Raw genomic sequence first — 115343 nt, 5'->3', positions numbered from 1 at the left:
AACGTTTGAATTTGATTTACTTTTTTTAATTGGTCTGCTGAATAAAATCGATATCCACTCTGCTCATCGACTTTTACTGGTTGTAGTAATTCCACTTTATCGTAGTGTCTCAACATTCGTATACTAATGGAAGATAGTTTTGAAAAATCCCCTATTTTAAACATGATTTCCTCCTATAAGTTACATCTACTTTGAAGCTCAACTTTATTTTAAACAATGACATTGTGTGAGGGTCAACTGTTTATAACGTTTGAATTATATTTCTTTATTTACTTTTATATCCTCTTCCTTCTTTAGGTTATAAAAATTCACTTATTGATTCGATCGCGACTAGCAATCAATTGATTTACCTTCATATGAACCTCTATTCTTATTTCTCATTAAAAACATATTTGCAATATAATAATTACATAATGAATATTACCTATTATGTAATTACCCTCTAACTTCATGAATCTTACCCTTGTATATTTCAAACCATTGTTGCCATTCATCTTTAGAAAATTCTTTCTCTTCTCCTTCTAAAACGCAAGAAAAAAGATTTAAACAAATATGCCAACCAGCTATATCTCTCGGTGTATGATCTGTTAATTCATTAATGTACTCTTTAAGGAATAAAAGAGTACTATTTTCCTCTTTATGTATTTCAAATCGGACACGGTCTTTATCCCAAGTAAATTCAAGTACTGAGTTTAGTTGACACTCTAAAATATCAATATTTATGAATGAACCGTCCATCATGTCGAACTTTATTATTCCACCAGTTTTAAGGCTTTCAATCTGTAAATTGGACATCCATTTTTTCAGCTTACTGTTTTCTGTTAATACAGACCAAACTTCCTCTACCGTATATGGAAATTCGCGTTCAAATTTTACAATATATCCATCAGTTAGTTTCCCAATTTCAGCTATCATTTTGATTGCCCCCTTATACAGAATATATGTTCCCATTTCATTTTACACGAATATAAATATAAAATAAATATTTATGTCAACGAAGTGTTAATTTAAAGTGAATGACGCTGAGAAAAACTTAAATATTTTCTAAATCGAGTTATATAGTATTGAAAATTAAATATAGATTTACGTACAAATAAAAAAGCCGCATTTGCGACTTATGAAATCATAGGATTAACTCCTTTTTTTGTTGAATGATTAGCGCTTAATCGCATCGACAATTAGCGATGGAAAACCAAGTTTATCGCCTTTATTTCTAGAATCATACCTTTTCGAACGGAAAATAACACCGTCGTTTGCATCCCATTCATTGTAATAAAACCGACCACTTTCATCACAATATTCAAGTAAAACTACCTCGAATCCAGCAGTTTCAAACATTTTCGTTAATGTTTTATAATTATGAACGATTTTATGACTTGCTGCTGGATGATCTTTTGGACCGGGTCTCCCTATTTGAACTATATTTTGATATACCTCATCCTGAAAGAATGCATCAGGGACTCCGCACCGAATATGACCAGATGGTTTTAAAAATTCATAACAGATTTCAGCTGCTCTTACACCTTCTTCAAAAGTAAGGTGTTCCCATACATGCTCAGCTAAAATAGCTGAAATAGAGTTGTATTCAAATCTTTCTTCCCACGTAGCTTTATCTAGTAAGTTAAGTTCATCTTCTTGCGTTTGAATCCAGCCTGGATTATTATTAAACACTCCAGCTCCGACAACTACTTTAATTTCGTCTTGTTTTATTGCCACCATGTTCACCTCTTAAACATTTTAATTCATTAATATATTCTATGTTTACTATTATCCTTCCTCCTTCAACAAATGTAGTACCATGAGTCCAGTACAATACCGAACTCATGCCCTAAAACTCTCTAACGCAACGATCTGTCTAACTCTATAAAATTAGTTCATAATATACGATTTTTCTTACAGAAATATAGCACACCAAACATTAGCATAATACCAATTACGTAAAAAATTGTTGTTCCGCTCCCACCAGTATTAGGAATTACCCAATTATTCTTCGCATTTTTCACTGTTATTTTTTGTGTCTTTACTGCTTCTGTAATTTCTATTTCTATTGGATCCCTAAGTAACATGTATCCGTTCGGTGCTTTTATTTCTTTAATCGTATACTTTCCAATTGCTAATTGGTTGGAAATTACCTTTCCTTTTTCATCCGTTATTAATCTACTAACTTCTTTCCCTTCTTTATCTAACACTTGAAATACAGCGCCTTTTAGCTTTAATTCACTATCCTTATCATCAACTTTTTCAATTTCAAATTGCCCAGTCGGATCTGGCAATTTCTTATTTTCTATTTTAATTTCTACTACTGTATCTTTTTCTATTTTTACAGCTATTTTTTCTTTTAATAATTCATAACCTTTAGGTGCCTCTATTTCCACTAGGGTATAGTTTCCTATTGGTAAGTCCTTTGATATCATTTCTCCTTTTTCATCTGTTATTAACTCTCCAACTACTTTTCCTTTTGAATCTTCTATATGAAACTTTGCTCCTGCTAGTTTTTTATTTTTATCACTTATGTCTACTTTCACAAGCTTCATTTTCCCCATTGGATCTGGCAATTTCTTATTTCCTATTTTAATTTCTACTACTGCATCTTTTTCTATTTTTACAGTTATTTTTTCTTTTAATAATTCGTAACCTTTAGGTGCTTCTACTTCCACTAAGGTATAGTTTCCTATTGGTAAGTCTTTTGATATTACTTCTCCTTCTTCATTTGTTACTAGTTCTCCAACTATTTTCCCTTTTGAATCTTCTATATGAAACTTTGCCCCTGCTAGCTTTTTATTTTTATCACTTATGTCTACTTTCACTAACTTCATTTTTCCTATTGGATCTGGCAATTTCTTATTTCCTATTTTAATTTCTACTACTGCATCTTTTTCTATTTTTACAGTTATTTTTTCTTTTAATAATTCATAGTCTTTTGGCGCTTCTATTTCTACAAGGATATAGTTTCCTATTGGTAAGTCTTTTGATATCGCTTCTCCTTCTTCATTTGTTAATAGTTCTCCAACTATTTTTCCTTTTGAATCTTCTATATGAAACTTTGCTCCCACCAATTTTTTATTACCATTATTACTATCAACCTTTTTTATTTTCACTTTTCCTATACTAGGCTTGTTCCAATGTTGCCAGTTAAATTTGAAATTGTGAAATTCAAATCCACCAGTTTGTTGTACCGCACCGACAAATGCTTGTCCATTAATCGAACCGCCTTTTGTTTCTAATACAGCATTGGGAGCAAACACACTCCCAACGACACCATATCCCTCTGTTGTAATTTTTTTCGCATTTGGAAAAACCCAAATCATTTTCCCATATAGCTCAGTAAACGGGGAATTAGGCGAATATGGTTGTGATGTAGGAACTATATCTGTAGCCTTTCCAATATTATTCGTGTCATATAGAATAGACCCATTTTTAAATGTAACTTCTATTGCATCTGAATACATTACAATTAAATCTTTGTCCTTAGCATTGGGCAAAAATACATCTCTTATATCTACACTGATTTTCCCTGTCAATTCTGATGAAACATAAATATTAGGATTGTTTATATCTTTTCCGATTCCATGACTCATATTTGGAATTGGGGTATTCGTTTTATATTGACCTGCATTTTTACTAACTTGGTTCACTATATTGCGAAATTCATTAAATTTCGCGTCAATTTCTAGTTTTTCTTTATAAACGATACGATCATAAGAAGATTGTATGATGCGATCTGGATCACTCTCTTTTGTCATTACGACTATTCCGTTTTGAATGATAAAAGATTCTTCTCTTGATTTTTTTAGTTTTCCAGACAATAACAAGGACGGATATCTCTCATCAACCCATTTTTCACCTACTATATTAGATGTTCCTGCTGCTGCACCTACAATCGTATACCCCGATGCATCCATATCACCTTGAACTGCAATTGCTCCTTCAATGTCGCCACCTATTGCTTTATGGTTACCAAAGACAACAGCATTATAACGCGATATATCTCCTAGACCTTCTAAGGTAGTCGTGGATCCATATGCTTCTTTTGGTACATATACGACAAAACTTACACTTAACATTAACAAAACAATAAAATGAATACTTACCAGCTTTAATCGTAGCCTCAATTCCTTTGTTCCCACCTTTACCGTTTTTTTCTATAGTCGAATAAAATGAATTTTTATTAATGATGATTTACTTCATCCCCTATATACCGTCTTTACTTATCTTTGAATTTCCGGTCCCACTTCCCATTAATGCAGGATAAATACATTCTATCGAGTTAACTTTTTCTTATAAATTACGACTAGAAGCACACATAACAATAGGATTGTAACTATTACAGTCCACTTATTAAATATAAATATCTCTGTACTCACTTTTTGTTTTTCTTTCTCGTTTAACTCCACACGCTCACCTCGAACTAGCAATCTATTGGTGTTTACTCCATAAGGCGTACACGTAATTAAAGTTGTATAATCTTTATTTTCTACAATTTGTAGATCGTCCGTTTCATGTGGTGACACTACTTTAATTTGATTTACTTTATAAGCAAGAACTTTGTCTAAAGAATGAATAAAAAAAAGATCTCCTTCACTCAACTTATCTAAATCTGTAAATAATTTTGCTGATGGTAAACCACGATGCCCTGTTAAAATAGTGTGGGTATTTTCTCCACCTACCGGGAGCGAAGAAAAATCTAAATGACCTATCCCGCGGCTCAATACTTCCTCAGAGGTCCCTTGATAGATTGGCAGTTTTATATTAATTTTCGATATTTCAATATACCCCATTACATCTCCTAAATTTAACGCATCAGCATACGCTTGATGATTACTTTTTTTTTCAGAAAATGGATCTGTAAATGTTTTCATGGAAGTTTGAACTTGTTTATTATATTCGGCTGCTTCTTTTTCCCTACGTTCGACTTCTTTCTTTTGTAGCGCTTTAATCTTCTTATCGTAAGAGCTAATCTCAGAATAATGTGCACGGGTCGCCAACCAATTACTAATAGTAGGATATAAAAAAATACCTAATCCAAATAAAAAAATACCCCCCAAAACAAGATTTCGTTTCATATTTCCACCTCTGTATATGCTTAAATATCGAAAAGAGGAAAGCATTTTGCTTCTCCCCTTTTCATATAGTTACATGTTCCTAAAATCTTAATTTCTAGCAAATTTTTTTCTAAAGAAAACAAGTGCCGCTGTAAGCATTAAAGTAAGGCCTATTACAGTAAAAAGAGTCGTTCCTATACCACCCGTTACCGGAAGAATCCATCCACTTTTATTATTTTCTATCGTTAATTTAACCGTTTGATTATTTTCGCTAATCTTTACATCAATAGGGTCTTTTAATAATTGATAAGAAGCTTTTGTACCATCTTCTTTTGTATATGTCGGTGCTTTCGTTTCAAAAATTTGATAATCTCCATATGGAATGTTAGACCATTTAATAACACCATGCTCATCAGATACACCTGTTACTTCTTTTCCTGCTACGACAACTATTTTTCCATTATGATCTTTAAGTACAAACTCTGCACCTTTTAATTTATTCTTATTAGCACCATCAATTTTTGTTAACTCAATTATTCCAGTTGTTGGAACAACAACTACAGGTTTAGACTCCTTTTCTCCCATTACATCATTTTTATTTGTAAAATCAATTTTTGCTGTATTTAAAATTTCCGAACCAGATGGTACCCCTTCTTTTACTTGGGATTTAATTTGCAAATGAAATTCTTTTTTACCATCTAATTTTGTGAAATCTTTTACTGTAGCTGTTACTTTTTGACCTTCTATAGCTAGCTCAACAAAGTTTGCATTTACTTCTGCTCCATCAATTTTCACGATTGGCTTTCCTTGAATCACTAAACGATTGTCCAAAGTATCTGTTACCACATATTTTTTGTATTCCTTAATGTCTTCAGGAATTAATGTTTTAATATCATAATTATAATTAGTTAGCGGATTTATTGGTAACGCTTCCAATTTTGCGTTAATCTTTTTATCAATAGTTGCTTCTTCATAGTTTTTCACTTCTAATTTAACTACTGTACCAGAAGTAATAGTTCCATCTTCATTAATTGTTCCGGAATTCTTAACAAAAAACTCACGTTTAGTTGGATCTATTACGTAGCCCTTCGGAGCTTTTGTTTCTTGGAAATAGTATTCACCATACTCCAATCCTTGCACGCGAATATGACCATTAGCATCTGTTACTAACTCTTTTTTCACTTCTGTACCATCTTTTTTAAATAAAGAGAATACTGCACCTGCTAATACTTTTTCATTTACACCAGTTTTTACTAAATCCACTGCACCACGTTTAATCTCATTTTTGGGATACATGTGAACATCATAGTTTAGCACCTTACCCTCTTTATTCGTTAATGGGATATCCACTGTATACGTATTGGGGTTTAGATTAACATGTGGAGGTCCTGCCACTTCTTTCACCTCATAACGTCTTAGCGGAAGATCTTTTAATACAGCTTGTCCGTTATCATCTGTTACTACTTGATTTGGAGTGGCTCCCATTACAGGTTTCACGTCTTCTTTTACGATTTTCCCATCGTTTGAAATTTTTTCAAAAGAAGCAACCCTTTTCACTTCAAACGTTACACCTTTTAATGGTTTCACATCTTTTGGCACCTCTTGATTTGCAGAACCATTACCTTCTAGTCCCTGCGCTCCATCTTTTTCTTGTTCATACTTATGAATCGTTAAAGTACCTTTAGATGGTGAATCTGCCTTTACTAATACACTAGACCATGTAGAAAATGTTAAGAAAAACACTAAAAGCACACTAAATATTTTTTTCATTTCTCTTTTCCCCTTTACTACTTGTATCATTTTAAAAATCTCTTTATTACTATTACCTTCTTACAAGCAATAGTGTGCCAAGTATCAGATTTAAACCAATAACATAAAACATAGTCGTCCAACAATCCATTGTTTACAATCACTTATTCACTTTTCTTATCTTCTATTATTACGTTGTCTCTCTGCATGATATATGTAATTTTCTCCCCTGAATTACCCTCATATCTCTACTTCAAGACTTATTACATTGTTACATAATAGCTTTCACTGCTAATTTCGACTAATCACTTACTGTCAATCCATTCATTTCTCCCTTCCTATCCCTATTTAAAATCCAATCTTAATCCTTTTTTGATACATATAAGTAATAACCAACAAATAAGTGTGACGATTCATATTTTACGCTACTGTCCAAAACTATTACCTGTATATTCAAATAATATGTGCTATTCATGTTAAATTATGGTATTATTCTTAGAAGTTTATAACTTTTATTTATATTTTTTATTGATAAAGATTTTCCGTTTCTACTTATGAAAAAAGGAATATATAATTATTCAACTATCACGCATAACTGTAAGGAGGAAGAATATGACTAAAAAGCTCAGTCTAGTTGAGATAGAGTACATTTGCAATATGTTTTTCCAATCTTTCGAAATTCCAGTTTGTTTTTTAGATTGTAACAACAATATTCTTTTAAAATTTAAATCAAAAAATGATTCACATTCGTTGTATACATCAAAAATAGAACAGTTACATATGCTTTTTCAAAGAAATGATACATATAATTCTCCCATCTTCAGAACTCACGAACATCTAGGGCACTTCATTTTAATTCACATAAAGAGTGATTATATGGTGAACGGTACTATTATTATTGGGCCCATGGCACATGTAAATTTTTCTACAAGTAAAGTGGATAGTAACCTTAATTTTATTCCGAATTATAAAAGAACAAGAGACCGTTATTTTTCATTGTCAGTGAAAGATCAAAATTTCTTTGTAAATATAGCAATATTGTTTTATAACATTCTCTATAAAAAAAATTCAGATGTAAGCACCTTTTCAAATAACAGTGACTCAGTTCATATAAGTCATAGCAGAATCTTAAACGAAGATGTATATATTTCAATGCAAAAAGACGAATCCATTTATCATAATTTATATATAGAGCAGCAACTACTTAGATCTATAGAAAACGGGGATAAAGAAACCGTACTCAAATATTATTACGAATTCCAACAAGAGACTCTTTCATCTTTATCTTCATTCCATCAATTAAGACGTCATAAAAACATTTGTATTTCATCCATCACGCTCGCTACTAGATATGCGATAAAAGGGGGACTTCCATCTGGGATTGCTTACAAAATTTATGATTTACATATTCAAAGAACAGAAGATTTAAAAGACAAAGAATCTGTTTGGGATTTATTAAAAAATGCTTTTTGCACCTTTGCAGACCGTGTAAAGGCACAAAAAACACAGCAACATTCACAGACTATTGCTATTTGCAAAAACTATATTTTTAAAAATATTTACAATCCAATATCTGTTAAACAACTTGCTAAATTTGCAAATGTGAATTCAGATTATTTATCTATATTATTTAAAAAAGAGGTCGGTATTTCATTAATTGAGTACATTCAACGTGAACGAGTCGAAGAAGCAAAGAAATTATTAACTTTCACCACCTATCCCTTATCAGACATATGCGCTTCGCTTAATTTTAGCGATCAAAGTTATTTCACTAAAATTTTCAAAAAATTCACCAATGAAACACCTGGTAAATATCGAAAATCTCATGTTGTCATTTAGAGTGAAACTTCCATTAAAACAAAATGTTTTCAGTAACTCATCAATGGCAGATTAGAAGCACTCCCAGATTCATGAACTATAGGATTTATGCTTTTTCCAAACCAAAAAACACGTTACTATTCTTTTATTTTAATGAGAATAGTAACGTGTTTTTTATGTAATGTAGTTTTGTAGACAGAACATGATCCAACTACAAATTTTTATAGAAGCCAAATGCACCGCTTAACTACTAAAATCTTATTAAGTAAAAAATCCATATTTTGTTTTACTTACTTTCTACTTTATTTCTTCTGAATAATGAACTCTTTTCTTCAAACGAATAATCCCTACTATTATTTTTGTATCTTTCTAAATTTGCGAACAAAAGTGAGTACTGTGCCTGTAATAATCATCAATATGCCGATTGCTGCACTGTTATTTGTACTTACACCCGTCTTTGGAAGCTCCTTATATGTATACTCTTTTTTATCGCTATTACTGTTGTTTGAGATATTACTCTTATTTGCCTTATTAGCAAGGCCATTAGCTTTGCTAGTTTCTTTATCTTTCACTAATACTTTTTGTTTTGTATTTACGTCATTACCCATGGAATCTTTGACACTATATATTATTTCATAAGTACCAGCTTTAGTTGTATCTATAGTTCCTTCATACGCTACTTTAGAAGTAAGGTCACCGTCCTCTTTATCAGTAGCTGATACCCCTACCAACGGATCAAATTGATCACCCTCAGTAATTGAAGTTGTAGCAGGTACTTTTAGTATTGGTTTTTCATTTGTAACTTCTTCTCTAACTTTAACCGTTACAGTTTGTTTCGCCGTTACTTCATGACCTTTAGAATCTGTAACCGTGTACGTTAATACGTAAGTACCGACTTTAGATGTATCTACTCCACCATCAACTTTTACTTTAGAAGTAAGATCGCCGTCTTCTTTATCAATAGCTTTTACTTTTATCATTGGATCGAATGAATCTCCTACATGCATTGTCGCTCCAACAGGCACTGTTAATTTAGGTTCTAAATCTAATATTTCTCCATTTCCCTCTACAATTACAGTCTGTCTAGCCGTTGTAGTTCTCCCTTGGGAATCAACAACCAAGTATTCCACAATGTATGTACCTGGTTTTGAAGTATCTACATCGCCTTTATGCTTTACTTTATTTGTTAAATCACCATCTTCTTTATCAACAGCTTTTACATTTCTCATTGGATCAAACGTATCACCTACACGTAGTGTAATGGTAAACGGCACAGTTAACTCTGGAGCTTGATTTTCTGCTGTTTTTTCGTTTTCTTTCACTGTTCCTGGAATTTTTGCCGCATCAAAAGCATTTTGGACTGCTTGAACTTCAATTGAGTTCGTTCCATATTTATTAATTGCAACTTTAAGGCATGCCAATTTCAATTCAGAGAAATTAGAAGTCATGTTCAATTCATCAGTATTTGCATAATAGAAAATATCAAACATTTTATCTTCACCAATACCATTTATATTTACACCGTTATGAGTACCGCCTTGTGCAATTAAATACGCAACTTTATTAATAATACTTGAGTTAAAATGAACGCCTCCATAATCCTCTCCATTTAAATCATTATATTTACTATAATCATCGGGATACGGTAGTCCTTCTGAAAAATTAATTGCAGTTGGATTTTTCATATTACGAAAAGTCGATCCAGTTTGTTCTCCTATTGTCCAGTTAAATTCCCCATTATTTATGTATTTCTCTATAGCCGTTCCCATAATATCCGATAATGCCTCGTTAATTGCCCCAGATTCTCCTGAAAATTCAAGGTTAGATTCACTTGATGTAACTGCATGTGTAAATTCATGACCGGCTATATCGAACGCTTTTACCATAGGATCTCCATATAAAAGCATACTAATGTTATTAATATTAGTACTAAATGCATTCTCCCAATTTTCAGGATCATTTGTTCCTCCAGAATCCCATGCATGTACCACTGAAACTACTTTTTTTCCTTTATTATCAAAACTATTACGCTTATATTTTTCTTTATAAAAATCATATACCTTTGTTGCTAAGAAATGAGCGCTTACCGCCTTTGGATCATTAAATGTTGTTGAAGCGCTAGTTGCTAGTATGCCAGGATAATAACTTTCTTCATTTGTAATATCTCTATAATTTACATCATATGTCTCAATTCCTTGCCCTCTTGTGTAATCAGCAAGCGCATAATTCCCACTGGTCTGTTTAGAAATACCAAATGTACGAGTTACGCCTAAATCATCTTTTCCTGTTCCAGTTAATGATGTGAAATTGCTAGTTTTATTTTCCTTAACGGATTCAACATACTCTTCACTTATTTTCAAACTTGATTCTTGTACCATATCTTTTAACATATCGCCATTATGAGCATTCACTAAATAAGTTCCAGATACATAATTTGGTGTTGTAGCAGCAAATGTAACTTGATATGCATTGCTAGCCTGCCCATGATTTTCATCAACAAAAATAACCGCCTTAACTTCTGGTTCAGAAATAAATTTAATGTCGTTTCCGTACTTTTTATAAATATATTGTTTCGCTTCTTCTTTTGATAAATTAATAGGTTTCTTTAAATCTTCTTGTGTTAAATTTTGTGCGCTAGCTCCTGAAATGCTTTTAATAATACCTTTTTTATCTACGTGAGCAGTCAACTGGTGGCCATACACTTCTTTTCCTTCATATATTTGTTGCATGCGCACAAGTGTAGTTCCATCATAAGAACCACGTTTTTGAAGAACCTTGTAATCTACTCCTGTTTCTGCACTAACTTGTTTTGGAGACAAAGCATGCTCTGTATTTTCCTTAAGTGCATCTTTCACTACATTCTCTGGCGCCTTTTTTGATGGTTGTGTAAGATCACCTGTACGGAACGAATCCTCTTGAATTTCAACTTGCATTTGACCAGGTTCCTCTGCATGACCTACTCCATATGGTGTTACACTTGTTAAAACGAATCCTGTTGTTAATGCAACTATAGCTATTTCTTTTTTATTTCCCATGATATTTACCTCGTATAAATTTCTATTATTTATATGAAACTGCTAAAATGTATACAATCTATTCCTAACATAAAAAGATGACTTTTGTAATCTACAAAAGCCACCTCTTCAATATGTAATATCCCTAAAATGTTTTTAATACATAATTTCTATACAAAAAAGAAAAAAGCATTCATTAACGAGCATTTTGCAATACTTTTATTAGGTCATTTATATTTTCAACTTTCTGCTGAAACTGATCAAGTCTGCTATGTAGCAATGAAGGATTTTTATCTTCAGTTGAAATAACTTGTTTTAATTCATTTTCTAATTTATCATACATATCAAAGAAATTATCAAATTCTACACTTACAAGTTCTTCATTTTCACGATAGAATCTTTTTGCTTCTATATAAGTCATATATGATTTATTTAAAAATCCTAATGAAATTAAATATTTAGAAGTGTTTTCTTGATAAATAGCAATATCACATGCTATTTTAATATCAGAATAAGTCTTTTGAACGAGACAATGCAATTCAAAAATCTTAAACTTTAATCCATTATTCATTTCATCCCCTCCCATCGTATCTATTCTACATAAAATTAGAATATTATACAAAGAAAATTATTAGCATAAAATTGACAATTAAAAAAATAACTTAAGGATAAACAAAATCCCTCTCATTACAAATTATAATTGCGGAGCATTTACCAACATAACGGCTAAATAAAAAACGAAAAGAATAAATCTTTCCGCTCTTAGAGTAATAAATACATTTCATATTGCGCTAAAGAATTCTTTTCAAATCCACATTTCTTTAAAAAACCCTCCAATAAATTATTGTTAGGAAACCCAATTGATAAACTTGATAAATTTAATTCTTCTCTTGCTACTTGTAATAATTTCATCCCAACACCAATATTTCTATAACCTTTGTCTACGAAAATAAAACTAATTTTACCTTGTTCATTTACGCATAGAGAGCCTTTTAAGTCATTATCGACATATACTAAATCAATATTTACATCACTACACCTTTTATATTGAATCATATAAAATTGCCCTCCAATTGCTTGTATTAAACTAAACATGTACCCATATAATATATTCCATCTATTATAAATTTCAGCTCTTTATTTGAAATGAACGGACATTTCCCTACATATAACTCACTCTTAATTTGTTTTATAACAAACTATCTATTATTTACTACATTAATCTCATAAACACGTAAAAAAGCAATTAAATGCTCACATGCTCTTTCACATGCTAGCATTTTAAAGATTTTTTGTTCTTCTTTCGTTTTATCATTTGCTTGATCTGAAGCAGCTTTTAAACAGAGAAATGGTTTTTTATTTATTTGGCATACATAGGCGAAAGCTGCTAATTCTTGATCAACTGCTAATGCTCCATATACGGTATGGAGTAAATATCTCATTTCCGAACTACGAATACGTTGATCTCCTGATAAAAATGTACCGAAATGGATCGGATCATACGATCGTATTTTTTTTATTCTTCTTACAAGTGATTTTGTTGTTTCAATAGGTGCTGTTCTACCGTTATATAAATTAAAAACATCTTCCCCTGAACCAGCAGCAGTAACATCATGTTGTATTGCGTTTAGTGCGACTACAATATGACCGTTTTTCACCTTGTTTGATAAACTTCCGCATATTCCTGTCATAAACAACTCATCTGGCTGAAACTCACTAATTAACAATTGTACACAACTAGCGCAGCTTACTTTACCAACACCAGTAACAACTGATATAATTTCCAGCTCATTAATAGTATGAAAATGAAATTCCCAAGCAGCTCTTTTTTCAACACGTTCACTTGGATAATGTTGATGCAAATACGTCAGTTCTGGTTCCCATGCAGATACAATTGCAATACGTTTCATTACACACTTCACTTCCCCTATTGTCATTTAAATAAGTTATCTATACTTTCTCGTTCATAATCTGGAATCCATTCTTTGTATTTCTTATATAAATCTCGTATTATTTCTTTATTCTTCGCAATTACTTCACATCCTCTATCATCATACATAAACATGACAATATCTTTCGTTGCATTTATGAGAAATACATCTGGATAAGAAATTTCTTTTTTTCGTCCAAATCGAGGATATAGATCAAAGAAATCCTCATGATTAACAACTTGTATAAGCGATTCATATTTAATATGTTCCGCAAGGCATTGTAAAGAAAAATGATATGTACAATATAAATCTGCTTCTTCATCTTCAAATAAAAACGGTAACGTTTCTTATCTTATATGAAATCTTAAATCTCTTTTCTTAATATATTTATTGTATACATTTATTTTCTGTGGAGTTTTTATATTTTCCTTTTTAAATCTATAAACATTTGTCACTACAAACACTACATCTTCTTTTGAAAATATGTCTTCAAATAAGAATTTATTATATGTATATAGTTGAGAAAAGTATTCCGTATTTAAATTGTCGGTTCCTTCTACAATTTGATATTTATCTTTTCCAAAATCAAAATGTAAATGATTTTCCCATTAAGAATATAAGTAGGGTACTAATGTAACTCCTGGAAATGTTTGATTCATATATTCTTTTAATTGCATTTCCTTGTCCTTTCTACTGTACAATTCCTTTTAAATCCCAATATGCTTCTTCTAGCCATGGATGTATAACTTTCAATATATCTTTCCTTTCCCACAAATATGAAATATATACAAAAGCTGCTTTTTCCAAAGATTTTCCCAATCCTTTTTTTATTTCTATTAAATATGGTGGTGTCCCTTTTTGATCCCATTCTATTTTATCTGCAACAAATAATACTAAATCCATCTTCGTTGCATGTTTACGCAACGTTGTGTGGCAACAAATTGCATTTAAAATCGCTTCATCTTCTACTTTAAATATTTCTTTTGCGATTACTCTCGATAGTTTTTGATGAATGATCATAGGAAACTTTCTTTCTGCTTCCACTATTTCTATCCCAAATTCTTCAGCAACTGCAATCCGCTCCTCGTTCGGAAAAATGCCACTAATATCATGTAAATATCCTGCAATTGCTGCTTTTTCTTTATCTACGTGAAACTTTTCTGCAATCTTTTTTGCCACATTTGCCACACAAATTGAATGTTTATATGTAAACTCTTTATTATATTTTAGTAAAAAAACTTGAATATCATTTTCTATTTTTCCCGTTGCAGTAAATGAATATATATCGTCATACAGCATAACAAATCCCCCTCACAACTAACTTTCAGTATAATATAGAATATAAATATCCTCGTTATTTTATATTCGTTATTAATCTTTTTACTCCTTTTTAATACGTTACATGAAATTTTATACAGAATCGTCACTACAAGTACATAAATGTTTGATATTATAGTAATGTTGATGATTTGTAAGGAAAGGAACTACACAATGAATAAAAACATATTAATTATTGATGATGATAAAGAAATTGTTGAATTACTTGCTGTTTATTTGCGAAATGAAGGCTATAACATTTATAAAGCTTATGATGGCGATGAAGCATTGCAAAAGGTTTCTACATATGAAGTTGACCTTATGATTTTGGATATTATGATGCCAAAGCGAAACGGATTAGAAGTTTGTCAGGAAGTGCGTGAAAATAATACTGTACCAATTCTAATGCTTAGTGCAAAAGCAGAAGATATGGATAAAATATTAGGTCTTATGACAGGTGCCGATGATTATATGATCAAGCCATTCAATCCATTAGAATTAGTAGCAAGAGTGAAAGCTTTATTACGAAGATCCTCTTTCCAAAACGCTACTTCGCAAAAGAATGAAGATGGTATTATTCGTATTCGCTCTGTTGAAATACACAAACATAATCATACTGTTAAAGTAAATGGAGAGTATATTAAATTAACCTCTATTGAGTTCGATATTTTATATTTACTTGCAAGTAATACAGGAAGAGTATTTAGTTCAGAAGAAATTTTTGAACGCGTTTGGAATGAAGATGGTTACGGTTCAAATAAGACTGTAATGGTTCATATTAGCAACTTACGAGATAAACTTGAAACAGTAATAAATGGAGAAAAATTTATTCACACTGTTTGGGGAGTTGGCTATAAAATTGAGAAATGAAGCATTTGATATATTAAAAGATATCCCTAAATGGAAACTTATTTTTTGGCTCTTATTAGCTATCACACTCACGCCTATTACTGAGTTAATTATTTATCGCCTCGTTACGAGTGTAATTGAGAGTTCACTTACTCTAACTGAACTTGGTAAAGAATTCATTCGAATTTTTGGTTATGAAAAGTATAAAGGGATTAAAGAATCGTTATGGATGATGATTGTATCTTATTTGTTTTTATTTTCTATTTTTTCATCCTATCTTTACATTTTTTATCTTCACGAGAAAAAACTTTATTATGAAACTTGTATTAAAAAAATGATAGAAGAAATTCGTTATATTGCAAATGGAAACTTCAATCATAAAGTTTCTATTGTAAATCATAATTATCTAGAAGAATTAGCAATCGGGGTCAATGAAATTGTTGAACAATTAAAAGTCTCCATTGATGAAGAAAGACAAGCGGAACAAGCAAAAAGTGAACTTATTACAAATGTATCACATGACTTACGCACTCCCCTTACTTCTATAGTTGGATACGTAAATTTAATCCATCATGATAATTATAGAGATGAAGTAGAATTGCGATACTATATTCAAGTCATTTACGATAAAGTAACTCGTCTTAATGCATTAATGAATGACTTGTTCGAATATACACGTGTTCAAAATAAAGAGTTAAGCTTGTATTCTGTCCCTATTGACATAGTAGAGTTACTTGGGCAATTAACTGTTCAATTCCGTATACAATTTCAAGAAGCAAATATAGAATGTCGACCTTCTTTCCCATCTCAAAAGCTCATGGTATTAGCTGATGGTGAAAAATTAGTGCGTGTGTTTGAAAATCTTATTATAAACGCTATCGCTTATGGAAGCGAAGGTCGCTATATTGACCTTACTGCTTATGAAAGCAATAATATGATTACAATTGATATAACAAATTACGGACAACCTATTCCTAGTACGGATTTACCTCATATTTTTGAACGTTTTTATCGCGTTGAGAAATCTCGCTCTACAAACACTGGTGGATCTGGACTTGGATTAGCTATTGCAAAAAGTATAGTCGAATTGCATAAAGGAACAATTGAAGTATATAGTGATGATGAAAAAACAACATTCACTGTAAAACTACTCCCATACAAATGTTAATATTATAAATAAAAAGTTCAATTTCTTATCATACAAGAAATTGAACTTTTTCCATTAACACCCAAAATTTAATAATCCTTTATAATTCTTTAGAAATTCTTTACCTTTTCTTTCTTCCTAATTAAGCATTCCTTTTTACAATACTAGTATTGATGTCATAATAGGAGGATCGCTTATGCAATTCTTAAAGAAATTCGCTATTTTATTATTATCTTTTTTTATTACTGCACTTATCGTTTTATATTTTTATCTTTATGTAAATGGTCCCATTATTCAAGCTAAATCAGCTATTTTAATAAATGCTAATTCAGGTGAAATTGTTTATAAAAAAAATGAAGAAACTCCAGTACAATCAGCTGCTTTATCTAAATTAATGACAGAATATATCGTATTGGAGCAACTAAATGATAGAAAAATACAGTTAGATGACTTCGTACAAATAAGTAACGAAGTTTTCCGAGTAGAAACAAGCCCTATACAAGTAACATCGAATGATAAAACAACGGTTCGTGATTTACTTCATGCATTGCTACTGGCAGGGAATAATCGTTCTGCACTCGCTCTAGCAGAACACATTGCTGGAAATGAAGATAACTTTACAATATTAATGAATAAAAAAGCAAAAGAACTAAAGTTATTACAACCATCTCCATTTCTAAACTCTACTGGAATTAATAATGATACAAATAAACAATCAACTACAACAGCAATAGATGCAGCTAAACTAGCAGCACGATTAGTAAAAGATTTTCCAGATGTATTGAATATTACGAAACTAACCTCTTACCAATTTACCTTCAAAGATTCCCAGGTTTTCAATACGAATAAAATGATATATTCCCTTAATGAAAACATTAAACTTCAAGGTGTTGATGGCTTACAAACTAGTTTTTCAACTAACGGTAATTATAGTTTTGTCAGTACAGCAAAACTAGGAGACACTAGACTAATTTCAGTAATATTAGATGCAGATGAAGAAAACATTTCATTTATTGAAACAAAAAAGTTACTACAGTATGGTTTTGATCCTTCCTCGTGCTCTGCACTCCAAGCGTTTAAAGATGCTGTTACATCTTGGGCAGTTTTGCTTCAGTTTAAAAATTTGATCATACAAACATTATTGGTTTTCTTTATAATTACAATTTTAATGTTTTTACATATACGTCAAAAAAAATCCGAAGATTTCAATTAAGAAATCTTCTTATATATAAAAACCGACTTGCGTTTGAGATGCAAGTCGGTTTTTAATTCTATCATCCTCGTCCAATCAAATTTGCTGAAACAAATTGCTAGTTTAACTCCCTCGCCCATATAGATAGCTGACCAATATGATGAATTTCATATCCCATTACATGTCTTAAAACCTATGTTTTTTGAGGCATACATCCATCTCTGTTTCCTTTCGTTGTATTCGTTTGTTTAGTTTAAATGGGTTAATCTATTAATTCTATTAAATCCAACAATTGAACTATTACATTTTAAAGTTCCATTCATATACTATAGTAGATTACTAGAAAGGAGGCTTAACTATGGATAGTTGCGTTGTATTTGTAAACGGACAACCTTTTTTAGTTCTTTCAGTAGCTGGTATTGAAATTGCTAGATTAGAGATTTCCCTTCAAGTAGCATTAGCTCTAAGAGTGCTTGGGATACCAATCTGTGATTAATTACCAAATTAAAAGAAAAAGAGGGCATTAGCCCTCTTTTTTTATTTTCTTCTCACCTTTTCTTAACAACAAACAAAATTCAAATTTAATTAATTATAAAAAATTAAAGTATATGAACGTTACATGAAACACTTGCTAAGATAGCTGTCCTTCACACTATTTATTTCGCGACATTATATAATCAAAGCACACAATGATTAACTCTTTATACGGCTTATTTTAAGTGTGCTAGCCAATACTTTTACTTGTATGTTCTATACACTCATTCTCTACGGTATACTGATACCAACTTATATTTTTTGATGAGGGCTCATTTCCCTATATCCCTCTTTATTCCCATGCACTTTTTTCTCAAATCCAAGCTAAATAATCTATATTGTTATCTTTTAAACTCGCCTCACTATCCGATTATATTAATAACCTATCACCTGGTAACCATTATCTAATTTATCTTCAATTGGATGGTCCATCATTTATACTTACGGATTGGCTTTCCCGTATCTATTGTGCATGGACATTAGGTTTTCTAGCATCTAGCTCATTTCTTTAAAAGTGTAGGGTTTTTCGTCTATTATTAAATGAATAATGTTTGGAAGGGTGATGTAATATGACAGAAATTAAAGTAGGGCTTACACAATTTTTAGACTTCACACTGAAAGGTAGTACAGCTAAAACAACCTTTATAAAAAATCTAAAATCCCAACCTGAATATCAACCAGCTTTTGATTACTGGAAACAATTACGAGAAACTGTTATTAAATTTCATCAAAACAAACTACCTTTTGAATGTTTTGAAACATTAGTACAAACGGTTGATCAGAAAAAAAAACAAAACTACATTGATGTCATAAAGCAATACAAAAAATTCATTAAAAATAAAGAAATCTCTTGGTTTGATCCAGGTAAATCATATTGGAAATCAGATGATTTAATCGTCCGTTCATCGCCTGAACTTGGCTTATTCATTAATAATGAGCCACATCTTATCAAACTGTTTTTTAAAGGAAAAAAAGAGCGAATTGATAAATACAACATTAACTCGACACTTACACTATTAAATGAATCAACATTTTCAAATGAACGAAACGATGTGAATTATACGGTACTTAACATCCAAAAGAACAGAATGTATACGAATAACTCTATTAATAATAATTATTTAGTAGCGCTTAAATCAGAAGCTAACCAGTTTTGTTATATATGGAATAATCTATAAAGTTTACTATTCATCCCTTTCAATACCTTGTTGATGCATACTTTAGTTACAATTTTTACAGATTCATTCAGTTTCGTTTAATTAGGGCTCGTCCTCTTATTCCTCAGAAACAATGCAGGTGGGCCTTTTTCAAAAATGGTTTCTTTCTCAGTTTTAATATACTAGCTCTCCCCTGAAACAGCTGCAACTGAAATAATTTTTGTTTTATTATCCACTATATCCACCAATCCCCTTTTGTTAACATAATATAATTATAAATCACTATTGTTACTACTTCTTCCATTCATATTCTAACATACTCATTTCCCATAAATTCCAATACGTTTCCCCTACTTTTTTCGACTCTCTTAATAATCCTTCTTTTACAAATCCTATTTTTTCGTAACATGAAATAGCCGACGTATTAAAATCATAAACACCAAGAGTTACTCTATGTAGTTTTAATTTGTCAAAAGCAATATGAAGTACTTCTTTCATCATATGTTTTCCTATAGAACGTCCTCTCATCTTCGTATTACCAACTAATACTTTTCCAATTCTAGCGGACTTGTTAATATTATCTATTTGCCCAAGCGAAATATGACCAATAACGTCTGAAGTCTCTTCATCTACCACTTTGAAAGCGAATGTATTTGCACTTTCTATATACTTCTCTAATTGCTGTTCGTCTAAAGGAAATGTGAAGGCATTACCTGACCATTGTATTAGAAATTCTTCGGAATTAATCCAATTTATTAATTGTTTAAAATCAGATTTTTTAAAGGTTTCTAGTTTAATCACTTCCTTGCTCCTTTCGTACATCATGCTTTATAACCTCAAACTTATTTCTATATAAAGAATATATTCTCCTTTTATATGAAATTAAAATAAAGCCATTCATGTGAATGGCTTTACAAAAAAGCAACATAATTATGCTTTGTTTGCTACATCAATACCATTAAAATCAAAGTCAGCAGTAACCGTTGTAACAGGTGGGAAAATTGCTTCAATTTTGCAAATGGAAATAATTACTGCAACCGATCCAGGAATAGCCGCAAGCCTAACTACATCACAACTTACAGACGAGACAGTACCTACATAAGTACGTCCCTCTGTATTAATTTGAACTGTTCGATTAATTAATTTCTTAAGTTCATCTCTAATTCCTTGTACACAAGAATTATCACATTTCTCATGCTGTTCTTTTTTACACTCTTCGAATACTTCCCAACAATCATCTTGTTTACATGTACATTTCTTTTTACAATTATTAAATCGAGAACCCAATACCTCACCTCCTAATCCTTTCTATTAGTAAAGTATGTCCATTAGCTTAAAAGGGTACGAGGCAAACACATAAAAAGAAAAAAACAAACAATTGTACCAAACTTTCTTTTCATTATTCATTATAAAAACAGACCTGCCCTAATTAAAAGCTTGTTTAATTAGGGCAGGTGAGTTTAGTCCTACTTCATTTAATGTTTAGACACCACTTTTTAAAATAAATCTTTTTTCTTTTAAATAAGACGCCTCTTAAAAACACACTAGATTTTCCCATTAACTCATATATACATAGACTTTATTCATGGATTTTTCCTTTGTTATCGTAAAATATACATTTTAAAAAACGTACTCGAAAATAAGATATTATTTGTAATCAGAACATTTTCTTCAACAAATGTTTATTAAAAAATACCATAACTAGTAGTAGTTCCCTCCACTATCTCTTAAAAATTAGCATAGTTTGTATGAACTCTATACCGAGTAGAAAACACTCTATCATATAAAAATAAAATAGTAGGTTAATAAACAAGCCATTTTTTTATTAAAACATAGAATAATATGAACACTATTGAAAGGAGGTAGAAATGAATGTCCTGGAAAAATGATTGCTGGAGTTCTCAGAAAAAGCATTGTTGTGATGATTGGTGGAAATCTAAAGAAAAGCGTCATTGTGATGATGATTGGAGTTCTCAGAAAAAGCATTGTAATGATGATTGGTGGAAATCTAAAGAAAAGTGTCATTGTGATGACGATTGGAGTTCTCAGGAAAAACATTGTAATGATGATTGGTGGAAATCTAAAGAAAAGTGTCATCGTGATGATGATTGGAGTTCTAAACGAAATAAGTGTCGTTGTAAATGTTTCTTTATTTGTTGCCATTGTAAAAGAAAAAATTGGTAATATTTTTAATGTCAACTTAAAGGAAAGAATATGTCTTTTGGAACCAATCAGACTTTTCCGGAAAGTTGATCCCTCACCTACTTCCTTGCTTTCGCTGAATTTTTAGGTGGGGGCATTACTGCCTGACAAATAGCGAGATAAATACTAGAATGTAATATATAAAAAGCTGACTGAGTATAGTCAGCTTTTTATATATGAACACGTAAAGGTTTAAACAGACATATAAGCAGTCACGCTTTGTCATCACCTTGTTGTTGTAAAATAGTATTTCTCCATTGAATAGACATTCCATAATATCGTATTTTGATTAAAACTAAAAAACATACTTAACACTAATAGTAAAATTTTTCTTCTTCATCAAATTCACTTTTTTCTTTTTATAAACATAAAAAAGGAGCTCTATTTATATAGAGCTCCTTTCTAATTTTATAATTTACTAGACTGTAACCCCTGAATAAACGGAACTACTTCAGGATTTACAAGTGAAGACAAATCACCTAATTCTTTTCCTAAGTAAGCTGCTTTAATAACACGGCGCATTACTTTAGAGTTACGTGTTTTCGGTAAATCTTCTACAACGTGGATGTCTTTAGGACACAACGCTTTTCCAATATGAGAGTTTACTAAACTCATTAATTCTTTCTTTAACTCTTCTGTGAATGTTACATGATCTCTTAATACTACAAAACAATGACAAACTTCACCTTTTACTTCGTCAGGTACACCAATTGCAGCAGCTTCAATTACATCGTTATGTTTCACAAGAATAGATTCATATTCAGCAGGTCCAATACGTTTACCTGCAATATTTAACGTATCGTCTGAACGCCCTGTGATAATATATTGTTCACCATCGTAAATGACCCAGTCACCGTGGACCCATTTATTTTCAAAACGCGACCAATATGTGTTTACGTAACGTTCATCATCTTCCCAGAAGCTTTTCGTCATACCTACCCAAGGTTTCTCTAAGCATAATTCTCCGACTTCATCTCGAATTGGTTTACCTTGATCATCCAGTACGACAGCTGCCATTCCTGGTAAAGATGCGTTAAAACTAATCGGTGCTATTGGCTTAATAAGAACATTACCGAAAATCCCACCAGAGATTTCAGTTCCACCTGAGTAGTTACAGATTGGGACATTTCCTTTTCCAACTGTTTCAAACAGCCACATCCATGGATTAGGATTCCAAGGTTCTCCTGTTGATGCGAATACTTCCAAACTCTTTAAAGAATGTTTATTGACATACTCATCACCTTTTGCCATTAATGCTCGGATTAACGTTGGCGAAATACCTAAATGAGTAATCTCATATTTATCAACTGTCTCCCATAACCGGTCTGCTTCTGGGAAGTCTGGAACACCTTCGTACATAACCATCGCTGCTCCATTAATGAGTGAACCGAATAATAGAAACGGCCCCATCATCCAGCCCATATCAGTTACCCATAATACACGATCACCTTGTTTAATATTCATTCCAAATCCTGCATCAAAAGCTGCTTTCAAAGGAAATCCTGCATGCGTGTGTACTGTTCCTTTCGGCTTACCAGTCGTTCCTGATGTATAAATGAGCATTAATGGATCATCACTTTGCATTTCCTCTGCATGTATGAATGGTTTTTCTTTTTCTAGCGTACTCCACGAAAAGTCATAGTTATGTGGTGTAAAATCATTTCCTGCATGACGAACGATAACAACTTTTTCAACAGTTGGGCAATGTTCACAAGCTTTATCTACTTCATCTTTTAAAGAAACAATTTTACCTCGGCGTGAAAATCCATCTGCGGTAATAATCATTTTTGAACCTGCCGCTTGCACACGTGTCATAACTGCATCAGACGCAAAGCCTGAGAATATTGGTGAAATAATTGCTCCGATTTTCATTACAGCTAGCATCGCAACAACTGTTTCTGGAATCATTGGCATATAAATTGTTACACGGTCACCTTTCTCAATACCCGCGTGTTTCAAACCATTTGCAACACGGCTTACCCAGTTGTCAAGCTCTTCATATGTAAATGATTTTGAAGTTCCATTTTCCCCTTCGTACTGAAGTGCTGGCTGTATTCTCGTCTCTTCATCCGCAAGCCAGCGGGATAAAGCTGATTCTACAACGTTACATGTTCCGCCATTATACCACTGTGCAAACGGTGTACCATTTTCTAAATCTAACACTTCTGTATAAGGTTTCATCCATTGATAGCCCACTGCTTTTTCTGCCTCTCCCCAAAACCAAGCTGTTTCCTCAATAGATTTATTATAAAAAGTTTCATAGTCTTCATATCCCAATGATTTCATCCAACCATATAAACGTGTTTTTCCCTTGTACTCTTCTGTTGGAAACCAAACTGCTTGTTTCAATGTTTTCCCCTCCTTAACTTTTTGAGCAAGAAAGCCCTAAATAAGGCTTTTAAACTGGATATACAGGATGTTTACGATCCGTGAATACTTGATATTTACTCATATACATTTCGAAACGTCCTTTTAACTCTTCACGTAAATTGTTTGGATGAACAATACCATCAATCACCATCTCTGATGCTAAGTGGTATATATCAATATCTTTCTTATACTCTTCACGTTTTTCAGCAATGAAGCTAGCACGCTCTTCTTCTGGTAAAGCTGCAATTTTATTTGCAAATACAGCATTAACCGCAGCTTCTGGACCCATTACTGCAATAGAGGCTGTCGGTAATGCCAAGCAGCAATCTGGTTCAAATGCTGGACCTGCCATCGCATATAAACCAGCGCCATATGCTTTACGAACAACGATAGAAATCTTAGGTACAGTTGCTTCACTCATTGCAGAAATCATTTTTGCACCGTGGCGAATAATACCGGCACGCTCTACTTTTGTACCAATCATAAATCCAGGTACATCTGCAAGGAATAATAATGGAATATGATATGCATCGCATAAATTAATAAACTTAGCAGCTTTATCAGCTGAATCGTGGAATAATACGCCGCCTTTCATACGAGGTTGATTTGCAATAATACCAACTGGCTTACCATCAATACGTGCTAAGCCTGTAATTAGTTCTTGAGCAAATAATTTTTTCACTTCATAGAAAGAACCTTCATCAATAACTCTATTAATGAGATCTTTCATATTGAAAGGCGCATTTTGATTTTCTGGAATGATTTGTTCTAATGTTTTTTCGAATTGTTTCGGTTCTTGAGGTGTAACCAATGGAGTCTTCTCTAAGTAGTTGTTTGGAAAATATGAAATATATTGTCTTGCTTGTGTAATCGCATCTTCTTCGGTCTTACATAAAACATCTCCGCATCCTGATACAGAGCAATGCATACGAGCTCCGCCCATCTCTTCTAACGTTACCTTCTCACCGATAACCATTTCAGCCATACGAGGAGATCCTAAATACATAGATGCATTTCCTTCTACCATCATTACAACGTCACAAAAGGCTGGAATATACGCACCACCAGCTGCAGAAGGTCCAAATAATAAGCATACTTGAGGAACTTTACCTGATAACTTCACTTGATTATAGAAGATTCTTCCTGCACCGCGGCGCCCTGGGAACATTTCTACTTGATCTGTAATACGCGCTCCAGCAGAGTCGACTAAATAAAATAACGGAACACGTAGTTTTTCAGCTGTTTCTTGAATACGTAAAATCTTTTCAACTGTGCGTGATCCCCATGATCCAGCTTTTACAGTAGAATCATTGGCCATTACACACGCAGTACGACCATGTATTTTACCCGTTGCCGTTACAACGCCGTCCGCAGGTAAGCCTGTTTGTTCACAGTTAGCAAATAATGCATCTTCTACATATTCGCCATTATCAAATAGAAGCGCTAAACGATCTCGAACGAATAATTTCCCTTTTGCTTTATTTTGCTCATGATATTTCGGTGCCCCGCCTTGTTTAATTGTTTCAACTCGTTCTTCAAATGAATTAGATTGTTGTTTTTGGTCTAACATATTTACTCCCCCTTATACATCGGTTTGCGTTTTTCTTTGAATGCCTGTAATCCTTCTATTCGATCTTTCGTATGGATTACACCTTCATACGCTTGTTTTTCCATTTGTAATCCGGTATGTAAATCAACTTGAATACCGTTTGAAATTGCCTCTTTTGCTAATCGAACAGCAATAGGTCCATTACTAGCAATTTTCTCTGCTATTTCAATCGCTTTCTCTTCAAGTAAATTAGCTGGTACAACGAATTCTACTAAACCATATTCTTTCGCTTCTTGCGCTGAAATACGTCTACCTGTATAAATTAATTCTTTCGCTCTACCAACACCAATTAATCTCGGTAAGCGCTGTGTACCACCTGCTCCTGGTATAATTGCAAGTGTCGTTTCAGTAAGACCAAGACTTGCAGTGTCTGAAGCAATTCTAAAATCACAAGCTAAACTTAATTCCGTACCACCACCAAGTGCAATTCCATTTATAGCAGCAATAACTGGCTGTGGTAATTGTTCAACCATTTCCATAGTAGTGCGAATCATACTAACAGCATGGCGAACTTGTTCTTCATTCATGCCAGCACGTTCTTTTAAATCAGCTCCGGCACAAAATGCTTTTTCACCAGCCCCTGTTAAAATAACTACACGAGTATTTGACTCTTCACTTATTTGAGTTAGTATGTTTTGCAACTCTTCTAATAACGCTATAGATAATGAGTTTGCTTGTCTTTCACGATTTAATGAAATCTTTACAACGTGTGGTGTTACGTAATCAACTGAAATGTTTTGTAATTGTAGCATCTTCTCACCTACTTATCGTTTTATGTTGAAGCGCTCTATACACATGACTCGGTAATTGGATATTTAATTTACTTTGAATAAATTGACTCGCTCTCAATAACTTCTCTTCATCAATATTCGTTTGTACCCCTAACTTATGGAGCATATGAACTAAGTCATCAGTTGCAACATTACCTGATGCTCCTGGTGCATATGGACATCCACCAAGACCACCACAAGAACTATCAAATGTTGTAATACCATATTCTAATGACTTAACTACATTCGCCAGAGCCATTCCATACGTATTATGGAAGTGCATTGCAAACTGTGAAGCATCATATTTCTTTAATAAATGTTCTAATACTTGCTCTACTTGTAACGGATTTGCTACACCAATCGTATCACCAAGAGATACTTCATAAATGCCGTATGAAAATAGCTGATTACATAATTCGTCAACTGCTGCGAGACTTATATCCCCTTCATAAGGACATCCAAATACAGTAGAAATATAACCTCTTACCTTTTTCCCTTCGAATAATGCCTGTTTTGCTATATCTTCAATTACAACTAATGCTTCTTTAATCGATTTATTAATATTACTTTTATTATGAGATTCACTTGCTGATAAAAAAACATTCACCTCATCTACATTTTGCAAAAAAGCTCGTTCCAAACCATTTTGGTTCGGAACAAGCGCAGCATATGTAACATTGGGATCCCTTTTCAGCTCAGAAAACACATCATTTGCATCCGCTAATGCTGGGACCCATTTTGGGTGAACGAATGAGGAAACTTCAACATACGACAATCCTGCTTCTGTAAGTAGTTGAATCCATTTTACTTTATCTTTTGTGCCAACAATCTTTTTTTCATTTTGTAAACCATCACGTGGTCCTACTTCTTTAATGACAGCAAAATTAGGTAGTTTCAATTCGCTTCCCCCTATATCTCCCTATTCAATTTCTAATAATACATCTCCTTCATTTACAAAATCGCCTTCTTGCACATTAATTTTCATAACTGTACCGGCTTCCTCTGAAATGATTGGAATTTCCATTTTCATAGATTCCAAAATGACGACATCCTGCTCTTCCTCTACTGTGTCCCCTACTCCTACAACAATCTTCCAAACGTTTCCTGCCATCGATGCGTATACTTTCGTCATCATTTTTCCCCCTTAATATTGTTAAATCTTATTTTTTAACGAGCTGTTTCGTTACAAAACCCGTTGTATAAATACCCTCTTTGAACACTTCGTCTTCCAAAACTTGCAGTAACATTGGAGTGTTCGTTTTAATACCTTCTACTTTTAATTCTTCTAGAGCATCATGTAATTTCGAAATTGCTTCTTCACGAGTCTCGCCATGTGCAATGACTTTCGCAATCATTGGATCATAGAAAGGTGTAATCGTTACATGATTTTCTAAGAAGTGATCAATCCGTACATTTGACGGTAATGTTAAATCTGTAATTTTCCCAGGTGATGGGAAGAATGTTTTCGGATCCTCTGCATAAATACGAGCTTCAATGGCATGACCACTACGTTTTACATCATCCTGAGTAAATGATAGTTTCTCTCCACTTGCGATAAGGAGTTGCTGTTCTACAAGGTCTAATCCCGTAATTTCTTCTGTCACTGGATGCTCTACTTGTAATCTCGTATTCATTTCTAAGAAATAGAAATTTTTCTGATCATCTACAAGAAACTCAACTGTACCTGCATTTGTATAGCCAAGTGCTTTGGCAGCTTGTACAGCAACTTCTCCCATCGCTCTTCGTGTACCTTCATCTAAAAATGGTGAGGGTGCTTCTTCGATTACTTTTTGATTTCGGCGCTGTACCGAACATTCACGCTCCCATAAATACACTGTGTTACCATGTGTATCTGCTAAAAGCTGAATTTCAATATGATGCGCATCTGCTATATATCGCTCTAAATACATTTCTCCGTTACCGAAGAAGTTTTGCGCTCTTGTTTTATTACTTTCAAACGCTTTGGTGAGCGTTTGCTCAGTTTCCATCAACTGCATACCAATGCCTCCGCCGCCTGCGGATGCCTTAAGCATTAATGGATAACCAATTTGTTTTGCAATTTCAATTGCTTCTTCAGCAGTTTCAATATTTGTAGTAATCCCTGGGACTACTGGGACATCTGCTGCTTGCATTGCGATACGTGATTCAATTTTACTTCCCATCTTCGTAATAATTTCTTCTGAAGGACCGATAAATACGATTCCTTCTTCTTTGCAGCGAACCGGAAAAGACGGATTCTCTGATAATAAACCATAACCCGGATGAATTGCTTCTGCATTTGTCTTCTTAGCTATTTCAATAATTTTTTCAAGGTTTAAATAGCTTTCTTGAACACGCGGTCCACCTACTAAGTAAGCTTCATTTGCCATTTTCACATGAAGGGCATTTTCATCTGCTTCAGAATAAATAGCAACAGTACGGATGCCTAGTTTTTGACAAGTTTTCATAATACGAACAGCGATTTCTCCACGATTCGCAATTAATATTTTTTGAAACATAGTGATTCCTCCCTTTTATCTACATCCTAAATGTCTAGCAATTACGAGACGTTGAATTTCAGAAGTTCCTTCACCAATTTCTAATAGTTTCGCATCACGAATATGTCGTTCAACTTCATATTCACGCATATACCCATATCCACCATGAATCTGTACTGCTTGATTCGCAATACGGCTTGCCGCTTCCGATGCAAATAGTTTTGCCATTGCCGCTTCTTTGCCGAAAGGTTTATCGTTATCTTTTAACCAAGCTGCTTTATGTACTAAATTACGAGCTAACTCTACTTCAGTCGCCATATCAGCCAATTTAAATTGAATCGCTTGGAAATTAGAAATTGACTTTCCAAATTGTTGACGTTCTTTCGCATATTGCAATGCACGTTCAAAGGCTGATTGCGCAATACCAACTGCCAATGCTGCGATTGAAATACGTCCTCCATCAAGTGTATATAAAAATTGTTTAAAACCTTTATTTACATCACCAAGAATATTTTCTTTCGGTACACGAACACCATCAAGTACGATTTCACAAGTATTAGAAGCGCGAACGCCCATTTTATCGTAAGGACTAGAAATCGTTAATCCTTCACTAGTAGTAGGTACGATAAATGCTGAAATGCGTTTTCTACCATTCTCTTCAATACCATTGACAGCGGTTACAATAATGGTATTTGCATACTCTGCGTTTGTAATCCAACACTTCTCACCACTGATTACATACTCATCACCATCTAATACCGCTTTCGTTTGAGTACCACCTGCATCTGATCCAGCATTCGGCTCCGTTAATCCGAAGGCACCTAATGTTTTTCCTGACGCCATTGGAACTAAATACTTTTGTTTTTGTTCTTCTGTACCGAAATAATAAATTGGAGAAGCACCTAATGAAATTGTTGCAGCATAGCTTAAACCGGTGCCACCACAAGCGCGACCAATTTCTTCAACTGCTAACGCATACGATACCGTATCGCCACCTGAACCTCCATACTCTTCTGGGAATGGGATGCCTAGTAATCCTAGTTCGCCCATTTTTTGAAATGTTTCATATGGAAACTCTGCAGTTTTGTCATAATATACAGCTTTCGGTGCGATTTCCTTTTCAGCAAAGTCACGTACCATTTCTTTAATCATTTGTTTTTCGCGAGTTAGAGTAAATTCCATTCCGCTACACACCCCTTATCGAATATTGAGTTTCGACAGCGTGCGAGTTTCTACTACAAACATAACAACTTAAAAGACAAAAGTATTAGTTAGACAATTGCTATAATTCTGTCATAACTTAATTTTAAAACAGATTCTGTACTAATGCACAAAAAAATTCCTACATTGTTCTACAACAACATAGGAGGTTTTGTGTCGAATTATGTAATTTATTGTTTAATAATCTCTACCTTTTCCGGAATCAGAAATTTCTACTAATGCTTCAGGATATGGTTCGAAATACGTCTGTCTTAATAAATACTTCTCATCAAATCGAATGGCCCATGATTTTAAAATTGTAAGTAAACTACTAAGTGGTATTTTCTTTTCTGCATACTTTTGTAACAGTTCTATAAAATGATCTTTTTCTTGTTTTTTTAGCTTTGTTTTAAAATATCCAAAAATGTGCTCGCATACATTTACATTCGATGTATAACGGGGTGTGCGCATAAATAATTCATATAAAGTCTTCTCATAGTTTTCAAATACCACTTCAATCTTTTCATTTTTGTGATTTGCAATTATACGCCCTAATTCCTTTTGTTTCACCTGATTATATGCCATAAATAAATATTTATTGTCCGACTGAAACGATACAAGGTCTTTCATATTTTTATTATGTTTAATCATTTTGTAATATGCGATTGTAAATAGCCTTGTAAAGAAATGCTCTCTAATAATAAAATTCGACAATCTGCCTTCCTCTTCAATAGGAAGATGCGAAAATTTTTTTATTACTGCTCCGCCAAATAAGCCTGATCCTTTTCCCTTTGCTGGTGCTTTTTCAAAACCAGAATAAATTTTCACATCGCGCGTACCACAACTTGGCGAACGATTCTTTAAAATAAAACCATCCACATCCGGTATCGTTTGTAAAAAGTCATTTGAAAACTGTTCCATTTTTTCAGTTACATCTTCTCGTGTCGACGGTTGCACAAGTCTATTCTCACCATTTTCTTCTACAATTCGTATCGTTTCTCGAGGAGTCCCCAATCCAATCTCGACTTCTGGACAAACAGGTATAAATGTAACAAATGGCTGCAAATTTCGTATTGTTACATCTGGAATCATCTCTCCATTATAACGACAAGCATCAAATTCTAAACATTTACTTACGACGATTGTAGGTTTTGCAAATTGTCGCATCTCATTACCTCCTTATTGCTAGTCCGTATAATATAAATTGTACTAAGATTAACATTTTAAGCAAAGTTTGATGCATTTATTTTTATGAGAAATATATATCCAATGAAATATTAACAATCATTCAACTCTATTTTCTATAAATGTGCGCTCTATTTAATGAGGGTTTAGATATTGTGAAATGAATAATACACACATGCTTCGGAGAACTTAATTATTAAGAAAGGAGGGATTGTTATGAAAAAGAAATTATCATCAATCTTAAGTGTTTTAGCACTATCTATTATGTTTTTAGGTACATCTGTGCAAGCTGAATACGATGGAAATAATATGAACAGAGTTAATAACACTGATATTTCAACTCGAGTAAATGACAATAATTTAGACAGAGTTAATAATGATGTGAGAACTCGAAATGTAAATACAACAAATGATTTAAATGATAATCGTGATAGAAATAATAATTGGGCTTGGCTTGGTTTATTAGGACTAGCAGGATTATTAGGTCTTAGAAGAAGAGACAAAGAAACACGCTGATTTAGAATGTTTTTATTAAACAAGTACTTATTTATCAAAAATATATAATGAAAATAAATCGCCTTTTTAAAGGCGATTTATTTTCACTTAAAAGTAATGTATGTAATTCACACTTCAACGATTAAATTCGTGGAGTTAATCCATACAATATAAATTGAATCGTATTTTCAATTTCCGCTTCATCATCCCATTTTTCTTCAGGCAATAATAAAAATCGTGTTAATAATAAACCTAATACAGCTGATAAAGTAAGACGTAATACGGAAGATGGTGGTATCTCAATTATTTCCCCTTCTTCTTGCAATTTCACAATCAACTTTTTGAAATGTGAAAACAGTTCTGTTTCTACTAATTGCTGTATTTCATTTTTCAGTTCTGGTTGAAATGGTACTTCTTGAATTAATATTTTTATCATAGGAAAGTGTTTTTGAGCAAATTTAAATCTATTATGAATTACAACCCTTAAAAGTCCTTCATACGATTCATACTCCGATTTAAATATTTCTTTTGCAAAGGTTTGTACGAAAAATGGTGCAGCGAACTTAGTTAAAGTTGGCATTACGACCGCTAGTAATAAATCTTTTTTCGTCTTATAGTAGCGGAAGATGGTTCCCTCCGCTACACCAGCACGCTTTGCAATTTCACTTGTTGAAGTTGAAGCGTATCCTTTTTCTCCAAACATATCAACAGCCGCCTCTAATATTCGCATTTGACGTTCATTTCGTTTATCCGTATTAGTTGCAGCTATTAATTCCTCCAGCCAATCTTTCTGCATTTATAAAGCTCCTTTTTGTCATTATTATATTTTGCGATGTTTCTTTAAAGCAAATACATTTCCTACTGCAAATAATAGTGAAAAAAGTAATAACACAGTAAGATCTAATGCAATCTCTGTAAACCCTTGATTCCGAATCATCACTTGTCTTATTGCGTCAGCGCCGTATGTGAGTGGAAATGCTTTCCCTAACATTTGTAGCCACTTGTTCATAGATTCCATTGGAAATAATCCAGAAAAGAAGATTTGTGGCACAATAACAAGCGGTATAAATTGAATCATTTGAAATTCATTATTTGCGTATGTCGATAAAAACGTACCTAATGTTAGTGCAGTTAAAGAGAGCATACATGTAATAAGTAGCGTTAGCCATATGGAGCCAGCTACGTATAAATCTAAAATATAAACGGAAAAGCTTACGATAATAATGGATTGTATAAAGGCAAAGAATCCAAAACCAATAATATAACCTGCGACTATTTCCCATCTTCTTACTGGGGTGGATAATAACCTTTCTAGCGTACCACTTAAACGTTCTCTTACGAAAGATACACCTGATAATATAAATACAAAGAAAAATGTAAAGAAACCAATTAATACAGGACCAAGCCCATCAAACATCGTAAAGTCTTTAGAGCCATGTAAATAATTTACTTCAGGTTTCATAATCGATACATCATTCTTCTCTGTGCTTTTTTGCAATACTTGAAGTACAGCACGATTTTTTGACGAATCACTACCTTCCAACAGAAGTTTCATTTTTCCATTCTCTATACGAAATACTGCATCTACCTTTTGTTTTTCCAACTCAGAAATCGCCTTTTCCTTACTGTATTCATAAATTGACGCTTCTTGATTTTTCATCACTTTTACTATTTGAGCGGGCATATCAACAACAGCAATTTGCGGTATATAGTCTTTCTGTGTAAACACTAGTGACAAAAGCCAAAGTAATAACATCGGTGCTCCAAACATCATTGCTAACGAACGCTTATCTCGAAAAAATTGACGAATAATACGTATAATTACACCAGTAACTCTCATGACGGAGCCACCTCTTCCAGCAAAAAGACATCTTCAATCCGTCCAGATGACACGCGTTTTTTCAATTCTTCAGTTGTTCCAACCGCAACTAGTTTCCCTTCTCTAATTAACCCTAGACGCTCACAAAATTCAGCTTCATCCATAATGTGCGTCGTTACAATAATCGTTGTGCCTTTCTTTTTAAGATCATAAAATTTTTCCCAAATCGTTTTTCTAAGAAGCGGATCTATCCCCACTGTAGGCTCATCTAAAATTAATATTTCTGGTTCGTGAAGGAGCGCTATTGCTAATGATAAGCGTTTTTTCATTCCACCTGAAAATTGTTGTACTTGCTTTTTCATATACTGTGACAATTGTACAAGTTCAAAAACCTGTGCAATTCTTGTCTTTTTACGTTTTCCCTTTAGTCCATACATCGTTGCTATAAAATCTGCATTTTCATATGCTGACAATTCTTCGTATAATGCATCCGCCTGGGCCATATAACCAATTCTTTTCATTTCATTTAAATTAGGCATATTAGTATTATTAACAAGCACTTCACCTTTCGTTGCCTCATTAATACCTGCAATCATTTTAATGAGCGTTGTTTTCCCCGATCCAGAAGGTCCAACAAAACCAAAAATTTCTGCTTTTTCAACTTGCAATGAAAGATTGTGTAACACTTCTTTTTTTCCAAAACTTTTTGATACAGTCCGTAAAATAATTGAAGGTTGTTGCACGTTTCATCCTCCTTTTCCAATGAAATGAGTGAGTACTCACTTTTATTTTACCCTTGCTTAATTATATGTCAAACTTCATTGATTAGTATGTATGTTCAATCAACGATATTAAACAATGAAACAGAGTCGACATTAGAATTTCATTTCCTAAAGCCGACTCTGTTTCATTTAAACTATAAATTTCACTTTACGTTTTTAAATTCATATACTTCCGAATTCTAGCAACATCTAAAGAATATTCAATAACTAATTGCTGTAACGGTAAAATAACTGTGTCAGGATATAAATGTGCATATTGTAATGTTTCTGCATATTTTTCTAATCTTTTTTCTAAATACTTTATTATTTGATCAGGATGACTTACTAATAAACATTTACAATAATAATGTATTTGTTCCTCAATCGCCGTGTATTCTTCAATTTCATATTCTTTATGCATGTGTACACCCCTTTAAGTTTTTTACATGAATTACTTATCACAATTTTCACTCGACAATTTTTAAGTTTTTTGATTATTTACACTATAACAAACAATCAGGGTCAAATTTTGTTACTTTATGTAACGTAGAAAATTTTTAACAAAATTGTAATGTTAACTCCTGCAAAATACATAAAATCTCTTTACTCACTTTTGTATAAAAAAATCGTACAGCTTAATTTAACTGCACGACTACAATCTCTGGCCTATTCAAAATTCTTTGCGGAATGATACTATTTCCTAATCCTCTACTCACTACCATTGATGTATTTTGTTCTACATATAAACCTGCTGTATATTTAGGTAAAACACCTTGATTTGGAGCAACTAATCCACCGATAAATGGCAATCTAACTTGCCCTCCATGAGCATGTCCCGATAAAACCAAATCCAACCTCTCATTCGTATATTCCTTTATAAATTCAGGCCTGTGGGATAATAACACATTATATCTATCTGGCTGCATTTCAATTTTTGCTTTTTTAATTTCATCTATTATAATATTTCCTTCATCACGGTTTCCAGTACCAAACTCTGGATCATCAATACCTAGCAAGTTTATCTCTTGCTCACCCTTTCGAATGCCTACATGTTCATTCCTTAAAACATTGACACCATATTTCTTCAACTCTTTTTCTAAACTGTTATACTTTCCAGACCATTGTTCATGGTTTCCTGTCACAAAATATACAGGATACTTCTTTACCATTTCTCGTATTAATTGCATACTAACTTCTGCATCGTATGATTTACTGTCAATTAAATCACCCGTAATCGCAATAATATCTGGGTCTATACTTTTTATTTTTTGAATTAACACATCTTGATTATCGCCAAATTTTTTATTGTGTAAGTCTGAAATTTGTAGAATTTTATACCCTTTAAAAGAGGATGGTATTTTACTAGAGGTTATTTTAACCTCAGTTATACTTATTAAATTGTTCTGTAAATATAAAAAGATTGTAAAACCTACTAATATACAAATAATCATTACAATTCTATTAATTTTCTTTTTCATATTTTCTCCTTTACATTCTCATCAAACACTTCTATATGCTAACTGAATTATATTATACTTTCTTGAAATTTATTTAAATTAATAAAATAATACAGTACATGAAATTTCGTATGAGATATGTCATATATATTCGTTATATTTTTACTTTTACCTTTTTAATAATAAGAATACAAAAACGACTCTTATCACAAGAAAAGAGTCGTTTTCTAACTTTATACTTTTAATACTTTCATGTTAAAAATGCGAAAACTAAAATACTATTACCTAAGAGCCTTAACTATAACTTTAGTTGCCTCTGCAATGAGTTGATTATCATAGGTTGCCTCTTTCTCATCTTTACTAGATAAAATTGCGATGATAATTGGTGCTCTATTTGGAGGCCAAACGATAGCAATATCATTTCTTGTCCCGTAACTACCAGCACCTGATTTATCTCCAACTACCCAGTCAGTTGGTACGCCTGCACGAATAAGTTTGTCCCCTGTAGCATTTCCTTTCATCCACTCTGTAAGAATTTTACGTTTTTCAGCTGGAAGTGCATTTCCGACCGTAAAAGCTTTAAGATTCGTAGCAATAGCTTTCGCTGTACTAGTGTCACGAATGTCTCCTGGAATAGCTTCGTTTAATTCTGTTTCAAAGCGATCAGACATAGTAATCCGATCCCCCATATGCCTAAGCGCTTTTTCATATCCTTTCGGTCCTCCTATTTTATTAAATAAAATGTTCCCTGCAGTATTATCGCTTGAACGAACAGCTGCCTCAGCAATTTCTCCTAGTTTCATTCCAGTATCTACATGTTTCTCTGTAACAGGTGAATAATCCACTAAGTCTTCTTTCGTATATGTGATTACTTCATTTAATGAATCAATTGAGTTTTGCTGTAGTAATACTCCCGCGGCTAAAGCCTTGTAAGTTGATGCGAAGGCAAATCTTTCGTTAGGTCGATAAGAGATTGTTTGATTTGTACCAGTATCAATCACATATACACCTAATCGAGCATTAAATTTTTTCTCAAGTTGAGAGAACTCTTTATGCGTTGCCTGATTTTTATGTTTCACTTGTCCAGTCTTTTCTTTCGCTTCAACTTGCAGTGACTCTCCTGTAAAAGCTTCTAGGCTTGTAATACTTAAACCTAATATACCAACGCATATTCCTATTTTTAGCATCCTCTTATTTTTCAAAATCATCATTCCTTCCAAATTTTTAGCACCTTTTTATACGTACACATAATAGACAATCACCGAACCAAATTTGTTCCATAAACTGAAAAAATTTATAGCTAGTATGAGAGTTATTAACAAAATAAGAGATAGTAGCTATGATCGCCACTATCTCTTATTTCATATTTCATTTTTTTACTTATAAATGGCTTTATATAAACAGGTTCTCTTCCCTGAGAAAAGTATTCTAATTTTGCTTAGAACTACCTGTACTAGTAGATTCAGCATGTATGCGTTGCTGTTTCAAATCAAAGTATACATCTAAAACTTCCTTTCCAATTATAGAATTAATTCCATTTTTATCATCATGAAGCCATGGAACTACTACGGAAAATGCTACTTCTGGATTATCATATGGAGCATATCCAACTAACGTTAAGTTGTAACATTCCATACGTTCTCCTTTTGCATTTCTGCCAATCGGGTCATCTCCACCATATACAGTTTGGGCTGTTCCTGTCTTTCCTGCTGGTTTATATGGCGCGTTTTTGAAATATTTCACGCCAGTTCCATCACCTTCTTGGAATACCCATCTAAACCCTTCTTTTATACGATCAATATGTTCTTTCTTCATATCAATTCGATTTAATACGACAGGCTCTATGGAACGTATAACTTTGCCAACCTCTTCTTTTATTGATTGTTCTCGTATTTCTTGTACAATTTGAGGTTGCATTCTATAACCACCATTCGCAATCGTTGAAATATATTGCGCTAATTGCAACGGCGTATACGTATCATACTGACCGATAGAAAAATCTAGTAAAAAACCAGGTTGACTATCTACTTTTCTCGTTTGTCCAATTATTTCATTCGGTAAATCAATACCTGTTGGGACACCTAAACCAAATTGCTTGAAATAATAGCGCATCGTATCAAATGCTCCTTGTTTAATATCTAATGAGCCATTTGGTACGTAATTGACTCCCGCAATTTTTAAAGCTGTCTGGAACATGTATACATTCGAAGATACTTGTAAAGCCCGTAAATCATTAATATTACCAAATCCGGATACATTCCACGATTTCTTAGCTTGTGTACCTTTAAATTTCATCGGTGCGTCATAAAATTGATCTCCTGGATGTATTGCCCCTGTCTCATATCCAGTTAATAAAGTAGCACCTTTTACAGCTGACCCTAGCTCATACGAAGTTGTCATGTTTCCTAATGCCAAATCCTCAACCTCTATTTTCCCTTCTTTTTCTACAATCTTTTTGCCTGCCATTGATAAAATTTGTCCGTTATTTGGATTCGTCATGACAACAAAAGCTCGATCGAGCAGTGGCTCTGAACTCTTAAAAGCTCTCAAGTTTTTCTCTATACTTTCTTCAACTTTCTTTTGTAATTCCATATCAATCGTTAATGTTAAACTATTACCACTTTTTCCTTTAGAGATTATTTCTGTGTTAACAATGTTTCCTGATTTATCAGTAATATTTTTCACTTCTTCTTTTGTGCCGTGTAATACATCTTCATATCGTTGTTCAATATAACTTTTTCCAACACGATCATTACGGTTATATCCACGTACTAAATAAGAATCTAAATTTTCTTTCGGTAATCCTTCTTCACTACTCGTAATATTTCCTAATACAGAACGAAATAAATTACCGTTTACATAATTACGTTCCCAATCAACAGTTGCATCTACTCCTGGAAAATCCGCAAGATTTTCGCTTATCCGCGCATACTCTTCATCTGTTACATCTTTTTTAATGATTTGTGGTGTTAGTTGATAACCTGAACTCATTTTACTTTTAATAGCTAACACCTTTAAATCTTGTGCTGTTAATTCTGCTAATTCTACCTCTGTAACACGACCTCGTCTTAAGTCTTCTATTTTTTTATCTAACTCTTTTCCCTCTATACCCTTTTCTTTAAACTTTTCTATATCTTTCTTAGTAATCTTTGCCTCCGCACGTTTCGAATTCAACTGCATCCAAAAATCTTTTTTATCGATATCTGTTAATTTATTTATATCTTGTTCAGGCATTTCAAGTACTTTCGCCAAGTCTTTTGCTGTTTTTAAAGTATCTTCACTCGTAATTCCCTTCACCCTTGTATACGTAATTGTGCGAAGAGATTTATTATTAACAACTGTTTTCCCTTCTCGATCTAAAATTTGTCCACGTGGAACTGGAATACTAGTTATTGCATTTTGACTACTTTCCACTTGGTTCTTATAAGCCTCTCCCTCAACGATTTGTACCTTTCCTAGCTGCATAATAATAGCTGAGAATAGTACAAATATGCAAAGGAACATTATATTTAATCGAATAGATATATATGTCTTCTGCTTCTTGCCTTTTTGTTCTTTCATAAATCCTCCATTTAATCCTTTCAGGAATTGCTACAAATACTAAAAGCATTCCTTATATATTAGATACCGATAATCGGTTATAAATATCGCCTCAATTTTTTGCTTAATCCTTGTAAGCAACCATTCCTTTTCGTTTAGCTACGGAATTAATAACTCTCCCTTCTTGTTTTCTCTCTATTTTTTTTGCCACTTACATTAGAAGTGCTAAACTGTATAATGACTCTTATTAATCTTACATATAAACTTGCTAGTAAATTTTCATGCTAATTATTCCTTTCTTCATGCTGTAATACTTAATAGACAACCTAAACAATAAAGTTGTTCCACATTTACAAAAAAAATAATTAAATATAAGATGAAATAGGCTACATAAGGGAGGGTTATATGTTACATACAAGAAGATGGAGATTTTTTGCGATTCTTTCTATTGTAGGTTTGATTTTACTGATTTTATTAAAAATCAACTTCATTTCAATTACTATCGCAACTTCTTCAGCTGAAAGAGGAAAGATTTTTGATAAAAATGGTGTAATGCTCGCTACAAATAAGAAAGTTAAGTCTCTATATTGCACTTCTAATGATGAAAAGCTATCGAAACAAGATACATCAAACACATTAGCTTTTTTCAACCAATTTTCAAGCGAGTTTCAACATGATATTTCTACAGAGAACATAAAATCTCAATTACAACAATCTTGTAAAAAGCAGACTATGAATGATATACCGTTATACTCTGATATAAATGAGAATGAACTTGCATTCATAAACAAAAACAAACCCAATAATGTAATAATTAAAGATGAATGGATTCGATATTACCCTAAACACGAAATTGTTTCACAAGTAATTGGGTATGTAGAAAATGACCTTAATTCAAAGCATATGGCTGTTGGAAAAAACGGGATTGAGCTGCAATATGAAAATGATTTAAAAGGAAAACCAGGCAAAACTCTTATTTTTAAATTGAATAATAAAAAGTTCTTATGGAACATTCAAAAAGTACAAAAAGGAAAAGACGTGCGGCTAGCTTTAGACTCTGAGTTGCAGCAAAAGGCAGAAGAAGCATTAAAATCTCAAATTAAGAAAACACCTGATGCTAAAGCTGGTTATGCTATAGTGAGCGATGCAAAAACTGGCGCAATTTTAACTATGGCCAACTCGGTAGTTTTTGATCCAAATATATTAAATACACATGTATCTTCTAGAAAAGAAAACATTAAATCTCTTTCGCAAAATAAAGCAATTCAAAAATTAAAGTATGGTGAATCTTATGTAAATATGGCTTCTACTATAAAACCACTTACTATTTTAATTGGATTAAACGAAAAGCTTTTTCAACCAGAAGATACTTATTTAGATAAAGGTACTTTTCAGTATGATAATCAAAATAACATTACGAATGCGCCTGAAACACCAACAGGGGAGATTACACCGAGGCAGGCTATCATTAATTCATCTAACACATTTATGACAGCAAAAGTAGCTCTGCCCTTATTCAACCAAAATAATGGAAATATAGAAAAAGTGGCACATATATGGACAGATTATTTAATGCAATTCGGCCTACGTTCTAAAACTGGGATTGATTTACCCTTTGAAGAAGACGGACAATATGAATTCCATCCATCTAATAAATTTGAAAATGGGATTTCAGCATTATTAAATGCCTCTTGGGGAGGAAATGAAGTGCATACTCCTCTTCAACTCGCTCAATATGCAGCAACTTTGGCAAGTAAAGGCGACAAATATAAACCTCAAATCGTAAGTGCGATTATTGGTCAAGATGGTAAGGAAACCAAAAAGTTTAAACCCATTTTAGAAAGTTCAAATCGTTACCCGATGAACTTTTGGAGTGTCGTGCAAGGTGGGATGAGTCAAAATATAGAGGAAATTAAAAAGTTGCCCTTTGACGTCGCAGGTAAAACAGGTATTACAGGTTTTCCAAATGAGCAAGCAAGAATGATAAATCACTCTCTTTTCATTGCGTATGCTCCTACGGAAGATCCACAAATTGCCGTTTCTGTCGTTATCCTTGGTAGTAATTCAGAAAAAAACATTGCCGCTCTCGTTACATCAGAAATTTTAGAGTACTGGAATACTCTTCAAAAAGACAATAAAAACAAAGAGGAAGGTTCATTTAAGTGAACCTTCCTCTTTTACCATATAGAATTTATATTTATTATTTTCCATATACCTTCATTATTCTTTTCGAATGTAAATGAATATTTAATATCAGTTAAAACGTACTCTTTCTGTACATATCCAGTATTACCGTTAATTGTCGAAACTTTTATATATCCATTATTCTGTACTTTTTCTGGAATCCAAGCTTTTACCATTTCATTAGATACTTCATATAAAACTTGTGATTCTCGCTTTGGTTCAGCTAAAATTTTTGTTTTATTTCCAGTAACAGTCGCATATATAAAATGCGCTTGGTTTGGTTGATTACTTTCTGTCAATCCACTTGGTACTTTATATACTTGCTTTGTATCTTTGGCAAACTCTCCTCCCATTGTAAGGGCGACTTGCAACTCATGAAAGATATCTTCATCAAACTTCAGTTCATCCTTCTTATAACTCTTCCCTTTAAATAGAACTTCATCATTTAACGCTTTGTACAATTCATTTTCATTTTTTGAGTTCGTACTTTGATATAGTTCATTCATAAATTGTTTTAATGATGAATCTTGAGCAGACTCATCTTTTGTTTTAGGCTTAATTTGAGTACTACTTTGTACCGGCGATTTATTATCATCAAGCCAAGGTTGTTGAACAATGAAAAATAACATCGTACAAACCAAAACAACTACAATAGGTAATGCTTTTTTACGAAATGGTCTTTTATGTTTTACAAAATCCACTTCATTATTTTCATATATAGACTGCTTTATTTTAGAAATAAATTCTTCTTCATCTTTACGATTCTCCATTGGCCCTTTTTTTATTTTTCTATACCAGTCAGGATTTTGTTTATTGTTCATCACTACTACCCTCCCCTATTAATTTTGAAACCTTACTTCTCGCTCTACTTAATCTCGATTTTACAGTTCCAATGGATACTCCTAATGTTTCAGCCATTTCTTCATAAGATAATTCATATTTTGCGTCCAATATAATTATTTCACGGTGCTTTTTAGGTAGTTCTAATACAACCTTCCACACATCATTCATTTCTTCTTGCTTAAAAAATTCTTGTTCTGCTGACAGGGATTGCTTATCGTCACTAAAAAATCCTATTAAAGATATCCTTTTAAAATAGGAGGATTTCAAATAGTTTATTGCCGTATTTCTTGTGATTTTTAATATCCACGTTTTAATAGATGACTCCTTTCGAAATGAATTCCAATTTTTAAACACCTTTATAAATACATCTTGCGTGATATCATCTGATAAGTGTGGATCTTTCGTAATAATAAATGAATAATTCCATACATCTTGCCAATAGTCTTTTATAACATAGTCCAGCTCATCATGATTACACTTTTCAATAAACGTCTGTTCCATTTCCACACCTCAAACTTATTTGAATAAACATAAAACTGCCCTCACTTTTATTATGGTTTCAATATATAGACAAGATACAAGTTTCATTTGTTCCATTGTTTATCTTTTTTCAGGTAGAATAATACTACTAAAAAACAAGTAAAGCATACAATGATAAAAATCCACTCATGAAAATCTATTTTTTTGAATTTAACGTAACAATCTACTTGTCCATTTCAATTTACTATACTCTTCTATTTACCATTAGCAATGCCAACTTTTCAGAAATGAAAATAAAGATAAGGTATCAATTTTCTATAGTCGCAGCAAAAAAGCATTCTCGATTAGAAAGAATGCTTTTTTGAAATTTAATTGTTCTATATTTTCCCCAACTTATATCTTTGAGTTAAGCAAACATATAATAAAGTGAAACTTTAATCCGCCCTCAACAATCGGGCTTTTACGGGCAAATAGCGGGATAAATGTAGTGAAAAAAATTCACCTTATAATTAAGTTTTATTTCTGAAATACATGTTTTACTTTTTCACCTGGAACGTTACTTCCTCCTCTTCCTTTTACACCTTCAATCATCATGGTAACAATCATGTCTGGCGCATTTGCATCGAAAGCTGCGAACCATCCCAGTTCTTTTCCGTCTGCTTCTTTAGACTCTTTCAGTTCTGCCGTACCGGTTTTACCAGCAAGCGTAACACCATCAACCTTTGCAATTCTCCCCGCGCCATCAGGGTCATTAATGACTTTGATTAATGCACTCTTTAATATCTCTTGATTCTTTTTAGAAATCACATTTTCTTTCCAATTCCCCGCTACTTTTACTTCTTTTAAAAGGTGTGGCCACGGAATATTCCCTTCATTCACAATCGGTGCATATGTTAATGCTAAATGAAGTGGCGTCATTAATACTTGTCCTTGTCCATAGCCCGTGTCTGCTAGTTGAATATCGTTTTTTATCCCATCTTTTGCAATGATTGAAATAGGAAATTCGTATTCGATTGGTAATTTTTCATGAAATCCGTACTTTTTAAATTCATTTACATACTGATCTTTTCCCATTTTCAAAGCTTGTTGAGCAAAATAAATATTATCAGAGTACTTCATTGCCTTCTCAAAATTAATTGGACTTGCATCCTTTACACGCGTGACATAGTAATTTCCCCAAGATGAATCTTTTGTCCACTTCAATCCTTGAATTTTAAATTCTTCCTTTGGATTTATTGTTTTTGTTTCCAAACCAATTGCACCTGTAATCGTTTTAAATACGGAACCTGGTACAAATGCTTGCGTGAAGCGATTCATCATTGGTAGTTTCAAATCGTTACTCCATGCTTCTCGTTGGGCTTTCGATGCTCCTCTAACTATTATATTTGGATTATAAGCAGGGCTACTTACAAGTGCGATTGTTTCACCCGTTTTAGGGTTGACCGCTGCACTAGATCCTGCTTCAGTTTTCATCTCATTAAAGATTTTTTCTTGAATTGCAGCATCAATTGTTAACGTAACAGTTTCTCCTTCTTTTGCTTCTTTTTTTGCTACGTTTTTAATCTCTTTCCCCTTCTCATCTTCTATAAATACGCGTCCACCCTTTTCACCACGCAATTTATTTTCTAACACTTTCTCTAAACCGGTCTTACCTACTAAATCATCTGCTTGATAACCTTGTTTTTGAAGTGATTTTAACTCCTCCGCATTCACCTTTCCTATATATCCAGTTAAGTGTGCCGCTGCTTCACCTAATGGATACGTACGAATATTTACTGGGCGAGATGAAACTCCTTCTAATTCAATATAATCATTCTGTCTGGTTCCCTCTTTTAAAATTCCAATTGGTACAAAGGAGTCTGGTTTTATCCATTTCGCTGTGAGCTTTTGTTCGACCTCTTCTATAGACATATCAAGTAATTGTGCTACTATTTCTTTCGTTTGCGCTGCTGTTTCGCCTAGTTTCTCTGGAATAATTCCAACCTCAGTCGCTTTACCATTCGTTGCAAGCCCTTTTCCATTTCGATCATATATTTCTCCGCGTTTTCCTTGCTCTACTTGCATACGTACTTTGTAATCTTTTTTCATTCCTGGAAAAATGAAGTCCGGTGTCCAATCTATTTTCCAAGATTCTTTATCTTTCACAAGTTTTGCTTCATGGATGAATGAAACTGGTCCTACATCCGTATCCATCTTAACTTCAAAAAGAAAAAGCTCTTTATCTTTTGTATTCTCTCCTTTCATTTTAACTTTTAAATTCTTAGCTCCAATCCCCTCATAGATTTTTTGATATTTTTCTGTGAATTCTTTTTTAGAAATCGATTTTTGAGCATGATCTGATAATTGATCATACATATTTGCAAATTTTCTATCATTCCATAAATTAATATATTCTTCAAATGCTTGTTTTGACGGTTCGTTTTTATTACATCCTACCAACATAACCGCGAAACAAACGAAAAGCAGCATCCATAATTTTTTCAATTCAATCTCTCCCTTAGTTAAAAATGATGATTCCTTTCTTAATTTATTTAATAAAAAATGTTTTAACGCTTAATAGACAGTGTAAGTAATGACATTGTTCCATATTTACAAAAAATAGACCTAATTGGAATTCATCAGTAATCAATAGATACAAAAAAACACTATACTTTCTGTCAGTTTCTACAGAAAGTATAGTGTTTTCTTATTTTATCTTTCTATATATGCTATACCGTGAGCTCCTTGATTTACAGAAGGATCTGCATTTCGATCTCCTGGATTAACTTTAATGGTATGAACATTCTTATAATTAACTAAATCTAATATACTTATTGTCCTTGATCTAAGGTTAGAAACGTATCTAACCGTTACGTCCGTAAAAGAACGCATTATAATTGGGAGTAAATCTCCTTCTATTGTACCTAACACATTTAACGATTCTCCATCAAGAACAGAAACATACCCTGGTGATGGAGAAAACATATTTCTTGTTCTCTCTCCATTCTTATTCTGGAAACATGTATGCCCTACCAATACTTTCCCATCATTCGTTACATGAACCGGGGTAATTAAATCTGAAAATAATTTTGTCTTTATAATCTTATCGGTTTCTGTATTAATGATGCTAAGTGTAGTTTTCCAATGCGTACTTCAAGTAAAATCAAGAGCATGAAACCAAGGAACAATCTAACTTTTATAAAGCCCTCACCCTATTAACATACAATCCAATAAAATAATTTGTTTCAGATATGTAGAAATATGGTTTAACCATCAATCAGTGATCAGGTCCTCTTACCCTAAGTAAACCTAAATCTATTTGTTTCCATACCGGAAGAGATAAATAGTTTTGTTCCCATCCATGTAATTAAGCGGATATGTATAATTACATATCCGCTTAATTGCTTTTAGTGCTATATTTTAATAGCGATGAATGCTATTATTTCATAAGTTGTCAACAAGCTTTATGTATGAGAAAAAGGAAAGAGCCAAATAGGCCCCTTCCTTTTTCTACTAGTTAAATAAATTACTCTCTGGTAAAAATTTATATAGTGATTCTCCTTTACAAGCGTCTGATTATGCATAAAAACCGCTAGCTTTGCTTGCTGTCGGAAAAATTAAAGATGATAGAATTAAGTTATTAAGAGACAAAAATTTATCTAGCCAAGACAGATTTGTCTTAGCTAGATAAATTTGGTGATAAATACAGGAAGTAACTCTTACGATTCAATGATTCCTTTTCCTGCCTTCTACACTTGCCACTTCTGTTTCATGACTTGTAAATAGAGATCTTCAAACTCGTTAAAATGGACGCGAAAAGCACCTAATGTATCGATATAAGCAGAAATCACATCTTCTTTATTAAAATGGAGCCCTTTCTGTACTATATCATAGCTATCATCCAGACTGTATAAATTAAAATATTCCTCATCCCAATACAGGCCACTGTTTACTAGTAAACGAGTGGAGCAGGTAAGAGCTTGTTTTACATTCCATTTCTGAGCTACTAACTTTTCATTTAAGACTGAAAGAAGGATGTTTACCGAGTGTTTTTCATCAACTATGCGGCTATATGATAGTAAAGCCGATTCTATATATATCCGTTTTTCTTTAGACATTAAGGATATCTCTATAATTTCATATGGTGGGTAATCAGTTGCTTCGATCAACCTATCACACCATGAAATTACATCCTCTCTATTCCAAAGTCTCCAGCCTAGTCCTAATGCATACAAGTGAGATAACGTTTGATAAGATTTCAACATGAATGTCATAGTGTAGTAGTCTCTAGTATCTTTTCATAGTATTTTAACGGCTATGCAATAAGGAGGCATAAAAAAAGACCTCTTACGGAAAGATAAGAGGTCATCAAGAAGATAAAAATGTTGTATTTGAAACACGCGAGTTTCTAATTCACATTATATCACTATATATCTATATATTCAACATATACATTTAAATGAGAAATGTATGTATAAAAACACACGTAATATTAATTTAGAACCGTATGTGTTCTTCTGTTATCCTATTTCTTCTACAATGCCGTGATTGTATGTATACTAATGAGCAATTGTAGCAAGTTCTTCTAAATTCCCTTCCGTTACCTCATAAATAAACAGAACAAAATTACTGTCGGATTTGGAGCCTGTTGAAATGGAACCAATTATGATTTAATACCGCTTCTGTTACTATTTCTTCGTAGGACTTCTTCACTTCAAACTAATATTTTTCCAGACGAACAAACATATCTTTCCAGACTAGATCTGCAATTTCTGTTTAATGATACCAGATAATACTTTTATATCCGGCTATCATGCCAGAAGTTTATTGGAAGATGATTGTTCTCATCATAAGCTTCAAATTCATACCCTTTTTCTTTTAATCCTTTTATAATTGCTGGAACAGCCGCAACAGATTGTGGATGAATATCGTGCATTAAAACAATTTCCTTTGAAGACGTCGCACCTGCTAAGACATTTTGAACAATTTTTGCGGCTGCTACATCCACAGGTAATTTATTGTATTTCCAATCTAGAGAATCAATTGTCCAATCCCATACTTTTAAATTATTTCCGACCACCTCATTTCGAAGTGATTCATTTAATCCAGGCATTGATCCATATGGTGGGCGTGTTAATTTCGGGGAGTTTCCAATAACATTTCTAATTAAAGATTGATCCTCTTTCATTTCCTTCACATATTCCTGATTGGTATATAGCTTTTTAAAATTATGTGTCATACTATGCATGCCCACATAATGGTTCTCTACATGCTCTCGTTTCACTAAATCTGAGAACCTTTTCACATTATCGCCAATTAAAAAGAATGTTGCTTTCACATCATTTTTCTTTAATACATCTAATAGATTAGCTGTATATTTTCCTGGTCCATCATCAAAAGTTAAATATGCAACTTTTCTTTCTTTACCATCAAAACGATTAGGTATGGATTTTTTCAATTCATTTTTAGGTAGACTGCTCACTTGTTGAACACTACTTGCCTCTTCCGCGTTTACCAGCTTAGGATTCGTAATAGATTGAAACATGTAATATCCTATTGCTACTAATGTAATAGACAACAATACACTTATAATTCTCTTTTTCTTAAGCTTAATTTTCATATTATAATTCTCTTCCTATCTTATTATCCCACTTTATGTTGTTATTTTTATTATTCTATTTGCTTATAGATTCATTAGCTTAACCAAACTCACTTTTGGACTAATCGTTTTAATAATCTATTTAGGTGAAAGTTAGTGGCCTGCACTAGCGTTCATGCCATTTCCTATAATAGTTAGAACCACAGGATATAATACTGGTCCTAAGGTAAGGAAAATGTTTAAAAGTATAATAAATTTATATAGTAAGCTATAATTTTTATCATTTCGATTTACAAATACCAGGACGACCAATGTTATTACAGTAATTAAATGTAGTAATAATATTATCAACCAATAATACATCATTATAGTAAGATTCCACTTTCCTAATAGTTGGTATGTTATCCCTATTATTATTCCTAATACTGTAACATTAAAGGAAATAAACAAAGTTCTTTTTAGTATTTTAGAAAATGTTTTATAATTCACAGTTTCATTATATAAATCTATTAAAATACTTAAAGATAGATATGCCAGCAATACCCCTACCCAATTCAAGACCCAATCTTGATTTCCCATTAAATTAAACAAAAACGCAATGATCCCTCCTACTGCAAGAATCAAGGAGATCATAATACTATTTAAAGCTGATTTCATAATATTTTCACTTCCTTAAAAATTTTATAATACAGCATTGATGTTTACTCTTAAGTTGTTCTTTACTTATTAGAATTCTTTTCATTCAGAATCTTGTATGGAAATACCATCAAATAATCCGGTCATCATACCTAATAGCATATACGAAGAATGGGGAATTACAGCAAAAAATACATGTACATGATCTTCATACAATAAACATCACCATATCCTACTCCACATAGTAGATATACAAATAGAGGATGAGATTCAGCAACTTTTATTTGCATATGTATTATTCAAACGAGAAGCAGCTGCTGACATATGTACATATGATGTTTTAAAATTAATCATACTTTATTATAATTAAGTATATATTAACAATATATTAAGTATAAGTAAATAAAATTAATTAAAATTTAATTTTATTACTTATTTAAAGGGGGTTACATATATGAACAATATTAATGTTGGTCAAAAAATTATGGCATTTAGAAAAGGTGCCGGATTAACCAGTAAACGTTTAGCAGAGTTAGCTGATATAACACCTTCCATGTTAAGTCAGATTGAGAAAGGAATCACAAATCCATCATTACAAACACTAAAATTAATTTCTGTAGCATTAAATATTCCATTGTTTAATTTTTTCTTAGAGGATACCAATACAGAAGAATTAGTTGTAAGAGCTAACCAAAGAAAAAAAATAACTTTTCCTGAAAGCGGCAATGTTTCGTATGAGCTATTATCTCCTAATCTAGATGGATCACTAGAATTGGCTCTAATGAATCTGTTACCTCAAACTGCTTCATCTATGCAGCCTGTGGCGCATAAAGGGGAAGAAATAGCATTTATTATGGAAGGACAAGTAAAACTACATCTAAATGATGAGGTTTTACTTCTCAATACAGGTGATAGCGTTAAAATCCCACCTTATGCAAAACATAAATGGGAAAACACTTCTTTAAACAAAGTCACTGTTATATTTGGAGTAACCCCACCATCTTTTTAATTTCAAATACTAGCAAAGAAAAGTTAGAGAAAATAATTCTCTAACTTTTCTTGTATACATAACTTTATTGTAAGAAAGTAAAAAACTTGTCTCATAATTATATGAGATTAAAAGTAGTGAAATATATCTTTTTAATTACATACTTAATTTATTTTTTAATGTCCAGTATTTTTCTCCATTCGCTTCAAAAGAGAATTCTACCCATCCATTTGGATCTTCACGATAAATAAAGATGGTTGTTCCAGGAGTTACTGTACCAACTTTATTCTCCTCGACAGCTACATCTGGTCTACTTTTAATTTTTAAATTAAATGGATAAGGTACCTGATAGTAAGTAGCTGATGATACAACATTTGAGCTTGAACCGTTTGCATACATTTTATACGGAATTTCATTAGATAACGCGTCGACATCTAATGTTTCAGCATTCTTTGGTAATTTTTTTGCATATGTATAGTCTTCTGCACGAAACGGTTTAATACGTTCCATAATACCCGCAATTTTTTTAGCCCAGCCTTTATCTGATGCATATTTCACGTTCATGCCAGTTAATGTTGGCCCGTTATAATACATACCACTTTCTTCTAAATATCTTTCTCGTACATAATTAGCGTTATAAGCAATACTATCGCCGTAGCTTGGTAAATATTTCGCATATTTAAACGGATCTCCATCATATGCACGTAGACCGAATAAATTATGTTTTTGATATGCGATTTCTGATTTTCCGTATCCAGATTCTAAAATCGCATGCGCCGCTAAATAATGAGCACTCACGCCATATTGATTTTGCGCATTGATAAAATCTTGCCCATGTCCAACTAAGGGACTATCTGAATGATATTTTGCAATAAAACTATCAATCTCTTGAGCTGTAATTTTCGAAGCTACTGTTAAATTTAGATCTTTATATGACGTAGCAGTAATAACCTCTTTTTCATCGTTTAAATTTTGTTGTAACATATCTGTTTTTGCAGTAAGTTGAGCAGCTTCCGCACGTGTTATAAATCTATTTGGTTGCCAACCGTTCTCAGTACCATTAGAAATTTTCAAACCGATTAAAATATTAGCATATTTTTCTCCCCAATGCCCTTTTAAATCTTCAAATTTAACCTGCTCGTTATGATTTGGTGTGCTTTGTAGTTTATATGCATTTACTAGCATCGTAGCCATAGCAGCGCGAGTTACTTTTCCGGATGGATTGAAGATTCCATTACCTTCCCCTTTAACAATACCGGCTTTTTCAGCAGCAGCAATATAAGGAGTAGCCCAGTGGTTTTGTGAATCTGTAAAAGATGGTTTTGCATTAGGATCAATTTGTATCCCTAAAACTTTTGTCATAATTTTTGTAGCCGAAGCTCTGTCTAATGAGTCATTTGAACCAAAAGTTCCATCTGGATAACCATTCAATACCTGTTTATTAACTAAATAATTAACAGATTTATCAGCCCAGGCAGGAACATCAGGGAATTTATGAGTATCTGCTAAAATATTAGAAGAATAGGATAATATAGCTCCTGCAAGGATACCTGTTGCAATTAATTTGTGCTTCATTAAAATAAACACCTCTACCATTGTATTTATCAAATTGAGATTTTCTATTTTTATATTTACATGTTTGTAATAAGAATAAAATCGTATTATCACGCATTCAATTTGATGTAACGAGTATAGTTACTTATATACACAAGTGTCAATGAATTTATTTTGCAAAAATGCATAATATTTACATCGTTTTATAATTGACTTATGTATAAATCAGAAAGTTTTATTGCCAAATCTTCATACTTTCCCTCTTATATGCTCTGTTATTTACTCAAGTTCCATTCCTTGGTTGATTTATTTTTATACTGCTCTCCAATAACCCTATTCTGATTTTCTGAATTGCTGCAACAGCAGAGTTAGGGGCTATTTCAAACTCTTTCATTAATTTTTGTATTTCCACAGCTCTACTATCCTTCTAGGCTACAAAATAATTCATTATAAAATGAATTATTTTGTATGAAAGCTAAAATTAGCCTAAATAAATCTAGTGATTTATTGGTATAATCAATATCGTATTCCATTTTATGGATAAACAAATTAATATAAGGCTATGTTTTAAAACATATAAAAATACTGCTAATTTAATATTAAACATAATAAAATACATAGCCCTTTCTTTTTACTATTAAAAAACATATTGAAGTAAGGAGTTATATTATAATAGCAATCTTTCAAAGTAATGTTCTAAAAGCTGAACAAATTGCTACTCAAATGAGATCAGCTTCTGACGCAATTCAAAATGCAACAGGTAAATCAATAACGCACGCAACACGTACAACTTTAACCGTTAATTCCAAAGCACAGGAAGCAAACCAACAAGCCTTAGAATTAACTAGACAATTTCTTGCTGCCTTTCAGCAATCCATTGACAATATACAGTCTGTAGCAACAGAGTTTGAACGAATGGACAACGAATTACAGAAGAATTTTTAGCTTTTTTAAGAATTTTTCCTTTACCCCTTCTATTAACTTATATATAAGCAAAAAGGTAGGCGGAAAAAATGAATCAAGAAATAGAACAAAAAATGAAGGTCTTGAGTCGAAATCTAATGAATCTATCCGAGGAACAATACCAAAATCAACACGCAATACAAATACAAGAACAAGCAGAAGCAGACTTTCAAGAATTAAAAATACGCAGCCATCGCTTTTTTCATCGTATTTTAGAAACATGGCATGGTGATAAAGAACTCTTTCGCTTTTTTACCAATATACAATTAGAAACTCAACAAATTGAAAGAAGCCTTTCTTATAAATTAGAAGAACAAAAGGAAACATTAATTCAAGAGAAACAAAAAATGCGCTTTCTTCATTTTTCCCTAAGGATTGGGATAGAGTACAGATACTTGATTCTATCAAAGAAGCATACGATAATAAGATTCAAGTCGATACAGTTAGATATGTAGGACAAACATCCCACTGATTTAAAGTAGAAATGATTATACAAAATAATGAGATAATAACAGCATATCCTGTTTATACTAGGAGGTAAAAAATGAAATATACATACGAATTTTATCGTGATGGGCTTGGCGGATTAAGAATACGTTTGCCAAAAGAAATTTCTATAATTTCTCATTTCTTGGAAGATATTTTAGATGATGAAGCAGATGAGTATATACAAATTTTAGATAATGTAGTAGACAAAAAAGTTCCGCAATATGAAATAGAAGGGAACGTAGCAGCAGTCTACATTGAACCTAATTACACCAGTGCTATTAACTTATTTATGAGTGCTCCAAATAACCAATGTAAAATTGAGACCTCTGAATTTAGAAAACTACTTGTGTTGTGGCGAGATACAGTAGTAGCAGAAGGGAAAGATATAGAAGTATAAAAGAAAACTACCTTCTGTGATATTTAGATCATAGATGCTAAACTCAATAAAATCAAAGGTAGGGATATAAAAGATTTTACAATTAAGATGCTGCACTTAATATTGTTAACAATTATTTTTGCTTATCCCTCATTAAATGTAAACTACCACCCTTAACCTCCCATGTTTTTCCGGTACAAGAATAAAATGTTAAAAACAGTTTTAAAATGAGTTTCTTTTTCACCTTGTAAGCTGTAGAGCTTTCATATATTCCCCTTTTCTTTCAAGGGCCTTTTTTGCATCCTCAGCCGTTAATGCAAAATCTACTGCACTGTTCTGTAATAACTCCTTATTAGCTTACCTGAAGAAATCTCTTAGTTGTTAATTTGCCAACCTTTCTTGTTTACTATTAATCAATTAAAAAAAGAATTTTTTGTTTAAGAGCTACTTTAAAATCTTAAGTTGATGGATGTGTGAACGTACCGCTACTAAAATTCTTGCTTTTAAATGATTATTACTATATTATATTTACGTATCAATATAAGGATTATGGTATATAAAAAGGAATCAAATCTATAAGTAAGAATTAAATCCTTTTCAAAATCAAAAAGACTTTACCAAAGTCTAATATAATTTATGCTTGTCTTTTTAATATGTATCTAGTAAAAACATATTTTTTATCAATAGAATTCTGTTTTCAATATAAATTGAAACTTTTAAAAGACGTTTATTTAGTTTCAATGATAGTGATTAGTGTTCTAAACAAGGAACCATGCAAAGTGATCTGAAAAACCTGAGAGGTATTGTATCTAGTTTGCTCATCTCCAGATACTACAATAAAAGAGCCTTACCTCTCTAGGCAAGACTCTACTAGTTTAATTGTATGACATTTACATGATAACTAAGAAACAGAAAACATATAACACCAAATAGCAGCACCCTATTATTCCTCCTACAGCTAATACCTGTTTAACCCAACTCTTAAATTTTTGATTACTGTAAATCGCTTGCACTCTTTCCATATTTCCTCCTATTAAGGAGAACCTTTAAAGACTCTCACCTCGCTATAGTACCATTAAAAAATGAATAATAGAGATCTAATGTATAAATATGCAATATTGCATACGAAAATGTATTGTTTTAATTGTAAGCGCTTACTATAATAATGTTATAAAGATTTATCACATCTTAATACGAAAAAAGAGGAGAGAATAATATGGAAATCGCAATGGCAGTTTTAAAATTTATAGGTGGAGCTATCCCATTAATTCAAGAACTTCTAAAAGCATTTATGTAAATTCACTATTTAGCAATTATTTATAAAAATTATCATACAAATGATCTGTCTATCAAAAATAAATTGATTTACAGATCATTTGCGTGATCAAGGTCCCTTTAACATGATTAAGGGGATTTTTTAAAATTTTTAAATAATTAAGGTTACGTCACATCACCATCAAGTTAGCAAAATAAAATGAAACTTTAACTTGATGATGATGGGGTAACAGTTGTGATTTAGAGATAAGATCAGATTATACAAAGTTTTGCACGTCAGCGATACCGGAAATAGACTTCGCCTTTAGTAGCAAGAATCCCCACGAAAGATAGTCAAACTTGCCTCTTTAGGAATAAGAGTGTCAATTTAAATAATGCATTCTGAAACACTACTCTTCTTCTAAAATAGCGTAATAATATTCATCCCACCATTCATTCCCATGTGGTATACACTTCCTAAAATAACCTTCCCTTCTCATTCCAATCTTCTCCATCACTCGATATGATGGAATATTTTGTGGCTGACATGTAGCTATAATCCTATGTAATTTCATTTCCTTAAAGCCATATTTCAGTGTAGCTTGTGCTGCTTCAGAAGCATATCCTTTATTGAAGTATTTTGAATTGAACACCCAACCAATCTCATAAGTATGCTCACCAAAATATTTATGAAAAACTATATGATCAATCAGAATATCCCTATCTATTAATACTACAGGAAAGTTCTTAGCGTTTTCACCAATGTTTTCATTCACAAAGTTTCTTGTATTTTCTTCAGTAAAAACCCCTTCAGGTATGTACTTCATAACATTGATATCTGATGTATACTCATGAACAGCTTGCCAATCTTTGAACTCAAATTTTCGTATCAATAACCTTTCTGTTTTTATAAACATTTACTTTCCCCCCTCAAAAAATTACAATTATATTTGAAACCCACATTTAACCCTTAAAACAAAAAGAACTTGTAGGAATCTCTACAAGTTCTTTTTAGTTTAAGGTGAATATAAGGGACAAACAAACTATCTTACAGATTGACCGTAGAAACTTCAGGGGTAATGCTTTGACAAATATATTATATAACAAATATTAACATCTACAGAATTTATTTTTGAAAATTATGTGAATTAATAAATAAAATAGTTTTTTCTTAGCTATTATTGTTAATAACTGACGGTATCATTATATTTCATTCTGCAACTTATTTAGAAGAGCTATGTACATTTTGAAGAAGTTCTTCAATAAGTTTTGTTTTTTCATTTACCTTTGTGGCATATTTGAAATCACCATAACAATATGGATACCTAAAATTATTTTTATTTCCACCACAAGTGTACATTGCTGGATTTTGATCAACTTTCATCTTAGAAAATTTTTTGGCCGAATCCTCCGAGTGTTGTTTAACTTCTTGACTAGCAATAAAATCAATATACCCTGGCCCCATATTATAGCTTTGAATAATTGTATCCATGCTAACATCTTTTTCCGTTCCATACTTGTACATTTTAGCAAAGTGCTTTACCCCTTGTTTAATGCTCAAGCTTGTCTCTTGAATTTCATTTGGCTTTAATCCAAGTGATTCGGATGACTGCATAGGGTCGTTTCCCTCACCTCTACTCTCTTGATACATAATTCCTAATAAAATTGGTGTTTTCTCTCCTAAATTATATTTTTCTAATTCTTTTTTTAAGGTAGACTCATATTGCAATACACGTTTTTCGGTGGCTAGCGCTTTATTTTGTTGAATATTGGTTTTATGATTAAAATATAGCATTCCAAGTATTGTTCCTAAACCTAAAATACTAATAAGGAACACTTTTATAATTTGTTTTTTACTTGTATCCTTCATATATTCCTCCTCGTATAAGAAATTCAATTTTTTCAAAGGTAATTGGTTATCATAAACTATGTAATGAACATCTATCTCCCGCCCTTTTAGACTTATACATCAATACTTTAAGGTTTCAAGTTTAATATAAAAATTTAAAGATAAGGTAAAGATAAGATAAAGATAAAATAAAGGGTATTTTTTAGCCTACTTTAAAAGATATTGCTACAAAGGGATATGTGGGACAATTTGTTGATATGAATGGATTTAGTGATAATTGAAAAGTTATTGTACAAGTTATTAATTATGGAGATATCATTCCAGAAGAATTAACCTATCTTTTCAATATGCTTTATATAAAAACTACAACGTAACATATAATAAAAAACGGTAAACCCTCCACCTAGGAGAATCCACCATCACAAATAACTGATTATTTTACACCTAGTTTTTCTTTTGCTTTCTTAGAGAGCTCGTCTTTCTGGAATTCTATATCCCAGACTTCCTTGTAACGTTTTTACCCATGTTCTCGATGGGTGATGATCACTTGATAACGACCTTGCATGAATAGCATCTTTATAAAGGAATGTATTTTCACCATCTAACTTTTCTAGTGCGACCACATCTTGAGTTTCAAATACGTCCATATTTTGTAGAACACGGTCATCACTTGTTACCCTTATCGTACCCCTATCGACCAAGGAACGTGCAATATTCGTGGATATTTTACAAGCTTTTTTTCACCTCTCTACTTTGCAAATGCATCTGCATCTCGGAAAAAATATAATTTCGTAATCATCTCATCACCGCAGTAATGATAGATTTCACGTGCTGCCTCTTTCCCCCATGTAACACCTTCATATGAAACTCTGTAATCATTAATACTTTCTCAATAAACTCCCACTCGAAACCAAGTTCCATTAAAAAGTGGCAAGCTCAAAGGGTACTATTCATGACCGTAATACGAATAGTACCCTTTGAGCTTTTTAAATACACAGCAAACGGTTTACCTGTATCATGGAGTGCTGCAGCACTTTGCAGAAGAAATAAATCTTCCCCTACATAATTCTCTGTTAAATGAGCGTATACCATATATGTGTGCTGACATAATGGTAAGGAATGATAGGGGTTTCCTTGATCATATTGAAACATATCAGAAAAGAACGGGATGTTCTTCATGACAAATTGAACACCACACCCATGCGTCCCCTCCTGGTTCACCATTACAGTTTGCTGTAAGTCCCGCTTTACTTGTTCGTTCATGGTTTCTTGTAGTTCGAATAAGACGATACATAATCCGCTCTGGTTTTATGTAATCTATTGGCTTGAATCGTTACTTAAATATAAAGGGTGTCTCGTTAACACATCCTTTTTTTCCTAAGGTAGTGTAAATGGTAACCTCTGAATAATTCATGAATATCTTTATACCGATTATGAAATTTATAATTTTCTCCCCAAGCAGCAATCAACCTATTTTCCATTAAAGTTTTTCTTTCCAATATTTCATCTAACTTCGTACGATTAATTACTTCCTGTAGTAGTCTTTCTACTGTATCTGCTTTTATCTCATTTGGTTTTCTCAATATTTTTTACTTCTATTTTTTGATTGTTATGACTGGCACTTGCTCAGTTTCGGAAATTTCACTGTAACCATAATAAAGTAGAAAAAACAATAAAATAATTGTCCAAATAAATATAAACACTTTATAACTATACTTCATATGAAAAACCTCATTTTCCCTATATAAGTGAATGTACATACACCTTGTAAATCCAATTACATAAATTATCGGATATTTTAGTTGTAGAGAATCATTAAGTATTAGAAATTGTTATTCATAAACATATCCAAGAAATCTTCAAAAAATATCATCTAGGCATTTTAACATTTCATAAAAATGCACAGATAATATTTTTACGTTTAGCTAAGTAATGCTTATTATGTAATAAATCCTTATCTCTATTTCACCTTAATGTTTATATGTACAAGAGTCTGTGTAGCAACTAGGCTGTACTTTAAATATGTACTAAATTGTGTGTGGGAAAGGAAGCACATTGTATTTAAAGTTGTTACTTTAACCCCCTTAATTAGTTGGTAGTCTTCTTCATTCAGACAGAAAGGAAATTTAAAGTGTGCACGTATTTTTACTCAGACTCTTTACTACACACACTCCTATACACATAAAAACATCTATAGTTTTTTGTAACAATACAGAAATTACAAGAAACAAAACAGAAATATTTTTAACACTGAGTAATGAATTTGTAACAAAACTGTAACATACTACATTTAATCGTACAATACTTTTTTAACTAATTATCAACAAATTTCTGTTAATATCGTTCAAATTTAATAATGTTCCCATATAGTATTACAATTACAGTTGCTTGTGTTTTATTTGGATAGATACGAGAGTTATATGCTTTATTAATTATCATTCATTTCAGTTCCATTTCGGCATGTGTCTTTTATACAATAAACATATATTTGAAAGACAGTGGAGTAACATTTTATGTATGTGCAACAAATAAGATAGCTTCCTGGGGACGTCATACATTGTCATCAATCTAAAGCTTATGAAGTTATACGTGATGGAATGCTAATGTTTACCATAGGTGATATTGGCTATAAAAGTATAAAAACTATTAACAAAGCATCTTAATGTTTATGAAATACTTTGTTAATAGTTTCTCTTCTCCCTAATCTCCTGCGAGACTATATTTTTTATTGAAATTTTCCATATCTTATTTGATTTATTTATTCTGTAACACCAGATTGGGTTACTGTTACATCAGCTGTTACACGAAAACGTAAATGTTTATAGGATTCTTCCCATTCTTGACTGTTCCATTTTCTTACGTGAGTTCTACCAAGCTTTCTAAGTCCTATAGGATCTGTGTCTTTTTTAATAAATCTCTTTATCAATGTAGTTGCCTTTTTTTCTATTTCTGTTTCCATAATTTTTTCTAATTTTTTTATTTCTTTAGGATTATCTAGATTTTTTGTTTTTGTAAATTCTTGAATTTCAGCTTTAACTTGAATATGAGCATTTACGAATGGATGCTTACTATTCCCCTCCATCTTATATTTTGTTCTAGCTTTTATATTCTCTATCGTGGCGTAAGTATTTGAAGAACCAGGTAATTTGAATTGGTATGTACCTTGTTTAAAATTATCTGTCAACAATTTAAATACAAATAAATCTTTAGGGTTCACTTTATCAACCATTTTACATCTTTTAAAAAGTGCTATTCCATTTAACTCCAACACGTTACCTTTTTTAGATATCATCGGTAAATATGAATCTCTCGCATCATCATTAAGTTGGTTTAAAAACATAAAAAAATTTGTTTTTGGCTGCGTTCCGTTGTCCATATTTTGCTCCAGTAAAGAGGATAGATAGGAAGAAATTTCTTTTTCTTTAGAATAGTTCCCCTTTAATAGTGATTCCCCTTTTACATTTGTAATTGCTAAATAAATTGCATTTCCTACACTAGGATTTCGGTTCAAAGTCTCTAAAATTTCCTGCATTCCCTTTTCAATTATTTTTTCATTAAATATAATCACACGCAATTGACCCAACTCTAGAGGTCCAGAAGATTTTTCGGATGCTCTTGCAAGAACTTCTCTACCAGTCTGGCCTGATGCTGAATAGATTTTCGTTTCACCTTCCCCCCCTCCTTTATAAGCTGAAATCGCAAAGGTTCCTTTTAGCTTACCTTCTGCTTCAGTATCATATGCCGCAACTTGAACTAAATCAATGTCATCCACAATTTTCGTTTTAGCACAACCTATTAAGAAGACACTTACTATAATGAAAAGTATCCATCGCTTCATGTTTATCTCCTTAACTTTATTTTGGCGGTTTGAATTAGCCATAGTACAGGTAAGTATACATATATATATATAAAGCCAATTTGACCTGTCCAAGTATTTAATAAGTTAATTTTATTACGGTTATTCAAGAAAAATGATAAAACGAAGATGAATACGATGATAACTGGCAAAACATATTTTTGCTTTATCCCCAGCGCCTCTTTTATACCACGACTTACTCCCCACAATGTAAAGGAAACGTTAGGTAATATAAAAAAAGCCCAAACAGAAACAATAATGTATTCAAACCGCTCTATAAAGGGAAATTGTATAATTTTAATCATACTTAAATATGCCCATATCGCGCTCGCGAGTTGTTTTTCACTAAAAAACGCAAGAGTTAAAATCATAAGGTATGTGTAGACAATAGTCGTTACTAAATTTGCATAGTGCGCATATTTTTGAGACTTTCTTGCCTTTTTAATAAATGGGTAGTACAACAATAACATTTCAAATCCAAAAAAACTAAACATATTTCCTTTCATTCCTTTCATAATTTCTAGGAATGAATGCTGTGCAATTGGAAATAAATTTCGAAAATCTGCATACTGCAAAGGATAAAAAAATGTGAAGATTAGAATGCTTGGGATAACGATTCCAAAGAAGCCAATTCCGGCAACTACACGAAATCCTCCAGTCACAATGTAATAACATAAGCCTAAAAAAGCCCCAGCTATAACCCAAGATGAAATGGAAGGAAACATCCAAACATGTACTACTTCGATATAAGTATGTAGTGTTGTTGCACCTAACAATACAATATAGGATAAAAAAATGAAGTTGAACAATCCACCAATCCATTTTCCAAGTACGTCTTGATTGATTGCAATGATGTCTCCATTACCCTAATTTAAAATCTGATATATGATCCAAATCATAAGATTAACAGATATTCCAAAAAGTAGCGTACTAATCCACGCATCATTTCCAACTAATTTTGCACTAATCCTTTCAAAACCAAGCATACCAACCCCCATCTGTATAGTAATAATTAAAAAAAACACCATATATGGAGAGACTTGATACTCAATTGGGACCTGTTTCATAATGCTCCTCCCTGTTAATTTCAATCATCAAAATCATTTCGTGATTTGATTTTATTTTTCTCTACCTCTTCTGGATTAAAACGAAAACGCTGTTTAGATCTTGAAAAAATTGGGCGTCGGAACATCGCTGAGATTGGCAAACGGATAATGCTGTCTTTCCAATCTGTAGGGCGTGTAGGATAAAAAGGAAACAAATAAGGACGTCTTAATGATTCTGTACGTAATAAGCGTGCTAAAAGTAAAGAACTTGTTAAAACAATTCCTAATAAGCCCAACAGGTGTGCAGCTATTATAAAAGGAAAACGAATTACTCGAATTGTATTACCAATTCGATATATTGGTGCTGTAAATGAACTAAGAGCTGAAAGTGCAACAATGATAATAAGTACGTTACTTGTAAGACTTGCCTCTACCGATGCTTGTCCAATAACAATACCCCCTACTATACCGACAGTTAGACCCACTTTAGTTGGTAAACGTGTCCCCGCTTCTCTCAGTAATTCAATCGTTATTTCTAAAAAAAGTGCTTCAATGACTGGAGGAAAAGGTACTTTACTTCTCGATATAATCAACGTTTCAAGAAGTTCTTTTGGAATTAGCTCATAATGATATGTTAAGATCGAAACATATAATGGAGTCGTTAAAACAGAAAAGATAAAAGCAAAAATTCTTAACAGTCGAAAAAATGAGGCCATAATCCAAGGCATGGTGTAATCTTCTGTCGTAGAAAAAAAGTCAATTAATGTTGTTGGAAGAGTGATAGCATAAGGCGAGCCATCTACAAAAAGTGCAATTTTCCCTTCTGCTAATACAGCTGCCACACGGTCCGGACGTTCTGTATTCAAAAATTGAGGGAATATAGAATTCGGGTTGTCTGCAATTAACTGAATCAAATACGTGCTATCCAAAACGTGGTCTGTTTTTATTAGACTCACCCGTTTTATAATTTCTTGTAGATTTTGATCATTTACAATTCCCTCAATATATACAATCGCAACGGTTGTGTTAGATAGCGCGCCTACTTTCAATTCCTTCATTTGTAAATAAGGTGTTGGAAGCTTTCTACGTACTAAATTTAAGTTTACATCTAAATCTTCAACAAACGCGATTTGTGGACCCACAATATTGTATTCAATTTCAGCTTTTGTAATATCTCTTTTTTCTTTCTTTGCCACATTAATTAACAAGCCATTTAATTTATCTGTATCGAACTGAATAAGTATATAGCCGTTTAAAATACTATCCTGAATATCTTCCATTTGATTTGTTATTTTTGAATTTTCAAAGGGTAAGACAGACCGAATATCTTGTAATGAATCGAAGCTCTTCTCTTTTATATAAGTTAAAACCTCTTCATGAAATATATTTACATCGATTAAGGTTCTAAAATATGAAATGACTATAGAGGATTTGTTTGAAGCGATCTCCAACGTTATAAAATCTTTAGATTTTTTTAGTAATTGCATTAATTCCTGCAAAGATTTTATAGAGTGAACAGGTACTTTTTCATGTGGTTTCAATTGATAATACCCTTCCTTTCAAAAAGAACCTATATATAGTTTTTAGAAATTTCTATTTTAAAAATGAGGGATATTTATATGTCAATATGCTCATTAAAAATAATACCTTTTTAACTAACTTAACCAAAATTAGTTAAAAAATGTATTACGAGTAAAAATTTGAAATGTCCCCAAGAAAAATTACAATATTAAAAACATCCTTTCTTTTGGTTCTAAAGAAAGGATGTTTTTATAACAGGCTTTTTCAAGTGTCTATTCTATAGGGTACATTTACCAGTGTTCTTCTCTTTATTATTTCATTAAGTAACATTAGCATTACATTCTGTATGGTTTCTTAAAAAATTTCAGTAAGAGAATATCTTAATTTTGAAGTGTACAAATAGGGAGAGTGACTTCAACTATAGTCCCCTTATTCATTTCACTCTCAATAAATATCTTTCCCTGATGTGTTTCAATGATTTTATAACAGATCATTAACCCTAAGCCAATCCCCTCTTCTTTAATACTATAAAAAGGTTCTCCGAGGTATGGTATACGTTCTTTTGGAATCCCACACCCTTCGTCGATAAAACGAATGCTTACTTGATTATTATCAAGTATATTTAATTGAATGAGAATTTCTCCTCCCATCGGCATAGATTCAATTGCATTTTTTAATATATTAACAAATACTTGTTTTAATTGATTTCCTTCACATGAAATCAATGGAATACCAGGGTTAAGATCGATTCTAAATTTTATATTATGCATCATTGCTTGAGGTTGTAGTAGCATTAAAACTTGATCCATTAGCACACTAATGTCATTATGTTGTATTTTTACCACCTGTGGTTTGGCTACCGCCATAAATTCAGTTGTAATGCTCTCTATACGCTCAATCTCTGATGATACTATATTAATATAACCCTGATTATTCTCATTTTCTGTTGATTTTAGTAATTGCATGAACCCTTTCATTGCAGTTAATGGATTATTAATCTCATGAGCCATTGCAGTCGCTAATTGTCCTACAACAGCAAGTTTTTCAGATTTTCGTAATAATTCTTCTGTTTTTAGCCGTTCAGTGATATCACGAGAAATACTTAGGAAAACCTTTTTACCATTTAAGTTAAAAACACGAACACTAAACTCAGTTGTTATTACTTTTCCTGTTGGAAAAACATATTCATCTTGCAAAGTGAAGGAAGTTTGTCCCTTTTTAATTTTTTCTAATAGCCTTACGATCATTTGAGAATCTTGTGGTACTATATTTGAAAATGATAATGAGAGCAACTCTTCTCTACTATATCCAAATCTTCTACACCCAACAGGGTTCACCTCAATAAATCGACTTGGAGCATTATCTTCATTCAGCTCTACTACATATACCGCATCAGTTGCTTGTTCGATTAGTGCACGGTACTTCATTTCACTATCTCTTAATTGCCGGTGTAATCGATGCCGTTCTCTTTCTGCTTGTTTTCTTTCAGAGATGTCTCTACATATTGCTGATAAAGCTATCACATTTCCTCTTACATCTAGTATAGGAGAAACTGTCAGACTAACATCAAGAAGACTCCCATCGCTCCTTTGTCTAACAGTTTCTAATTTAGTAACCACAGATTCACCTGTTAGAATTTTCTGAATATTTTTGAGCGATTCTTCCATTAAAAAATCTGGTACACAAGGTAATCTCTTACCTATGATTTCTTGTGATGACCACCCAAATATCTTTTCATAAGCTTTATTGGCTTGTAAAATATGCCCTTCTCGATCAGAAATGGTAATAGCATCTAGATTGTGCTTTATAAATGATTCCAATAATTCTTTGGTAGCGCTTAATTCTGATTCTACCTTTTTCCTTTCGGTTATATCAACTGTAGAACCAACAACTTCAATAACTTGTCCATTTCGTTTAATTGGCCTAAGCGCAATAAGAATAATAGTTTTATCATTTGGCCAAGGTAATTCAAATATAATTTCTTTTCCTTCCCATGCCTGAAGATAGTACTTCATCAATTGTGGAACTAAATGTGGAGGAACAATAGAAGCATCAATAGTACGTAAGCTTTTTCCTACCACCTGTTCAGAATAAAATCCGTTTTGATAATAAAACTGTCCATCACATAAAGTGTGTATAAAGTGCTTATCCACTTTTTTAAATTTAAAAATTCCTCCTTGAAGCTCATGTACGGTATCTGCAAGTTCTTGCTTCGATTTTTTTAATTCTCGATTCATTTTAGATAAGTCCTGTGTTAAATAATACAATCTCTGGTAGGCTTCCATAAGGAATAGCCCAATTAAAAGTCCTAACGCTATATATAATAGGCCTCCTGTGTAAAGTAATGTAGTATTAAATAATACGCCAACTAACCACTTTATTCCAATAAAAACAGAAAAATATAACGATGCACTTTTAAAAGGACGTAGTTTTTTAAAATAAGTTTTAAAGGTAGAAAATAGAATCCCCATACCTAAATAAGCAATCACAGGAGGTTCCCAATACCCTCCAGTGTAAAAGATACGCATTACAATTATGCTAATTAACGTAATCCAACCAGCAATACGACCAAAGTAAATAAAAGATAGAATAAGAGGAACAACTCGAAGATCGTAGGAAAATCCCATGTATGGAAAAGAAAAGAACATTAACGTAACTGCAATAATCCCTCCATAGAGCTTTTCGAAATATCGACTAGAATTAATTGTAAACACTTGAATAAATATTGCTGCGCTAACTAATAAAGAAAAAATAGAAAGGTTGATGAAATAATCTTTAATAATCATGTAATGTCCCTCCTTGAATTAAGTGTATTCGACAAAAAAGCTAAAAATCCTACAAATTGTATAAACAGTTCAAATGCATAAATTTTAAACTAGGATAAAATCTGGAAAAGTAAATAAGGAGCACAGCAGATGAGATATTTTAATGAAAAATAGTTCAAAAAAGATAATAGTAACCGTTGACTACTATTATCTTTTTTCTTTAAGTTATCGTAATACGTATGAAACTCTAAGGGACGTGGTATGTCATTTCATCAAACAATGATTATATGCTGAGTCATGAATATAGAAACTTCAACAGTAATTTTTGAAAAATAACATAAAAAACAAAACTATCTTTGAAAATGGAAAAAATCTATATAAATGTCAACTAATCTATGTACAAAAACGTTCACTTAATTTTGCATAAAGTCACTCCACTTAGGAAGCTAAGTAGTTCTTCAAGGTCGATAAGAACACCTGTAGATGCTTCAGGATAACTACATAATTGTATGAGTAATGTACTTGAAACATTTCGGTAAAACCATACACATAATACAACTAACTCCTTGGTTCAATATTTACTTTTTCGCTGAACAAATTCTTTTTCTTGAGCAAAATATTCTAGGATATAAGGAGATTTTTCAATTAACTTGGTGTCTAGTTTATTCTCCAGCTCCAATTACTTCGTTACTTTCAGATTCAGTTCATTATATTTTGTACTTTGTCTTTATACACAACATATTCCTTACCATCCACTACTGCTACTACCGCAAATTCATCATTTGGATTGAATGAAAGCCAATCAGCCCACATGTTAGTATTAGCCCCTCCACTCCACATATTATGAACAGTGTTTTTAGTTAAATTCATAACTTTATAAGACGCATTTGGCGCATTTGTTCCAGTCTTTATTTCAAAAGTGTATGCGTTATGAATTTTTTTATAAAAGTAGAAAACGTTTGATGGACGAAGCTGATTCAAAAAATCCTGTTCTTTTTTCTCTGCAATTTTTATCCCTTCTTGCAAAGTGACAACATCTGTTTTTAATGTTTTCCAACTGTTTTTCGCTGCATTCAAGCTAGGGGTTAAGAATTTATATTTATTTTGATCAGCCTTTTGATCAGCTTTACTAATATGTCCCAGTACACCCGAATATTGAGAATCTAAATCCTCCCATTGCGTAGACATATAAGTAAGAGCAGTGATAGCACTATCAAGCATACTATGCATATCACTAATATTATGAAACGCAACTCCAACTACACGATTCAATGTTATTTTATAATCTACAGTCTGACGCAATTTTGCTAATTCAGGTTCTAGCCAACCTAACTTACCTCTTGCATCACCTATCATTATGCCACCAGCAATCAAGGTTGGAATAAAGGGGATTTTCACCATGTCTAATCCCTTAGATTCTATGTCTTTCTGATATTTTACTTGTCCTAAAAGGTCCTCTAGACGCTTTTGGTCAGCCTCCACATCAGCACCTTGGTTTTTTAAAATCGATTGCAATGTCTCTTTATGACTTCCAAATGTTCTAACATCTTCTCCAATAGCATTTTTTAATTGAATTAATTCTTCTATTAATGCTTTTGCAGACTTTTGATTTTGTTGAATTCCTCCTTGTAAATCTGTAATCCCTTTTTTTAAAGTATCTCCATTTCCAGTATTGATCGCCTCTACTAATGTTTCATAATGATTTTCAAATTTTGTATCGTATTCTATAATGCCTGTCAATGTATCAAAAAGATGTTTTTTTACTTGTGTATTCCATGTCACAGCATGTGCTCTTGCATTCTTTTGATCTTGTACAATTTTACTAGGTAAATCTGCATTTCCATTAATAGTTATTCCTTCAAAACTCACATCTGGATTATTAATTAGCAAATAAGAATATTCATTCATAGCTTTTGCAAATAAACCAGCATCTTGCAAAGCTTTTTTCATCTGTTCTTCATTTGCTGAAAGAGACATATTTTCAGTGTTCGTTTGTTCAATTTCAATTGCAAAAGTTTCTAGTGGTATGACTGCATAAGTAGTTGTTATAGTTAAAAACGCTGATACAGCGAGTAGTTTATTAGGGATTTTTTTCATCATTTCGTATTCCTCCTCTATAGGGTATGGTTTCAAGTTCTAATCTTATTAAAAAGCGATGTCTTTCAAAATAAGTTCTACACCTTTTATCAGTATCGTTTGAACTTTCTTTAGCAGTCTTCAAATCATTAAGTATTAAAGAAAATGTATATAATCAGCTTCAAATTAACCGATTCTGTTGCAAATTTAAAAAAAGCAATTAAACTACAAGGTTATTCTTTTATTAGAATCATACTTATATATAATTGAAAGGCGAAGTCTTTAATGAGACTCCGCCTTTCTGTTATATAAGGATTTATCAATTATTACTTTTCTGTTTAACAGTGTAATCATAGACTTTCTATGTTTTAGTTCACTTTACAACAGAATTAATATTTCCCTATTTTTGTGGAGTAACAGTTTCCACTTTTAATTCCTTTATTCCTTCTTTTAATGTAACTGCATCTGTTCGTAATGTTTTCCAACTGTCTTTCGCTGCATTTAAATTAGGTTTTAAGAATTTAAATTTATTTTGATCGGCTTTTTGAGCTGCATTCTCAATATGCCCTAGAACGCCCGAATATTGAGAATCTAAATCATGCCACTGCGTGGACATATAAGTAAGAGCGTTAATAGCATCATCAAGCGCCTTGTGCATTTCATTAATATTACTGTAAGCAACTCCAACTACACGATTTAAGGTTACTTTATAATCCACGGTCTGACGTAATTCTGCTAATAAAGGCTCTAACTTACCTAAATTATCCCTTGCTACTCCCACTATAATACCGCCAATTATTGGTAGACCCAAAATAGCACCCTTCATTACATTAAACCCATCAGATTCTAATTGTTTATAATAGTTTACTGATCCTAATACTTCTTCTAGACGCTTTTGATCGGCATCAACATCTGCACCTTGATTTTTTAAAATTGACTGCAAGAGCTCTTTATTACTTCCAAATGCTCTAACATCGTGTCCAATAGAGTCTCTTAATTTAGTTAATTCTTCTATTAGTTGTTGTGCATACTTTTGATTTTGTTGAATTTCACCTCGCAAATCTGTAATCCCTTCTTTTAAAGTTTCTCCATCCCCTGTATTAATCGCCTCAATCATTGTTTCATAATAATTGTCAAATGTTGTATCGTATTCAACAATACCATTCAATGTATCTAAAAGCTGTTTTTTTACTTTCGTATCCCAAGTAACAGCATGTGCCCTTGCATTCTTTTGATCTTGCACGATTCTACCAGGTAAATCTACATATCCATTAATGGTAATTCCCTCAAAATTCACATCAGGGTTCTTAATTAACATATAAGAATAGGCATTCATAGATTTTGCAAATAATCCAGCCTTTTGCAAGGTCTCTTTCATTCTCGCTTCATTTGCAGAAAGAGCCGTATCTCCATTGTTCGTTTGTTCAATTTCACTTGCAAAAGTTGTTACTGGTGAAACTACATTTGCGGTTGTAATAGTTAATAGCGTCGATACAGCGAGTAATTTGTAAGGGATTTTTTTTATCATTTCATTTTCCTCCAATTTAGGTTTTAAATTTCAGTTCTACTCCTGTTTAAAAGCAATATCTTTTGAAATGAATTCTGCATCTTTATGAATATCATTCCAACTTTCTTTAGCGGCTTTTAAATCATCTGGTATTAAAGAGAATTTGTGGTCTTGCATAGAATCGATATTATCCAGTAAATCTGTATAATTTGCGCCCATTGTATTCCATTGCTTTTGAATATTTGTTAGAGACAATATCGCTTGATCTACAGTCTGATATAGATATGCCAATGTTTCTTTCGCGTTAGTAAGCGAAAGAACTGCTTGATTAGCACGATCTGCTTTCATACTTAATTCTCCGATTTTGTTAGAAATTTCATTATAGGAGTCCATATGCTTAGATGCTGTGACACCAGCCGCAGTTCCTAGACCGATACCAGCTGCACCAAGAGCCGAGAGTCCACCAACAACAGCCGGTGTTGCTGTACCGCCAGTTACAACAATAACTACCGCTCCTCCAATAGCTGCAATAACTAAAATAGCTGCTCCCAATCCACCACCAATTGACCATGCTAATACATCATCAAAATGTTTTTTCTGAGTAGAACGAAGTTGCTCAATTTCAGCTTGAAGTTGTGGAATCGTTGCCTGTTGACCTGCTAATATTGCAGTTAATCCACCTTTCCCATCTGGACCACCAACATTATTTTTAAAATCTGTAGAATTTTGATATAGTTTCCCTTTGAAGTCTTGTAGCATCTTAATCACATCTGTAACTTCTTTTGAATTTGTATTGATTGTAGTAATTAAATCATTTATACCCTCTTTTAGACCTGCCTTATCTTTCTTTTGTACAGTTTCTACTAATGTGTCGTAATAATTTTGAAATTGTTCATCGTAATTTACAATATTACGAGCAGTTTTTTGAATCTGTGGCTTCGCTGTATCTAACCAGTAATTTGCATTGATTCGTGACAGCTCTTGATTAAGGTGAATATTTTTGAGCAACTCTCCCCCCTCTGAGCCTAAATCGATATTAGATAAATTTACATTTGGTTGCTTAATCATTGTTTTTGCGTATAAATCCATTACTAGAATATGAGACCCTGTTTCAGCTAATGCTTTCTTCAGTCCTTCGGGGCCTAATGCATAATTGCCTACTTTTTGTTCTTGAGCGGTCGTTTCTTGTGCAAATGCATGAATAGTGTTACCGGTAGTAGCAGTTATAACAGTTGCTAATGTAGCTAAAGTTAGTACTTTGAATGGAAATTTTTTCATGACTATTCTCCTTCTTTCGCTAAATACTTATACTCTTTATAGATTTCCAAAAACGTAATATCAAAATTTATATACTTGCTCTTCAAGGTAACTTATTACATTTTTTAATTGTCTTAATGTATCTTTTTGAGACTGCTCGTTAGTTGTATCAACATTAGTAGATAATTTTGTAATGCTATTTTTTATTAGATTTAAATCTTCTTTATAGCGCTTTAGTAGATCAAGTTCTAAATCTACTTGATTTGCAAACGTATGCAAATCATTTTGTGTAAGAAGAAGCATTGATTTTTGTAAATCAGCTATTGATAATTTCGTTGTTAAATCATATATTTTTTGATTTTGTTTCTCTAAATCATCTAAATATGCTCGCTGTTCTGCTGTTAATTTATTTACTTCAGCAAAAACGCCAAATGTTTTCTTAATCTTTTCGGTATCAATGACCTTCATCAGGTCATACTCTTGTGTTTTTGCTGCGGCTGCGGCTGCTATTTCACCTTGTTTGCTTTTCTCAATTGCTTCACGAGCTGCTCTTTTTGCTGATTCAATCTCTAGAGCAGTTTTACCTTGCTCTGTTGCTTCTTGCACTGCTTTTTTCTCAGCTTCTAGAATAGAGTTGTTAATTTCTTTTCCTTTGTTATACGCTGCCACCCCTGCTTGCGCAGCTGGTTCAATAATTTCTTTTGAAAGACTATAAACTTCTTTGAATATAGCAAATCCCTGTTCATTTAAAGCCCCTGGTATTAATGCAATTTGCTGTAAATCATTTTGAATTGCTTTTTTGGTATTTAATATTTCATTTTTTAACTGATCTATTTTTCCTGTTCCATCTGTACTTAGTATGCCTTGCGCAGTTGCCACATTAGTATCAAAATCTTTTAATTTTTTATCAAGCTGTAATTTAAGATCTGTTAATTCATTGATTTGTCGTTGCGCATTTTCTTGATTCGTCATAGCCATTTCTTGAAGTACTTCAAGTCTATCCGAAAACCCTTCTCTATCTTCTTTATTGTCTACAAACGATTTTAATGTCGGGTAATAACTATTAAATTTTGTTACAAACCCTTTACTTTTTGAATTTAATAGAATTAACTGTGGATAGAGTTCCGATGACCATTCCTTCATATCTTGTTTGATTAGGAATTGATTGGTATTTAAAGCTGGGACTTCCTCTAGCTGTACATTAGGACTCATTAAAGATTGATCAATATACGTTTGGATTAATTTAGATTGCGCACCTAATTTTCGTAATGAAGAGGAAATATCCATGCCTTCCTGTTGAGTTTCCGCTTGAACGATTGGTGTTGCGAGAGTATTGATAGGAATAGTTGCTCCAGTTACAATGGATGTGACTAATAATCCTGTCATTATTTTAGTTTTCATTCCGTACACTCCTTTACCATTGTTTTTATAACTTAATTCATATAACTTGTACGACCGCTCTCTTTGTAAACTGGATAAGAAGGAGAAATCTTTCAGATACGTTAATATCGTTGTTTTTTACTTCTAATAGGATGTAAGGATTTTATTTATCTCTCATTTCGATACTCTATTTTTTTAAATATAAATAACAAAAATTTATTAACTATATTTGAATCAGGCACCTTATGAGTAGTAAATTATTAATTCTTTCCTAAAGTTGCGGTTTAACTTACAGAATCGTGAGGATCAATAAACCAATGCTTACAGTTAATCTTGTCATAACATTGTTTAATTTTAATTTGATAATATCCCTCTTAGTTTTGTCAGCAAACTCCTTACTAGACAACAAAAGGTGAAATTATACTGTACATTGCTTATACTTTTATTGCGGAATAACTTCACTTTTGTTATGCAGAAACTTAGAACACGTTTATTACCAATTTGATTCTTGACCTCTTGTAAATAAATTTACTATTCAGAAAATTATCAAAGACATAATGTTACTTATAACTTCACTATAATTCCTATTAGCGTAACCTTCTCCTTTCTGTCTGGTCATACCAGTTATGTTGTTCATTAAAACATTAAATTTTCAATGCGTAAATAGAAAAATTTTGTCGATTATGCTCGATAATTTACTGTTAAATAAAAATATGAACCAAAAAAATTATATAAATATAGTTATTCGTAAATTTCATTTCTGTAATTGTAATGATTACAAATTAATGTGTATACGGTTAAAAATAACTATTTTAGCTCAACCAAGAAATTTTATTTTAGAAAAAATACTTATAGAATAATATAATAGGTTTTTTTATACTTTTTTACCTTTATTTAGTTATGTATAATTGCATAAAATGTAGATATATTTAGTAATATATGTTATATTGTTGATTTTTTTAAAAAACATCCTGATATCATCATTATTAAATATCTAATATGAAGATATTAATCTATAAACTTATCTTCGTTATAAACGTAGGTTCTAAATTACAAAAAAGCTGCAAAGCCTCCTTGAAACACTTTGCAGCCTTCTATCTTTTTGTTTCCTTTAGCAAAATAATGGTTAGTGAATTTTTATTTTTTAGGATACTTATACCCATGTTTAAGTCTTTACATTGGAGACAGCAGATAACAAGCTTATATTACTGTATATTTTTCACGGTACTGCCTAGGAGTCATACTAGTATTTTTTTTGAAAACTCTTATAAAATAACTTTGGTCATTAAAATTAAGCCAAGCACAGATATCTGATAAAGAATAAGTAGTAAGTGTTAATAATTTTTTTGCTTCTTCCACTCGTTCCCTTTGAATATATTCGCTGAAAGTGATTCCCATTTCTTTTTTAAATAGTTTAGACAGATAAGTAGGCGTAATTTCTAATTGATTAGCAAGTTCATTCAGAGATATTCCATCGTAAACATTTTTATTAATATGTTTTATACATGTAGTAACCGCGTAAGAATACTTTTTTGCATTGTATTCTTTCACACGATCTGCAAAGGTACGTAAAGCGTCCCCTGACAATCGCTTTACAGATTCTACATTATCTAATTGTTCTAGGGTTTGTATATATAAAATACTATGAGCAAAAGCAATATCTGGTGGCAGGTTTCCTTCTATTGCATATCGAGTGGCTAAGGTAATCGCAATAATTCCAAGGTTTTTTTGATTCCTGAGCGGATCCTCTATTAGCATAAGTTCAACATCTTCTTGCGAAACCGCATACATATACTGTATTAACTTTTTTTTATTTCCTTCTTTAATAGTCGAAAAGAAATCATTTACTAATGCCATATTGTGCGTTTTAGGTTTGTTTTGTCGGCGTTTTAAAATATATAAATCAGGTTTCACATTTTTATTAGGAATTTCCTCTAGTACTCTATTTTTTTCCAAGACAATATCTACATCTAACTTTTCATTGAAAATCATGTAATGTAATAAAATTCCCATATCAATTAATGTAGTTTTTTTAATCTCAGATAAACACTGATAATAGGCAAGTCTTTCTTGAATGTTATCATTTGATTTAAATTCTTTCTGAAATTTTATGATCATATCATCTGAATCTTTTGGATGTATAGTAGGACCGATTATAATAGTCCCTTTAATATCATCATGATTTTCTATATGAATTAGAACAAAATTTTCAAGATAGTTGTTACTTCGGAAAAGTGGCAAGTTAAAGGGATCGTTTTCTTGATAAATATCACTAAGATGTTCTTCTTTTGAAGAATAAAAAGGACTACAAACATTATCAGATGTAGAATGATATAAAATTTTTCTGTCTGCAGATAAAATATGTACAGGGGCATTAAATGCTTTATGTGCAAGATCACACAAGTGTTGTATATCGATAGAAGTATTCATTACATTCTCCTTTATAGATCCATAAAATATATTCTGTTAGATATAATTCATGACAAATAATACTATAAAATATCAAATTAGTACAATTCACAACAAAATATTACTATATCTTTTTTATAAAAATCATATATTATTTAATTGTAGTTAGCATCTAAATATCAGAGTAGATAAGTAAATGAAATACACTAAGTTCTTTTCTTAATTCTACAAGATATAATTATTGAACTTGAGAAAACAGTGAAGTACTACAAAATACAGTGGTAGTCAATGCGAGGACCAAGCTGGAAAAAGGTTTAAAATGCAGCGAAAGTTACAGGAGATACTGTACCACCGCAAGAAATAACAGTCAAAGTTCCAATTCAATCATTTATACAAATTGAATTCAAAAAATAAATACTGCTAATTTAAATGTGAAACTGAAAAACTATTTTGCTCCAAATTTTAGAAAAAGATAATAAAGAAGTTGTGAAATTGGAAACAGATGAAAGCGATACGGCTATTTTTGAAGCACTATGCTTTGAAAAATACAAGGTAGAGGAAATTCAAGTACTCAATTAAACATTTAATTGAGAGAAAGGTCTTTTCATCAACTAAAAATAAAAAACGAATGGAATATTCAAAAAATGACACTATATTACTGGTCGTAACATTAGTTTTACTTTCCACAAAAGAGGAAAAAATATATAGACTTTACAAATACTAAGAATAGCAAACTAGCTAGTTTTATTACCGTATCACATAAAGTGAAACTTTAATCAGTGGGGGTTTTGTTCATCCCCCACTGATTATTAGCCCATACCAATCGGGGTCTTACTGCCCGGCAAATAGCGGGATAAACTTATTATTAATTTCCAAATACAATAGTTGTTAATCAACAAAAAACTTCAATAATTAAGGTACACAGTAAATTGATCTCAAAACAGTAATTACTACAGTATCAGTTTTTACTTATTCTATAAAAAAAGAAATATCACTTAATAATTATTATTTTATATCGATTTAGACATAAAACATTTTATTATATCAGCTTAAGTATTATGGAATTAAAATTGCAAATAACACCAAAACACTTTTAAGGGCTCATACATCGTTCATACCGAATTTATCACCTTTAGATACCTATGTCATTAACATAACTAAAAAAGATTATTACAAAGGAATCTGAGAGGTCTTTTCAATTTCGAAATTTGTTTTTTTGTAAATTAAAGGAAAATAATCCGTATATATACGGATTATTTTCTTAGTGTAATCTGTATTGACCTGTTAACTATTTTTCAGCCATTCGAACTAAGCGTTTTGTAATCTCTCCACCGATCCGAACCATTTGCAGATGATGTGATGTATCAGGTCCCAGTGTGACTCCTAGTTCAAAAGCAATTTCATACTTCATTTGCTCAATAGTACTTGTAGTAGCAGAAATAAGAATTTCATTTGTATTACTTTCGTATCTTTGAATATTTATAAATAACATGTGCCTAATTATGCTATTTACGCATGAGTAACCTAATTTCTTCTAGTACTTTTATGGGAACCCTTTCCCTCCCCTTATTCTACCAATTGAATTTGAAACACAAATGTACATTGCATTTCAATATAACAATAAAAGCTACAAAAGCAACGAATTTACTACTTTAAAGTTAAGTGTTTAACCTTGAAGTACTTAAATTCTTTTTTCCAGATAAAGCATACATTATATCTTGATGCTTTATTGTCCTCTTATAATTATGTGGTATCGGAAATTTGTTTCGGTGTTCTTTCATTATAATTAAAGTTTGAAGTTCTATGCTCAATACTTTTGCGAGAACATGATAGTTATATCCATTGTTTAACAGAGAAATTATGTCATAAAACATAGTTTTTCCGCCTACTAATTTTACTAATCTATTCTTTAACTCATTCCTTTTTTCTTTAGCTTCATCCATTTCTAACAACATGGATTTTTTATTTGTTTGCTTAATGTATTGAGTATATAACTCTGGGAATTCTTTTTGGACTTCTTTGTTTAATACTGGTTTATATTTAATCATATAAGTAACTTGTAACAATGAGCGTTTTAACAAACTATCTTCAATAAGATACGCTACTTTATTAAATAAATGTACATATTCCTTAATATTGGAATAACTATTAAAATGAGCTAATACTCTACTTTTTATACTAAAAGCCTTACCTATATAAATAATATTGTCATTATAATCTCTAATAAAATAAATACCACTGTCATCTTTTTCTAATTCATTATCCAGTTCTTCTAGACTCATAAAATGCAATTCACTCATACTTTCCTCTCCTTATTAGTTTTAAATCATGAAAAACAGGCAAGGTTTCTAAAAAAGGCACTCAGCTGTCCTAGGATTTTTCATTTTATTTCTTGCTAAATATCAAAAAACTGCTTCTATGTTACTCAACTATCAATATGATTATTAATACAATTTTCTCTCGTTATTATCTCGCAATTTTATCATGTAATTTCGAGATCGTTTCCTCATTTAAATTACTGTGTTTTATCGAATAAAAGAAATATATGACTGCCCCAATAGTAATCCAAATACTAAAGTACATCCATGTTCTTAACGGTAAATTTAGCATTAAAAACACACAACAAACAATTGAAACGCTTGGTAATACAGGTACAAAAGGTACCATAAATCCACGTTTTAAATTTGGGTGTGATTTACGGAGAATAATAACTGATAGACAAACTAACGCAAACGTCACCAAACTACCGATATTAACTAAATTAACCAATTCTTTCAAATCAATAAACCTAGCTATTATAGAACTCCCTATTCCTGACAATCCAGTTATAAAAGTGGGTGCTCCAGTTTTCTTATTAACTTTCGCAAATGATTTCGGTAACAATCCATCACGACTCATTGCAAAGAAAACTCGTGTTGCCGCATACATATTTGAAAAAATAACAGCCATAAGGCCAATTACAGCACCTGCAGCAATTGCACCAGCGACTTTTCCTTGTCCTACCACTTCCATTACATAAGCCATTGCCTCAGGAACATTTAATTCTTTATAGGAAACCATTCCTGTCATAACAATGCATACCATAACATAAATAATTGTACATATGATTAATGATGCAATAATACCGATGGGAAGATTACGTTTCGGATCTTTTACTTCTTCTGCTGAAGTTGCTAATATATCAAAACCCGTGAAAGCGAATAAAATAGCTGCTCCACCCGTAAAAACCCCACTTAAACCGTATGGTGCAATTGGTACCCAGTTCATTGGTTTTACATAGAATATACCAACTGTAATAAACAATAAAATCATACCAATTTTAATCAATACCATTATATTATTGATTCGTTTACTTTCCCTCGTACCACGGGATAACATCCATGCTAATATCAATGTAATGATTACTGCTGGTAGATTTACAATACCACCATGTGAAGGGATCGTTACTAGAGCTTTAGGTATCTCTAATCCAAATCCTTTTATTAAATTGTGGAAATAGCCTGTCCATCCAGCAGCGACAGCCGCTGTTGCCACGATATATATTAACAGTAAAGACCAACCTACTAGATGAGCAACAAACTCACCAATTGTTGCATATGAGTACGTATATACACTACCAGATGCCGGGAGTGTGGAAGCAATTTCTGCGTAACATAATGCTATAAATCCGCATATAATTGCTGCAAGTACAAATGAAAAAATAACTGCTGGACCAGCATCTCTTGCTGCTACTAATCCAGTTAACACAAGAACGCCCGTTCCAATTATTGAGCCTACCCCTAACATAATTAAATCAAATGCTCCTAATGTTTTCGTTAAGGTCTTGCTTTGATTATGCTCTAACAATTGTGTAACGGATTTCTTTTTTAATAACTTACTCATATTCTCTGTATCCCCTTTAAAATAAGGTTTGCTCTTCTCATTATTGTTGTATATAAATTTACTTAGTTATTACATAGTCTTATAATATTTCTTTTACGTTAAATAAATTTGTAACATTCTATTTTTTCTCTTTCCTCCACTGTTCAACAAACATCAGCTATAATGTGTTATAACTCATTCAATTTACCTCCAAAGATATAAATAAAAGATTTCGTCATTCCAAAGAGATAATTAGTTTTGTATGTTCGATAATGGTATGATAAACAAAAATAATTTATTTATTTAATTGAGTTTCACTAGAACTTAAGTTATTTTTCTTCCGTAATACACTAACAATATACCCACATACACCGCCTATAATAGCCGGAACCCCCCACCCTAAACCTACACTATATAAAGGAAGAAAATGTTCAAGAAAATTATGTATTATTTCACTTTCTATTCCAGCAGCTTTTAATCCATCTAACGAACTAAAAATAAATGTCAATATCAAACTCCCTTGATATACTTCAAATCTACCATTGAATACAGAGTGTAAAAATATTAGGAATATTAAGGTAATAGCAATTGGATACATAGTTATTAATACAGGGATTGAAATCTTAATTAATTGTGTTAACCCTATATTCGCAACTAGTGTACTGAAAACAGACAAAATAATAGCAAGTTTTTTGTAAGAAATTTTTGGAAATAATTTATGAAAAAAAGAAGAACAAGCAGTGATAAGTCCTACGCTTGTAATTAAACATGCTACTATAATCATTACACCTAAGAAAATTGCACCATACGAACCAAAGTAATAGTCCGAAACTTTTTCTAAAACTTCAGCCCCATTATTTAAACGACCTAGTTTTTCTACACTAGAAGCGCCCATATAGGAAAGGGCAGTATAAATAAGAGCTAAGAGTGTAGCAGCAATAGCCGTTGCTTTTACACAAACAATCATAAGCTGCTTTTTAGTCGTAGCCCCTTTTTCTCTAATTGCATTCACGATAATGATTCCGAAAACAAAAGCTCCAAGGGCATCTAATGTTAAATATCCTTCTTGAAAACCTTTAAAAAATGAATCTGATGCATACAATTCAATAGGCGCTTGAATTCTTCCAATTGGATGAATAAAAGTCACAACTACGAGCATCCCAATAACAGTCAATTTGATAGGAGTCAAAATTTTCCCAACTATGTCAATAATCTTTGTAGGATTAAGGGATAACAAGCATGTAACTGTAAAAAATAAGATTGTAAATACAGTTAAGGCAACAGGACCTGCATCATGTGATAAAAAAGGTTTAATTCCAATTTCAAACGATACATTACCAGATCTAGGGATGGCGTAAAAGGGGCCAATCGCTAGATAGAGAACGGTCGTAAATACAATACCAAACACCGGATGCACACGACTAGCTAAAGATTGCAAATCATTTTCACCTGAAAAAACAAATGCTGTTATTGCTAACAATGGTAAACCAACTCCAGTAACTAAAAAGCCTGCATTGGCTATCCATACATTATTTCCAGCCATTTGACCAAGCATAGGTGGAAAAATTAAATTTCCTGCTCCAAAAAACAATGCAAACAGCATCAATCCTATAATAATGATAAAGGAAGTAGGAACTTTATTTGACATAACAACTCCTCCGATTATACATTTGTATACACTTTTTATTTTCCCTATAATTTATATATTAATCTATTTAATTCCATCCTAGAGCACCGTTGCGGAAGGCAATGTATGCCCCCGCTCCCTATAAGAGAATAGCAACAAATTTTCAATTTAAATAACTACTTACATTAATGGATGTGAAGTTACGCCTAAACAAAGCCTCTCACTTACTAGTTAAACGAGACATTTCCATAGATTTTTTCGTACAACGTTTCATAGCTGAAATGATAGCTGTTCTTAAACCTTTTTCTTCTAGTGTTGCTACAGCTTCTATCGTCGTTCCACCTGGAGAACAAACCATATCCTTCAATTCACCTGGATGTATTCCCGTTGCCAATACCATTTTTGCAGAACCTAATACAGCCTGAGCCGCAAATTTATAAGCTTGTTTTCTCGGCATACCGTCAAGTACAGCAGCATCTGCCATGGCTTCTATAAACATATACACATATGCTGGAGAAGAACCACTAATAGATGTAACAACATCCATTAGTTTTTCATTTACGACCTCCGTCTGGCCGAAAATATTAAATATATTTAGTACCTCTTTTATATCTTTTTCTGTAACCATTTCATTAAAAGATAATGCAGACATTCCTTCCCCAACAAGTACCGGTGTATTAGGCATTACCCTAATAACCTTTAACTTTCTATCAAATTCATTCTCAGTGCTCTTAATACTTTTTCCTGCAGCAATAGTTACAACAATTACATCATCTTTTATTTGGTCTTTTATTTGGTTAATTACCGATGTGTATAGGTCTGGTTTAATTGATAAAATTAAAATGTCAGCACTGTTAGCGACTTCATTATTGTTAGTAGTTATAGTTATGCCATATTTATCACTAGCATTTTTTAAATTGCTGACGTTTAAATCTGAACAAATTATTTGATTTGGAGACACTATATTTTTATTAATCATCCCACCTATCATAGCAATACCCATGTTTCCACATCCGATAAATCCTATTTGTTTATTCATAATAATTTGATCTTGCTCCTTTTATTCTAAACTTTATTGATTTTGAAATTATTATTCTAAGTTAGGGCTATTACAATTACTGGGTTTATCAATAGAATTTAAAAATTCTCCTTCCTATAATGAGCTACACTTTTGTATGTACTTTACAAGCATGCATTTAAAAAATGTAGAGACTTTCTATTCATAGAACTATTAAAAACAAGAGTAAAATGGTGATGATTTTTCGGAATTAATATTCTTTAACTATTCACCATTTTAAATAGAGCTTACATATTCCTCTAATAATTACTTATTTTCAAAATTTATAGTTACGCTTAAGAAAATGTATTTAAGTTCCAAATAATTATCGCCGTAGATAGTATGAAACAAAGTAATGCAGGAATTATCATTAAAATAGATTGTTTTGCTCGAAAAATATGAGCATGAATGGCTCCGACCATGAGAACTGCTAATAATATATTTGCTCCTAGCGCTAAGTATTGATTCCAAATACCACCGATTATACCTATTGCTCCAATAATTTCAATAAAACCAATTATAGACATAAACCATAATGGATATTGATATTGTTGCCAATGTTCCACCTGAAAAGATATACGAAAAATTTTTATGAATCCCCCTACTACAATAAAAATTGCTAAAACTACCTGAAGAACAATCATCATTTAAACTCTCTCCTTTTAAGACTTTGTTAATTTCTATTTTAAAATTGTTTCAATTAAATATTTTGTAACCCTTTTAGATAGCTCTCTATTGCTATCTTCTTTCCATGTATTCGGTGGAAACCTACTTCTTTTACCGTCTAATATTTCTTGATAGATTTCTTTTATTTGCACTGCTTTCGCTTGCACTTCAAACTCCCTCCTATTCAAGACATATAACGATTCCTCTTTCCTAACGTTAAATAAAACGCCAATAGTAACTATTGTGATCTACTTTTATAACGTAAAAGAAATGTATAGGGTAAAATCATTTCTTTAATCTATAATAAGAAGGACATAAAAAAACAAAAAGTTACAAAAATTTTCAAATTAAAATTTTTGTAACTTTTTGTTTTTGTGTAAATATAAGGTCAATTAAGACGTCTCACCGTTTTAAACTTGACGCTCCATAATCTTGTATAGTTACATTTATATGATATTTAATCGGTACCTTACTAAATGTTCGATCCCAATCTTTTTTGACTTCCTCCCATGTTCTCGGGTGTTTAATTCTTAATTGGTTGCCAAAACCCGCAATATCGACTTGATATTCTTTTTGTATTTTTTTTGTAACATGATGTACTAAGTGCTTTACTTCATTTTCAATAGCTTTTTCTTCCCTTTTTAAAAATTCATTTTCAAAATCTTTTCCTGGTTGCACCCAATTTTCAGACAAACGTCCTTCTGATTCAATGTTTACATCAAAGGAAATATTATTTCCGTTAACATGTGGTATGATTTTGCTTTTTATTGACTTTATTTCGTATATAATGAGTTTCTTTGATTCTTTATCAAAAGTTTTTATCACACCACCATTCCTTTTTCCGTTTATCCATACTACTCCTTCCAATTCCTGTTCATTTAAAAAGCCCATCAATTTTTTTGTCTTCCCTTTAATTACAGCAGCTCCTGCAAATTTTGTTTCCCCATTCATCGAGATTACATTTTGCAAAAGAAAACTGGACCCTGACCGCATCTTTCCTTCTAATTTAGCGAGCGATACAGGAGCCAAAATCCTTGTTGTTCTATTTCTATTATCTGCAATTCCAGACAAACGAAATGCTGGGATTTCTCCTTTTTTGTTTGATTCCAGTACCTCCTTCGCTAGCCCCTTGCTAATTAAGATCATAGAGCTCAGCCGAACTTCATTGTCACGGAGATACTGTTCAAGTAATTGTTCTAAACTGTATGTACGTACAAGACTATCACTAATAACAATGTTTTTTAAATGCGGGCTGAACATTTCGCTCTCTCTTTTCAATGAAAGCTCCCGAACAATTTGATGAATGGAATCACCGGTCTCAGAAACATTTATATACCGTTTTTGTTGTCCGTTTCCTTTACTTTGTGCTTGCGAACTAACAATTTGATAAGTAGCTGTTATAAGATTTCTTTTAGGATATCCTCCTTCCTCATCCTCTTTCTCAATTGTTGAATCCTTCCCTTTATCTAGTGCTATACCTGCAGTTAAACTCAACTCTTCTACTTCTTTACTGCTCCAACATCCTGTTAAAAATAGGAGCACAAGCATCGATAACAAAGCCAAATAGAACCGCATATAATTAAATTTCGTTTTCACACTATTCCTCCTTTTAATCGCTTAATAATAAGAAGGAGCAGTGGCAGTAAACCAAATAAAAATATAGCAGCATCACCGAGCATATCCCCCAATTTAAGCAAATGATTTATATTTTTCGAAGTCATAGCAATGATGTAAATGATTGGAATCAAAGCAAAAATAAATGGATGAATACTCTTTTTAAAGAGTTGGGCTAATCCTAATGCAGCTGCATAGTAACTAATCGTATAGGTAGCAAATATTTGCATAATCCATATTACAAGTAGTAAAGATTCAAAACGTTCAAATATCAAACCAGAAATTTCAAAACTGCGCATAAGGTCAATTGTCGGCCATGTTCTTGTTACAACCCCATCAATTGATAATGCACCGATGACCATTACAACAGTTATTACATAAAAGATTAACGGAATAGAAATTCCAACTAAAATAGCTTTTACTGCTTTATTTCGTTGTTCCATAAACACCAAAAGAATTAACATAATTTCAGGACCTGTATATGCGAGAGACGTTGTTTTTATCCCATCTAACACTGGTTTAATCCCAAAACCCAATACGGGACGGAGATTATCTATCTCAAATATTCCGATACTCATAAAGGAAATGACTAAAAAAATAAAAACAGTAATAGGGAATATTATTTCAAACATCCGTGCAATTGAGTTAATACCACTCATAATCAAATAAAGACCTATCCACATAAAAGGCATAATAATAGCCCATGTAGGAGTTCCTTCGAGCAAAAAAAAGCTTATTACTTCTGCCATTGAACGAATTTGAAAAGCTGAGGTTGTAAGAAAATAACCTATAATAAGAAAACTAAGCAACCTGCCTATCCATTTCCCTACAATTTCTTGACTGTATTGATAAAAGGTTTTTTCTGGGAATCCTTGACTTAATTTGACCATGATTACTCCTGAAACCATTGCGAGTATTCCACCTAATATCACACTTAGCCATACATCTGGTGTTTTCACTTTTTCCACAGATGCTCTGGGCAGAGTGAGGATTCCTGTTCCGAGTATGTAATTTACAATAATAACAACTGCTTGCGAAGTTGTTATTCGGTCTTGGGATTTAGTAATCACTGAAGGCCACTTCCTTTCGTCATCAGCTACTTTTTGCGGATAGTTTTTTTAGTATGCATTATTTTTGGTCTACGTCTCATTATTTTTAATGGCATGCGAACCATAAAATCTTTCCAGTCACTAAATCGATACGGAACAGCAGGGCTAGTATAAGGAACGCCAAAACTTTTCAGTTTCACTAAATGACTGCAAAGTAAAAGAAAGAAGAGAATAACTCCATACAATCCAAATATCGCAGCACAAAACATAGCTACAAAACGAAGAATGCGTAACGTAATTCCCACACTATATTGTGGGATAGTAAAAGAAGAAATAGCTGTTACCGCAACAACGATAACCATTATTGGGCTAACGATTCCTGCTTCTACGGCAGCCTGACCAATTATTAAACCGCCCACAATTCCCATTGCAGGTCCAATCGGTTTAGGCAGACGTAAACCTGCTTCTCGTAAAACTTCGATGGCTACTTCCATAATCAACGCTTCGATTAAAGCGGGAAAAGGAACTCCTTCTCGCGATCCGATAATAGAAATAGCTAGCTTGGTGGGAATTAATCCTGGATGAAATGAAATAAAAGAAATATACAGTGCTGGAGCAAATAATGAAACAAACGCTGTCATGAAGCGTAATAAGCGGAGAAGCGTACCAGGAAGCCACCTTTCATAATAATCTTCTGGTGATTGCAGCAGCATACTAAATGTAACTGGAGCAATTAAAACAAATGGTGTTCCATCTAACAAAATAGCTACTCGGCCTTCCATCAAAGCACTAATAACACGATCAGGTCGTTCTGTATTTTGAATCTGCGGGAAAGGACTGAGATAATTATCTTCAATGAGTTGCTCTATATAACCAGATTCGAGTACACTGTCTATGTCAATTTTCTGAATTCTGTTTTTTATTTCTTCCACCAATTCTGTACTAGCAAGATCTTTAATAAATGCGACAACTAATTCTTTCTTTGCACGTTCTCCTACTGGTAGCTTTACTAATGATAAGTTCTCATCTGCACAATGCCGTCGCAAAAGTGAGGTATTATCACTTAATACTTCAGTAAAACCAACCCGTGGCCCTCTGACTAATGCCTCTGATACTGGTTCTTCCATGTTTCGTTTATTTGCTTTTGTTGTACCAAGAATAAACACATCTGCTAAACCATCAATTAAAAGAGCTGTTGAACCTATCAATACTTTGGATATCACATCTTTTATGTAATGGACTTCTGCTACTTCACTAATTGTAAGAACTTTATTTTTAATATATTCTTTTGAAACAGTCCCCTCCACATAAGAAGATTCATTTTTATATTCGTCAGAAAAATCATCCATTAGTAATTTCATAATATGTTTGTCAATGATCTCTTTATCTGATAGACCATCAACAAAAATGATCCCAGCTTGAATATCTGTGCGTCCAATATTAAACTTCCGAAAGCGAACATCAGAATTATGTCCGATCTGTTGCTTTATAAGTTCTAAGTTAGAGGCAAAATCGTTTGTGAAATGAACGGTTGCATTTTGAGAAGGTTTATACTCTTGTTTCGTTTTACTTTGAATATTATTTTTCTTCACTTGTTTGTCTCTTGACTTCCACCAACTCATTCTTCCCACTCTTTCTCTGTCATACGAACCCAATGAAAAAATCTTGAGATAGTATACGGAATTAAAAACAAAATAAAAGCTTGTACAAAGACTTTCCAATCTGGAAAATAAGAAGTAATTATGTTCCACATGTTTATCACCCAATTTATATACTCTGTTAGGATTGAAATTTCTAAAGAACGATATGTACTTAATAAAAAATAACGATAAGATTAAAGAGCAGAAAAGCGAGACATTATACTTATTTAGTACCAATAACCTAGTTAGTATAAAAACATTTCTGACCTAAAATACCATTTTTAATTATAATTTGTTAAATATTATCTCCTCTTCCTTCATTTGTATGCCTGCATTTGAATTTCAAATAATATAAGTATGAATGATATTTTCTCTAAAAGAAAAAAAGATGCTAGAAGATAGCATCTTTTTTTAAATTCAACTTACTATGTAGTTATATTTTATTTTGGAAATACTCGTTTTTAAATGAATATTAATGTGTAAGAAATACATATTCTTTTGTTCCAAGTTAGTACATTTCTACCAAATCGATACGGAATTTTCTGATTTTAAAAATGATATGAAAGAAAGGAAAATACTCTCTTAGAAAAACTATATAAAACAAATAACATGAAAACAACTATCAATCTATTAATTGAAAATGATAATGAGCAAGAGTTTATCATCTTAATTCCAAGTGTATTCGTTTTGCTTCAAAATAAAGAACTTGAATGAATTTTTTCGTATCAATACGAGCAGGTACTGTTGGTTCATTATTCAATTCTGTCATCTTTCTCCTTACGGTAGTAAAATCAAAAAATCTAGAAGCATAATTTTCGAACTTCGGGTTTAAAAAATCAGTAAGTCCAAGAGATGCTAAATGGTTTAATGATTGATAAATTGCTCTCCGAATCCGTTGTTTGGAAGCTTCTATGAACCTTTTTAATTCGGTATCTTCAGCTGAATCCCCAAGTTTTTTTTGAGCTAAATTCATAAAAATCTCTTTTAGTGAGGGAAAACCTTGTTCCAACGTGTTATCTTGTTCATATTTATATAAATAATCTAGCATATCCATTAAATCTTTACTTCCATTTTCACTGGCTATTCCTAATTCCGACAAAAGAAAATGAATGGAATTTTGAAAATGATTAAAAGTATTTAAATGTTTTTCATTACGGTATTTTTCTTGCGCACTTGAATTACTATCCAATTTTAGTACCGTATTAAGCGATTCTTGAATGTTTTTTATCGATTTTTCCAAACGAATTCTTTCAATGACTTTCCGGACAACTGTTAATACTTCAATCCGGTTAATTGGCTTAATAATATAGTATTCAACGCCAAGCGAATAAGCTTCAGCAATTAATTCTTTTGATTCTACTTGAGAGACCATGATGATTTTCCCTTTAAACGAAGGCTTTATTTGACGAATTGTTTTTATTCCATCTTGAATGGGCATTAACAAATCAATAAATAAAATGTCTATATTTTTAAGGATCGGCATGTATTGCTCTAAAGATAAACCATCCTCAGCTTCTCCTATAACCTCTCCAAGATCTTCATCCTCGATAATTTGAGCCAACATTGAACGAACCGCTTTTTCATCATCTACTATATAAAAATACATAGAATCACCCTTTCGAAATTATATGATCAATCCCTAATCTAATTATAAAAATTGATCCTCTTCCTTCGGTTCTGTCCTCAAGCGTAACATCACCTTCAAGTTGTTCGACCATTTCTTTAACATACGATAGTCCGATGCCTGTCGATGGATTGCCTAAACCATCATATTTAGAAGTAAAACCAGGCTCAAAAATTGAATCTTTATATTTTGAAGAAATACCTGGACCGTTATCTCCTATTCGAAATTCAACGAAATGATGGTCTTTATTAATGTCAATTATAATGGTTCCCATACTTTGGATAGCCTCTACAGCGTTTGTCACGATATTATTTACAATAGATAGGATTGTATAAATATGATAATGAGGATGCACACCATCAATTTTATATACAAATTGGATGTCTTTCTCTAGCAACCGTGCATATTTCGTATTTGCCCGTATAATGATGTTTACTAGTTCATGTACAGACATATAATCTGTAAAACTTTCATCAGAAATTAGTTTTGAAAGTCCCGCAAAAATACGTTGATTATCCTTTTTAACGTCATGCACCTCACCAGCAATTTGTAATGCCTGTTGCCTTAAATCCTGAAACTGAAAATCCATCTGTTTATGCTCAAAAGAGTCTAAGGTTTTATATAAATCATAGGATTTTTTTGTTATATTCTCAGTATCTTGTAATGTTTTTTTTAAATGAACAGCATCTTCATATAAATTAGAAATGAGCATAAGCATATGTTCATTTTGTTTCTTTATGTGTCTCTCCCTTGATTGCGCTTCATACAATTTCATCATATTGAAAAAGCTTAGAACTATAAAACTATGGGAACATGCGATAACAACGATCTCATTTATTGCCTCGGATGTGATCGATGTTTTTAATACGAAATATTGAATCATTAATTCCACACAGTCTGACAATATTTCAATAACGCAACCAATCAAACCGATCATTAGTGGTTGATGATAAAAACGTTTAATTTTTGCTAAATGAAAGAGATACGAATACGTAAAATAAAAGAAAAAACTAGGATAGTGAGTATGAAAAGCGGCTAACCAATCCATATTTCCCTTTATTATTACATCCATTGACATACGAAATACTACAACGACTATTGCTGTTAAAAAACCCGGTAAAAATGCTGGAACTCGTCGAAACAATAACAAAAAAAAGAAAAATGTCGGTGCACCAAAGCTCATTCTAAATGTTTCGTTTAAGGGAAATGACTTTATTTCACCTACTAAGGGTACTGTAAGTATCATTAAAACAAGAATATAGATGTCTTTTTTTACTAAATTACTAAGATTCAAAATAATCACTTCCCACTTTCGCCTAACAGTCAGTATACAAACCTATTTGTATTAATACAACACTTACTCTATTTTTTTCAAAAACTAATAAATAAGATATAAACGAAAGTATTACAGATTGTGAGTATTCATTACAGTCTTCTACTTTAGAAAGATACTTTATAACTCAAAAATGTTCAGACACAATATATGGCCTGAACACTTTTGGACTCGCTCTAACACCAAAATATTTGTGCTCCTTTTTAAAATATACTCAAATCCCATTCTTTTGCAATATGTTCTAACAACATAACTCCTGGTAAACTATTCCCATATTCATCAATGGCTGGTCCGTAAATACCAATACCACATCCATCTTGAAACGATAAATCCTTCCTAGATTTTGAGGGAACAAGTGTCATAATTCCGCCGGATACCCCACTCTTAGCTGGTAATCCAATAAAAGCAGCAAATTTCCCGGAAGCATTGTACATTCCACAAGTAAGCATTAAAGCTTTTGTTAACCTAGCTACTTCTTTAGGGAGCACTTGTTCTTTGCGAATAGGATGATATCCATCATGTGCTAGTATAAGCCCTATTAAGGCAATATCTTCTGTATTTATTTCAATTGAACATTGTTTTAGGTAAACCTCTAGTGTCTCCTCCACATCTGATTCTAGAAAACCATTCTCCTTTAAATAGTATGCTAAAGCTCTATTACGATGAGCCGTTTCCCATTCTGATTGAAATACTATTTCATTAATAGCAGGACGCTTCTCTATCATTTTTTCAATTAATACGTATAGAGATTCTAATTTTTCTTTCACCGATATCCCTGGCAAAAGTGAAGCTATCGTAATCGCTCCAGCATTAATCATAGGATTAAAAGGTTTTCCTGGTTTATGTATCTCTAAACGAATAATCGAATTGAAGGCATCTCCAGTTGGCTCTACGTCAACTCGTTCTAATACATAAGAAATACCACGACTTAAACAAACGGCTATAAACCCGATTACTTTTGATATACTTTGTAATGTGAAAGGTACCTCCCAATCTCCTGACTTTATCATTGTTCCATCTGGCTTTACTATACAAATCCCTAACTGCGATACATTTATTTCCCCCAGAGCGGGAATATAACTGGCGCTTCGTCCCTTAGCTGCATACGTTCGATAATGAGCTACCCATTGATCTAAGCAAACTTTTTCTTGACCCTCAATTTGAACGATAGAATCCTTTATCATTTAACAATATTCCCCCGTACTATTAACTTTATATAGAATAATTTTTTCTTTAATATCATCAATAATATTTGCACTAGAACCAAGAAAGATATTCAGGCACATTGCAGTCTGAATATCTTTCTTATTACACACTTTTCTTTTTTGAAGTTTCCTCATAACTATCCCAACATTCAACATTTTCAAGTCCTTTAATGCTTTCTTTATAAAAAACAGGATCTTTACCAGTTTTTTTCTGGTTTATATAATCTTGTAACGCCGCAAATGCTACTTTTGAAAGTAAGGTAATAGCAATTAAATTAATAATAACCATAAATCCCATAAATAAGTCCGCTAAATCCCATACAATTTGAACCTTTGCAACAGAACCAAATACAATCATAGCCAACACACTTATTCTGTATGTCATTAACCACACTTTACTTGTATGTAAGAAGCGAATATTTGTTTCACCATAATAATAGTTGCCAATTAACGCACCAAATCCAAATAAAAAGACAAAGATAGCAAGACAACCCGATGCCCAAGAACCGATGTGTTCACTTAATGCTGCTTGTGTAAGTGCAATACCATTTAACCCCGGTTGTTTATATGCATCAGACAGCAAAATAATAAAGGCAGTACTAGTACAAATGATCAGTGTATCGGTTAATACACCAAATGCTTGAATCAGTCCTTGTTTCACCGGATGACTTGTTGTTGCTGTTGCAGCAACGTTTGGTGCACTTCCCATACCAGCTTCATTTGAAAATAAACCACGTTTAACTCCATTCATAAGTGCTGCACCAATTGAACCTCCTGCTATTTGTTTAAAACCAAATGCGTTTTGAACAATAAGAGAAAGAACTTCCGGCATTTTTGATATGTTGGTAACTACAACAAATAATGCAGCTCCAATGTATAATACCGCTAAAAATACCACCTTGTATTCAGCCATTTTTGCAATACGTTGTACACCACCAAAGATAATCGCGGCGAAAGCAATGGCCATGATTATCCCAACTGTTAAACGATCTGTACCAAATGAATTTTGAAAAGCAATTGTAACTGTATTTGATTGTACTGAATTGAATACAAGACCGAAAGTAATTGTAATTAAAATAGAGAATAATACTCCCATCCAACGTTTATTTAACCCTTTTTCCATATAATAGGATGGCCCACCGCGGAAACCAGTTTTATCTTTTACTTTATATATCTGTGCTAATGTGCTTTCAACAAAACTGGATGCCGAGCTAATAATAGAAATAATCCACATCTAAAATACAGCTCCAGGACCTCCTAATGCAATCGCAATCGCAATTCCTGTAATATTCCCTGTTCCAACGCGAGCTGCCATACCAATACAAAACGCTTGAAAAGGAGAGATTTGATCTTTAGAACCACTTTTCCCCTCCATTAATACACGGACCATCTCTTTTAACATTCGAAACTGTACAAAATTCAATTTAAATGTAAAATAAATTCCGCAAATAACAAGCATAATAATTAACAATTTAGACCATAAAAAATCATTTGTTGATCCGACTAACTCTACAAAAAATCTTTCCATATTATCACTCCATACCAAAAATTTATCTATCATAATCTATATAAAATCACCTATATTCCGTGGCATAAATACCTCATTCATATTCAAATACAACAAGGATAAAAATTTTCTATATGAATAGAATTGGCCTGTTTAAGCAAACATCGCAACACGCACCTAAAAACCCAAATTTTCAAAAAAATTATCGATTATACACACGATGCTCTATCCCCTTCTGCAAAACTAATATTCTTATCCACTATTGTTGTTGTACTATTATGTTTGTTTCGTTTACCGGTGATTTACATTTAAATCATAATAATCAATAGTGATTAAGTGGTTTTTTGTTAATTTTCTCAAGAACATGGAAATATCTCCTTTCTCACTACTAATCTCAAAAATAGGCTAGATAAAAACTTCACGAAAAATCTATAAAGCGCTTTCAATCTTCAACTAAGAGAAGCTTGTCTTTAATTTATAATCAAAAGTACAGAATGTTACGAAAAAGTACAGATTTTTATAAAAACAAAAAAATATTTTAAGATTTTTCATCTAAAAAACAGTGAGATTTTGTGAATTTTATACAGTATCCAAACATCGCGGATTCCGTTCTACCTAACCTTTGACTAGTCTCTATTTTCTTCATAAAAACATGCATATTTTTTCTCTTTTAGAAGTTCATATAAAGTATTTGAAATCAAGAATCAACGGGATATTATAAGAATATTTAAAAAATAAAACATTTAATTTATTTATGGTATCATACAAAAAACATTTGTTTTCTCAATTAATCCCCCTAGTTTGATTCGTCTATATTGCACATATTCGCAACATGAAAGACACTAAGAAAAAAAGGATTTTGTTGAAGGGATGAAACATTACAAAACTCTTATTTAGGACCTTATGACATCCTCTTTTCTAGCAATATCGAGTTATCCCAAAAAACGTATATTTACTAACATAGATTACAGGTGGTGTATTGTGAAAGAAATAGTATTCGTTCAAAATAAAAAAAGACTCCTTATGAAATTCGAATTTTTAAAAAAGGATTTAGTACTTACCATTTCACTGATACTAGCAATTGTAAGCTGCTTCATACATTCGCCAAAGGTCGAATATATTAACTTTGAAGTGTTAATTAGCTTATTTAATCTAATGGTGGCCATTAAGGCCTTGGAACAACTAAAGATATTAGACAAACTTGCCGTTGCGATTTTAAATAAATGCAATAACAGCAGGTCAATATCTATTATTCTAATTTTGTTATGCTTTATTTGCTCCATGTTTGTAACAAATGATGTTGCTCTCCTCACTTTTGTACCAATAACACTTGTCATTAGTAAAAAAACACAAATGAACATGATGGATACAATCATCCTGCAGACAATTGCGGCAAACATCGGTAGTAGCTTGATGCCTATGGGAAACCCACAAAATTTATATCTATATTCTTACTATGGAATTAAGCTCATCCCATTTTTAGGTTCAATCCTGCTTTTAGCTGTACTTGGAATTAGTTTGTTGTTTATATTTACTCAAAAACTTCAAAAAACAGATTTAAAAATAGAACTACCTGTTATTACCGTGAAGAATCGAAAAAAAGCTACCATCTGGATTTTGATACTTATCACTATCATTGCATCTATTTTTGGTTTCATTAATTATTACATTGCGCTAATAGTTACATTGATGGCAGCTTTTACGTTAGATAGAAACATACTATTAAAGATTGATTACTTTCTTCTAATAACCTTTGTCTGTTTTTTTATTTTTATTGGAAACATTTCTCATTCTGATGCGCTGGGGACCTTTGCTCGCGCTAATTTAAGAGGAGATACTTCAGTCTTCTTTAGTTCCATATTTTTGAGTCAATTGATTAGCAATTTTCCTACTTCAATTCTTCTATCAAACTTTACTTCTGATTGGAAAGCTTTATTACTAGGAGTAAATATTGGAGGGCTTGGAACAATTATCGCATCTTTAGCCAGTGTAATCTCCTATAAACTATTCATTCAGGCCAATGTTAAAGAGAGTAAGGCGTATTTAATTAAATTTAGCATTTACAACTTTTCATTTTTAATCATACTTACATGTATACAATACTTTATTTTTAAATTTCTATAACTTTAAAAAGTGATTACTACTAGAATAATAAAAACCAAAACTTTCTCAACATTAAATTGAGAAAGTTTTGATTTTAAAGTAAATAATACTTACAATTAGCATTATAAGCAAGATCCACCCCTTACATCAATTAACTCACCAGTTATCCAACGACTGTCTGATGATGAAAGAAAACCTCTAAAAACTATTTGATAATCTTTTAGAATCTAACTTTCTTATAATACTCTTTGCTATTTCTTCAATATTTTCATTTAGAAAGAAATGATTACCTTCAAAAGAATGAAGAGTACACGTTCTACTTGTATATTGCTCCCATTTTATTACTTGATCATATGTAGTAAATTCATCATTTTCCCCATTAAATATAAGAAAATCAATATCACATGGTTGTATATTATTGTCATGAATATATGTCTCGACAATTTTAAAATCTGCTCTTAGAATTGGGAGAAAAATCTCCATTAATTCTTCTGATTGAAGTACCCCGGATGGTGTACCTCCCATTGCAATAACTTCTCTTTTAAATTGCTCATTAGAAAGATTATGTCGGATATTTTTTATTTTACTATTTGGATGATTTCTACCGGACAAAACAAGAAATTCAGGCGATACGTTTTTAGAATCTTTTATTTTTCTTGCTACTTCATAGGCAATCAAACTTCCCATGCTATGCCCGAATAGAATGTAGGGCGAATCATCTATCTGCATAACTATTTTATTGTAGACATCATTTACTGCCTCTTCCATACTTTGGTACAAGTTTTCTTCAATTCTATATCCTCTACCAGCTAACTCTATCGGGACTACCTCAATATATGGATTAAAGTGATTTTTCCATTTTGCGTAACTAAACGCAGATCCCCCAGCATGTGGAAAGCAAAAAAGTTTAGTCTTCTGCATTGATTTTCTCCTTACTTTCAAATTTGTATATATTTTGGCAAATTGCATAAATGTCTTTAATTATTATCTCTTGCGGAAATTCATCCCTTGTTGCACAGGCAGATATCTTATAATTTGGCTCAATGTTATATTGTCTAAAGTAAAAGTTTTGAGGTATATACTTATATGAAATTAAAGTTGGTGACTCTTTTTTTATAGAGAATGAATTTAACGGGATATAAAGCCCTTTTCCAATCGTTTTTATATAACTTTCTTTTAATGTCCATAAATCATAAAAATAATTAATTTGTTCATCAGAATTTATATTAGATATATCATAAAATTCTTCCTCTGAAAAAAATTCATTTGCTAATTTAAGAGCCTCTATCTCTGAAACCTTTTCTATATCAATACCCACATTAAAATTAGCAGTAGTACAAACCACCCATTCTCCTGAATGTGACAGATTAAAATGAAAGTCAGAAAAATTTTCAACAAAAGGTTTTCCATACTCATTATATTTAAATCTAATTTCTTCATTATTAATTTTATACTTTTGGCAGATTAGAGATTGGATTAGTAAATCCCCTATCAGTGTCCTATTAACGTCGCATGAGTTTAATAAACGCTTCATTCGTTCTTTCTTCTCATTTGAAACCAAGTTACTAAGTTGCTTAAACAAATGACTTTCAATATTCTTTGGTATTTTCACAGCTTGAATGTGTATGATAAATCACTTCCTTTTTTAAAAGATGGCTTCATATATGTGCGTTACATAAATTCAAATTAACTTTATTAAATTGCAAATACAATAGAAAAGGTGCATATTTACATATCAATGAAAATATACACCTTTCCTCAATAATATCATCAAAGCATTAGTTTCTATTACAAAAAATAGAGAGGATTTACATCATTCTATGAGCAACTCATATAGGTTTCTATGTCTCTATCAAGTAAATTTTCCATTATCCTCTTAAAAATTAATACTCTTGATATATTCATTATTGCCTACACTTTATTTGCAGTTATTGGGCTGCCCTTTTCATTCATAGCGTCGCATCTTTTGCACTCTCTACTTTTCGGTTAATGAAAGGGATGTTTCTTTTATCCCTTCAAATTCATTTAATAGGTACTTAGCTATCTTTTCAACTGCGGGGAAGTCTACTATTTTCTCATGTGATCCAGGGACTGAATACCTATTTACTCTACCTTTTAATAAAGGTCCCCAATCTGTAAACAACTCTTTTCCTTCCTCAGCACTAAAGTAGAGAACTTCTCCAGAGTATGGTATTAAATCATGCTCTGCCATTAAGTTCAGGCATTTCCTATGAGCATTGATAACTTGCTTCAAATTCATAAGATCTGCATCAGGTGGGAGTACGCCTTCCATAATTAATCGCTCCACAAGCATGTCTTGTTTATGGACAAGGTCTCCTTCCTGCTCAGTAAGATCTCTAGGAATGAAATGCTCATATATATATGAGAGCATATCCTCACTTGTTTTATAGTCCTGCTCTGAAGGCACTTTAGTATCCATTAGTATCAACAACTCAACTTCCTCACCTTGATTCTTTAGTACAGTTGCGATTTTATAAGCAATTGCACCGCCTAAAGACCATCCTCCAAGACGATATGGACCTTCTGGCTGAACACGTTTTATTTCTTCGATGTAAAGTTGAATTACTTCCGGCAAAGTTAACTCATCAATTTCTCCCTTTTCTATAAGAGGATTCTGTAAACCATAAAATGAACAATGGTTCTTAAGTAATCTTGCTAGTTGAATGTAACAAAATACATTCCCCATAAACGGATGAACGCAGAAGAAAGGTCTTTTTTCTGATTCTTGTAGTGGAACTAGCGCTGCTACTGATTTCGTCATATCATGCTTATCACGAATAAGGCATGCGATTCCTTCCACTGTTGGATTCTTAATCAATGTAGACACTTTAATTTCTTTTCCAAACTTCTCCCTAATTTTTGAAACTAATTTAATTACAAGGAGAGAGTGTCCTCCTCTATTAAAGAAATCATCATTTACATACACATCTTCTATCTGTAAGACATCCTGCCAGATTTTAATCAACTGATATTCAATTTCATCCCTTGGAATGATTGGTATAGAGAAGTTATTTTCTCTTTGAATAGTTAAATTGTTCAATGCCTTTCGATCAACTTTTCCATTCGTTGTAAGAGGAATCTCGTCTACCTTAATAAAGTGTGCGGGAACCATATAATTCGGTACTTGTCTCTTGAGATATTCACGCCAATCATGCATACTTCCATCTCCAACTACATAAGCAACCAATCTCTGCTCTCCTAATTTATCCTCTGTTACCAAAACTACTGTTTCTTTTACCAATGGATGCCTCTCTAGATTCGCTTCAATCTCTTCAAGTTCAATACGAAAGCCCCTAATTTTCACTTGATTATCAATTCTTCTCAAGTAATCTAAATTACCATCAGGTAAATAACGAACCAAATCTCCAGTACGATATAAACGCTCTTCTTCATTAAATGGATGACGGATAAATCGCTCTGCTGTTAATTCTGGACGATTCAAGTATCCTCTCGCTATACCTGCACCACCGATATATAACTCACCTGTTACACCAACTGGAACAGGTAACAAATTTTTATCCAATACATAAGTTTGCACGTTCGGCAACGGACGTCCAATTGTAACTCTCTTACTATCTGTTTGAATATGATAACACGTTGTATCAACCGTACATTCTGTAGGACCGTAGACGTTATAAAAATCAATTTTTTCGGTCTCTACTAGCTGTTCCCATAATGATGGCATGATTGCTTCACCACCGACTAATATCTTACTTGGTACATGAACATCTGCACTTATTTCTAGCAATCCTCCATCTATAAGTAATTGAAGCAATGAAGGTGTCATATCAAACATTTCCAATTTATTCTCCCTAATATAGGATACAAATTGTTCCGGATTAGTGCGAACTTCACTTGGGATAATATATAAACTTGAACCATAAAGCAACATTTGTAATTGCTGAATAGATACATCAAAGGCAATTGACGCATTCAAACCGACGCGCATATTACTAGGTATCTCATGTGAGAAAACTTCTTTTTGTAAACCATAGGATAGGTTTATTACAGAATGGTGCTGTACTAAAGCCCCCTTTGGATTCCCTGTCGAACCAGAAGTATAGATAACATACGCTAAGTTTTCCCCTGTTACCTCACATATTGGTGAAAGTTTGCTTTCTTGAGAAATCATTGCTTGGTCCCTATCTAGGCAAACTGTCTTGATGTCTTTAGGTATCCATCCTAGTAATACCTCATTTGTAACTAACACTTTAATTCCTGTGTCTTCTAAAATATATTGCAGGCGGCTTTCCGGATTCGATGGATCCAATGGAACATAGGCTGCTCCAGCCTTCCAAATTCCCATGAGACCAACAATCACCTCAACTGATCGATTAAAGCAGAGGCCAACTAGTGACTCTGTCCCAATTCCACATTTCTGTAAATGATGGGCTAATTGATTAGCTCTTTCATTCAGCTCTCGATACGTTAGTTGTTGTTTTTCATCTACCACTGCCACCGCGTCAGGTGTACGATTTACTTGCTCTTCGAATAGTTGATGAATTACATTCTCACGTGGATAGGATATAGCATTATTATTCCATTCTTCCAATAGCCTTCTTTGTTCAGCCTCCGTAATATATACTAGCTCCGATAGATTTTGATCAATGTTTTTGAGCATTTGCATTAACACTTTGTGTAAATGACCCAGCATTCGTTCAATGGTTACTCTATTAAACTTACTACGGTCATACATTAACTTTAACGATAACTGAATTCCTGGAACTACAGCCAATCCTAATGGGTAGTGGGTTTGTTCTACCCCTTTCAATTCACCAATTTCCAGATTTTCTGAAGATTCTTCTTTCACTGGATAATTTTCAAACACATATAAACAATGGAACAGCGGTGTACCTCTAGGAACCTCACTCCATCCCTGAATCTCTGTCAAAGAAGCATACTCATATTGTCTTCTTTCTATCTCTTCCTCTTGTATCTTCTGCAACCAATCTATTACTTTTATATCATCCGTTAATTGAATTCGCGTCGGTGACGTTGTAATGAAAGGACCTACGATGTTTTCAACATCAATAATTTCCGTAGAGCGCCCTGAGCTTGTTACACCAAAGACAATGTCATTTTCTCCACTATATCGGCTCATGAGATAAGCCCATGCACCTTGAATTACTGTACTCAAAGTAAGTTTATTTCGTTTCGCCCATCCTTGTAACGCTTGAGTCTGCTCTTCTGATAAATACCTAACCTTCTCTGTGTAACCTTTTTCTTCCTCTTTACTTTCTAAACCCAGCAAAGTTGGCGCAGTAAAACCTTTTAGCTTCTCTCTCCAGAATTGTTCCGCCTGCTCCTTATCTTGCTCTCTTAACCATTGGATATATTTCTTATATGGTGAGGACTTAGGTAACTTCACAGCTTCTCCATTCATTCTCTTCTGATAGACTGTAAGTAATTCATTAAATACTAATGGTAAACTCCATCCATCCAGTAAAATATGGTGATGGGTCCAAACAATTCGATATTCTTCCTCACCTTCTTGAATGACTGTTACCCGCATCAATGGTGCTTCATCAAATTGGAAGGCTTGTTTTCGATCTAATGCCAAAAAGACTTTTCTTTTTTCCTCTACCTCTTCACTTGTCATTGTACGCCAGTCTTCTTTGTTCACTTTAAATGGAATATTTTCATACACCACTTGTACAGGTTCTTCAATTTCGTCCCATACAAATGCTGTACGAAAAATTTCATGCCGCTGAATTACAGATTTCCACGCCTGCTCAAAAGTAGGAATATTCATTTTTCCTCGAATCATAAAACTCAATTGCACTATATACGGTGCAACATGTTCATCCCCTTGGTCATGCAATGTGTGGAAAATCATCCCTTCTTGCAAAGGTGATAGTGGATATAAATCAGTAAGCTGATTATTCTTTCCGCGATGCATTTTGTTTAGTACATTTGTCAAACCTTCTTGGCTAAAATTGGCCATTGCAAAATCCGAAATGGTCAGTGCAGATTCTCTATCTGAAGATTGAATCAATGTACTCAGTTGATATAGCATATTCTGTGCAATACTTTGAATCGTTGATTTGGCAACTTGTCCAACATTGTATACCCAAGTGAACTGAAGTTTTCCATCCGTTACAACCCCAATTATATCAATTACATGCGATCGCTTGGAACCGGCTGCATGATCTAAACGCTTAAATTCGTTCTCCGGAATAAACATTGCATCGCTAGAAAACATTTGGTCAAATTGTCCAAGATAGTTAAAACTAATAGACGGTGTATATTGGGAGCTTAATTGCTCACACATTGTTGCGTTCATGTAACGCAACACCCCATAATCAACACCCTTATTAGGAATTTTGCGAACTTGTTCTTTAACTACTTTTAATGCTGCAATTGGCGTATGAGCACTAGTAATATTTAAATGAACTGGGTAAATGCTTGTAAACCATCCCACGGTTCTCGATAAATCAACATCTTCAATAATCTCTTCTCGACCATGTCCCTCTAAATCTACGCTCAATATCGGCTGCCCCGTATATGCTGCCGTAGCTTGTACCAATGCTGCTAATAATACTTCATTGATTTGGACACGGTGAGTGCTTAAAGTCTCTTGCAATAACATACGGGTCTCATTCTCGTTTAACACCACAGTAATTTCCTCAGTTACTGCGCTTACTGGATTACTTATAGTACCATCTACTGGCAGTATAACTACGTCTTGTTCAGCCTGCTGCTCCCAGTAATGTAGCACTTCTTTTGATATTCCAGTTTCAGCGTAATGTTGTAATTTCTCCGACCATTCTTTAAAAGATGTACTCTTCATAGGTAATTGAATTTTTTGCCCTTGGACTGCTTGCGTATATGCTGTTTGCAAATCTTCCAATAAAATCCGCCAAGAAACACCATCCACCGCTAAGTGATGAATTGTCCAAAATAATCGGCCAGTCTTCTCACCTTCATCAAAATACACCATTCTCATTAAAGGACCATCATGTAAATTCAAACTTTCTTGTGCAATATTAATCTCTTTTTGAATAACCTGATGCCAATCAGCTTCCGGCACTTCGTCTAATGAAATGACAGTAAGCATCGATTGTTCTTCTATTCCTTCATTCCACTGTTTCCAAACCCCATTAGGTAAACGTTCATAGCTTAAACGCAGGGCATCATGATGAAGTAGAAGGTTACGCGCTGCCTTTTCCAGTGATCCTATGTCCAATTTTTCTTTCGTTCTAAAGAACATAGATTGATTCCAATGATGTGGATTAGGATGATTTTGTGCAAAAAACCTTTGCTGAATAGGTGTAAGTATCGTCTCTCCAGTTATAATTCCTTGTTCAGCTTGTACACCTTGTTCTTCTTTGACTACTTGCGCTAACTCAGTAATCGTTTGGTGTTCAAATATTTGTTTTGGTGTCAACTGTAAACCAACTTGCTTCGCACGAGAGACAATCTGAATGCTAAGAATTGAATCTCCACCAATTTCAAAGAAGTTATCATTCATACCAATACGTTTTGAACCTAGCACACGTTCCCAAATGATAGAAAGCTTATGTTCACGTTCGTTTCTTGGCGCCACGTATCCTTCTTGTGTTCCTTGATAATCTGGTATAGGTAACGATTTCCGATCAATCTTTCCATTTATGGTTAGCGGTAATTCTTTCATTTCGCTAAAGTAGGAAGGTATCATATGGATTGGCAGTTTTGTTTTAAGATACTCTCGCCATTCTTCTAAACTACCTTCGCCCACTACATAAGCTACCAGCCTCTTATCTCCCGACTGATTTTCCCTAACCATTACAACTGCCTCTTTTACCAAGTCATGCTCCTGTAAGGTCGACTCAATCTCTCCAAGTTCAATTCGAAATCCTCTAATCTTCACTTGATTATCCAGTCTTCCTAGATAGTCTATATTACCGTCAAGAAGATATCTCACAAGATCGCCTGTTCTATATAACCTCTCGCCTTCTTTGAATGGATGTGAAATAAATCGCTCGGACGTTAATTCTGGACGATTCAAGTATCCCCTTGCTAGACCTGCTCCACCAATATAAAGTTCCCCCATCACACCAACTGGAACTGGCAACCTATTTCTATCTAATACATAAGTTTGGACGTTAGGCAATGGACGCCCAATTGTTACTCTCTTACTATCTTTTTTGATATGATAGCATGTTGCATCAACCGTACATTCTGTAGGACCATATACATTATAAAACTGTATTTTATCAGTCTCTACTAGCTGTTCCCATAATGACGGCATAATCGCTTCGCCGCCAACCAATACCTTACTTGGAACATGAACACCATCGTACGTTTCTAACAATCCGGCATCTATAAGTAATTGAAGCATTGAAGGCGTTATATCAAAGATTTCTAACTTGTTCTCCCTAATATAAGCTACAAACTGTTCCGGATCACTTCGTACTTCATTCGGAATAATATACAAACTTGAACCATAAAGCAGCATTTGTAATTGCTGAATAGATGCATCAAAGGCAATTGACGCATTTAAACCGACATGCATGTTAGATGGTATCTCATGTTCGAAAACCTCTTTTTGTAAACCATGCGACAAGTTTAGTACAGAATGATGCTGTATCAAGACACCCTTTGGATTCCCCGTCGATCCCGAAGTATAGATAACATACGCTAGGTTTTCTCCTGTTACTTCACATTTTGGTGAAAAAATGCTTTCTTTTGAAATCATTGCCTGATCCCTATCTAGACAAACTATCTTGATTTCTTTAGGTATCCAACCTTCCAATGACTCATTCGTAACTAATACTTGAATTTCAGTGTCCTCCAAAATATATCGTAGGCGACTTTCTGGATATGATGGGTCCAATGGAACATATGCTGCTCCAGCCTTCCAGATCCCCATAATACTAACAATCATCTCAACTGAACGCTCAAAGCAAATTCCAACTAATGATTCAGTCCCAATCCCACATTGCTGAAGATAGTGGGCCAATTGATTAGCTTTTTCATTCAGCTCTCGATATGTTAACTGCTGTTTTTCATCTACCACTGCTACCGCATCAGGTGTACGATTTACTTGCTCTTCAAACAGCTGATGAATCGTACTTTCCTGTGGATATGCTACAGTATTATTATTCCACTCCCCCAACTGTTTTTGCTGTAATCCTGATAATATAGGCAACTTAGCTAATGATTTATCAGGATTCTCCACGATTACATTCAACCAGTTCCCAAAATGTTCAGCTATGGATTCAATAGTTAAGCTGTCAAATAAATCAGTTCTATAAACAAAAGTAAGTAATAAACCCTCTTCCACTTCTGCAGCAGTTAAACTTAAATCAAACTTAGCGATCGGAGCATTACTTTCCATTACTTCTATATTTCTTCCATGTAGTTCTGGTAGCTTCTGTCCCGTATTTTGCAAAGTAAACATGGTTTGGAAAATCGGAGAATGACTTGTATTTCGTTCAGGTTGGATAACCTCTACAATTTTCTCAAACGGAACATCTTGATACTCATACGCCTTCAATGCTTTTATCCGTACTTGAGATAACAACTCTTGAAATGCCGGTGCATTACTTAAATCAGCTCGATAAACCAAGGTGTTGACAAAGAAACCAATTAGCCCCTCAATTTCTCGATAATTTCGATTTGCAATTGGGCTGCCGACAATAATATCCGTTTGTCCCGTATAACGAGCAAGGAAACTTTGATACGATGCCAATAAGGTCATGAAAAGTGTGGCCCCTTCTTGACGACTTAGTTCGTTTAATTTATCCAGTAATGAGCGTGACAACAAAACATTATGAGTTAATCCATGGTGGGTTTGCACTGGCGGACGCGGACGATCCATTGGCAACATTAAGACTGGTAACTCACCAGATAATTCTTCCTTCCAATATGCAAGTTGTTGATATAGTACTTCATCTTTCAACCAGTCTCTTTGCCACTGAGCAAAATCGGCATATTGAACTGGTAGTGGTTCCAGCTCTGCTTGTTTTTCACCAATCGCATTCTCATAAAATGCCATCCATTCTTGAAGCAAGATTTCCATCGACCACCCATCCGAGATAATATGATGCATATTACACAGAAGAATCCATTCTTCTTCTGAAATTCTTATGAGTTTCCCACGGAATAATGGCCCTTGTTCTAAATCAAATGGAGATTCGACTTCAGTTTGAATCCATTGCTCCAACTTTCTTTCTCGCTCCTCTAATGAAAGCTTAGTTAAGTCCATTTGTAGAAGCGGACGGAAAACGTACGGTTGAATCTGCTGCACAGGATGGCCATCCTCTTCATAAAATACAGTCCGCAAAGATTCATGACGCTCTATCAACTGATTCCATCCCAACTCCAATGCCTCAGGTAACCAATTCCCTGTAAGCCGGCATACCATCGGCATATTATAAAGTGCACTATTAGGTGCAAATTGATCAATAAACCATAAGCGCTGTTGGGCATAAGACAGTGGAATATTTCCCCCTCGTTCCATCGGCATCAATGGTGGAATTTCTCGTTTTTCGCTCCCCTTACGTAACTGATCTATTCGTTTCGATAATGCCTCGACCGTTGAATATTCGAACAGTTCACGTACTGGCAATTTGATTTGAAAGACTTCCTGTAAGCGTGAGACCACTTGTGTAGCAAGTAGAGAGTGACCACCGAGCTCAAAGAAAGAATACTGAACATCAATGTCTCTTATTCCTAGCACTTGACTCCACACTGAAGCAATAAGTTCTTCCAGCGGAGTTCTTGGGTATACAGTATTTTCAGCGGATTGTTCACTAAGTATAGGCAATGCCTTCAAATCAAGTTTTCCATTCGGTGTAAGTGGTAAAAATTCCATCTCAATAAAGTTTGTTGGAACCATGTAATTTGGTAAATGTGTTTGTAGATGTTCTCGCCATTCATGGACGCTTCCTTCACCAACTACATAAGTTACTAATCTCTTATCACCTTGATTATCCTCTCGCACCAATACAACAGCTTCTTTCACAGAAGAATGCGCCTGCAAAACAGCTTCTATTTCTCCCAATTCAATCCGGAAACCACGAATTTTCACTTGGTCATCTATACGTCCATGGAACTGGAGATTACCATCAGAAAGATAACTTGCTTTGTCTCCTGTATAATAGAGACGTTCTCCTGACTTGAAAGGATGTGGAATAAATTTTTCCTTTGTAAGATCCGGACGATTAGCATATCCACGTGCAAGACTCTTCCCTCCGATATAGAGATCTCCAATTACACCAATTGGTACTAGCTGAAGATGAGAATCTAACACATAAACTTCTGTATTCGCAATCGGTCGACCAATCGATGGCGTACCTGTTGTCACTCCTACAGGTACATAACAATCTGTGGTAACAACGGTATTCTCCGATGGACCATACTGATTAATTACCGCAAAAGGAATATCGTTAGATGGATACTGCGTTAATTGATCCCCACCAGTAATGATAAAACGAAGATCCGTTTTATCTGGCCAAGATAATTTCAAGAGTCTTTCCAGAATAGGCGTAGGTGCAAAGCTAGCTGTTATTCGTGAATCAATGAGCCAGTCCCTTAGTGCTTCTGGATTAATTCTCAGTTCCTCTGTTGACAAGTAGAGTGCTGCGCCAGCAGTTAGATACGGCCAGATCTCCTGGACAGCCGAATCAAAAGCAACCCCTGCAATTTGAGTCGCACGATCCTCTGCTGAAATATGATAAACTTCCTGATGCCAAGAAACCATATTCATTAATGAGCGATATTCAACCATTACACCCTTCGGTTTTCCTGTAGAACCAGAGGTATAAACAATATAGGCTAAGTTCTCTGGATTTATTTGACGTGTAGGTGCGATTACGCTTTCCACCGTTAATTCTTCTAACCTCACCATTTCGACGTGTGCGAAATGTCCTTCTTGTCCTTCCGCCGTCACTACAAATTGAATTCCTGCATCTTCAATCATGTATTCTAACCTTGATTTTGGATACAACGGATCTAAAACGACATAAGCTCCACCAGCTTTTAAAATGCCTAGTAAACTTACCATCAGCTCAGCTGATCTCGGAAGATAAACCCCTACCACTGACTCTGGGGCTACTCCCTTTCGCTGTAAAACATTTGCCAACTGATTTGCTTGTGTATCCAATTCACCATAAGTCCACTGTTTTGTTTGATCAACTATCGCAATCGCATCAGGACGCCTTGCTACTTGCTCCTCAAATTTGTCGCAAATAAGACCCTGATGAGACATTTCCATTACAGTGTCATTCCATGTTTCTAATAACAAAGTACGCTCGGTTTCTGATAGCATGCTCAGGTCATGCAACGGATTTTGTGGGCGATGAGAAACTTCATGTAGCCATTTCTCAAAGTGTCCTGCCATCCGTTCAATAGTAGTAGCATTGAATAAATCCTTATTGTACTCAAAAGTAAAAAGTAATCCCTCTTCCGTCTCAACTGCCATTACACTTAAATCAAACTTTGCAATTGGACTATGGCTTTCTATCATTTCAATACTTCTACTAGATAACACCGGTAACTCTTGTTTCATATTTTGCAAGATGAACATAGTCTGGAAGATTGGCGAATGACTTGTACTTCGCTCCGGTTGCACAACTTCTACAATTTTTTCAAATGGAATATCTTGATATTCATACGCCTTCAATGCCTTTTGACGAACCTGATACAGTACATCTTGAAATGTCGGTCTACCACTCAAATTAGCTCGATAAACCAGCGTGTTAACGAAGAAACCAATTAGTCCTTCAATTTCTCTATAATTCCGATTCGCAATTGGGCTTCCGACCAGAATATCTTCTTGTCCCGTATAACGAGATAGAAAGCTTTGATATGCAGCTAAAAGCGTCATGAAGAGCGTAGCCCCTTCTTTTCGACTAAGTTCATTCAATTTATCATGTAGCGTGCTTGGCAGAACCATAGTGTATGTCGACCCGTGATGAGTTTGTATTGCGGGACGCGGGCGATCCACAGGAAGTTGGAGTACAGGAAGCTCCCCAGACAATTCTTCCCTCCAATATTGGAGTTGTTGATCAAGCACCTCCTCCTTTAGCCATCCTTTTTGCCACTGAGCAAAGTCGGCATATTGAACCGGTAATGGTTCAAGTTCCGCTACCTTTCCATCCGTTGCTTTCTCATAAAATGCCATCCATTCTTCAAGTAGGATTCCCATTGACCATCCATCTGAAATGATATGATGTAGAGTACAAAGGAGTATCCATTCTTCCTCTCCCACGTGCAAAATACTTGTCCTGATTAATGGACCCTCTGTTAAATCAAATGGTACTTCTGTTTCTTGTTGAATTAAACGTTTAACTTCTTCTTCTTGATCTTCAGAAGAAAGCATAGTTAAATCCGTTTTCGGAATTGATTGAAAAGCATACGGTTCAATTTGCTGTACGGGTTGACCATTCACCTCTTGAAAGACCGTCCGCAGTGATTCATGACGTTCTATTAGTTGATTCCATCCCGTTTCCAATGCTTCAAGTAGCCAATTCCCTGTAAGACGGCATACCATTGGCATATTGTAAAGGGCACTATTAGGTGTAAATTGATCAATAAACCATAAACGTTGTTGGGCATAAGATAGTGGAATAGCTTCTCCTCGTTTCATTGGTATTAGTGGCGGAATCTCTCGTTTTTTATCTCCTTTACGTAACTGTTCTAATCGCTTTGACAGTGACTCCACCGTTGTATATTCAAATAGTTCACGTACTGGTAATTCGATTTGAAAAATTCTCTGTAAACGTGACACTACTTGAGTAGCTAGTAGTGAATGACCACCGATTTCAAAAAAGGAATCTTGAACACTAATATTTTTTATTCCTAACACTTGGCTCCAAACGGAAACGATGAGCTCCTCCACTGGTGTTCGTGATGAAGTAATATCTTCACTTATGAACTGTTCTTCTAATTCCAATAATGCTTTCCGATTCACTTTACCATTTGGAGTAAGTGGCATACCTTCAATTTTGAAGAAGTATGCTGGAACCATATAATGTGGCAATTGCTTCTTGAGATATTCACGCCACTCTCCAGTATCTCCTTCACCCACTACATATGCTACTAACTGCTTATCTCCTGGTCGTTCTTCCTTCACCAACACGACTGCCTCTTTTACAGATGAGTGATCATGTAAAGCTGCTTCAATTTCTCCCAATTCAATTCGGAATCCTCTAATTTTAACTTGGTTATCTATTCTTCCAATATACCCCAAGTTACGATCGTTCATATATCTCACCAAGTCACCCGTTCGATATAATCGTTCCCCGTCCTTAAAAGGATGCGGAATAAAACGTTCAGTAGTTAAATCCGGTCGATTGAAGTAGCCACGTGCCAATCCTACTCCTCCAAGGTAAAGTTCCCCTGCCACACCAATCGGGACCACTTGTTGATATTGATCTAACACATACAACTCTGTATTATCAATCGGACGACCAATCGGAATAATCATTGCTTCTTTTTCTAAATCACAATCGTAATAAGTCACATCCACAGTCGCTTCAGTAGGACCATACAAGTTAATTAACTTTGTTTGCTGAACATTGTAAAAGATCCCCTTAAACCGGCGAACCTGCTCAGTGTTTAACGCTTCTCCACTAGTAAAAACTTGAATTAAAGACGATACATCCCTTTTCGAATTATATAGTTCCATATAATCTAAGAAAGTAGATAACATCGACGGAACAAAGTGCATGGTGGACACACGATATCGTTCAATATACTCCTCAATCACCGCAGGATCTTTCTCTCCTCCTGGTGGAAGTAAACAAACACTTGCTCCTACAAATGACCACCAAAATAATTCCCATACAGAAACATCAAATGAAAACGGTGTCTTTTGTAGGATTGTATCCTCCTCGGACAATGGGTATTTTTTCTGCATCCACTGTAGGCGGTTGATAACGGAATGATGTTCAATCATTACCCCCTTTGGATTTCCCGTCGAACCCGAAGTGTATATAATATAGGCTAAGTTATTTGCTGTTACTCCACTCACCGGAGCTAAATTACTCTCTTTAGAAATCATTACTTGATCCCGGTCTAAACAAATTGCTTGAATATCTTTAGGTAACCAGTCCTGGAGTGTTTCTTTTGTTAACAGCACTTGAATTTGTGAATTCTCCAAAATATATCTCAGGCGATTTTCAGGATAACTTGGATCCAGTGGGACATAAGCCCCACCTGCCTTCAAAATCCCAAAGAGACCGATAATCATATCAGGAGAACGTTCAATACATATACCGACCAATGATTCAGGTCCGATACCTCGTTTTTGTAGAAAATGTGCCAATTGATTCGATTTTTCATTAAGTTCTTGATACGTTAGCTTTCCACCCTCATAAACTACCGCCACTGCATCAGGTGTCCGTGCAACTTGCTGCTCAAATAGCTCATGAATCATACAATCATGACCATAAACTACGTCCGTATCATTCCATTCTTCTAGGAGTTGTTTTTGCTCGGTATCCGATAACATTGACAGCTTTGTATATGATTCATCTGGATAATACGTGATTTCATTTAGCCAGTTCTCAAAATGTCCTGCCATACGTGCAATGGTACTACTATCAAATAAATCCGTGTTGTATTCAAATGAGACAAATAGACCTTCTTCCACTTCATAGGCAGTTAAGCTCAAATCAAATTTAGCAATAGACATATTACTTTCTACCATTTCAATACTTCTATCAGGCAAATCTAGTCGTTCTTGTTTTATATTCTGTAGCGTAAACATGGTCTGAAATATAGGGGAATGACTCATGCTTCGTTCAGGTTGCACAGCTTCTACCACTTTTTCAAATGGTATATCTTGATATTCGTAAGCTTTTAACGCCTTTTTCTTTGTTTGGTTCAAAATCTCCCGAAAAGTAGGGGTGCCACTCAAATCTGATCGATAAACCAACGTATTAACAAAGAAACCAATTAATCCTTCTACTCCCTTATGGTTCCGATTTGCAATCGGACTACCAACTAGAATATCTTTTTGTCCCGTATAACGAGCAAGAAAGCTCTGGTATGCGGCCATTAAAGTCATAAATAAAGTAGATCCTTCTTGTCGACTTATATCCTTCAATTGACTGAGCAATTTATAAGGAAAAATCACATGATACGCAGCCCCAGAGTAAGTCTGCTTAACCGGTCGAGGTCGATCCACTGGCAGTTGTAAGATAGGAAGCTCACCAGACAATTCTTCCTGCCAATACGTAAGCTGACGATTTAGCACATCACCTTGCAACCACTCCTTTTGCCACTTCGCAAAGTCTGCATATTGAATGGATAATGAACTTAATTTAGCAGGATTTCCGCCCGTTTCTTCTTCATAGAAAGCAAGTAATTCATTCATGAATATACCAATGGACCAAGCATCAGAAATAATATGATGCATCGTACACAGTAATAACCATTCATCCTTCTCTAATTGAACAAGCTGATTACGAATTAAAGGACCATTCATTAAATCAAATGGTTCTTGCGCTTCTCTCGCAATTAAACTATCTACCTCTTTTTCTTTTACTTCTAGAGGAAGTTGAGAGTAATCCCTTACAGGTAATGATCTAGGAAGGAATTCGACAATTTGTTGCACAGGCTGTTCTCCTATTTCTTTAAAAACAGTTCGTAATGATTCATGACGTTCAATGAGTCGATTGAATCCCTTCTCTAATGCTTCAGGTATCCAATTTCCTTTTAAATGCCATACTGTTGGAATATTATATAAAGAACTGTTTGGGTTAAATCTGTCCATAAACCACAAACGTTTTTGTGCATAAGACAACGGGAGTGCTTCTTTATTCTCCTTTTTTTGCATTTGCTTCTGAAGCCATGCTCTCTTCTCAGGAGAAAGTGAACTCAGCTTTGCAAGTAAATCACTTCTCATTTTTTTACCCCTTCCTCAATCAAATTACTCTCGAATATCCCTTGTGCTTCTTCCTCTGATAGCTCTTCTAATTGCTTAAGCAGTTCTAGTAATTCTTCATCATTACTGACTTCTGCTTCTTTTTGAATATAGTCTTGAAGACTTACATTCTCCTTACTATCATTCTGCATTTCTTGATTTTTGTTATCGAGCAATTGATCAATCTGTTTCGCCAATTGCTGCACCGTATGAAACATAAATAAATCATGCAATGGTATCTCGATTCCAAAAGCCTCTTTAAGATTGGAAACAGCTTGCGTAGCGAGTAGTGAATGGCCACCAATTTCAAAAAACGAATCTTGAATTCCGATGTTTTCCATACCTAAAACTTCATGCCATATCGAAACGATTGTTTTTTCCGTAGACGTACGAGGAGCAATATAACCACTTGCTATCTCCTGTCTCTCTGGTGCTGGTAAGGCCTTCCTATCAATTTTCCCATTAGGATTGAGTGGAAATGCATTTAATCCAACAAAATAGGCTGGAATCATATAATTTGGTAGTTGATTCTTGAGATAATCACGCCACTTTTGAGCATCCCCGTCTCCTACAACATAGGCAATCAAACGTGGATCGCCAGGATAATCTTCCCGCACCATCACAATAGCTTCGTTAACTAATGTATGCTTTTGTAATACTGCTTCAATTTCTCCTAGTTCAATCCGGAACCCACGAATTTTCACCTGATGATCAATTCGTCCAACATACTCCAAATTTCCATCCGGCAAATACCTTACTAGATCTCCAGTCCGGTATACTCGCTCGTCTTCTTTAAACGGATGCGGTATAAATCGATTTTTCGTTAAGTCAGGGCGTTTTAAATATCCACGTGCTAGCCCTGATCCACCAATGTACAGCTCACCAACTACACCAATTGGAACCATTTTTTGTTCAGCACTCAATACATATACTTCTGTATTGAAGATTGGTTTACCAATTGGTGGTACCCTATGCATGACACCCTTTTCTAATTCCATATACGTGGAATACGTAGTATCTTCAGACGGTCCATATAAGTTGAACACCTTCTCAATCGTACTTCTCTCGTATAAATCTTGAACAAGCGGATATGGTAACGGTTCTCCAGCCAAATTCATCACCTTTACCGAAGAAGGTATTGTTTTTGTTCGAACCAGTTCCTTTGCTGCCGATGGCACAGTATTAACCAACGTCACACCTTTGGTAGACAACTTGTCTAGATGTAGAGCATTTTCAGCGACAATCACCTTACCACCCATCGTTAAGGGAACAAATACTTCAAAAACGGATAAATCAAAAGATAGTGAAGTTGAAGCTAATACTCCCGCTAATTCCTTTCGGGAATACGTGTGATGCGCCCAATGAATCATTGTTACTGTATTCCTGTGCTCAATCATTACTCCCTTTGGATTTCCAGTGGAACCTGAAGTATAGATAATATAGGCTAAGTTATCGCCCGTCACTTCACTCGTGCATACCGTAGAAACTTCTTGTTCTATTTCTGCTCGATTACGATCAATACAAATGACGTTGACGAATGTAGGTATAACCATTTTTTGTTGTAACTTTTCCTGTGTCACCAGTACCTTTATTTGAGCATCTTCTAAAATGTACTGCAGTCGACTTTCCGGATACGCTGGATCAATTGGGACATATGCTCCTCCTGCCTTCATAATCCCTAAGAGACCGACAATCATCTCGGATGAACGTGTAACGCAAATCCCAACTAATGATTCGCATGTTACACCATTTTTTTGTAAATAATGTGCCAACTGATTCGAGCGTTCGTCCAACTCTCGATATGTTAGTTCTTCATCTTCGCACACTACTGCAATTGCTTCTGGTGTTTTTTCCACTTGTTCTTCAAACATTGTATGAATCGTACTATCTTCTATATCTATAACGGCTGATTCATTCCATTCCTCTAGTAGTTGCTTATATTCTACTTTCGATAACATATTCAGTTCTGATAGGACACATTTTGGATGAGAGACAATTTGATTTAACCAATGTTTAAAATGACTTGCCATACGTTCAATGGTTGTATCATTAAACAAATCAGTATTATATTCAAAGGTTAGTGATAATCCTTCTTCCGTCTCAGAAGCAAATAAACTCAAATCAAATTTGGCAACAGAAGCATGGCTTTCCATGAGTTCCATTTGTCTTTCAGATAGCTGAACAAACTCTTGTTTCGTATTCTGTAAAGTAAACATAGTTTGGAATATTGGTGAATGACTTGTATTCCGTTCAGGTTTTATGGATTCTACCACTTTCTCAAATGGGATGTCCTGATGCTCGTATGCTTTTAGCGCTTTTTTTCTTACCTGCAACAAAAGTTCTTGGAACGTCGGATTTTCACTGAAATCAGCTCGATAAACTAACGTATTTGCAAAGAAACCTATTAATCCCTCAATCTCTTTCACATTTCGATTAGCGATTGGGCTTCCAACTATAATGTCGTCCTGTCCTGTATAACGAGAAAGGAAGCTTTGATACGCTGCCATCAATGTCATAAATAAAGTGCATCCTTCTTGCAAACTTAAATCTTTGAGCTTCTCCTGTAGGGAATTCGCCACTATTAAGGACTGACTTGCACCACGATGGGTTTGAACTGCAGGTCGAGGACGATCCATCGGTAATTGTAAAACCGGTAGTTCCCCAGATAATTCTTCCTTCCAATATTGAAGGTGCTGATTCAAATTCTCCTCTTTTTGCCATTCCTTCTGCCACATGACAAAATCTGCATATTGGATAGATAACTCCTTCAATTCCACTGGTTTTCCGGTTAGTGCTCCTTCATAAAAAGCCATCCATTCTTTAAGTAAGATTCCCATTGACCATCCATCTGAAATGATATGATGCATCGTACAAATGAGAACCCATTCTTCCCTGTCCACTTTCAATATGCGTGTTCGAATTAGAGGACCTTGTCCAAAATGAAATGGTGCCTCCGCCTCGTTTTGAATAAGGCGTTTCATTTCTCTTTCCCTATCTTCCAAAGAAAGATCTGTTAGATTCGTTTGAGGAATATGTCTGAACACAGGAGATTGAACCTGTTGAAAAGGTTCACCCTCTCGTTCTAGAATTGTCGTCCTTAATGATTCATGACGCTCCAACAATTGATTCCATCCGACCTCCAATGCTTCAATTGACCATTTACCTGTTAAGCGACACGCTGCATGAATATTGTACATAGCACTATTTGGCATTAATTGATCAATAAACCATAGACGTTTCTGCGCATAGGAAAGTGGGATAACTTCTTCTCGTTTCATAGGTACAAGAGGAGCAACCTCTCGTTTTTTATCTTCTTTTCGTAACTGATCCACTCGTTTCGCCAATGCTTCCACTGTATCGTGCTTGAAAAGTTCACGTAATGGAATTTTAATTTGGAACAGTTCTTGCAATCTAGAGACGATTTGAGTAGCAAGTAGTGAGTGCCCACCACGTTCAAAGAAGGAATCTTGAATGCCAATATTTTCTGTTCCTAACACTTGACTCCAAACCGAGGCAATAAGCTCTTCCGATGGCGTCCGAGGTAGCACATTTAAATCTTCAATAGCTTGCTCATCAGGTGCTGGCAAGGCCTTTCGGTCAATTTTCCCATTCGGAGTAAGCGGGAAATGTTCTAACTCTATAAAGTGCGCTGGAATCATATGATTCGGTAATTGGTTTTGTAAATACTCTCTCCACTCTTCGGTATTTCCATCGCTTATTACATATGCAACCAATCGTTGATCACCTGGACGATCTTCTCTAACTAATACGACAGCCTCTTTAATAAACGAACATTTTTCTAAAGTTGATTCAATTTCTCCTAGTTCAATCCTAAAACCACGCATTTTGACTTGATGATCCATTCTACCTATAAATTCTATATTTCCATCATTTAGATATCTTACTGAATCTCCTGTTCGATATAGTCGTTCCCCCAATTGAAATGGGTGCGAAATGAATTTTTCAGCAGTAAGATTCTGACGATTTAAGTATCCACGCGCTAAACCAACACCACCAATATATAACTCACCTTCAGTTCCTATTGATTGCAAGCGTTGGTTTTGGTCTAATACATATAATTGCGTGTTCTGTATTGGCTGCCCAATAGAAACAAATTCTTGATTAGGCTGGATATCAAATGCATTCACATAAATAGTGGCTTCAGTTGGTCCATAAAAGTTGGTTAATTTCACTTGTCCACTATAATTCCATTTCTGCTGAAATCGTCTAACTAACCCTGAACTTAGTTCTTCTCCACCAGAAAATACATGGCGTACAGAGGAACAATTCATGTTCAATTCAATATGATTGAAGTGATCTAAGAAAACAGATAACATCGAAGGTACAAATTGAACTATAGTAACCTGATGTTGTTTAATCACTTCAGCTATAATAGAAGGATCTTTTTCTCCACCTGGAGGTAAGAAAGATACACTTGCACCAACGTGAATGCCCCAAAACAATTCCCAAACAGAGACATCAAATGAGAATGGCGTTTTCTGCAAGACCACATCCTTTTCAGAAAGCGGATATTT

80 protein-coding genes and 11 pseudogenes (2 of these 91 cut by a window edge) are annotated in these 115343 nt (G+C 33.3%); 18 read left to right on the top strand and 73 right to left on the bottom strand.

What is annotated here, in order from left to right:
• The 6 genes from MR143_RS13540 to MR143_RS13515 form a co-directional block, all read right to left on the bottom strand.
• Nucleotides 1–164, bottom strand: partial view of a MerR family transcriptional regulator gene (locus MR143_RS13540; RefSeq protein ID WP_000472626.1) — the start only. It extends 649 nt beyond the left edge of the window; only the first 164 of its 813 coding nucleotides appear in the window; it begins with the start codon at nucleotides 162–164; its stop codon lies beyond the left edge, outside the window.
• A gap of 271 nt (nucleotides 165–435) precedes the next feature.
• Nucleotides 436–915, bottom strand: coding sequence for an SRPBCC family protein (locus MR143_RS13535; protein ID WP_000559846.1), 480 nt, complete (start codon nucleotides 913–915; stop codon nucleotides 436–438).
• Between the two features lie 240 nt (nucleotides 916–1155).
• Nucleotides 1156–1716, bottom strand: coding sequence for a class I SAM-dependent methyltransferase (locus MR143_RS13530; RefSeq protein ID WP_033690256.1), 561 nt, complete (start codon nucleotides 1714–1716; stop codon nucleotides 1156–1158).
• A 158-nt stretch (nucleotides 1717–1874) separates the two neighbouring features.
• On the bottom strand, nucleotides 1875–4112 hold the full coding sequence (locus MR143_RS13525) for a SpaA isopeptide-forming pilin-related protein (RefSeq protein WP_001239483.1): 2238 nt from the start codon (nucleotides 4110–4112) through the stop codon (nucleotides 1875–1877).
• Nucleotides 4113–4259: 147 nt separating this feature from the next.
• A complete protein-coding gene (locus tag MR143_RS13520; protein ID WP_074593703.1) occupies nucleotides 4260–5063 on the bottom strand; it encodes a class C sortase in 804 nt (267 codons plus the stop codon).
• An 87-nt stretch (nucleotides 5064–5150) separates the two neighbouring features.
• Nucleotides 5151–6812 (bottom strand): LPXTG cell wall anchor domain-containing protein, encoded by a 1662-nt coding sequence (locus tag MR143_RS13515; protein ID WP_199717859.1) that lies wholly within the window; start codon nucleotides 6810–6812, stop codon nucleotides 5151–5153.
• A gap of 591 nt (nucleotides 6813–7403) precedes the next feature.
• On the opposite strand from MR143_RS13515, the gene MR143_RS13510 reads away from it, so the two are divergent.
• Nucleotides 7404–8630: an AraC family transcriptional regulator gene (locus MR143_RS13510; RefSeq protein ID WP_000162848.1), complete on the top strand. Its 1227-nt coding sequence runs from the start codon at nucleotides 7404–7406 to the stop codon at nucleotides 8628–8630.
• A 332-nt stretch (nucleotides 8631–8962) separates the two neighbouring features.
• Here MR143_RS13510 and MR143_RS13505 read toward each other — a convergent pair whose 3' ends face one another.
• From MR143_RS13505 to yqeK, 6 genes and pseudogenes are all read right to left on the bottom strand, one after another.
• A complete protein-coding gene (locus MR143_RS13505) occupies nucleotides 8963–11644 on the bottom strand; it encodes a M4 family metallopeptidase (protein ID WP_242280802.1) in 2682 nt (893 codons plus the stop codon).
• 175 nt (nucleotides 11645–11819) lie between these two features.
• Nucleotides 11820–12194, bottom strand: a complete 375-nt coding sequence (locus tag MR143_RS13500; protein ID WP_001059022.1) for a hypothetical protein — start codon at nucleotides 12192–12194, stop codon at nucleotides 11820–11822.
• 191 nt (nucleotides 12195–12385) lie between these two features.
• Nucleotides 12386–12634: pseudogene (locus tag MR143_RS13495) on the bottom strand (GNAT family N-acetyltransferase); the annotation flags it as partial.
• Between the two features lie 188 nt (nucleotides 12635–12822).
• Nucleotides 12823–13560 carry a phosphorylase family protein gene (locus tag MR143_RS13490; protein ID WP_033690110.1) on the bottom strand — a complete coding sequence of 246 codons (738 nt, stop codon included), beginning with the start codon at nucleotides 13558–13560 and terminating at the stop codon, nucleotides 12823–12825.
• Nucleotides 13557–14231: pseudogene (locus MR143_RS13485) on the bottom strand (DUF3885 domain-containing protein). Before MR143_RS13485 ends, MR143_RS13490 begins: the two are co-directional and overlap by 4 nt.
• A gap of 13 nt (nucleotides 14232–14244) precedes the next feature.
• Complete coding sequence (gene yqeK, locus MR143_RS13480) at nucleotides 14245–14853, bottom strand: bis(5'-nucleosyl)-tetraphosphatase (symmetrical) YqeK (RefSeq protein ID WP_000964994.1); 609 nt, start codon at nucleotides 14851–14853, stop codon at nucleotides 14245–14247.
• 192 nt (nucleotides 14854–15045) lie between these two features.
• Here yqeK and MR143_RS13475 point away from each other — a divergent pair, with 192 nt between their 5' ends.
• The 5 genes from MR143_RS13475 (at nucleotide 15046) to MR143_RS13450 (ending at nucleotide 19771) form a co-directional block, all read left to right on the top strand.
• Nucleotides 15046–15741, top strand: a complete 696-nt coding sequence (locus tag MR143_RS13475) for a response regulator transcription factor (protein WP_001038807.1) — start codon at nucleotides 15046–15048, stop codon at nucleotides 15739–15741.
• Entirely contained in the window at nucleotides 15731–16888 is a 1158-nt protein-coding gene (locus MR143_RS13470; protein WP_001243304.1) for a sensor histidine kinase, read from the top strand. The genes MR143_RS13475 and MR143_RS13470 overlap by 11 nt, the downstream gene beginning before the upstream one ends.
• Before the next feature lie 175 nt (nucleotides 16889–17063).
• Nucleotides 17064–18080, top strand: coding sequence for a D-alanyl-D-alanine carboxypeptidase family protein (locus MR143_RS13465; protein ID WP_001160046.1), 1017 nt, complete (start codon nucleotides 17064–17066; stop codon nucleotides 18078–18080).
• Nucleotides 18081–18417: 337 nt separating this feature from the next.
• Nucleotides 18418–18555, top strand: coding sequence for a DUF3956 domain-containing protein (locus MR143_RS13455; RefSeq protein WP_000376554.1), 138 nt, complete (start codon nucleotides 18418–18420; stop codon nucleotides 18553–18555).
• A gap of 607 nt (nucleotides 18556–19162) precedes the next feature.
• Nucleotides 19163–19771 carry a hypothetical protein gene (locus MR143_RS13450; RefSeq protein WP_000136051.1) on the top strand — a complete coding sequence of 203 codons (609 nt, stop codon included), beginning with the start codon at nucleotides 19163–19165 and terminating at the stop codon, nucleotides 19769–19771.
• A 270-nt stretch (nucleotides 19772–20041) separates the two neighbouring features.
• Here the strand turns inward: MR143_RS13450 and MR143_RS13445 are convergent, their stop codons facing one another.
• Nucleotides 20042–20575 carry a GNAT family N-acetyltransferase gene (locus tag MR143_RS13445; protein ID WP_000990085.1) on the bottom strand — a complete coding sequence of 178 codons (534 nt, stop codon included), beginning with the start codon at nucleotides 20573–20575 and terminating at the stop codon, nucleotides 20042–20044.
• Nucleotides 20576–20680: 105 nt separating this feature from the next.
• Nucleotides 20681–21037, bottom strand: a complete 357-nt coding sequence (locus tag MR143_RS13440) for a hypothetical protein (RefSeq protein ID WP_000535575.1) — start codon at nucleotides 21035–21037, stop codon at nucleotides 20681–20683.
• Between the two features lie 598 nt (nucleotides 21038–21635).
• Here MR143_RS13440 and MR143_RS13435 point away from each other — a divergent pair.
• Nucleotides 21636–22040, top strand: coding sequence for a hypothetical protein (locus MR143_RS13435; RefSeq protein WP_000560146.1), 405 nt, complete (start codon nucleotides 21636–21638; stop codon nucleotides 22038–22040).
• Between the two features lie 320 nt (nucleotides 22041–22360).
• On the opposite strand, the gene MR143_RS13430 is transcribed toward MR143_RS13435, so the two are convergent.
• The 8 genes from MR143_RS13430 to MR143_RS13395 form a co-directional block, all read right to left on the bottom strand.
• Entirely contained in the window at nucleotides 22361–24301 is a 1941-nt protein-coding gene (locus MR143_RS13430; RefSeq protein ID WP_242280801.1) for an AMP-binding protein, read from the bottom strand.
• A gap of 49 nt (nucleotides 24302–24350) precedes the next feature.
• Complete coding sequence (locus tag MR143_RS13425; protein ID WP_000886746.1) at nucleotides 24351–25892, bottom strand: acyl-CoA carboxylase subunit beta; 1542 nt, start codon at nucleotides 25890–25892, stop codon at nucleotides 24351–24353.
• Between the two features lie 2 nt (nucleotides 25893–25894).
• Nucleotides 25895–26683, bottom strand: coding sequence for an enoyl-CoA hydratase (locus tag MR143_RS13420; RefSeq protein ID WP_000939800.1), 789 nt, complete (start codon nucleotides 26681–26683; stop codon nucleotides 25895–25897).
• A gap of 4 nt (nucleotides 26684–26687) precedes the next feature.
• The gene (gene mvaB, locus MR143_RS13415) at nucleotides 26688–27599 is read right to left on the bottom strand and encodes a hydroxymethylglutaryl-CoA lyase (protein ID WP_000775421.1); all 912 of its coding nucleotides are present in this window, start codon (nucleotides 27597–27599) and stop codon (nucleotides 26688–26690) included.
• Nucleotides 27600–27620: 21 nt separating this feature from the next.
• On the bottom strand, nucleotides 27621–27836 hold the full coding sequence (locus MR143_RS13410) for an acetyl-CoA carboxylase biotin carboxyl carrier protein subunit (protein ID WP_001987345.1): 216 nt from the start codon (nucleotides 27834–27836) through the stop codon (nucleotides 27621–27623).
• A gap of 25 nt (nucleotides 27837–27861) precedes the next feature.
• Nucleotides 27862–29199, bottom strand: coding sequence for an acetyl-CoA carboxylase biotin carboxylase subunit (locus MR143_RS13405; protein ID WP_000486751.1), 1338 nt, complete (start codon nucleotides 29197–29199; stop codon nucleotides 27862–27864).
• Between the two features lie 15 nt (nucleotides 29200–29214).
• Nucleotides 29215–30360: an acyl-CoA dehydrogenase gene (locus MR143_RS13400; RefSeq protein WP_000397279.1), complete on the bottom strand. Its 1146-nt coding sequence runs from the start codon at nucleotides 30358–30360 to the stop codon at nucleotides 29215–29217.
• A gap of 216 nt (nucleotides 30361–30576) precedes the next feature.
• Entirely contained in the window at nucleotides 30577–31545 is a 969-nt protein-coding gene (locus MR143_RS13395; protein ID WP_001248641.1) for a YbgA family protein, read from the bottom strand.
• A gap of 234 nt (nucleotides 31546–31779) precedes the next feature.
• Between MR143_RS13395 and MR143_RS13390 the strand changes: the two genes are divergently transcribed.
• Nucleotides 31780–32079 (top strand): WGxxGxxG family protein, encoded by a 300-nt coding sequence (locus tag MR143_RS13390; RefSeq protein WP_000728158.1) that lies wholly within the window; start codon nucleotides 31780–31782, stop codon nucleotides 32077–32079.
• A 121-nt stretch (nucleotides 32080–32200) separates the two neighbouring features.
• Here MR143_RS13390 and MR143_RS13385 read toward each other — a convergent pair whose 3' ends face one another.
• The 7 genes from MR143_RS13385 to MR143_RS13355 all read right to left on the bottom strand — a co-directional run bounded on the left by MR143_RS13385 (nucleotide 32201) and on the right by MR143_RS13355 (nucleotide 39656).
• Entirely contained in the window at nucleotides 32201–32854 is a 654-nt protein-coding gene (locus tag MR143_RS13385) for a TetR/AcrR family transcriptional regulator (protein ID WP_242280800.1), read from the bottom strand.
• A gap of 24 nt (nucleotides 32855–32878) precedes the next feature.
• Nucleotides 32879–33898 (bottom strand): ABC transporter permease, encoded by a 1020-nt coding sequence (locus MR143_RS13380; RefSeq protein WP_001266725.1) that lies wholly within the window; start codon nucleotides 33896–33898, stop codon nucleotides 32879–32881.
• Complete coding sequence (locus tag MR143_RS13375; RefSeq protein WP_001187072.1) at nucleotides 33895–34620, bottom strand: ABC transporter ATP-binding protein; 726 nt, start codon at nucleotides 34618–34620, stop codon at nucleotides 33895–33897. The genes MR143_RS13380 and MR143_RS13375 overlap by 4 nt, the downstream gene beginning before the upstream one ends.
• A gap of 187 nt (nucleotides 34621–34807) precedes the next feature.
• Complete coding sequence (locus MR143_RS13370) at nucleotides 34808–35059, bottom strand: hypothetical protein (protein WP_000548621.1); 252 nt, start codon at nucleotides 35057–35059, stop codon at nucleotides 34808–34810.
• Nucleotides 35060–35273: 214 nt separating this feature from the next.
• A complete protein-coding gene (locus tag MR143_RS13365; protein ID WP_000727193.1) occupies nucleotides 35274–36116 on the bottom strand; it encodes a metallophosphoesterase in 843 nt (280 codons plus the stop codon).
• Nucleotides 36117–36376: 260 nt separating this feature from the next.
• Nucleotides 36377–37303 (bottom strand): class A beta-lactamase Bla1, encoded by a 927-nt coding sequence (bla, locus tag MR143_RS13360; RefSeq protein WP_002164025.1) that lies wholly within the window; start codon nucleotides 37301–37303, stop codon nucleotides 36377–36379.
• Between the two features lie 220 nt (nucleotides 37304–37523).
• Nucleotides 37524–39656 (bottom strand): peptidoglycan D,D-transpeptidase FtsI family protein, encoded by a 2133-nt coding sequence (locus MR143_RS13355; protein ID WP_000662992.1) that lies wholly within the window; start codon nucleotides 39654–39656, stop codon nucleotides 37524–37526.
• A gap of 384 nt (nucleotides 39657–40040) precedes the next feature.
• Between MR143_RS13355 and MR143_RS13350 the strand changes: the two genes are divergently transcribed.
• Nucleotides 40041–41801: a peptidoglycan D,D-transpeptidase FtsI family protein gene (locus MR143_RS13350; protein WP_242280799.1), complete on the top strand. Its 1761-nt coding sequence runs from the start codon at nucleotides 40041–40043 to the stop codon at nucleotides 41799–41801.
• 11 nt (nucleotides 41802–41812) lie between these two features.
• On the opposite strand, the gene MR143_RS13345 is transcribed toward MR143_RS13350, so the two are convergent.
• The 8 genes and pseudogenes from MR143_RS13345 to MR143_RS13310 all read right to left on the bottom strand — a co-directional run.
• Nucleotides 41813–42640, bottom strand: a complete 828-nt coding sequence (locus tag MR143_RS13345) for a hypothetical protein (RefSeq protein ID WP_001060765.1) — start codon at nucleotides 42638–42640, stop codon at nucleotides 41813–41815.
• The gene (locus tag MR143_RS13340) at nucleotides 42630–43163 is read right to left on the bottom strand and encodes an RNA polymerase sigma factor (RefSeq protein ID WP_000438327.1); all 534 of its coding nucleotides are present in this window, start codon (nucleotides 43161–43163) and stop codon (nucleotides 42630–42632) included. The genes MR143_RS13345 and MR143_RS13340 overlap by 11 nt, the downstream gene beginning before the upstream one ends.
• 495 nt (nucleotides 43164–43658) lie before the next feature.
• Complete coding sequence (locus tag MR143_RS13335; RefSeq protein ID WP_000737776.1) at nucleotides 43659–45626, bottom strand: penicillin-binding transpeptidase domain-containing protein; 1968 nt, start codon at nucleotides 45624–45626, stop codon at nucleotides 43659–43661.
• A 207-nt stretch (nucleotides 45627–45833) separates the two neighbouring features.
• A complete protein-coding gene (locus MR143_RS13330; RefSeq protein WP_000492689.1) occupies nucleotides 45834–46106 on the bottom strand; it encodes a hypothetical protein in 273 nt (90 codons plus the stop codon).
• Nucleotides 46107–46870: 764 nt separating this feature from the next.
• Nucleotides 46871–47383, bottom strand: coding sequence for a hypothetical protein (locus MR143_RS13325; protein WP_033673011.1), 513 nt, complete (start codon nucleotides 47381–47383; stop codon nucleotides 46871–46873).
• Between the two features lie 536 nt (nucleotides 47384–47919).
• Complete coding sequence (locus MR143_RS13320) at nucleotides 47920–48741, bottom strand: peptidoglycan-N-acetylglucosamine deacetylase (RefSeq protein ID WP_000694608.1); 822 nt, start codon at nucleotides 48739–48741, stop codon at nucleotides 47920–47922.
• Nucleotides 48742–48873: 132 nt separating this feature from the next.
• Nucleotides 48874–49377: a DUF3902 family protein gene (locus MR143_RS13315; RefSeq protein ID WP_046946283.1), complete on the bottom strand. Its 504-nt coding sequence runs from the start codon at nucleotides 49375–49377 to the stop codon at nucleotides 48874–48876.
• Between the two features lie 90 nt (nucleotides 49378–49467).
• Nucleotides 49468–49646: pseudogene (locus MR143_RS13310) on the bottom strand (D-serine ammonia-lyase); the annotation flags it as partial.
• Nucleotides 49647–49810: 164 nt separating this feature from the next.
• Between MR143_RS13310 and MR143_RS13305 the strand changes: the two are divergent.
• Nucleotides 49811–50365: a helix-turn-helix domain-containing protein gene (locus tag MR143_RS13305; protein ID WP_001059813.1), complete on the top strand. Its 555-nt coding sequence runs from the start codon at nucleotides 49811–49813 to the stop codon at nucleotides 50363–50365.
• A gap of 135 nt (nucleotides 50366–50500) precedes the next feature.
• Here MR143_RS13305 and MR143_RS13300 read toward each other — a convergent pair whose 3' ends face one another.
• Nucleotides 50501–51919 carry an S-layer homology domain-containing protein gene (locus MR143_RS13300; protein ID WP_000680974.1) on the bottom strand — a complete coding sequence of 473 codons (1419 nt, stop codon included), beginning with the start codon at nucleotides 51917–51919 and terminating at the stop codon, nucleotides 50501–50503.
• 651 nt (nucleotides 51920–52570) lie between these two features.
• Here MR143_RS13300 and MR143_RS13295 point away from each other — a divergent pair.
• From MR143_RS13295 to MR143_RS13280, 5 genes and pseudogenes are all read left to right on the top strand, one after another.
• Entirely contained in the window at nucleotides 52571–52843 is a 273-nt protein-coding gene (locus MR143_RS13295; RefSeq protein ID WP_033690113.1) for a TIGR04197 family type VII secretion effector, read from the top strand.
• A gap of 68 nt (nucleotides 52844–52911) precedes the next feature.
• Nucleotides 52912–53211: pseudogene (locus MR143_RS13290) on the top strand (DUF3958 family protein); the annotation flags it as partial.
• Nucleotides 53166–53333, top strand: a complete 168-nt coding sequence (locus tag MR143_RS33185; RefSeq protein ID WP_199717863.1) for an EndoU domain-containing protein — start codon at nucleotides 53166–53168, stop codon at nucleotides 53331–53333. The pseudogene MR143_RS13290 and the gene MR143_RS33185, both read left to right, overlap by 46 nt.
• Nucleotides 53334–53405: 72 nt before the next feature.
• Complete coding sequence (locus MR143_RS13285; protein ID WP_000878115.1) at nucleotides 53406–53747, top strand: hypothetical protein; 342 nt, start codon at nucleotides 53406–53408, stop codon at nucleotides 53745–53747.
• 1089 nt (nucleotides 53748–54836) lie between these two features.
• Nucleotides 54837–55023, top strand: a pseudogene (locus MR143_RS13280) (hypothetical protein).
• A 367-nt stretch (nucleotides 55024–55390) separates the two neighbouring features.
• Here MR143_RS13280 and MR143_RS13275 read toward each other — a convergent pair.
• Nucleotides 55391–55897: a GNAT family N-acetyltransferase gene (locus MR143_RS13275; RefSeq protein ID WP_000470147.1), complete on the bottom strand. Its 507-nt coding sequence runs from the start codon at nucleotides 55895–55897 to the stop codon at nucleotides 55391–55393.
• A 305-nt stretch (nucleotides 55898–56202) separates the two neighbouring features.
• Nucleotides 56203–56850 carry a lysozyme family protein gene (locus MR143_RS13270; RefSeq protein ID WP_061884177.1) on the bottom strand — a complete coding sequence of 216 codons (648 nt, stop codon included), beginning with the start codon at nucleotides 56848–56850 and terminating at the stop codon, nucleotides 56203–56205.
• 212 nt (nucleotides 56851–57062) lie between these two features.
• Here MR143_RS13270 and MR143_RS13265 point away from each other — a divergent pair.
• A pseudogene (locus MR143_RS13265) lies at nucleotides 57063–57185 on the top strand (vancomycin resistance histidine kinase VanS); the annotation flags it as partial.
• A gap of 108 nt (nucleotides 57186–57293) precedes the next feature.
• Here MR143_RS13265 and MR143_RS13260 read toward each other — a convergent pair.
• The 13 genes and pseudogenes from MR143_RS13260 to MR143_RS13205 all read right to left on the bottom strand — a co-directional run bounded on the left by MR143_RS13260 (nucleotide 57294) and on the right by MR143_RS13205 (nucleotide 74667).
• Nucleotides 57294–57476: a hypothetical protein gene (locus MR143_RS13260; protein WP_003301766.1), complete on the bottom strand. Its 183-nt coding sequence runs from the start codon at nucleotides 57474–57476 to the stop codon at nucleotides 57294–57296.
• A 289-nt stretch (nucleotides 57477–57765) separates the two neighbouring features.
• On the bottom strand, nucleotides 57766–58092 hold the full coding sequence (locus tag MR143_RS13255) for an HD domain-containing protein (protein ID WP_002181547.1): 327 nt from the start codon (nucleotides 58090–58092) through the stop codon (nucleotides 57766–57768).
• Between the two features lie 1071 nt (nucleotides 58093–59163).
• Nucleotides 59164–59268, bottom strand: a complete 105-nt coding sequence (locus MR143_RS33440) for a helix-turn-helix domain-containing protein (protein WP_002181550.1) — start codon at nucleotides 59266–59268, stop codon at nucleotides 59164–59166.
• 319 nt (nucleotides 59269–59587) lie between these two features.
• The gene (locus tag MR143_RS13250) at nucleotides 59588–60667 is read right to left on the bottom strand and encodes a Ger(x)C family spore germination protein (RefSeq protein WP_000832856.1); all 1080 of its coding nucleotides are present in this window, start codon (nucleotides 60665–60667) and stop codon (nucleotides 59588–59590) included.
• A 2-nt stretch (nucleotides 60668–60669) separates the two neighbouring features.
• Nucleotides 60670–61752: pseudogene (locus MR143_RS13245) on the bottom strand (GerAB/ArcD/ProY family transporter).
• Between the two features lie 20 nt (nucleotides 61753–61772).
• Nucleotides 61773–63272, bottom strand: a complete 1500-nt coding sequence (locus MR143_RS13240) for a spore germination protein (protein ID WP_000802293.1) — start codon at nucleotides 63270–63272, stop codon at nucleotides 61773–61775.
• Between the two features lie 360 nt (nucleotides 63273–63632).
• A complete protein-coding gene (locus MR143_RS13235) occupies nucleotides 63633–66038 on the bottom strand; it encodes a PAS domain S-box protein (RefSeq protein WP_000584308.1) in 2406 nt (801 codons plus the stop codon).
• 430 nt (nucleotides 66039–66468) lie between these two features.
• A pseudogene (locus MR143_RS33705) lies at nucleotides 66469–66696 on the bottom strand (hypothetical protein); the annotation flags it as partial.
• 20 nt (nucleotides 66697–66716) lie between these two features.
• Nucleotides 66717–68117, bottom strand: coding sequence for a hemolysin BL regulatory component HblB (gene hblB, locus MR143_RS13225; protein WP_000976162.1), 1401 nt, complete (start codon nucleotides 68115–68117; stop codon nucleotides 66717–66719).
• Between the two features lie 376 nt (nucleotides 68118–68493).
• On the bottom strand, nucleotides 68494–69621 hold the full coding sequence (hblA, locus tag MR143_RS13220; protein WP_000591969.1) for a hemolysin BL binding component B: 1128 nt from the start codon (nucleotides 69619–69621) through the stop codon (nucleotides 68494–68496).
• A 36-nt stretch (nucleotides 69622–69657) separates the two neighbouring features.
• The gene (gene hblD, locus MR143_RS13215) at nucleotides 69658–70878 is read right to left on the bottom strand and encodes a hemolytic enterotoxin HBL lytic component L1 (protein WP_000714435.1); all 1221 of its coding nucleotides are present in this window, start codon (nucleotides 70876–70878) and stop codon (nucleotides 69658–69660) included.
• A gap of 60 nt (nucleotides 70879–70938) precedes the next feature.
• Entirely contained in the window at nucleotides 70939–72258 is a 1320-nt protein-coding gene (gene hblC / locus MR143_RS13210) for a hemolytic enterotoxin HBL lytic component L2 (RefSeq protein WP_000850238.1), read from the bottom strand.
• 1179 nt (nucleotides 72259–73437) lie between these two features.
• On the bottom strand, nucleotides 73438–74667 hold the full coding sequence (locus MR143_RS13205) for a helix-turn-helix domain-containing protein (protein WP_001097908.1): 1230 nt from the start codon (nucleotides 74665–74667) through the stop codon (nucleotides 73438–73440).
• Between the two features lie 429 nt (nucleotides 74668–75096).
• On the opposite strand from MR143_RS13205, the gene MR143_RS13200 reads away from it, so the two are divergent.
• Complete coding sequence (locus MR143_RS13200) at nucleotides 75097–75225, top strand: hypothetical protein (RefSeq protein WP_000939299.1); 129 nt, start codon at nucleotides 75097–75099, stop codon at nucleotides 75223–75225.
• Nucleotides 75226–75934: 709 nt separating this feature from the next.
• On the opposite strand, the gene MR143_RS13195 is transcribed toward MR143_RS13200, so the two are convergent.
• The 15 genes and pseudogenes from MR143_RS13195 to MR143_RS13130 all read right to left on the bottom strand — a co-directional run bounded on the left by MR143_RS13195 (nucleotide 75935) and on the right by MR143_RS13130 (nucleotide 91850).
• Nucleotides 75935–76138 (bottom strand): alpha/beta-type small acid-soluble spore protein, encoded by a 204-nt coding sequence (locus tag MR143_RS13195; protein ID WP_000897402.1) that lies wholly within the window; start codon nucleotides 76136–76138, stop codon nucleotides 75935–75937.
• Between the two features lie 166 nt (nucleotides 76139–76304).
• On the bottom strand, nucleotides 76305–76946 hold the full coding sequence (locus MR143_RS13190; protein ID WP_001292181.1) for a GIY-YIG nuclease family protein: 642 nt from the start codon (nucleotides 76944–76946) through the stop codon (nucleotides 76305–76307).
• Between the two features lie 166 nt (nucleotides 76947–77112).
• Nucleotides 77113–78528, bottom strand: coding sequence for an amino acid permease (locus MR143_RS13185; protein ID WP_242280798.1), 1416 nt, complete (start codon nucleotides 78526–78528; stop codon nucleotides 77113–77115).
• Between the two features lie 274 nt (nucleotides 78529–78802).
• A complete protein-coding gene (gene brnQ5, locus MR143_RS13180; protein WP_000066879.1) occupies nucleotides 78803–80155 on the bottom strand; it encodes a branched-chain amino acid transport system II carrier protein BrnQ5 in 1353 nt (450 codons plus the stop codon).
• Nucleotides 80156–80354: 199 nt separating this feature from the next.
• Nucleotides 80355–81173 carry a pyrroline-5-carboxylate reductase gene (gene proC, locus MR143_RS13175; protein ID WP_001041304.1) on the bottom strand — a complete coding sequence of 273 codons (819 nt, stop codon included), beginning with the start codon at nucleotides 81171–81173 and terminating at the stop codon, nucleotides 80355–80357.
• Nucleotides 81174–81487: 314 nt separating this feature from the next.
• Nucleotides 81488–81838 carry a DoxX family protein gene (locus MR143_RS13170; protein WP_000973720.1) on the bottom strand — a complete coding sequence of 117 codons (351 nt, stop codon included), beginning with the start codon at nucleotides 81836–81838 and terminating at the stop codon, nucleotides 81488–81490.
• Nucleotides 81839–81874: 36 nt separating this feature from the next.
• Nucleotides 81875–82024 (bottom strand): annotated as a pseudogene (locus tag MR143_RS13165) (DUF4046 domain-containing protein); the annotation flags it as partial.
• Nucleotides 82025–82259: 235 nt separating this feature from the next.
• Complete coding sequence (locus tag MR143_RS13160; protein WP_000850038.1) at nucleotides 82260–83453, bottom strand: Ger(x)C family spore germination protein; 1194 nt, start codon at nucleotides 83451–83453, stop codon at nucleotides 82260–82262.
• Complete coding sequence (locus MR143_RS13155) at nucleotides 83450–84541, bottom strand: spore germination protein (RefSeq protein WP_242280797.1); 1092 nt, start codon at nucleotides 84539–84541, stop codon at nucleotides 83450–83452. Before MR143_RS13155 ends, MR143_RS13160 begins: the two co-directional genes overlap by 4 nt.
• Before the next feature lie 26 nt (nucleotides 84542–84567).
• Nucleotides 84568–86142: a spore germination protein gene (locus tag MR143_RS13150; RefSeq protein ID WP_000119240.1), complete on the bottom strand. Its 1575-nt coding sequence runs from the start codon at nucleotides 86140–86142 to the stop codon at nucleotides 84568–84570.
• Nucleotides 86139–86273, bottom strand: coding sequence for a hypothetical protein (locus tag MR143_RS32965; RefSeq protein ID WP_000267086.1), 135 nt, complete (start codon nucleotides 86271–86273; stop codon nucleotides 86139–86141). The genes MR143_RS13150 and MR143_RS32965 overlap by 4 nt, the downstream gene beginning before the upstream one ends.
• A gap of 548 nt (nucleotides 86274–86821) precedes the next feature.
• Entirely contained in the window at nucleotides 86822–87766 is a 945-nt protein-coding gene (locus MR143_RS13145) for a response regulator (protein WP_000274091.1), read from the bottom strand.
• A gap of 4 nt (nucleotides 87767–87770) precedes the next feature.
• A complete protein-coding gene (locus tag MR143_RS13140) occupies nucleotides 87771–89087 on the bottom strand; it encodes an ATP-binding protein (RefSeq protein WP_000584815.1) in 1317 nt (438 codons plus the stop codon).
• 233 nt (nucleotides 89088–89320) lie between these two features.
• Nucleotides 89321–90301 carry a glutaminase GlsA gene (gene glsA / locus MR143_RS13135; RefSeq protein WP_000588633.1) on the bottom strand — a complete coding sequence of 327 codons (981 nt, stop codon included), beginning with the start codon at nucleotides 90299–90301 and terminating at the stop codon, nucleotides 89321–89323.
• Nucleotides 90302–90425: 124 nt separating this feature from the next.
• Nucleotides 90426–91850, bottom strand: a pseudogene (locus MR143_RS13130) (alanine/glycine:cation symporter family protein).
• Nucleotides 91851–92810: 960 nt separating this feature from the next.
• Between MR143_RS13130 and MR143_RS13125 the strand changes: the two are divergent.
• Complete coding sequence (locus MR143_RS13125; protein ID WP_000659269.1) at nucleotides 92811–93953, top strand: anion transporter; 1143 nt, start codon at nucleotides 92811–92813, stop codon at nucleotides 93951–93953.
• A 101-nt stretch (nucleotides 93954–94054) separates the two neighbouring features.
• Here the strand turns inward: MR143_RS13125 and MR143_RS33435 are convergent.
• From MR143_RS33435 to MR143_RS13105, 5 genes and pseudogenes are all read right to left on the bottom strand, one after another.
• A pseudogene (locus tag MR143_RS33435) lies at nucleotides 94055–94129 on the bottom strand (short-chain dehydrogenase); the annotation flags it as partial.
• Between the two features lies 1 nt (nucleotide 94130).
• Nucleotides 94131–94853 (bottom strand): thioesterase II family protein, encoded by a 723-nt coding sequence (locus MR143_RS13120; RefSeq protein ID WP_001172939.1) that lies wholly within the window; start codon nucleotides 94851–94853, stop codon nucleotides 94131–94133.
• The gene (locus MR143_RS13115; protein ID WP_000701211.1) at nucleotides 94840–95544 is read right to left on the bottom strand and encodes a 4'-phosphopantetheinyl transferase family protein; all 705 of its coding nucleotides are present in this window, start codon (nucleotides 95542–95544) and stop codon (nucleotides 94840–94842) included. Before MR143_RS13115 ends, MR143_RS13120 begins: the two co-directional genes overlap by 14 nt.
• A gap of 363 nt (nucleotides 95545–95907) precedes the next feature.
• Nucleotides 95908–110790 (bottom strand): non-ribosomal peptide synthetase, encoded by a 14883-nt coding sequence (locus MR143_RS13110; RefSeq protein WP_001255735.1) that lies wholly within the window; start codon nucleotides 110788–110790, stop codon nucleotides 95908–95910.
• On the bottom strand, nucleotides 110787–115343 hold the 3' portion of the coding sequence (locus tag MR143_RS13105; protein WP_242280796.1) for a non-ribosomal peptide synthetase. It continues 1914 nt past the right edge of the window; 4557 of the gene's 6471 nt are visible here — the last part of the coding sequence; the start codon falls outside the window, past its right edge; it ends in the stop codon at nucleotides 110787–110789. The genes MR143_RS13110 and MR143_RS13105 overlap by 4 nt, the downstream gene beginning before the upstream one ends.

The organism is Bacillus cereus group sp. BfR-BA-01347 (assembly GCF_022663835.1).
GTDB lineage: Bacteria > Bacillota > Bacilli > Bacillales > Bacillaceae_G > Bacillus_A > Bacillus_A thuringiensis_K.
The sequence above is the reverse complement of the archived record's forward strand: the minus strand, read 5'-3'. Positions and strand labels throughout refer to the sequence as shown.

Coding starts and splice junctions, on each gene's coding strand:
- MR143_RS13365 (WP_000727193.1), bottom strand. CDS start 36,116: ATGAAAAAGAAAATTAATAGAATTGTAATGATTATTTGTATATTAGTA.
- hblB (WP_000976162.1), bottom strand. CDS start 68,117: ATGATGAAAAAAATCCCTAATAAACTACTCGCTGTATCAGCGTTTTTA.
- hblD (WP_000714435.1), bottom strand. CDS start 70,878: ATGAAAAAATTTCCATTCAAAGTACTAACTTTAGCTACATTAGCAACT.
- MR143_RS13400 (WP_000397279.1), bottom strand. CDS start 30,360: ATGGAATTTACTCTAACTCGCGAAAAACAAATGATTAAAGAAATGGTA.
- MR143_RS13235 (WP_000584308.1), bottom strand. CDS start 66,038: ATGATTATTAAAGATTATTTCATCAACCTTTCTATTTTTTCTTTATTA.
- MR143_RS13385 (WP_242280800.1), bottom strand. CDS start 32,854: ATGCAGAAAGATTGGCTGGAGGAATTAATAGCTGCAACTAATACGGAT.
- MR143_RS13355 (WP_000662992.1), bottom strand. CDS start 39,656: ATGAAAGAACAAAAAGGCAAGAAGCAGAAGACATATATATCTATTCGA.
- MR143_RS13425 (WP_000886746.1), bottom strand. CDS start 25,892: ATGTTAGACCAAAAACAACAATCTAATTCATTTGAAGAACGAGTTGAA.
- MR143_RS13120 (WP_001172939.1), bottom strand. CDS start 94,853: ATGCAGAAGACTAAACTTTTTTGCTTTCCACATGCTGGGGGATCTGCG.
- MR143_RS13450 (WP_000136051.1), top strand. CDS start 19,163: ATGACAGAAATTAAAGTAGGGCTTACACAATTTTTAGACTTCACACTG.
- yqeK (WP_000964994.1), bottom strand. CDS start 14,853: ATGCTGTATGACGATATATATTCATTTACTGCAACGGGAAAAATAGAA.
- MR143_RS13535 (WP_000559846.1), bottom strand. CDS start 915: ATGATAGCTGAAATTGGGAAACTAACTGATGGATATATTGTAAAATTT.
- MR143_RS13300 (WP_000680974.1), bottom strand. CDS start 51,919: ATGAAGCACAAATTAATTGCAACAGGTATCCTTGCAGGAGCTATATTA.
- MR143_RS32965 (WP_000267086.1), bottom strand. CDS start 86,273: ATGTGGAACATAATTACTTCTTATTTTCCAGATTGGAAAGTCTTTGTA.
- MR143_RS33440 (WP_002181550.1), bottom strand. CDS start 59,268: ATGATAATTAATAAAGCATATAACTCTCGTATCTATCCAAATAAAACA.
- MR143_RS13145 (WP_000274091.1), bottom strand. CDS start 87,766: ATGTATTTTTATATAGTAGATGATGAAAAAGCGGTTCGTTCAATGTTG.
- MR143_RS13345 (WP_001060765.1), bottom strand. CDS start 42,640: ATGAACAATAAACAAAATCCTGACTGGTATAGAAAAATAAAAAAAGGG.
- MR143_RS13475 (WP_001038807.1), top strand. CDS start 15,046: ATGAATAAAAACATATTAATTATTGATGATGATAAAGAAATTGTTGAA.
- MR143_RS13110 (WP_001255735.1), bottom strand. CDS start 110,790: ATGAGAAGTGATTTACTTGCAAAGCTGAGTTCACTTTCTCCTGAGAAG.
- MR143_RS13395 (WP_001248641.1), bottom strand. CDS start 31,545: ATGCGACAATTTGCAAAACCTACAATCGTCGTAAGTAAATGTTTAGAA.
- MR143_RS13185 (WP_242280798.1), bottom strand. CDS start 78,528: ATGAGTAAGTTATTAAAAAAGAAATCCGTTACACAATTGTTAGAGCAT.
- proC (WP_001041304.1), bottom strand. CDS start 81,173: ATGAATAAACAAATAGGATTTATCGGATGTGGAAACATGGGTATTGCT.
- MR143_RS13435 (WP_000560146.1), top strand. CDS start 21,636: ATGATTGCTGGAGTTCTCAGAAAAAGCATTGTTGTGATGATTGGTGGA.
- MR143_RS13260 (WP_003301766.1), bottom strand. CDS start 57,476: ATGGACGTATTTGAAACTCAAGATGTGGTCGCACTAGAAAAGTTAGAT.
- MR143_RS13205 (WP_001097908.1), bottom strand. CDS start 74,667: ATGAATACTTCTATCGATATACAACACTTGTGTGATCTTGCACATAAA.
- MR143_RS13255 (WP_002181547.1), bottom strand. CDS start 58,092: ATGAACGAACAAGTAAAGCGGGACTTACAGCAAACTGTAATGGTGAAC.
- MR143_RS13150 (WP_000119240.1), bottom strand. CDS start 86,142: ATGAGTTGGTGGAAGTCAAGAGACAAACAAGTGAAGAAAAATAATATT.
- MR143_RS13420 (WP_000939800.1), bottom strand. CDS start 26,683: ATGCTACAATTACAAAACATTTCAGTTGATTACGTAACACCACACGTT.
- MR143_RS13455 (WP_000376554.1), top strand. CDS start 18,418: ATGGATAGTTGCGTTGTATTTGTAAACGGACAACCTTTTTTAGTTCTT.
- MR143_RS13380 (WP_001266725.1), bottom strand. CDS start 33,898: ATGAGAGTTACTGGTGTAATTATACGTATTATTCGTCAATTTTTTCGA.
- MR143_RS13370 (WP_000548621.1), bottom strand. CDS start 35,059: ATGCATAAAGAATATGAAATTGAAGAATACACGGCGATTGAGGAACAA.
- glsA (WP_000588633.1), bottom strand. CDS start 90,301: ATGATAAAGGATTCTATCGTTCAAATTGAGGGTCAAGAAAAAGTTTGC.
- MR143_RS13250 (WP_000832856.1), bottom strand. CDS start 60,667: ATGAAGCGATGGATACTTTTCATTATAGTAAGTGTCTTCTTAATAGGT.
- MR143_RS13270 (WP_061884177.1), bottom strand. CDS start 56,850: ATGAAGGATACAAGTAAAAAACAAATTATAAAAGTGTTCCTTATTAGT.
- MR143_RS13350 (WP_242280799.1), top strand. CDS start 40,041: ATGTTACATACAAGAAGATGGAGATTTTTTGCGATTCTTTCTATTGTA.
- MR143_RS13315 (WP_046946283.1), bottom strand. CDS start 49,377: ATGAAATCAGCTTTAAATAGTATTATGATCTCCTTGATTCTTGCAGTA.
- MR143_RS13465 (WP_001160046.1), top strand. CDS start 17,064: ATGCAATTCTTAAAGAAATTCGCTATTTTATTATTATCTTTTTTTATT.
- MR143_RS13285 (WP_000878115.1), top strand. CDS start 53,406: ATGAAATATACATACGAATTTTATCGTGATGGGCTTGGCGGATTAAGA.
- MR143_RS13405 (WP_000486751.1), bottom strand. CDS start 29,199: ATGTTTCAAAAAATATTAATTGCGAATCGTGGAGAAATCGCTGTTCGT.
- MR143_RS13305 (WP_001059813.1), top strand. CDS start 49,811: ATGAACAATATTAATGTTGGTCAAAAAATTATGGCATTTAGAAAAGGT.
- MR143_RS13520 (WP_074593703.1), bottom strand. CDS start 5,063: ATGAAACGAAATCTTGTTTTGGGGGGTATTTTTTTATTTGGATTAGGT.
- MR143_RS13445 (WP_000990085.1), bottom strand. CDS start 20,575: ATGATGTACGAAAGGAGCAAGGAAGTGATTAAACTAGAAACCTTTAAA.
- MR143_RS13510 (WP_000162848.1), top strand. CDS start 7,404: ATGACTAAAAAGCTCAGTCTAGTTGAGATAGAGTACATTTGCAATATG.
- MR143_RS13275 (WP_000470147.1), bottom strand. CDS start 55,897: ATGTTTATAAAAACAGAAAGGTTATTGATACGAAAATTTGAGTTCAAA.
- MR143_RS13320 (WP_000694608.1), bottom strand. CDS start 48,741: ATGAAAATTAAGCTTAAGAAAAAGAGAATTATAAGTGTATTGTTGTCT.
- MR143_RS13515 (WP_199717859.1), bottom strand. CDS start 6,812: ATGAAAAAAATATTTAGTGTGCTTTTAGTGTTTTTCTTAACATTTTCT.
- hblC (WP_000850238.1), bottom strand. CDS start 72,258: ATGAAAACTAAAATAATGACAGGATTATTAGTCACATCCATTGTAACT.
- MR143_RS13500 (WP_001059022.1), bottom strand. CDS start 12,194: ATGAATAATGGATTAAAGTTTAAGATTTTTGAATTGCATTGTCTCGTT.
- MR143_RS13195 (WP_000897402.1), bottom strand. CDS start 76,138: ATGTTATTTATAAATATTCAAAGATACGAAAGTAATACAAATGAAATT.
- brnQ5 (WP_000066879.1), bottom strand. CDS start 80,155: ATGTCAAATAAAGTTCCTACTTCCTTTATCATTATTATAGGATTGATG.
- MR143_RS13390 (WP_000728158.1), top strand. CDS start 31,780: ATGAAAAAGAAATTATCATCAATCTTAAGTGTTTTAGCACTATCTATT.
- MR143_RS13505 (WP_242280802.1), bottom strand. CDS start 11,644: ATGGGAAATAAAAAAGAAATAGCTATAGTTGCATTAACAACAGGATTC.
- hblA (WP_000591969.1), bottom strand. CDS start 69,621: ATGATAAAAAAAATCCCTTACAAATTACTCGCTGTATCGACGCTATTA.
- MR143_RS13410 (WP_001987345.1), bottom strand. CDS start 27,836: ATGATGACGAAAGTATACGCATCGATGGCAGGAAACGTTTGGAAGATT.
- MR143_RS13190 (WP_001292181.1), bottom strand. CDS start 76,946: ATGAGTGAATTGCATTTTATGAGTCTAGAAGAACTGGATAATGAATTA.
- MR143_RS13330 (WP_000492689.1), bottom strand. CDS start 46,106: ATGTTTTCTCCATCACCAGGGTATGTTTCTGTTCTTGATGGAGAATCG.
- MR143_RS13490 (WP_033690110.1), bottom strand. CDS start 13,560: ATGACAATAGGGGAAGTGAAGTGTGTAATGAAACGTATTGCAATTGTA.
- bla (WP_002164025.1), bottom strand. CDS start 37,303: ATGATTTTGAAAAATAAGAGGATGCTAAAAATAGGAATATGCGTTGGT.
- MR143_RS13170 (WP_000973720.1), bottom strand. CDS start 81,838: ATGATGATTGTTCTTCAGGTAGTTTTAGCAATTTTTATTGTAGTAGGG.
- MR143_RS13340 (WP_000438327.1), bottom strand. CDS start 43,163: ATGGAACAGACGTTTATTGAAAAGTGTAATCATGATGAGCTGGACTAT.